Origin of the sequence: Lacihabitans sp. CCS-44 (genome assembly GCF_024343735.1) — a bacterium.
Taxonomy (GTDB): domain Bacteria; phylum Bacteroidota; class Bacteroidia; order Cytophagales; family Spirosomataceae; genus Leadbetterella.
This window is the reverse complement of sequence record NZ_RJUE01000059.1, coordinates 115,343-228,671: the sequence shown is the minus strand read 5'-3', so window position 1 is coordinate 228,671 and position 113,329 is coordinate 115,343. Positions and strand designations below refer to the sequence as shown.

Genomic DNA, 113,329 nt, shown 5'->3' with positions numbered 1-113,329 from the left:
TTTTACTGGAGATGAAGAAGAGTCCGGAAAACCGACTTCGATATCCAGGGCTGACTTTATAGAAAGAGCCAAAGCTTGCGATGTAGCCTTGGGTTATGAAACCACCGCTGGCTTTGGTATAGCCACCACGGCTAGGAGAGGAGCAAGCGGCTGGACGCTCATCGTAACTGGCAAACAAGCCCATTCCTCAGGGATTTTCAGTGAAGGTGCAGGTTATGGCTCTATTTATGAAGCTTCGCGTATTTTGAATGAATTCAGGGAAACTTTGAGTAAGGAAAAATATTTGACCTTCAATCCTGGTCAGATAGTGGGAGGTTCGTTTGTGAACTATGACGAAACCGAAGCTAAAGGCATTTCTTTGGGCAAAACCAATATCATAGCCAAACGCACTATAGTGACAGGAGATTTAAGATTTCTAACTGAAAATCAGAAGATTGTCGCTAGACAAAAAATGCAGGAGATCGTAAAAAGAAACCTGAATCAAACTTCTGCTCAAATCAGATTTAAAGACGGCATACCCTCTATGCCTCCAACCGAAGGCAACAGAAATATCATGAAAGTGCTCAGCCAAGTAAGTATCGACCTCGGCATGGGAGCCGTAAAAGAAGGCGACCCAGGCTCAAGAGGTGCAGGAGATATTAGTTATGTGGCAGATTATGTGGATTGTCTCGATGGCCTCGGTGCTTCAGGCTCAGGTGCACACACACCCACCGAAACGATGAACATCAAAGAATATCCGAAATTAATTAAAAGAAGTACTTTGTTGATTTATAGGCTTTTGAAATGATGGTTCTAAAGCTGTGCATTGCAAAGCTGTGCGAAGGATATTTCCTTCGTACGTGTGAATCGCGGCTTGTAGCCGCAGAAAAAAATATCTGAATAAGAGAATATGGAGAAAGGAGGATATCAAATACGTAATCAAAGTAAACCACATTTTATGACATTTACTGTTGTAGATTGGGTAGATATTTTTACGAGGAAGATTTATCGTGATATAGTAACTGAAAGTTTGAAATATTGTCAAAAACAAAAAGGATTAATTCTGCACGGATATGTAATTATGAGTAACCATATTCATGTAATTTTTCAAGCAGAAACTGGGAATTTGTCAGATTTAGTTAGGGATTTTAAGGTATTTACAGCAAAAAAAATACTTGAGACAATTTCAATTGGTCCGGAGAGTAGGTCAGATTGGATGTTGAAACGATTTGAATTTGCTGCAAAAAGTCAAAGCAGAAATAGCAAGTATCAATTTTGGGAATATGGTAACCATCCTGAAGAAATATTTTCTGAGAAGTTCTTCTGGACAAAGCTTAATTATATTCATATGAACCCGGTTAGGTCTGGAATTGTAACTAAAGCTTCTGATTACGTTTATTCAAGTGCATCAAATTATGTTAGAAAGGAAGGAATTATTGATGTTTGCATTGCTTCTGTTCCAATAATTGATTTTACAAAACAAAATAGTATTATTGAAATTAATGAGTGGTAAAATGCATAATGTTTCACTTCGGTCAAAGACCGAAATACACCAGTACGAAGGCAATAGCTTTCGCACTGCGAGGGTGGTATTATTTTAGCTACAAGACCAACGATAAAGTCTGATTTTTTGACAGCTGTAGGGCAGCTTAAAGGTATGTATGCTATGTATGCAGAAGAATTGAAATTTTTAGTACAATAAGATTATAAGCCAATAAATTTGAGTAATGCAGAGTGGAATACTATAAAAACCTGATTTCTATGACATTAAGAGAGGTGTGCTATTTATCTGAAACTGTGGAATTGAAACATTTAGTCAATAAAAATAATTTAACGCTAAAAGTTGTTGATAATCAAAAAATATATTTGACATCTAAATGCTTGGTTTTTGAAATTTATGGATTAGTAGTAGAAGATTTTTTTTATTTCGATTTCTACTCTATCGATTTGAATTTGTATTCAAGTCTCGATCGTATTTTATCTGATTTTGATTCTGGGAAGTTACATTCGGTGTATCAAAAACAAATTGATACAAGAAAAGAAGTTTTGATTTCGTACTTGCAAGGTAACAAAGAATCTACGTTAAGAGCGGAACAATATTTCTTTACAATGCTTCAATTAATGGATGAAATTTTAACAGAGATTATGTCTTGTAAAAAGCAAATAGGGGAACAACATTGGACTAAGATTTTTGATCATAAAAGGAAAGAACTCGAAAGTGTTCTAAATGCAGTCTGAAATTTCAATATATTCGCTCTGCGAAGGCTATTGCCTTCGTAGGTGTGTAAGGTGGGTTTCACCCGCAGAAAGAGAAATAGAGTTTAAACAGTAGATTAATAAGCTTAAATATGCTCATGCCAATACCCGCTTAAACGAAATACCCTTTTACAAAGCCTTTGGATAGCATAGATGTAAAAATAAAATAAATAGAAACATCTTAAAATGACTATAAAAGAACTTACCGATTATTTAGAAAAGATAGCTCCACTGAGTTACCAGGAAGATTATGACAATTGCGGGCTCATTGTGGGTGATTCTAATGCTGAAATTACTAATGTATTGGTGAGCTTGGATGTGACTTTGGAAGTTATAGAGGAGGCCATTGCTAAAAAATGCAACCTGATTATTGCCCATCACCCATTGATTTTTAAAGGTTTGAAAAAACTGAATGGCAAAAACTATATTGAAAAGTCTGTAATTAAGGCTATTAAAAATGATATTGCTATTTATGCCATTCATACCAATTTGGATAATATAACGAATGGCGTTAATTTCAAAATAGCCGAGAAACTGAATCTTCAAAATGTAAGTATTCTGAAACCGAAGTCAGATACTTTGATGAAACTTACGGTTTTTTGTCCAAAAGAAAATACTCCTAGACTCCAAGATGCTTTTTATGCAGCGGGGGCGGGTGAGATTGGAAACTATTCCAACTGTAGCTTTAAATCTACAGGAATAGGGAGTTTTAAGCCAAATTCGGTGGCAGCACCAGTGATTGGCCAGAATAATAAATACGAAGAAGTAGAAGAAAACAGAATTGAGGTCGTTTTTCCTGCCTATTTAGAAGGTAAAATATTAGAGGCCATGCGTAAAAACCATAGTTATGAAGAGGTGGCGTATTATTTACACAAAATAGAAAACGATAACCAAGGGGTAGGTTCAGGTGCCATAGGATATTTACCGGAGGCCATGTCCAAATCTGAGTTTTTGGCATACCTAAAAAATAGTATGAACTTGAATGTTATTCGTTTTACCGAAACAAAAGCTGAAAAAATCAAGAAAGTGGCGGTATGTGGTGGAGTTGGAAGTTTCCTTTTGGCGGATGCTAAAAAACAAGGTGCTGATGCTTTTGTAACGGCAGATTACAAGTATCATGAGTTTTTTGATGCCGAAAATCAGATAATGATTGCAGATATTGGACATTTTGAGAGCGAAGTATACACAAAAGATTTAATTGTAGAAATAATTTCAAAAAAATTCACTAATTTTGCGTCCTATTTATCGGAAATAGATACGAATCCAATTAAATATTATCATTAAAAGAGGTGTTCTTTTTACATTCTTAAGTATATGGAGATTACAATAGCAGACAAGCTGGTTACACTTTTGGAATTACAGGAAATTGATTCAAGATTAGATCAATTGAGAAAGCTTCGTGGCGATTTGCCAGAAGAAGTGAAAGACCTTGAAGACGAGGTGATTGGAATCGAAACCAGAATTGGTAAATTCCAAGTAGAGATAAACGCACTCAAAGAAGAAATCGAGCGTCATGTTCATAATAAAAAGGATGCTGAAAAACTTATAATCAAATATAAGGATCAGCAGATGAATGTGCGTAACAATCGTGAGTTTGACGCCATTACAAAGGAACTTGAATTACAGGAATTGGAGATTCAATTGTCTGAGAAAAGAGTCAGAGAGGCTGAATACAAAATTAGTGTTAAAGACAAAGAAATAGAAGATACCAATGCTGCCAAAGACAAAAGATCTGAGGTATTGGAGCAGAAGCGTCAGGAACTTGACAAATTGGTGTCTGATAGCCAAGACGAAGAGGAGAAATTGATAAAGCAGTCGGAGAAACAATCTAAAAAGGTTGAAGATAGGCTACTTAAAGCTTACGTAAGAATAAGAGGCGGTGCAAAGAACGGATTGGCCGTTGTAGCAGTCGACAGAGGTGCTTGTGGAGGTTGTTTTAACGTGGTACCACCACAACGTCAGGCTGATATTATGGATAAGCAAAAAATCATCATCTGTGAGCATTGCGGAAGAATATTGGCTGATGCCGATATGATTAAAGTACACAGAAAGAAGAAATAAGGATAACAGAAAAAGGAGCTAACAGCTCCTTTTTTTATGCCCTTTTGGAAAAGAATGAATTTAAAACAGGAAGTAGATTTTCGATTAACCAGTAACCAGTCAACCAATAACCAATCCACCATTCAACCAACACTAGTCCTCATAATAATATCCAAAAATAATTCCCATTTCATCTTCGGAAGTAAATCCAAATCTGATTGTTTGGTCGGTGTAATTGTTGTAGGTTATTCTTGAAGTTAAGCTTTCTCCTGCTTTAAGTGCAATAGGATTTGCAAAATCTATTTTGGCTGGATGCTCCCAGTTTGTAGAAGTATATATCACTTCGCCGTTTCTGGCTCCTCCTTTTATGAGTACCTCGAACTTCTCGCCCAATTTATGTGTATGTGAAAACAAAGTCACCACTTTAACGTTTTTGTCGAATTTGAAATCTTTGCTAACGGTTGTTGTTTTATTAGGCGGCAAAACAAAAGTTGTATTGCCTAAGTCTAGCACTTTCAGTGTCTTTTTTACTTTTTCTTTTGGCACGGTGTATAAATTTATATAGACCTCACCATTGTAAGACTTTGCACCTTTGTTGAAATAATGCGAGTTTACATCAAAGGTCATGTTGGCAGGTAGCTCTACTGCAGTTCCTTCGGGGAAATTAAAAGTAAAATTGCTTTCGCTTCCGCCAAAATAAAACACATGGTTGCCAATTTGCTGAAGTGTAGTAAGATTAAACGATTGGTCTTTGTTTCGTAAATCTCTTATTTCGTTCAGCTGTGGTAGATTCAGATTATTTCTAAAACCATATAAAATAAAATGGTGGCTTCCCGGGTGCATTTTTAGTTGAAACTTATTCACAAACACATTTTGGGAATTATTCAATGGCTTTCTTATAAATACCTCCCTTTCAAAATATGGATAAATCTCAAAAGGCTCGAGTTTCATCTGAAAACCTTGCTCAGCAGTAGGTGCTGCTAGCGGCTCAAATTTCTTTAAAACTGAAGTTTTATCGGCTAATAAACTGATATCTACAATATTGCCTTCTTTAGGTGCTCCTGCTTCAATCCATCTTCTGATGTATTCAATCTGACCCGTAAAAAGCATGTCTTTGCCCAAAGGCATAATGCTTCCAAAGTTTTTGTTGCTCTTGTGAGTGGTTTCAAAAAGCATTTTTTGGTAAAGAAGGCTGTTTTCGGCATCAAAAGGCAAAACCCTCTTTAAGTTTTCTTCTTTTGCGGTTTGATTTTTAGAGATGGCATTTACCAGATTTTCATAGGCTTTTCCTTGCGATAATATCAGTCCGTGCTGAGCAAATGTGCCATCGGATTCATTTAAATGACAACCCGAAACTGCACATGAAGTATTGAGTATTTCGGTTTGTATATTTTCAAAAGTACTGGCATTTTCTAAATCTACAGTATTTTTATTACATCCAAGGGTAAAAACAAATACCAAAGAAAAAAGTAAAGCTATCCACGCAGTATTTTTCATTATAAGATATTATTTATCAAAAATAAGTTTCAAAATTTCTAAATACACAAATAGTATAGCAGATTGTTTGTGAATAAACGCTGTTTATACATAAATCATTTCTTAGTGATTTGTTTTTATTATATTTAGGTTGACATTTTAACCATTATGTTAAACGTAATAATATTAGACGACGAATCAAAGGCGATTCAAAGTTTGGAATGGGAACTCAAGAGTTTCTGTCCCAATGTTTGTGTTTTGGCAACTTTTACAAACCCATTTGATGCTAAAGATTTTCTCTTAAACAATTCTATTGATTGTATTTTTTTGGACATAGACATGCCTCAAATGGATGGATTTCGCTTTCTCGAATTTTTTCCTCAGCGAGAGTTTTCTGTAATAATAACTACAGCGTATGACCAATATGGAATTCAAGCTTTGAAAATGCAAGCCTTAGATTATCTTTTGAAACCGATTGATTCTGATGATTTGATTAAGTCGATTGAGAAAATTAGAGCCTACAAAAACTCAACAAATATTAAGGATATCCTTGAGGATATGTTACTTAATATAAATACATTACAGACCATTAATTCGAGAAAAATAAATATTAGCTGTGATGGGAAGATATATTTCTTAGAGCCCAATGAAATTCTTTTTTGTGAAAGTGATGGTAATTATTGTAATGTTTTTTTAGAAAATGGTCAAAAACTTTTTTTGACACAGATTCTCAAAAATATCGAAGAAAAGTTGCCCAAGAATATTTTCTATAGAGTGCATAATTCTTTCGTGGTCAACCTCAATAAAGTAAGGGAGTATCAAAAAAACGAGGGCTACTTAGTTTTAACAAATGGAAAACATATTCCAGTCTCTAGGACCAAAAAAGGACTTTTTCTCGAAAAATAAATGAAGAAACTCGTAATACTTTTTCTTATATCTTTTTTGTTGAATTCACTTACTTCTTTTGCAGGTCCAAAAGTCTTGGAGGTGATAGCTAAACTTAAGTCTCAACCTAACTTAGATCTCATTCAGATAGATGAGGCACTGAATGATTTCAAGAGAGATTCTGTTTCTATGAAAACCCTTTCAGAAATAACAGATTTTCCTATTGTAAGAGTTTTTGGATTGAATGCTTTGGGAGTTATAGCAAGAAACACTTCGAAATACAAAGAGTCAATTCGACTTCACTTACAGGCACTTAAGCTTTCTGAAGAGATAAAAAATCAAGAATCCATTATCAATAGTCTTAATATGCTTGGAGTTTCGTATCGGAGGCTTGACGAAGTACGTTTGGCTCTTGATTTTCATAAGCAGGCATTGAGCATAGCGGATAAGATAAGCCTGAAATCTGAGAGTATTTTGCGAAGCACAGCTGTTTCTTTAAACAGTATAGGTAATATTTATCTGGTTCTGAAGCAATATGAACTGGCAGAGCAGCAGTTTACTAAATCCATGGAAATTGAGAAAAAACTGGAGAATAAATTGGGGTTGGCTATCAATTATCAAAACATTGGTATTATCAAAGAAGCCCAAAATAAGCTCGATGAAGCATTGGTAAATTATAAAGCCTCGCTTGATTATAACATTCAAATAAATTCAGAATTAGGGAAAATAATTTGTGAAAATTCTATAGGTCAAATACTTATAAAACAAAATAAACCAGGGGAAGGGCTTAGGAGAATACTTCCGACTATTGCTTTGGCCGAAAAATTGGGCGATAAATACTATATCACCATGGCTAAAATTAACTCTGGTTGGGCATTGAGCATACTCAAGGACTACCCAAGTGCGGAGAAATATTTGCTAGGGGGCTTAGATTTGGCGATTGCCAATAACTTTAATTCATCCACATCTGAGGCCTACACGCATTTGGCTTATTTGTATGAGTCAAAAGGGGAGTATCCCAAAGCCCTCGAAAACCTCAAAAAGAAACAATTGTTTAGTGAAAAAATACTCAATGAAGAGAATCTCAGGTACACAGCGGAGTTGATTGTGAAATATGACAATGAGAAAAAAGAGAGTCAAATAGCCCTTCTTGAAAAAGAAAATGAACTGGTAAAATACCGCCTTTTTGAGAATCAACGGATTATGATCTTCGCCGGAATTCTGCTCACTTTATTGGCGGGCTTGTTGTTTATTTGGTACAGACAGTATCAGCTCAAGAACGAAAAACAGGTTTTAATGTTAGAGCAACAAATGATGCGTTCACAGATGAATCCACATTTTTTGTTTAACTCGCTCAATTCTATTAAGTTATATATCATAAATAATGAAAAAGAAAATGCCGTTTACTATCTTAATAAGTTTTCGAAACTCATACGGACCATACTTTCAAACTCAAGGGAGAAAGAAATCAGCTTAAAGGAAGAGCTTGAAACAATGGAACTCTATGTCAATATTGAAAGCATTCGTTTTACAGAAAAAATTCATTACGAAGTAATTATCGATGAAAAAATCAATACGGATCTTATAAAAATTCCTTCGATGATACTTCAGCCGTTTATTGAAAACGCCATTTGGCATGGTTTGTCTAATAAAGTAGGCGATAAAATACTGAAGATATTCATTACCAATAAAGTGAAGGGGCAGATTTCGTTCGAAATTGTGGACAATGGTATTGGCCGTCAAAAAGCTCAAGAAATCAAAGAGAATAAGGTTTCGAAGCAAAAGTCAATTGGCCTCAAGCTTACCAAAGAACGATTAGAGAATTTTGCCAAAAACATTAATAAAGAAATTGTGATGGATTTTGAAGATATGCTTGACAATAACCAGCAACCGTTAGGTACCAAGGCCATCATTATTATTCCTATAAAATAAAAAAGAGGAAGCTTTTGCTTTCCTCTTTTGTTATTCTGAAAATTCCTAAATAATTAATTCAGGGACTTAATCAATTTCTCGTTTAAGGTTACGTAGTCAGGGTTATTGCCTTTTGTGGCTAATTCCAAAGATTTTTTAGCAGTTGCAATAGCACCAGCTTTGTCTCCTGCCTTAGCTTGTATTTTAGCCTTCAAATGAGCAATCCAGTACGCATCTGGTTGAGCATCCACAGCTCTGTTTGCCCAAGCTAATGCTTTTGTCAAGTCTTTGCCATTGTCAAAATAATAAGAAGCCGCCGCAAAATAAGGCTTGCTGTCTACATTCATAGCTTTGTCTATATCAGCCATGATTTTTGAATCAATATCTGCCACGATTGGAAACTCAACCTCAGTGTTTTCCCAAATTATGCTCATATTTACACTGTTAGAAGTCTGGGCACCAAACAAAATCATGAAGTTTTCAACATTCATCGGTAAAGTTGTCGGTTTTGCTGTAAAACGTGTTACTTCGTTTTCAGCTTTGAAGTTAAATACACTTGTTTCTGGTTTAGCAAGTATAATTTCCCACTCAGTTTTACCTGGAACAGACAAAATAGAGTATTTACCTGCTTTCACTGCTTTTCCGCCAACAGTTACATCTTCACCAAAAGTGATCAAAGTTTGCGAATTTGCTCCTGTTCTCCACATTTTGCCGAAAGGAACTAAGTCGCCAAATATTTTTCTGCCTTTTGCAGCTGGTCTTGAGTAGGTTACCTCAACACTTGAAAGTGCAAAATCTTGTTTGATGGTTTGTCCTGGACTAGGAGCTGGAGTTTTGATTGCCTGTGCAAAAGCACCTAATGATATTACCGAAAGAGCAAGTACAATAAGTTTTCTCATAAAAATATTAAAGGTTTGTTTATTTAACTTCAACGCAAATTCATACTAATTAGTTTTCTGAGGTGTCAAAAACACTGTTTTTTCAGAGACTCATCGAAAGGCCGCCATCTACAGGAAGGTTTACACCATTTATGGAAGCGGCTATAGGTGAGCACAAAAATGCCACTGCCGCTCCTACTTCTTCTGCTGTTGCAAACTTGCCAGTAGGAATATTTGTCAAAATTTGATTTTCTATTTCAGATCTTGCAATATTTGATGCGGCTGACTTCTGCGTAAGTACTTCGTCCAATCGCCCTGTTAAGGTATATCCCGGTAATACGTTGTTTACTGTTATTCCAAATTGAGCGATTTCTTTTGAAAGCGTTTTTGCCCAAGCAGCCACAGCCCACCTGATGGTATTAGAAACGCCCAAACCAACCAAGGGTTGTTTTACCGAAACAGAAATCACATTTACAATTCTACCAAACCCTGCCTTTTTCATGGCAGGTACAAATGCTTGAGTAAGTATTTGATTAGCTATTAAATGTTGTTGAAAAATCGATTCGAATTTTTCCTGACTTTCATTTATGATATCTCCACCTGCTGGTCCACCAGTGTTATTGACCAATATTTGATAGTCTCTCTTTGATACCAATTGATTGACAACTGTTTTTAAATTCTCAATATCCGTATAATCTAATACGACATAATCGTGAATTTGGGTTTCGGATAACACTGGTAGTTCAGAAAGTTTTTGTTTAAGTAATTCTTCATTTCTACCTACCAACGTAACATTAGCTTCACTGTTAGCAAGTTCTACTGCGGCCGCAAAACCTATTCCTTTGGAACTGCCACCAATAAAGGCATTTCTGTTTTTAAGATTTAAATTCATATTTTATTATTTTAAATATTTGTCTTTATAATTTCCGATACGCTTTTCACTATTCTTTTTCGATGAATAAAAAAGTTTGCTGTTTCTGAAATAAAAAGCAAAATTGAAACAGAATTAGCATAATTTCTAAATATGGAGAGTTTTTGATTTTTAATAAATTGTGAAGACTTAATGCCGCAATTGTAAAATATAGTGAAGTTCTTAGAAAGGACAAAAGTGTTGACTGGTTGGCCAAAACGGTTCTTTGAAGAGCAAGGTTTTCTCTCAATATTAAGTCTTTATTTCTGCTTTGTTCCATAGTCAGCATATGTATTGAGGACAAATTTAAACAAAAAAAATCCCGCACCTAAGGAGCGGGATTCTTTTGTAGATTTTCCTAATTAGTTGAAGATATATCTCAATCCTAACTGTAATTGGAATACGTTATCAATATTGATTGCTTTCACGAACGAATCTTGAATCAATGTTGGAACTCCAGCTATGGTTTGTGTTGCCAATCTGTAAGTTGGCACGCCGTTTACAGTGCTTCCCAATGTCATAACGTTACCGGTGGTTAGGTTACCCACACCCCATTTGTTGTTCAACATGTTACCCACGTTCAATATATCAGCACGGAAACGTAGCGTATTTTTCTTGCCACCTACGTTGATATAAACATCTTGCTCAGCAGTGAAGTCGAATCTTGTCAACCATGGAGAGTATCCTCCGTTTCTTTCTGCATATTTGCCTCTTCTTGTTTTCAAGTAAGGGTTGTTCTCTATGAATTTCTCCCAAGCCTCTTGTTGTTGAGCTGGTGTCCAAGTAAGTGTTTGTCTTGCTCCAGCGGCATCAGTGTAAGTGCTTGTAAACTGAGCAAAAGCAGTTTGATTACCGTTGTTAGGTACAAATAGAAGGTCGTTTAATGTTACACCGTCTCCATTGATGTCATTGCCAGATACATAAGATACTTTGAATCCACTTTGTGAAGTCATACCTAGTGTCAGCATAGTTGCTCCACCAAACTCGCCCCCATAAACAAATCTCTTGTTTACATATCCAACAAATCTGTGACGCAAGTCATTGTTAGAATAAGCTAGGTCAAGATAGTTAAGACCTTGTACCGAAGGCGTGTTCAAGTCAACAGTAGATGAAACGTTCGCTATGTCCATTGCTTTTGCATTGGTATATCCAACCATTCCACCAATTCCGTTAGCACCCATTGGTTTTTCCAATTTAGTTGTCACACTATAAGAGTAACCTTCGTCAGAGTTTGTAAGCATCAAAGCTCCGTTTATTTGCGAATTGATATATCTGTTAGTTCCAGCAACCGCAGATGCAGGGTATCTGTCTCTATTGTCAAGTCCTGAGAAAATAGCCGCAGCTGGCTTCAAGTTAGCATCGATATATTTCAAAGAATTGATGTATTTGTTGAAAATACCTTCAATTGTTCCTATTATTCCAAAAGGAAGCTTTTGGTCAACGGCCAAGTTTGTTTTCCAAATTTGAGGGAATTTCAAATCAGGATCTGAAGCATTGATATTGTAACCTGTAATCTTAGTAATGTCAGTAGTGGTAGGTCTGTAAACCGAAGGGTCTAAAGTGAAAGGATAGTTTATCGACCCCGTTGCTGGAGTTTTACTTAAGCCAGAGATGTTTACACCGTTGTTACCTAATTGGTTCGAAATCAAAACGTAAGGAATCCTAGATAGGAACAATCCTGATCCACCTCTAATTTGAGTTGTCTTATCTCCTTTTACATCCCAGTTGAATCCGATTCTTGGAGACCAATATAAACGACCTTTTGGCAAGTTCGCCATATTTACCTTATAATCTGAGTTGTCAGGTAATTTAAAGGTCAAGCCATCTACAACAGGGTTATAGTAGTTTCCGGCTGTTGGAGCTACATTGATATAGTCTCCACGTAGACCATATGCCAATTTAAATTTCTCAGTTACTTGGAAATCATCTTGAGCATAGAAACTTGTCGTGTAAACTTTTAATCTCTGCCAAGGAGCCTCTCCGCCTTCTACTAATGAATATCTGTAGTCAAACTTCGCTACTGGTACTGGCGATGTAGTAAGGTTTTTGTTATCCAAGTAAGCATTAGCTGCAGTTTTGAAATCTTCTATTGAGTTAAATGCCCAAACACCATTGCTTGCATAGAAAAACAAGTTGTTTGATTTGAAATATTCAAATGCACCACCAAAAGTCAAAGTATGCTTTCCAGCAAAGTAAGTCAAGTTATCTGTCAAATTGAAAGTTGAGTAATCCAATTTGTTATCAGGCGTAAAAGGGTCAAAACCAATTGTAGTATAAGTGGTGTTGTCTTTTCTGATTTCAACAGTTGGGAACTGCTGTGTACGATATTCTCTGTCTTCAATTTGCTTATTGAATGTTCCAATCAAATTGTTAGCTAATTTTCCACTAAATGTAGAGTTCCACTCACCTACAATCGAACGAGTGTTGTCTTGTATGATATATCCTGTGTTTTGAGGAGAAAGAGCCAAGGCTGAGTTACTTCTGTTACCAAATCCTGCAGTGTTACCACTGTTTGAGTTTGATATCAAGGCATCTGATTTTGAATCGTGGTGAGAGTAACGCAAAGTAAACTTGTTTTTCTCATTCAAGTTGAAGTCCAAACGGCCCAAAAATTTATTTGATTTAACTTCGTTGTTGAACTGATCAACAGCACCGATGTTGTAATCAAATTTCTCTTGCATAAATTTACCTAAGTCTTCAATATCAGCTGCAGTGGTACGAGACACACTACCTGTAGCACCAGGACGGCCAGCAATCCAGTCCAATGCTGGTTTAGCACGATTCAAGAATTCTCCGTTTACAAAGAAAAACAATTTGTTTTTTAAAATTGGACCACCCACTCTAAAACCAAATGAGTTTTCTTTAAAGTCAGCAGCAGGAATTGCAATTCCGTTTGCTTTTTTGCCAACCAAACCGTCGCTTTGTAAAAATGTGTAAACCGAACCAGAGTAGTCATTAGTGCCTGATCTTGTAACGGCGTTTATACCCGCACCAGCAAATCCCGACTGACGAATGTCAAAAGGAGCAATGTTGATTTGGATTTGCTCAATGGCGTCCAAAGATATGGCAGAAGTACCTGTACGACCACCAGCAGCTGCGTCAGAACCCAATCCAAATCCGTTGTTGAAAACCGAACCATCAATAGTGATATTATTGAAACGGCTATCCTGTCCAGCAAAAGAGTTACCATTACTGTAAGCGTTGTACTTTGTGATGCTGTTCATAGTACGGCTCAATGTAGGTAAATTATTCACCGCCTCACGACCGAAAGTCGTAGCAGCACCTGTTCTGCCTGAAGAGAAAATGTCTGATCTTGATGAAACTACACTGATTTCTTCAAGCATTTTACCTTCTTCTGCCATTTTGAAGTCAACGTTTGACGATGTACCCAAGTTGGTAATAACTCCTGACTTCGACTCATCTTTGTAACCCACAAAAGTAACAGTAACCGTAAAAGGCCCACCAACCCTAACAGCAGGTAAAGTGTAACGACCAGAGTTGTTTGTTACGGCAGCATATTTAGAACCAGACGGCACATGCAAGGCTACAACGGTGGCTCCTGGAAGACCTTCTCCTGATTTGTCAATTACAACGCCAGAAATGGCAGCAGTAGTTACTTGGGCATTAGATTGAAGTGTAAAAAACATCAAAACGAATGCAGAAATAACTAATTTTAAAAAAGTAGTTTTTTGATTCATAAAATAAAATTTGAGGTTAATTTGTTAAAAAAGTTCTTGATTCAAAAGTACAAATAAATTCATCGCTACAAAAGTAATAGTTTTTTCAAATGAAAAAAAATGACCTATTTCATAAGAACTTTAAACTTAGAATATTACATAAAAATATTGGTATTGGTAAATTATCAAATTGTTAAGGGTTGATTTGTTTACATCTTGTTTGAATAATACAAAATCTGGTGGTTTTTGAATCCTAATTAGTGATATTTTGAAATTGAATCTGGGAGTTTACCAGAATATCCCAATAAGCTAAACCTGGCGAACAACTCCTCGGAATACCATTTGTTTTGTCTGGTTTTTTTTATGACCTCTGCATGTTGCTTTTTGTGATAAGCAAACGCTTTCATGCTGTTTTCGTTTTTCCAAATAGATAATGTGGCTTGTTTTAAGAATGGAACTTCTCCGGTGCCAATGGAGTAAATGAATCCTTCATTTTTCGAGAAATTTTGAGCTATTTCAGGTACGTTTTTCCAAAAACTATTGGCTTTATTTAGTTTTATCGTGGCTCTTGTAAGTACAACTATAGGTTCATTCTCTTCAAAAGCCGTATTTAAATTACTTTCAAAAGGTTGTTTTCCATCCCAAAATCCATGCGATTGTTTCGGAGACAAGTAAATGGTGAAAACATCATCAGCAAACTTGTTGAGATATTTTGATATCCATGAAATTTCTAAGAATTTCTGATAATCACTCTCAGATTTCCAAACCCACAAATAAGCCCACTGATTCAGATCAGGTCTTATATCGAAGGTGCCATTTTTTCCTGTTCCCATCAACTTATAAAAAGACATACCGTGCTTATTTAAGAATAATAAAATTCTAAATACGGCCATTGACAAAAAACCAAAAATCATTTTGCTACCTTTATACTGAGCCACTGTAAGCGTTACAAACATATTAATTGGTTTTTAAACTAAATCTCTTTTTTTTTCGTAATTCAATCAAACTTATAACTCTAGAAAATGAAAATCGTTCTAAATTTATTCTTTGCTCTACTATTTGTACAAAGTTGTTTTGCTGTAGAAACACCTACATCCAATGCTGCTCCTATTTCACACGATATATTTAGTGCTTTGCTAAAGAAATATGTTTCAGACAAAGGTGTGGTCAATTATGGTGGTTTCAAGAAAGAACAAAAGGAGTTTAAGAAGTATTTAGATTTGTTATCTGCGAATGCTCCCGGAAGTGCATGGTCAGAAAATGAAAAGTTGGCTTATTGGATAAATGCCTACAATGCTTTCACGATTCAACTGATTCTTGATAACTCCGACAACGATCTCAAAAGCATAAAAGATATTGGAGATAAAATTAAAATTCCTTTCGTAAACACACCTTGGGATGTGAAGTTTATAAACATTGGTGGTAAAAAAATGGATTTGAATAACATAGAGCATGGCATCATAAGGAAACAGTTCAAAGAACCTCGCATTCACTTTGCCTTGGTTTGTGCTGCCAAGTCATGTCCTCCACTAAGAAACGAAGCGTTTACGTCTGAAAGGTTAAACGAACAATTGAATAATCAAGCTGAAAAATTCATTAACGACACATCAAAAAATAAAATCTCAAAATCCAGTGCAAGTATTTCTAAAATATTTGATTGGTATGGTATGGATTTTAAACCTACGCCCATCATAGAAACCTTAAACAAGTATTCAAAGACGAAATTGGATTCTAAAGCCAAGGTTTCTTATGCTACTTATGACTGGTCTCTGAATGGGTCCTTTTAAATAAATCTCTATTTTGTTTCTTTTACCAAACCTATTGAAGAAATTTGCTTCTTTTTAAATAGATAGATGAGTAACGTTCTTTTTTGGTTCAGAAATGATTTGAGGCTACACGACAATGAGGCTTTTTTTAAAGCTTCTCAAATGGGTGCAGTAGTTCCTGTCTACGTTATCGATACGCGATTATTCAAAAATACATTTTTAGGTTTTAAGCGAACGGGTAAGTTTCGTTTGAAATTCTTGCTAGAATCTTTAGCAGATTTAAAAAGCCAACTTCAAGCCTTGGGTTCAGACCTCATTATAAAGGTAGGGATTCCCGAAAATGAGCTTTTTGAATTGGCTGTAAAATATAATGTTGAGTTCGTAGTGACTTCCAAAGAAGTTACCCAAGAAGAAACCAGTGTTGAGGCTGCGTTTTCTCAAAAGCTCAAAACAAAAAACATCGATATTGAGATGTATTGGGGCAATACACTCGTACATGTCAGAGATCTCCCTTTTCAGATACATTTTGTTCCAGATATTTTTACTGATTTCAGGAAAAAGGTAGAAAACTTTTGGAAAGTTAGACCAACTTTCGAAACCGTAACACAACTTGATTCTCCAGATGATTTGGAGGAAAGTATTATTCCATCGCTCATGGATTTGGGCTATGAAAATTTTGAAAAACACCCCAAAGACATTATGGGTTTGGAAGGTGGAGAAACTGCTGCACTAAAGCGTCTGCAAGAATATATTTGGGACAAAGAACTCATTCATACTTACAAACAGACAAGAAATGGTCTTTTAGGAAAGGATTATTCCTCCAAGTTTTCGGTTTATTTGAGTTTGGGATGTCTTTCTCCCAGAATGATTTATGAGGAAATAAAAAAAGCAGAAGCCATCAGAGGTGCCAATGATTCTACTTATTGGTTGATTTTCGAGCTGCTTTGGAGAGATTACTATTATTTTATTGCTCTCAAATTTGGTATCAGGCTTTTCAAAAGAGCAGGCATCAAACATGATTTTGCAAAAAGATGGAAGAGAAATCGGGAGCATTTTAAAAAGTGGATGGATGGCGAGACGGGTGTACCATTTATAGATGCCAACATGAGAGAGCTAAAACTGACAGGTTATTTGTCTAACAGAGGTAGACAAAACGTGGCCAGTTTTTTTACAAAAGACCTTGGATTGGAATGGTGGTGGGGTGCTATGTATTTTGAGAGTCAATTGATTGATTATGAGGTTTGTAGTAATTGGGGAAATTGGAATTATCTGGCAGGAATAGGTACAGACCCACGAGAAGACAGGTATTTCAGCCCAGTGAGCCAAGCGAAAAAGTATGATGCAAAAGCCGAATTTATAAAATATTGGATTCCTGAGTTGCAAAACATTGATAGTGAGGTTATTCTGGAGATAAATGAGCTTAAAACGGTTTTGAATGATTCTATAAACTATACCAGTCAAATAATACCGAAAAATAAAAAATGGTAAAAGCGACCGTTTAACACACCTTTTGAAGAATTCATAAATAATATTTTTTTTGATATTGGATTCTTTATTTAAATTTGATAAATTTTAATACAAAATAAACTGAAAATGAAAAAAGGAACTCTCGCAATTGTGGCAATTCTTTTGTTGTTTGGAATGTACGGATGTAGCTCATACAATGGATTAGTTGGTAAAGACAACAACGTTCAAAAGCTTTGGGCCGACGTACAAACACAATACCAAAGAAGAGCAGATTTGATCAGTACATTGGTAAAAACTGTTCAAGGTGCCGCTGATTTCGAAAAAAGTACGCTTACAGAAGTGATTCAAGCAAGAGCCTCTGCCACACAAGTTAAGTTTGAGGCGAAGGACCTTACTCCAGAAAACATGGCAAAATTCCAAGCTGCCCAGGACCAATTGAGTGGTTCATTGAGTAGATTGATGGTGTCGGTAGAACAATATCCGAACCTGAAAGCCAACCAAAACTTCTTAGATCTACAAGCGGAACTTGCTGGTACTGAAAACCGTATAGCAGTTGCTCGTAGAGACTTTAATGGAGGAGTAGGTGAGTACAATCTTTCAGTTAGGTCATTCCCGATGAATATCTTGGCTGGTATTTTTGGATTTGCTCCTAAAGGATTCTTTGAAGCTTCTTCAAAAGCACAAGATGCTCCTGACGTAAATTTCGATTTTAAGAAATAATTAAATAGCCCGTCGTGAGGCGGGCTTTTTTTATGTTTATCCTTTCTGAAGTTCAGCAAAAAAACATTACGGAAGCCATTAAATTGGCAGAAACCAATACTTCTGGTGAAATAAAAGTGCACATTGAAGAAAACTGCATCGGAGGCGACGCTATGGCCAGAGCCAAAGAGGTTTTCAAATATTTGTCTTTACAAAAAACAGCCCAACGAAACGGAGTTTTGTTTTATTTGGCTTACGAAGACCACAAGTTTGCTGTTTTTGGCGACAAAGGAATCAACGAAAAAGTCGGTCAGACTTTTTGGGATTCTACTAAAGAAATTCTCAAAGAGAATTTCAAAAAAAGTGATTTTGAAACTGGCCTGTGTTTGGGCATAAAGGAGGCTGGGGAACAGCTGAAGCACTATTTTCCATACAATACAGACGATAAGAATGAAATTTCAGATGAAATAAGCCGTGGATAATAAAAAAACAATAGTACGATATCTCGCAGTAATATTTTTACTTTTCTCCTTACATATTGGCTTTGGACAAGACATTCCAGAGAAACCAAACCCACCTAAATTGGTCAATGACTTTGTAGGTGGTTTATTGAGTGCGGCTCAAATTCAGGCCTTGGAGCAGAAGCTTGTGGCATACAATGACTCTACTTCTTCGCAGCTCACTATCGTGATTGTGAAGACAGTTCAACCTTACGAGTCTGGAGATGTGGCTTTAAAAATCTTAAGGGAATGGGGTGTTGGTCAAAAAGACAAAAATAATGGTATAGTATTGCTTTGGGCTCCTGGCGATAGAAAAATAGCCATCCAGACAGGTTACGGGATGGAGGGTGTTTTGCCTGACATGTACGCCAAAAGAATCATCAGTAATGTTATTGGGCCAAAATTTAAGGAATTAAAATACTACGAAGGGCTTGATGAGGGCACAACCGAAATATTCAAATACGCAGCAGGAGAATATAAAGCCGAGCCAGAGGAAGAAGGCGATGCCTTTTTGGGATTTATAATTATTTTGTTGGTAATCATATTCATTATTTGGATACTTTACAAAATTGGCAAAAATAACAAAGGTGGAGGCGGATTACTAAGCGACAGCAGTTCTCCTTACACTACTTTCACTGGCTGGGGCAGACAAACAGGTAGCTGGGGCAGCGGCTGGTCAAGTGGCGGCGGTGGAGGTGGCTGGTCATCAGGCGGTGGAGGCTTTGGTGGTTTTGGCGGCGGAAGTGGCGGCGGCGGCGGTGCCAGCGGAGATTATTAACAAAAAGAGCGATTTGTAAAAATCGCTCTTTTTTTGTTGCATTCAATTTTGGAAAATTATACTACCTACAAATTCCCTTTCTTCAACTCACTCAGTGCAAAATCAGCTGCACGAGCAGTCAGAGCCATATAGGTAAGAGATGGATTTGCACAGCTGTTTGAAACCATTGCAGCTCCATCTGTTACGAAAACATTTTCGGCTCCCCAAACTTGGTTGTGTTTGTTGAGAACCGATTCTTTAGGTGTGTGTCCCATGCGTGCAGTGCCCATTTCGTGTATACAACGACCAAAGCCTTCGAAGTCATCATAAGTGCCAATGTCTTTACAGCCAGCTGCTTCCAACATTTCGGCAGCATCGTTTACCATGTCTTTTCGCATGCGTTTTTCGTTGTCACCAATTTCTGCCGAAAAATTGGCCAAAGGCATTCCCCATTGGTCTTTCTGAGATTCATCTATCCACATTTTGTTTTCAAAATAGGGCAGCGTTTCTGCAAAAGCACTCAAACTTATATTCCATGGGCCAGGTTTTGATGCACTATTTTTAAAATCTACCCCAAAATCCTCTTTCGGCATATTCCAGCCTCGACCGCTGCCACCTTCATAGCCAAATCCTCTCAAATAATCTCTTTTGTCATTGCCAATGTTTCTGTAGCGAGGCACGTAGAATCCATTTGGCCTTCTGCCATAATAATATTGGCCTTCGAAGCCTTCGACATTGGCATAAGCTCCAGCTGAGAAATGGTGATCCATCAAGTAATGCCCCAAAACACCACTGTCATTACCCATTCCGTTCGGAAATCTTGCCGATTTGGAGTTGAGTAAAATATAAGTAGAGGCCATGGCAGAGGCATTTACGAAGATAATTTTGGCATTAAATTCTAAAACTTCTTTCGTGTTTTGGTCGATAACTCTTACACCTGATGCTTTTGCTTTTTTCTCATCATAAAGTATTTCACTTACTATGCTATGAGGTCTTACGGTCAGATTTCCTGTACGGTTGGCCGCAGGTAAGGTGGCGGATTGCGTACTAAAATATGCTCCAAACGGACAACCACGCCAGCACATATCTCTGGCTTGGCATTTTGCCCTTCCCAAAGAGAGTTGCTCTTCGGTGGGTTCGGTTATGTGGGCTTGTCTTGGAGGAATCACATGGCGGCCATCAAATTTCTGATTTACCACGGCTTTCAAATGATTTTCAACACAAGTTAGGTCAAATGGTTTTTGAAAAACACCATCAGGCAAATGCGGGATATTCTCCAAACTCCCTGAAATTCCGGCAAACCTTTCTACATAATCATACCAGGGAGCAATGTCCTTGTATCTGATGGGCCAGTCTGCACCAACTCCTTCTTTAATATTTGCTTCAAAATCTAAATCACTGAATCGCAATGCTACTCTTCCCCAAGTTAGGCTTTTGCCACCCACTTGCCAGCTTCTTATCCAGTCAAAACGTTTTTCTTCGAGATATGGATAGTCAACATCTTTTACAAACATGTCTTTGGAGGCTTCAGTGATAGTAAATCCAGTTCGCTCATGTATGGGGTAGTTTTTCATTTCTTCTAAAGGAACTTTCACGTTTCTATGTTCGAAATCCCAAGGGTTTTTAAGGGCTGTTTTGTAGTCTTTTATATGTTCAATATTTCGTCCTCTGTCTAGCATGAGTACTTTCAATCCTTTCTCACAGAGTTCTTTAGCTGCCCAGCCACCAGATATTCCTGAGCCTATCACAATGGCATCGTAAGTGAGCTTTTCTTCGTTTTTTGATTGAAGTTTCATTATTTTTTTAAGGTTTGATTCTTAAAAATAAATATAATTATTCGAAAGTCAGGATGATTTGCCTTCAAAGATTTAGTTTTTCATTTTATTTCAAATAAAAGACATTGCTTTTAATATCTTTTTTTCTACCTTTGCAGTCCGATTTAAAAAAGAAGGGGGTGTAAATTATGCTACATATTCAAATTAAGGATAACGAGTCAATCGATAAGGCTCTGAAACGTTTCAAGAAGAAGTTTGAAAAAACTAAAGTTTTGAAAGAACTAAGACGCCGTCAAGCGTTTGAGAAAACCTCAGTATCGCGAAGATTCGAAGTGATCAGAGCGTCATACAAGCAAAAAACATACGGACACATCGACGATTAATCGTTTTTGTAGAACCATATATTTCGACTAATTTTGTAATGAATAATAATCTTACAGAATTGGTCGATTTTTTTTTATCCTACCTCCAAAACGAGAAACGACTAAGCCCGCACACTGTGTTGGCCTACAAAATAGATTTGCTTCAATTTCAGGCCTTTCTTAATGCTCCAAATACAGAATTTGACATAATTAAAGCGGAATACCAAGACATTCGAAGATGGATTGTTCAATTATCTGAAAATGAGATTGATAACAGAAGTATTAATCGGAAAATAGCGAGCTTAAGAGCTTTTTTTAAATTTTTGCAAATCAAAAAGAAGGTCGAAGTTAATCCAGTAGCTTTGGTAAAGTCTCTCAAAATAGCCAAAAGATTACCTGTTTATGTGGAAGAAAAACCAATGGAGAATCTTTTTGCAGATATAGAATTTGCGGAAGATTTTGAAGGATTGCGAGATAAGTTATTGTTAGAAATGCTCTATGGTACAGGTATAAGGCTGTCAGAACTGATAAATATAAAAGTTTCGGATGTGGATGTTTTCGGAAGAAAAATAACGGTTTTGGGCAAAAGAAACAAATACAGAGTAATTCCCTTACATCAAACATTGTTAGATTTGATTCAGACATACCTAAAAGTCAAGAGAGAATACTTTGATTCTGAGTATGATTATTTGATTCTTACAGATAAATATGAGCAGCTTTACAGGGTATTCGTTCAAAGAAAAGTCAAACATTATTTAGAGTTGGTGACTACCATTTCCAAAAAGTCACCCCACGTTTTAAGGCATTCATTTGCTACCCATTTATTAAACAGAGGAGCCGATTTGAATGCCATAAAGGAATTATTGGGTCATTCTAACTTAGCGGCTACGCAAATTTATACGCACAATTCTATCAGTCAATTAAAGGAAGTGTACAAAAAGGCACATCCAAAAGCTTAAATTATGAAAATCAAATTTTTTGTTCTCGTATTATCTATTGCTATTCAGAGTTTTGGACAGGAATCCACAGAGAAGTCTAAGTATGACCCAGTGGCGGTTTTTAATCCCCTGATTAACTATCAACCTTCTACTGTGTTCAGAAGTGCGTCTGGAAATCCTGGGCCAGCCTATTGGCAAAATCAGGCCAATTACAAAATAACTGCAACATTAGACGATCAAAAAAATAGCATCTCTGGCTCTGTCAAAATAGAATATATCAACAATTCTCCTGACGAAATTACCTTCATTTGGTTACAATTGGATCAGAATAAATTTAATTCAGATTCAAGAGGGAGTAAAACCACACCGCCGAATTTGGGTAGGTATGGTTTAAAAGACTTTGAGGGAGGTTATAAAATATCTAACCTTAAATTGGAATCGCTAAAAATGAGTTCTAGAAATCAGTCTGTTAAATCTTTGATTGATGACACGAGGATGCAAATTTTCTTGCCTGAGCCATTAAGAACCAAACAAAAAATTGAGATTTCTTTGGATTTTGATTTTTTGATACCCAGCAATGGGTCAGATAGAATGGGAATGTATGAAGCCAAAGATGGGATAATTTATACCATTGCTCAGTGGTTTCCGAGAGTTTGTGTTTATGATGACATTGAGGGCTGGAACACCACGCCTTATTTGGGTGCAGGAGAGTTTTATCTGGAATATGGGGATTATGATTTTGAAATTACGGTTCCCTACAATCACACAGTGGTGGCATCTGGAGAGTTAATGAATACCAGAGAAGTCTTAACAGGAAAACAAGTGGATAGACTCAAAAAGGCTCAAAATTCTGACGAAACTGTGGTGATTTTTGATAAATCAGAGATTGGTAAAAGTGGCTCTCGACCAAAGAATTCTGGAACTCAAACCTGGAAATTTTCATGTAAAAATACCAGAGACGTAGCCTGGGCCAGTTCTTCAGTTTTTGTTTGGGATGCAGCACGTGCGGTTTTGCCATCTGGAAAAAACATTTTAGTGCAGTCGGTTTACCCAGCAGAAGTTGATGCCAAAGCTGAGTGGGGCAGGTCCACCGAATACACGAAACACAGTATGGAATATTATTCTGAATTGTTGTATGAATATCCATATCCAGTAGCTACGAATGTTGCCGGAATTGTAAGTGGAATGGAATATCCCGGCATTGTATTTTGTAGTGCTAGAAGCAAGAGAGCAGGGCTATTTGGAGTTACTGACCATGAGTTTGGTCACACTTGGTTTCCTATGATTGTGGGTACAAATGAGCGGAAATTTGCATGGATGGACGAAGGCTTTAATACGTACATCAATATGTTGTCATTGAAAGCTTTTAACAAGGGTGAGTATTATAAAGAACAAAAAACGCAAGATATGGCCTTTTTTGCCAGAGGAAGTAAGGCTATTTTAACACAACCCGATGCCATGCCTGAAGCAGAAATTGGCTCTTTGGCTTATTATAAACCAGCAATGGGGCTCAAAATGTTGGCTGAAGCAGTGGTAGGTGAAGAAAGAATGAATCTTGCACTCAGGGAATACATTCGCAGGTGGGCTTTTAAGCATCCAACCCCTTTTGACTTTTTCCATACGGTGGAGGATGTAGTTGGCGAAGACTTGGGTTGGTTTTGGAAATCGTGGTATTTTGAAAATTACAAAATTGACCAATCCATAAAAAACGCAAAGTATATAAACAACAATGCTTCCAATGGGATAAGTATAACGCTGGAGAATCTAGAGCAAATGCCTATGCCCGTGGAAATGGAGATTAAAGAAAAAGGTAAAGAAACCAAATACATTAACCTTCCAGTAGATATTTGGGCAAAAACCAAAGAATGGACATTCAATTATCCATCTACTTCAGAAATAGAGTCAATAAAACTTAACCCGAAGGGTATTTTGGTAGATTCCAACACCAAAAACAACGTTTGGAAACCCAATTGATTTTTAGTCGAAAATCTTTAAAAACTGGTTGACTTCATTTTGTTTATCTTCTTCGCCTATTTTTTGGTAAGCAAAAGATAGATTAGTGAGAATGCGTTTGATGATCTCAATATTTGAGCAAGACTTATAATATTTTTCATTTGGCTCTATGTTCATTTGTTTAAGGTAATCGTCAATGTCTTTTTCTAAAAAAACTTGCCCTCGATTAAATGGGTTTAAATAGAATCTGTAGCCTGGATAATCGAAAATTAAAACAAAAAGATTGGGTAGATTAACGCCATAGATGGGTAAGTCTAAGCGTTGAGCCAACAATATAAATAAACAGCTCAGAGCTACTGGATTTCCTTTTTTTTGGCTGAGTACCAAATTGAACATTGAGTTTGAAGGAGAATGAAAGTTCTTGATATTTGGCTCAAACTTCAATTGCTCAAAAATCACCTCATTGAGGATTTTTACCATGTCGTTTGGGTGCATTTTTTCATGCGTATTTACCCAAACTTTCATTTGTATATTTTTTATTTCCTGATTTAAAGTTTCTACTTTAAGGTCAGGATATTGGTATTTTGCAATTAACCACAGGCCCGTCATCAAGTCTGTATGGTTATTGTTTTTCCAAGACTCCAAATCTGCAGAAAGATTAGAGAGATGTAAATCATGAACAAGATCTTCTATTTTTTTTTGTAGAACAGGGTTAAGTCCATTTCTCTCCCATTCTTTTTCTAAAATTGGAATAACCTCATGACCTAAATTTTTGATATTATTCTCAACAATATTAACCACCTCAACATCAGAATCATCAAGAAGTGAAATCATCGCCTTTAAATCCTCCCTATTCATGATTTTAGCTATTTTTTTGGTCAATATCTTAAGTATTAAATTTAAAACCAAACATTATTTTTAAAACATTTTTTATCTCACTATTTTTGTTAAAATATCTAATTATGAACGTACTCGTTACAGGCGGTGCTGGTTTTATTGGCTCCCACACAGTTGTAGAATTGGTAAGTGCTGGTTTTTCTCCAGTAATTATAGACAACTTAATTAATTCGTCAGAATCAGTTTTGGCCGGTCTAAAGAAAATAATAGGTTTCGATGTGCCTTTTTATAATGCTGATTGTAATGATTTTGAGGTAGTTAGAGATATTGTAATCAAACACAAAATAGAGGGCATTATCCATTTTGCAGCTTACAAAGCAGTGGGAGAGTCGGTGGAGAAACCACTCAAATATTATAAAAATAATATTGGGTCACTGCTAAATATTTTGGAAGTGATGCAGGCTACTAAAGTAAAAAACCTTGTATTTAGTTCGTCTTGCACGGTTTATGGACAGCCTGATCATATTCCCGTAACTGAGGATACCCCAAAGAAAAAAGCAGAGTCGCCGTATGGAAACACCAAAGCCATTGCGGAAGATATCTTAGAGGATGTAATAAAATCTGGCGAACAAATGAGTATCATATCGTTGAGGTATTTCAATCCAATTGGTGCTCATCCGAGTGCTGAAATTGGTGAATTGCCCAATGGCGTACCAAGCAATTTGATTCCTTTTGTTACCCAAACTGCGATAGGTAAAAGAAGCAAATTGGTAGTTTTTGGAAGTGACTATAATACCGTCGATGGCTCTAATGTTAGAGATTTTATCCACGTGGTTGATTTGGCCAAAGCCCATGTTTCGGCATTGAATTTGCTAAAAGATAAGGAGACAGCATTTTATGATGTTTTCAATTTAGGTACTGGCACAGGCAATTCAGTTTTAGAAGTAATAAAAACCTTTGAAGAGGTAAATAATCTAAAGCTTAATTACGAGGTAGGTCCACGTAGGTCTGGCGATGTTGAAAAAATCTATGGAGACGTTGAAAAAGCCTCTAAGATTCTAAACTGGAAAACTGAAAAGTCCTTAGAAGAAAGCCTCAAAGATGCGTGGACATGGGAATTAAAACTAAAAAACAACAATAACTAATGAAGTTTGAAAAGTGCATTCTAATAACAGGTGGAGCAGGGTTTATTGGCTCACATGTGGTAAGACTATTTGTTACTAAATATCCACAATATCAAATAGTTAACCTGGATAAGTTGACTTATGCAGGCAATTTGGAGAATCTAAAAGACATAGATAAACTCCCAAATTATACATTTGAACATGGCGACATCGTTGACGAAAATTATATAGATAGCCTTTTTGCAAAATATCAGTTTGATGGTGTAATTCATTTAGCAGCAGAGTCTCATGTGGACAGGTCAATAACTGACCCTATGGCATTTGTAAAAACCAATGTAATAGGAACTTGTAATTTGCTAAATTCTGCTAAAAACCTCTGGAAAGGCCAAATGGAAGGCAAAAGATTCTACCATGTATCTACAGATGAAGTATATGGAGAGCTACACGACCCAAGTGAGTTTTTTGTAGAAACTACCAGTTATGACCCTCGATCGCCATATTCAGCGTCCAAAGCGAGTTCTGATCACTTTGTGAGGGCATATCACAATACTTATGGACTTCCGATAGTAGTATCTAACTGTTCTAACAATTATGGGCCAAACCATTTTCCTGAAAAACTCATTCCATTGATGATAAATAATATCAAAAATTGGAAACCTCTTCCAGTTTATGGAAAAGGAGAGAATGTAAGAGACTGGTTATTTGTAATAGATCACGCAAGAGCCATAGATAATATTTTTCACAATGGTAAAAATGGAGATACTTACAACATAGGTGGAAACAATGAGTGGAAAAATTTAGACTTGGTTCACCTATTGTGCGATTTGATGGATGAAAAGCAAGGAAATCCAGTCGGAAAAAGTAGGGAATTAATCACTTATGTAACAGACAGAGCTGGGCACGATTTGAGGTATGCCATTGATGCCAGTAAACTAATGTCGGAGTTGGGTTGGGAGCCTTCAGTAACTTTCGAAGAAGGATTATCAAAAACAGTTGATTGGTATTTAAACAACTGGGATTGGATAGAAAACATAACTTCTGGTGATTACCAGAAATATTATACCTCGATGTACGAAACAAGTGCTAATTAATAAAATATGAAAGGAATCATTTTAGCAGGTGGCAGCGGAACCCGTTTGCACCCTCTCACACTGGCGGTAAGCAAACAGTTGATGCCCGTTTATGACAAACCTATGATTTATTATCCTTTGTCCATATTGATGTTGGCTGGAATAAACGAGGTTTTGATTATTTCTACACCCCACGATTTACCTCATTTTAAAAAATTGTTGGGGGATGGCTCTCAAGTCGGCTGTAAATTTGAATATGCTGAACAAGCATTGCCGAATGGATTGGCTCAAGCTTTTGTGATCGGGGAGGAATTTATTGGCGATGATAAAGTGGCCTTGGTGCTAGGAGATAATATTTTTTATGGAAGCGGATTGAGTAAATTACTTCAGTCGTGTGCTGATCCGGATGGTGGAATGGTGTTCGCATATCCAGTGCATGATCCTGAAAGATACGGAGTTGTGGAATTTGATGCTGATTTTAATGCTTTAAGCATTGAAGAAAAGCCAGAAAAACCAAAGAGCAACTATGCAGTGCCGGGTTTGTATTTTTATGATAATGAAGTGGTAGAAATTGCCAAAAATATTGAGCCTTCTCCAAGAGGTGAGTATGAAATAACTGACGTAAATAGAGTTTATTTGGAAAGGGGTAGGTTGAAGGTAGGTGTAATGAACCGAGGAACTGCCTGGTTAGATACGGGTACTTTTAATTCCTTGATGCAAGCTGGCCAATTTGTACAGGTTATTGAAGAAAGACAAGGACTAAAAGTGGGTTGTATTGAAGAGGTGGCCTACAGAATGGGCTTTATTACGAAAGACCAACTCATAAAAATAGCCCAACCTTTGGTTAAGTCGGGCTATGGTCAGTATCTATTGAATATTTTGAAATAAATTTTTAATATCACCAGCCGTCATCTGCAACAGGTTTCTTTTTAACTGGAGTGGTGGCGGCTGTTGTTTTTCCTTTTGCCTTAGGATCTGCTTTGGCCGCTGTGAGTGGTGCTGAAGATACCACGCTTTCACCTTTCTCTATTCTAGAGTAAACTCTACTCACTATCTTCCACTCGTTATTTACCTTTAGTAGATTCAGTAAATCTATGATTTTTGAGGTAGGATACTCGGTTTCAGTAATTGCGGTGGCCGCTGTACCTGCATAAGACCAAGACACAACCTTGGTTGTTCTTTCCATTTTTTGATTAGGTTTAATTTTAGAAGCCAAAGACTCCACTGTCATGCCCGTTACGCCAGTTTTTCCAACTGATTTTTGAATGGCATCACTTAAAAAAGCCTTCTTAAACCTATCAACTTCTCCGTTTGTGCCGCCTTCTAGATAGTCATTAAGGGTTTGATTTATCAATTCTTCGTCTGACTGAGCACTTGCTGAGTAAAGCGATAAAATCAATGTTAGGGATAAAAGTATGTTTCGCATATTTAATATTATTTTTCTGCAATTTAAACGTATTTTTTTAATCAATATTTTTTGTGACATTTTTTTTTCTTTTCTGTCTAAATGCCAGACAAAAAATTTAAATTTGTCTTAAATAAGTTTTTAAAATTAAAATTTCAACAACAATGGGATTAATGTCGTTTTTTAAAGGAGTAGGCGAGAAGCTTTTTGGGAAGTCTGAGGCTGAAGTAGCTGAGAAGACTCCAGAACTGAAGGCATCTGCTCTTTTGGCACATGTACAAGGTTTGGGTTTAGCATTTAATGCACTTACTGTAAAAATCAATGGAGATACTGTTACAATTTCAGGAGAAGTTGATACACAAGAAGATTCAGAGAAGATTGCACTGGCTGTTGGTAATGTAGAAGGTGTTTCAGCTGTAGACAACCAAATGGAAGTCTCTACGCCGGCTCCAGAAGCTAGATACCATACTGTTGAAAAGGGAGATTCTCTTTCGAAAATAGCAAAGGTAATGTATGGAGATGCGATGAAGTATCCTGCTATTTTTGAGGCTAATAAGCCGATGTTAAAAGATCCAGATTTAATTTATCCGGGGCAAGTTTTAAGAATTCCAGAATTATGATAAAAAAAGAGCCTTTCGAGGCTCTTTTTTTATCATCTTACTATTGTAAAACTATAAGTCTTTTTGGAACTGGTAAACTTCAGATTGTACTTTCCGAAACTGAGTGTTGGTAGAATAATTTCACCTTTTGATATATTATTATTTAGCTCGTAAGTTTTTAATAATTTCCCATCGGAAGAATAAATAATCAGTTCTGAAATTTCATCATCTTTAACTTCATAATTTAATGTCTGGTTAATGATTGGGTTAGGGAATACTTTCAAAGCATAAGCGTCTGTTTCGGAGGTGCCTAAGATTGAGAGAACAATTATTTTTACTTCTCCTTTTGGAGTGCCGGGTCCACAAGAGTTGGATACTTTGGTTAGCTTATATTCTGTGGAGATTGGAGGTCTCACAGTTAACTTAGCTTCTGATGAGTCTACCTTAAATTCGCCGATTGGATCCAAAGTTAAAAGCCAGGGAGCTGATCCTTTCAGTGAAATATTTATAAATGCCGAATCTTTAAGATATATACTTGAATTTCCGCTAATTTCAGCAGAAGCTGGCTCCTCAACAATCACTTCTATCTTACTTTTTTTGCTTTCGCACTGGTTGGAATCACTTTGAGAAACATAATAAGCTTTTTTGTTTGGAGACTTGGTGTTCGGTAATTTACTAAAAGTGAACTCATTAGAATTCTCTTCTTCATACCATTTTAAATTTTCTCCTTCCGCTTTTAAAAAAAAATCTTGGGCACCAAGACATATATTTATGGGAGTGTTCACTTGAGGTGGTAAAGGAAGATCTTTCACAATAAATGAAAAGACATTACTAAAGTCTGTTGCATTTTTTCCAACAACTTTCATATTAAAAATTTTGTTCTTTTGAATATCTTTAGGAAGGGAAAATTCGAGAGAGTTAGAATTTGTTTTTGGCAAAATATTGAAAATTTGGCTGCTATTTTTTACCTGTATTTGATAATAATCAGATTCTGCATTGGCTTTATGACCTGAAATGGGTAGATATGTCAAAACTTCGCTGCAAAAACTATCCGTACCTTGAATTTTTAAATTGGGTTGGAGTACTTCAACATATACACTAGGTGATTGAATAATAGTACCACATTCGTTTGTTATTTCAGAGATATAGAATAGTTTACTAGAATCTGTCAAAAAACTAAAATTGATGGTCTCTGAATTAATTTTATCATAAACAAAGCCATCCCAATCTTTAAAACTCCACGGCCCAGACCCCCCAAACTTTAGATTAAGCTGGAGTTCTTCTCCTTTTTGAATGCTTTTTTGTGAGCTTGTAATCTCCGCGGAAGGTAAAGATTTTATTTCAAAGTCTTCACTAACAGGACTTTCGGAGTATGGGAGCGTAGAAGTAATTATTAGCCTATAATTATTGCCGTTTTCCCAAGATTGATCAAGTGTTATTTTTAGTTGTTTGTCATCCACAATTTTAAACTCAGTAATTTCTCTAAAATTATTGCCATTTTTATCTGAAATTTCGACTCTAAACTCATTTTTGGTTTCAAATAATCCGGTTTTCTGAAAATTCACCAAAATATTTTCTCCTTTACAATAAATCTTCTTATTTAAATTCGTAATGCTCAAAAAGTTTGACACGTTTTTAGTAATTCTATATTCAGCAAACGAAGACAGCCGAATGTTGAGTCCTGATTCCATTCTCTGAAACTGCATAGGCGTGAATCTCAATCCGCATTTATGATGGTATGACATATAATTGTCTCGCGGTGGTGTATAATTTTCGCCATTAAAATCTACTAGGTCGGCTGGAGTATTTTCGGAACAATCTAATGAAATAAGTGAAGGGATTCTCTCAAATGGGTCGGCGGGAGTATCACATAGTTCGTCTCCAGTAAGGTTACAGTTTGCTCCTATTCCTCGAGTAACAAGTTCTCTTTTGGTTATGTCTTCGTTGTTGCTGTCTTGATAGGTATGCAATAAACCAAAATAATGTCCGAATTCATGAGGGGTGATTTTGTCTTTTAGAATAGAAAAACTACTGGTGTCATTCTCAAGGTATGCTAATATTATTGCATTAGACCTTTTGCTGAAATTTGGCAAACTGGTGTAGCCATTAAGCAAACTCAAGTCAGGGCGAGTGATGGTATGGGTGAAATATAAATTAATTGCGTCGTCGCTGTCGTATTTTGACCTAAAGTTTGCGTCATTTTCTGTTTTTAAATCATAAAATTCATTGTCTGTAATATGCTCAATATGATTGTTTTCTACAATAAACTTAATGTTTGTCTCAGAAAACACAAGATCTAGTTTATTAATTATTTCTATGACTTGATCTGAAGATATAGTGGTGAGGTTTTGGCTACTATGTATTATTTTTGGTTTTACATATATATCGTATGTAGTCCCTTTTCTTGCTTTTTTAGCGAATTCTTTTTTTTTGAATAATTCAATTTGGTTTTTTCTGTCATTTTCTGATGCATATGTAACATCACACCATTCCTGGCAGTTGACTGGAAGCCAAATGAATATAGTACCAAAAAATAAAATTATTCTCCGGAGAATCATGCCTCTTTTTCCTAACAAATTTTGAAAGGCAAATGTAGTTTTTTTTGATTAAACTTTAGCGTATTTAAGCTTAAATTGCTCAAACTCATGCTTTAATATTGCTGCTCTTTCTTCAAAACCTTCTAGATTTGCTACCTTTGCAGGTACTTCAATATCTTTGGTTATTTCATGAATTCGCATCAAACCTATGGTACCTGAGTTACCTTTTAAAGTGTGTAGCTCTTTCTGTATTGTTACTACATCATTATTTTTAAAAGCCGCTATAGAATTGGCTATTTGTTCTTCTGCCTCTTTCTCAAAATCCTCAAAAACCGATAAGAGCATTTCTTGACCAACCATCTCGCGAAGGCTTGATATTACTTCGGGATCAAATTCTGGGATTTCGCTTGAGATTTGATAAACGTTCGAGGGTTTTTTTTCTTCGATTTTTGTCTTTTCTGTGTAGGGCTCCGTTTTTTTGTGACCCGAAATATATTCCTCTACTTTTTTGATTAGTAAATTGGCCCGAATTGGCTTTGAAATATAATCATCCATACCTCTTGAAATAAAATTCTCGCGGTCGTGTTGCATTGAATAGGCAGTCATTGCTACCACTTTTGGAAGCCGGTCTCCAAACTTTTCCTTTAATTTTTGAGTGGTTTCTATGCCGTCCATTTCGGGCATTTGAATATCCATTAATATTACATCGAAGTCCTGATTGCTACTGAAAATATCTATTGCTTTTTGTCCTGAGTCTGCACTTTCAACAGTGCAATTTGCTTTCTTAAGTATCTCTGAAGCTACTTTTCGGTTTACGGCATTATCATCAACCAATAGTATTTTTGGCGAGTATCCTTTGAAATAATTATTGAAAGATATTTCTGTTTCTGAAATCGCATTAGCCTTTACATCAGCCTGTACGGCTTGTTTAGCTTTTATTGTAAACCAAAAATTGCTTCCTTCATTTGGATTTGATATAAGGCCAATTTCTCCGCCCATCTGTTTACAAAGTTCCTTAGATATTACTAATCCAAGCCCAGTTCCACCAAATGATTTTTTTGTGGAAATATCTAGCTGTTGGAAAGAGTTAAATAATTTTTTCTGATTTTCCTCAGATATTCCTATTCCAGAATCTATGATTTCAAATTTAACTAAATACTCATTTGATTCTGTTAGCATACTACTCACTTTTACTTGGACAATTCCATTTTGAGTAAATTTTAAGGCATTTGAGGTGAGATTTGAGAGGATTTGCAATAAACGAATTTGATCTCCTTCTATACAAGGTGGGGATTTTGAGTCAATATCAAATATCAGTTGGTTGTTTTTCTCTTTGGCTTTCTGGTTAAAAAGTGCGACAAGGTTACTAAGTGTTTCTCTTATCTCGAAAGGTCTGTAAACGAGCTCCATTTTTCCAGCTTCGATTTTCGACAAATCCAAAATGTCATTTAAGATAGTTAGTAAAGTTTCAGAAGATTTTTTAATGGTTTGCACATAATCTTTTTGATTTTTCTCTAGTGGAGTTTCGTTCAAAACATCAATCATACCTATGATGCCATTCATTGGGGTTCTGATTTCATGGCTCATATTGGCTAAAAACTGTTCTTTTATTTTCAGCGAGTGTTCTGCTTCGTTTTTAGCTTTTTTAAGATCTTCGGCACTTTTCATGAGTTCTGTAATGTCTCTCGCTACACCTTCCACCTCTATCGGAATACCTTTAGAGTCTTTTATCATTCTGATATTGAGCATAAACTGTCTCAAAGTCTGGTCTTTACGTTTCACAATTACCTCAAAATTTGTAATGCTACCAGTTTTTAAAAGGGCCTTGATGTCCTGGGAGGAATTCTTAGCATTCTCGAAAAATTTATCTACTTTTTGATGAATTACTTCATCTACAGTATATCCAGTATGAGCTAATACAGAAGGGGATATCATGATTACGTTTCCAGCCAAATCTGTTCTGTAGTAGATATCAATAAAAGACTCTATGGTGTTTCTAAACTTATTTTCACTTTTCTGCAGATTTATGAGGGCGTTCTTTTTCTCAGTGATATTTCTGGCTATACCTGATACTTCATCTATTAGTCCATCATCTTCTGACAAAATGGGATTCAAATAAAATTCAAACCAATTGTTTCCCCCATCTTTTTCACCCCAATGCATTTCAAAATACTGAGGCAGCCCTTGAAATGCTAGGCTGTATTTTTCTCTCAAGGTGGGTTTGTCATCAGAAGAAATAAGTTTCCAGCCTAGTTTTTCAATGCTGCTATTGATGGTTGGTGAAATTCCGAGTTGTTCAAAAATCAAGTTGTGGTAATTTTTATTAAAAGAACTCAACTGCCGCTTTTGATTTACAGTCCATATATAATGTGTGCTGCTATCAAAAATGGCGTTTAAACGGGAAGTTTGAATCATCAATTCTTCTTCCGATTTTTTTCGTTCCATGGCAATGGCTATTTGCCCCGATACAAATTCAAGAAGCTCCAGGTCTCGACTTGAAAACTTGTTTTCATCAGAATAGGATTTAATGCCAATTACGCCAATGGTTTTTTCATTGATTTTGAGAGGGACCAAGATTTGAACAGCCGGAAGGTTTGATTCATAGATAAAGAGTTTTTCTTTTTCTATTATCAAACTTAGCTCCTCTTTGTTGAATATGAGTGGTTTATTCTGCAAAATGGAATATTCGATCAGTCCATTTCCAAGTTTACGTTTTAGATAATTCTGACCAGTTTCGTAGTATTCATCTACATGATATGGGAAATATATACTGTTGTTTTCGGGTTCATAAACCGCAACGAAGAAATTGTTAGCGTAAATATTTTTCTGAAGATTTTGGTGTACTTGTGAAAGAAAACCCTCTAAGCTTTTGGTGTTTAAGTTACTCTGAGCTATTGCATAATAAAGATTTTGAGCTGCTTCTGCTCTTCTTCGCTGTGTAATGTCCTTTAGTATGCACCTAAAAGATACTGGCTCACCTTTGATATACCTACAGTTTATATCTCCAGAAAGGTAAATTCTTTTCTTTTGTTTGTTGCGAATCACCAATAAAAAATCTGTAATAGGCTCACCATTTTTTATTTTTTCAAAATTCGATTGGATGGTTTCTTTGAATTCAGGATGTAGAATGTCATCTACAGACATTTCCTTAATTTCAGATCTTGAATAGCCCAGAAGCTCAAGAAAAGCATTATTTACAAACATAAATTCACCCACAAGCGACAGCATCAAAATGATGTCGGATGTATTATCTACAAAATCTTGAAGCAAATCAAAATTATCTTTGGTTTGGGTTTCTGTTTTGTTTGAAATTATTTCTACCATTTAGCTTTAGGGTTTTTCTGCCTAAATCTAAATAATTAATGCTTAATTTTGGGTATTATTTCAATAAAAAAGAATTTCATTTGGAAAACGTTAGGGCAAAAAAACACTTAGGGCAACATTTTTTGAAAGACCTCGGAGCCGCTAAAAGAATTGTAGATTTATACCAAGACAAAAATAGTAATAATTTGGTGCTAGAAATCGGCCCAGGTATGGGTGTTCTTACCCAATATTTATTAAAAAGAGAGGAGTTGGATTTGGTTTTGGTGGAAATAGACACTGAGTCCGTAGCTTATTTAAAAAAGAATTTTGCCATAGCCGAGAATAAAATTGTAGAAGGTGATTTTTTGAAAATGAATTTTCAGGAAAAGTTACAACTGGTTGATAATCAAAAGTTTGGAATAATTGGAAATTTCCCATACAACATTTCTTCTCAAATATTTTTCACTGTTTTAGATCATAAAGATCAGATTGAAGAAATAGTTGGGATGGTGCAAAAAGAAGTAGGACAACGAATAGCATCTAAACCCGGAAACAAAGATTACGGCATTTTAAGTGTTCTCCTTCAGGCGTTTTACGATATAGAATACTGTTTTACTGTACTTCCGGGTGCGTTTAATCCTCCTCCGAAGGTAGACTCTGGCGTGATTAGGTTGGTTAGAAATTATGATAAAGTCCTAGATTGTGACTTTAAAAAATTCAAACTTGTGGTTAAAACTGCTTTTAATCAAAGAAGAAAGATGCTTTCAAATGCTCTAAAGCCAATTACTACTAAAGAGCTTCCTTATGCTAATAAAAGAGCGGAAAACCTTGATTATTTGCAGTTTGTAGAGCTTACTAAGTTAATTTTTGAGACGGCGTAGTTTTTCTAAATCTAAGATTTTGATTTTTCCAGAAGATATTTCTATTAATTTTTCGTCTTTGAAATCAGAAAGCGTCCGAATGGCCGTTTCAATTGAAGTGCCTGCCATATTTGACAAATCTTCCCTACTTATTTTTAGGCCATTATTAGGTTTTTTGTCTTCATTTTGATCAAAAAATTTGATAAGACACTCAGAAACCCTTTTCCTTACAGAGTTATAGGCCAGTTTCAATAGCTGATCTTCGTTTTCTTTAATATTGTCAGAGAGCATTTTTATGAATTTCTGAGAAACCTGCCTGTTTTGGTGAATAAGTTTGAAAAATTCCGACTTTGGAATCAAGGTAATCTCGCAGTCTTCCAAAGCAGCCGCAGATTCCATATAGCTGTTTTCACGCATCAGATTCACATATCCAAAGAAGTCTCCTTCGTTGTGGAGGTTGATTATTAGTTCTTTACCTTCCTCGTTGGTTTTGTAGGTTTTGATTTTCCCCTTTTCTATGTAGAACAAATATAGAGGAAAATCCCCTTCTCTAAATATTTCAGATTTTTTCTTATATTTTCTTTTTTCTCTGTTGTTGGTCAGGTTACGAAGTTCTTGTTCTCCACCCACGTCACGGACAAGGTTGTTTAGTCCATCAATATTTCTCGAATATTTTTTTTCTAGAAGTTCAATTTTTTTGAATCTACTTTCTATGGCATTTAACAAATCTACGTCATCAAAAGGTTTGGTAATATAGTCATCAGCACCCATTTCCATACCTTTTCTGAAGTCTTGACGGTCTGCTTTGGCAGTCAAAAATATGAATGGAATGTTTTCTGTTTCAGGATTTTTTGAAAGCAAATGAAGTACGCTATACCCATCTAAGACAGGCATCATTATATCGCAAATGATTAAATCAGGCTTGGAATTTGAAGCTAATTCGACACCAATTTTTCCATTTTCAGCAGTTATTACCTCATATCCATCCAATTCTAAGATTTCGGCTGTATTTTCTCTGATTTCATTGTTGTCTTCTATGAGCAATATTCTTTTCATGGGAGAGAGAGGAGATGATTAATTTTTAGAGGTTTTTAGATTCCTAGGTAAATTTACATTAAAAATGCTTCCTTTGCCTACTTCACTTGAAAATTTAATGGTTCCTTTTAGATAGTTTACATACTGCAGGACGATACTCAAACCGAGACCAGTACCTTGAATATTTTCTACATTGCTTGACCTGAAAAATCTGGTAAATAGCTTTTTATGATCAATTTTTGGAATACCCAATCCATAATCCTTTACAGAGAAATGCACTTCCGTATCATTCGTATTTATCGAGATGTCTATCGGCTTGTCTTCATCTGAAAACTTTATGGCATTGGTTAAAAGATTAATCAGTATGTGTCTAAGTAGTTTGGGGTCTTGATAAACGGTTATTTCATCAATATCTGAGGCTATGAGATTGAGTTTTTGCCCAGGTTTTAATAGCCCATGTAAATCCAAAATTAAATCATTTACAAAATTATTCAGATTGAAATTTTCAGGGTTAATAATGACCTTACCTTCTTCTATTTTGTTTACAGATAGAATGTCATTCAAGATTTCTGTAAGATTTTTTATGGACTTCTTTATCCGATCATTGTGTTTATTTCGCTTTTCTACCTCGTTTAATTCATTGTATTTTTCCATTAAAGAGAGCGATGATAAAATGGTCGATAAAGGAGTTCTGAATTCATGTGAAGCAATAGAAATAAACTTTGTTTTCATGGAGTTGAGTTCCTGTTCTCTTTTCAGTGAGCTATCAAGTTCATTCTTAGTTTTTTCAAGTTTCTGTATAGCTTCTTTTAAAATGAGCGTTCTTTCTTCTACTTCTTTCTCAAGTTCTTTCCTGTAATTTTTTTCATTTTCTTCTGATTTTTTTCTATTTGTAATGTCGATTATAAAGCAAATTACAAAACTTCCCAAAGAGTTTTTGAAAGGGCTAAGACTCACCTCTACTGGAAACTCTATACCGTCTTTTTTTACAGCAAACAAGTCAAACTGAAGCCCCATGCTTCTTGCATGTGGATTTTCCATGTATTTCTCTCGATGCCCAATATGATTATGCTGAAATCTTTGTGGTATCAAAATCTCTATTTTTTGACCAATTATTTCACTTTCAATATCATAGCCAAAAGTCTTTAGCCCTGATGGATTAATTTTTAATATTCGACTTTGACTGTCAGAGATTACAATACCCTCATTGGCGTATTTAAAAATAGCTTCAAATTGATTTAATATATCGATTTCCACAAAGTACTGATTGTAAAACTGATCATTTTTTGGTTCCATTCGCAAACTATCTTTATTGTTTGATCAAAATTATGACATTTGTCATAATTAGTTTTACGAACTAAGAATAATTCTTTTTCTATTTTTTTTGTGGCTGATTAGAGTCATAATTAGTTATGAAACTTTTCACCAATTTTGAATTAGTATTTTGAAATGGTAAGAAATGAAGAGCAAGGAGGAAATATTTATTAATTCCGAAACCAGAATCTCGCAGATTTTGAATGGATTTAATGCAGCTTTTCCTTTTTTAAGAATAGAAATTTATAAAAAAGGAGAGGTAATTACGCTAGATCACAGAGATTTTAGGCTTTTTGAGATAGCAAGTATTAAAGCCCCGCAAGACTTTTTGGTTCATGGAGAACTGAAAGTGAGTGAAGTTGAACAACTTTTTTTGTCGAAACTAGGCTTGAAAGTAGCTATTTTTAGAAAAATGGGTACCTCAATTGTAGAAACCACATTTACAAGCCAATGGACTTTGAATCACCAAAATAGCAAAGGGGAGGAAATTTACTTTGCAATTTGACTATATTTTAGATTTCGACAACAACTCTTCCGATTTGATTTCCTTTTAACATTTTTTCAATCTCAACTCCTACATCTTCGAGTCTAATTACATGGCAAATACTTTCAAGATTTTCTGGTTTCCATTCATTCGATAGTTTTTCCCAAAGGTACTCTCTCCAAGTAATTTCTGCTTCAGCAGAATCAATACCAAAAAGTGCCAAACCCCTTAAAATAAACGGAAATACGGTTGTATGAAGATTGGGCGATAAGGCCATTCCGCAAATTGAAACTCCTCCGTTTGATTTTACAAGTTTTAATATGTTTTCTAAAACCGTACCACCAACAGCATCTATTCCACCTGAAAAAATTGGCTTAAGTAATGGCCTGTCGGTGTCTTCGAAACTATGAATGATGTCTTTAGCTCCAATTTGATACAAAAACTCCTTAGCAGATTCTTTTCTTGAAAAAGCGACCGTCTCTATACTAAGTTTGGCCAGAATCATAATAGCCAATGACCCAACACCACCTGTAGCACCGCTGACAATCACAGGACCGCTAAGTAATCCATTTTTCAGGAGTTTATCGATGCACATGGCCGCAGTGAGGCCGGCTGTGCCATACATCATGCTTTCTTTTAATGAAAGTCCAGCTGGTTTGTTTATTGCCCATTTGGCTGGAATGGATATGTATTCAGAAAACCCGCCCGAGGTGTTCATGCCAAGGTCAAATCCCGTAACAATTACCTCATCACCAACCTTAAATTTTTCCGAATTGCTTTTAGCTACTATTCCTGCGGCATCTATACCGGGTGTATGTGGGTATTTTTTTGTGACGCCTTTGTTGCCCGTTGCAGAAAGTGCGTCCTTGAAATTTATGGAAGTATATTTTACCTTAACCAAAAGGTCATTTGGAATTAAAGAATCAAGGCCCGCTTTCTCAATGGTTTGAGAAAACGAGCCATCTTCAAGTTCTTTAACTATTATTTTTTTGAAACTTTCCATTTGGAGTAGTCTAATGCAGCTTTTACAAAGCTTATAAACAATGGATGCGGCTGCAAAACGGTACTTTTCAACTCTGGGTGATATTGCACGCCAATGAAGAATTTCTTTGTTGGAATTTCAATTATTTCCACCAAATCATTTTCAGGGTTAGTACCACCTATAAATAAACCATTGGCTTCAAAATCCTTACGGTATTTGTTGTTAAACTCCCAACGGTGGCGGTGCCTCTCTGAAATTTTAGATTTGCCATATATTTTTTTGGCAAGAGATTTATCTGTCAATTTACAATTGTAAGAGCCCAGTCTCATGGTGCCTCCTTTGTTCTCCACATTCTGCTGATCTTCCATTAGATCAATAACAGGGTATTCGGTATTTTTTTCCATTTCTGTAGAATGGGCTCCCGACCAACCTAAAACGTTTCTGGCATATTCTATAACGGCCATTTGCATACCTAAGCAAATACCCAAAAACGGTATATCGTTCTCTCTTACGTATTTTACTGCTTCTATTTTTCCTTCAATTCCCCTTTCTCCAAAACCAGGAGCCACTAAAACTGCATCAAGGTTTTTAAGTTTTTCTTCAGTGCTTCCCACAACCAAAGATTCAGAGTGTATCCATGATATTTTTACTTTACAGTTATTTACAGCACCTGCATGTATAAATGATTCAATGATAGATTTGTAGGCATCTTTCAGCTCAACATATTTACCGATTAGGCCTATAGTTACTTCATGTTCTGGTTTTTTAAGTCTTTGCAAAAACTCTTCCCACTTTTTCATGTCGGCGTCGTGGTCGTTGTACACGTCAAGCATGTAAAGTACCCGCTGGTCAAGTTTTTCTTTCTTCATCAACATCGGCACTTCATAGATGGTTTTAGCATCCATGGCCTCAATTACCGAATTTATTTCTACGTTGCAGAATAGTGCTATTTTTTTTCTTATCTCAGCAGGAAGATGGTGTTCTGTTCTGCAAACAATTATATCTGGCTGAATACCAGATTCTTGAAGTTGTTTTACCGAGTGCTGTGTTGGTTTGGTTTTGAGTTCTTCGGCTGATTTTAGGTACGGTACTAAAGTAAGGTGAATAGTAAGCATGTTTTTTTCACCCAATTCCCATTTCAATTGTCTTACGGCTTCAATAAAAGGCAATGATTCTATGTCTCCTACACAACCACCGATTTCAGTAATTATGATATCATATTTACCGTTGTCTCCAAGAAGTCTGATGTTCCTTTTGATTTCGTCCGTAATATGAGGAATTACCTGAACCGTTTTACCAAGAAAATCTCCTTTACGCTCTTTACTCAGTACATTGTAGTATATTCTACCAGTAGTTACATTGTTGGCTTGAGAAGTTTGAACGTTTAAAAAACGCTCATAATGACCTAAGTCTAAGTCAGTTTCTGCACCATCATCAGTAACATAGCATTCACCATGCTCGTAAGGATTGAGGGTTCCTGGATCTACGTTTAAGTAAGGGTCAAGTTTCTGGATTGTTACCGATAATCCTCTGGCTTGTAGAAGTTTGGCTAATGACGAAGCGATAATGCCCTTTCCTAATGAGGAGGCTACGCCACCTGTTACAAAAATATACTTAGTTTTCTTTTGTTTCCCGCTCAATGGCATCGTATTAAATGATTGATTACGGGATACAAAGTTAGGAATATTTGGCTATGCCGAGCATACTTTTAAGAATAAAAATAAACAAAAAACTTAATGGCTTAGAAACTACAACATTATAATTCACAATCATATGAAAAATTTTCTGATTGTGGTGAAGGTCTATTATTTATTGTTCGTGTGTAATCTACTTTATTCGGAAATCCTAGGTTGTTGTATTGGTACTCGTAACTATAATTTATTTTTTCTAGGCCTTTAGTTACAATAGCACTTTTCACATTGTTTGTGTTGATATAATGCGTAAAGTTCAGACCACCGCTTAGTAAAGAATATACCATGTAATAACTTAAAAGATTGCCTAATTGCTGATTTTTATAGGGCGAGGGCTTGTCATCAAACTCAGTGTTTTCTAATATTGTTTCCCATTCCCCACCTAAAAATGCACTTATATATTTTACATTTCCGTTGGCATCATACGTAAATCTTGTGTCTACTTTGTCAGGAAATGTAGGCCAATTCAAAACCAGTTGGTCAATTTTTCCCATGCTGTTGTAACTAATAGTGGTTGGATAACTAAATATTTTTCCTTGGCTATCCGTTCCTTCAAATGTAATTTTGTTAAGGAGTCCTTTTGCATCTATGTCAAAAAGGGCGTATGCACCTTTATTTTTTGAATGTATGGCTTTTGAAAGTTTTCCAGAAGTGTATATAAATGTGTCGAAGTCGTTAAATCCTAAGATATTCTGTAATTTATCGTCCTTAAATATATATTGATATTGTTGACCATCAGACCTAGAGTTGGAAAGGATTTTACAGTTTTTGTTAATCTCTATTGGTTTTTCGATTCCTAGGTCTTTGGTTCCGTCTTTTTCACAAGCGAAAAGTGAAAAAAGTAAAATTGTTAAGTGAAAATATTTTTTTGGCATTATGGTATAGTTATTACCAAGATACTATGCAAAAATTGTGCTAAAAAAAACCTGCAAAGAGTTTTTGCAGGTTTTTTTATAAAAAATTTCAGAACGAATTACATCATTCCGCCCATTCCGCCGCCACCGTGCATGTGACCAGCTTCTGGTTTGTCTTCTTGAATGTCACAAACTACAGCCTCAGTAGTCAACAATAGACCTGCGATAGACGCAGCGTTTTCTAGTGCCAAACGCGTTACTTTAGTAGGGTCAATGATACCCGCTGCAATCATGTCTTCGTATCTGTCGTCACGAGCATTGTAGCCATAAGCTCCTTTGCCAGTTTTTACTTCTTGTACTACTACTGAACCTTCGCCACCAGCGTTAGCAACGATAGTTCTCAATGGAGCTTCGATAGCATTTCTGATGATGTTGATACCAGTTTTTTCGTCTGGGCTAACGATTTCGATAGCATCCAAAGCTGCTTGAGCTCTGATAAATGCTACACCACCACCAGCTACGATACCTTCCTCAACAGCCGCACGTGTTGCGTGTAACGCATCGTCCACTCTGTCTTTTTTCTCTTTCATTTCTACTTCTGTAGCTGCACCGATGTAGATAATCGCAACTCCACCTGACAATTTAGCCAAACGCTCTTGCAATTTCTCTTTGTCGTAGTCAGAAGTAGTGCTTTCTATTTGAGCCTTGATTTGTCCAACTCTTCCTTTGATTTCAGCTTCTTCGCCACCACCGTTGATGATCGTTGTGTTGTCTTTGTCAACCAAAGCTTTCTCACACTGACCCAACATCGTGATTTCTACGTTCTCCAATTTGAATCCTCTTTCTTCAGAGATTACTGTACCACCTGTCAAGATAGCGATGTCTTCCAACATAGCCTTACGACGGTCACCGAATCCTGGAGCTTTCACAGCACATACTTTCAATGCACCTCTGATTTTGTTAACAACTAAAGTAGCCAAAGCTTCTCCGTCAACATCTTCAGCGATGATCATCAAAGGACGACCAGTTTGTGCAACTGCCTCCAATACTGGAAGTAATTCTTTCATTGAAGAAACTTTCTTCTCAGAAATCAAGATAAACGGACGATCCATTTCGGCTTCCATTTTCTCAGTGTTTGTTACGAAGTAAGGAGAAAGATATCCTCTGTCAAACTGCATACCTTCTACTGTTTTTACTTCAGTTTCAGTACCACGAGCTTCTTCTACAGTGATAACACCTTCTTTACCTACTTTGTCCATAGCGTCAGCTATCATTTGACCAATTTCGTGGTCGTTGTTAGCAGAGATGGTAGCTACTTGAGTGATTTCTTTAGAAGTAGTGATTGATTTTGACTGAGCGTGCAATTCTTTAACGATTGCAGTTACAGCTTTCTCAATACCTCTTTTCAATTCCATTGGGTTTGCACCAGCAGCTACGTTTTTAGCACCAATAGTGTATATGGCTTGAGCCAACACTGTGGCAGTAGTAGTACCGTCACCCGCTTGGTCAGCAGTTTTAGAAGCAACTTCTTTAACCAACTGAGCTCCCATGTTTTCTATAGAATCAGCCAATTCTATTTCTTTGGCTACAGTAACACCATCTTTAGTAATAGCTGGTGAACCGAATTTTTTGTCAATGATTACATTACGACCTTTTGGTCCTAAAGTAACTTTAACGGCGTTGGCCAATGTGTCAACACCTCTTTTTAGTTTATCTCTTGCGTCTGTATCGAAAAGAATTTGTTTTGCCATTTTCGTATTTTTTTGGTTGTAATCTGTCTATTAAAAATGAAATTAAACGATTGCGTAGATGTCTGATTCTCTCATGATCAAATACTCTTTACCGTCTACTGTAAGTTCAGTTCCAGAATATTTGCCATACAATACTGCATCACCTACTTTTACCGACATTGGCTCGTCTTTTTTGCCTGGTCCTACAGCTACTACTGTTCCTTTTTGAGGTTTTTCTTTTGCTGTATCAGGAATAATAATTCCGAAGGCTGTTTTCTCCTCCGCTGGAGCTGCCTCTATCAAAACTCTGTCTGCTAAAGGTTTCACGTTTACTGACATAATACTATTTAAAGTTTAAAGATTATTTAATTTTATCTGCAATGCCTAAGAACAATTACTAAGCCAAAGGCCAAGTAGGTATATTTTTACTGACATTTTTTCAGGTTTGTCTGCCAAAAGTAAATTTTGAAGAAAAAATAAGGACAAATTTGACAGTGCCAAAAATGGTAATGTGCGTTCAGAAGGGCTTAGTTTTTCAACACGTTGTCATCAAATGCCAAAGGTAAAATTGCTTTGGAAGTTTCGAAAACGTAGGTTTCTCCACCTATTTTGTGTAAAATGATGCGTAATGGAGACTTTTGCTTCATTTCCATTTCTACGATTACTTGCCTGCAAAAACCGCATGGCGTAACCGGTTCTGCGGTGGTGGTATTGGTGGCGGTAATGGCTATTGTTTTTATTTTTTTGTCAGGGAAATTGGCATGAACGTAGTTTAAGACGGTTCTTTCGGCACAAGTTCCAGACGGAAAAGCTATGTTTTCTTGGTTATTTCCTGCGAAAATCTCTCCGTTTTCAAGCTGAACAGCCGCCCCAACTGGGAATTTTGAATAAGGTGAATAACTCAGTTTTGCAATTTCTATCGCTCTGTTTATAAGAATTCTGTCTGTTTCAGGCATTTCCTTCGTATTTGCAAAAGCACTGTAATCTATATTTATTGTTTTTTTTACCATGTGAGTTTTTTTTACCGCTAGGTCGCAAAGTCGCAATTATTTGTCTCTTTGTTTTCTTAGATAATTTAATTGGTTTAAATAAAATTGTTAAGGACTTTTTCTATCATTATTTGTACAGACTTTTTATAATCTTGAGAATATTGACCCGAAAATCTATTGGCTATAATACAATTTATCGAAATGGCTTTGTGTCCCAAAAGTTTTGAAAGACCAAAAATCGCCGAAGTTTCCATCTCGAAATTGGTGATTTTTAAGCCATTGTATTCAAATTTTGAGAGTTTTTCGTTGAGCAAACTATCTTGCACATTCAATCTCAAAACTCTACCTTGGGGTCCATAAAATCCACAGGCTGTGGCTGTAACTCCCGTGTAAAAACCTAAATCTTTGGCTTTTTGGATTAAATCAGCATCGCCTTCTACCAAATATGGCCTCGATAATTTTGTACTCCATTCTGCTTCTTCGATAAACTTTTCTACGAATGGATTATAAGTAAAAGCCTCTGAGTTTTTATAGAAATGGAGCAAACCGTCCATGCCTAAACCATGCGTACTTGCCAAAAAGCTATCTACTGGTATGTCTTTTTGTAAAGAACCTGATGTGCCTAAACGTATGAAAGTAAGTTGCTTATGGGTATCTTTTATTTGTCTTTTTTGCAAATCTATATTCACTACAGCGTCCAATTCTGTCAGAACAATGTCTATATTGTCAGTACCCATGCCCGTCGAGATGACCGTAACTTTTTTGCCATTTTTGGTGCCGGTATGCGTAACGATTTCTCTTTTTTGAGTCTTAAAATCTACGGTATCAAAAAAAGCAGAAACTGTAGGCACTCTGTCGGGGTCGCCCACCAAAAAAACAGTGTCTCCCAAGTTCTCAGGCAGAAGATTGCAATGGTACAAACTGCCGTCGGGATTGAGTATGAGTTCGGAAGCTGCTAAGGTTTTGGTCATCGCTGAAAGAATATTTTTACGTTTGCTGAAGTTTTGATGTAATCCAAAAAGTAAATTAAAGCACAATCTGTGAGCAATGCAAGCAGGGTTTGGAATATTGTTGGGCGGGAAGGTTTCTCCTTTAGTTTCGATTTAGTTATATAATAATTATCTGGATTTGAAAAGAAGAAATATATTCACATTAGTGATGGCGATTATTAGGGTATTGGAAAAGGTGAGATTGAATTGGTTAAACTATAATATCAGATTGGAAAACCTCACTTTCTAGCTTTGACATCGGGAAGATGTAGAAGGTCTAAATAAAATTAAAAAAAACTTTGAAGTTTGATAATTTTTCACATCTTTGCGTCCAACCAAAATTAATTAAAAATGACAAGTTTAAATGATGTTAACACTAAAACGAACCATATTAAGAAAGAAGATTTAGATGTTCTAGATATTATAGCAAATGCATTTAATGCTCTTTCTGATATTGAAGGAATACCTTATAAAGTAGGTTATCAATTAATAGAAATCGCAAGGTTGTTTATTGAGGATAATGAGCAACTTTATAATAAGGTAATACTTTACTTAGGGAAATATTCCTCTGTGGAATATGGTTACCATGACGAGTTTTTTGGAAGGGAATTTAAAAAAGATTTACCAAGATTTTTATCAGAAATTAGGTCAGGTCATTTATAATTAAAAATTGAGTTATTCAAATCAAACTAACAATCTAATGAAAGTAAAAAAGGAGTCATTTCAACTTTATCGCTCTGATCATGCTTTCTTTTTCGAGGTAAGTAATTGTAAGTTTGGCCTTCTTTATGAAGTTTCGAATCATGAATACTATAGTGCAGAAATAGTACCAGAGGATTTAAATGATTTTAATAAAATAAAAAGCAGGTTTAAAGAAGTAGGGTTCAGAGGTTCAGATTGGCTGTTAAATAGTTTATTCTTTTCTTATTTACAAAAAATGTCTGTTTATGATGTGTTTGGGGATGTTTGTCCGACAGATTTTCCTTTATATGATGTAAAGAAGAGATTAGTCATGACATTTAAAGAGGAGTACTTGAAAAATAATAAGAACAAATATTGGGGTGATAAGATTGATGTTTCTGGCTGTAGCAAAGATAGATTTATATTCCCTAAAGATTATGAATTTTTATGGCCAAGGTGTCAGCCAGGACAAGAAAAGACTAGTCAGTTTATCAAACTTTCGCAATTTGAGATTGAAAAACCAGAAATCTATGATGAATATCCAAGTTCGTCTTATGCCTTTGATGGTGATGAAAGCTTAAGAGATGAACATTTTGAATTTTGAAATTTTAAATGCTCTTCAATATGTTCCGATAGGTCATGTGGAAACTGGATAAATTAGGATTTCCAATCCAATTCTCAAAACATTCCTCACCTCGCAATATCCATCCTCCAATACACCAGAGTTTCATCGCTGGAGTAGGTCACGAAATTGTTTTTAAGAAGTACATTGGCGGAGGCAGGGTTGTCTTTTTCGGTGGAGGCCAAAACGGCGTTTAAATACGGTTTAAACCAATTGATAATGCCTGAAACGGCCTCTGACATAAAGCCCATGTTTCTAAAGTTCTCATAAGTGCCATAGCCAATTTCTACTTCACCTAGCTCGTTGGGCTCGCCTATGAAACACAAATCGCCCACCAAACAGTTTTTGTCTTTCCAAACCATCGTCCAGAGCGTAAAGAAAAGGTGATTCTTGAGTGGATTGGCCACGTTGGGCATGATAAAATACTCTAGGGCTTCCATCAAATCGGGCGAAATTTCTCGTTTGGCAGGCTTCACTTTGAGTTCTTCTTCTAAGGAATTGTCAAGTTTTATGTATTTTTCGAGTTGTCTGTGGTTTAGGGGTCTTAATATGAGTCTTTCGGTTTCAATCATTCTCTTTGGTGTTCAATCAACGGCCTGGTAAAATTAGAGGAAAGATTTTAAATCTGCTTCACAAAAACATCAGTTCCGTTATTTTTAAAGCCCATTTCTTTGAGATATTGTTGATGGGCGGGTGTCATCCCTGTTGCAGTTAAAGTTTTTATGCCAGATTTTTGAAAGGTGTCTGTAAGGAATTCATACAGAAAACTGCCATTTTTAAAATCTCGGTATTGAGGAGTCACAAAATCCAAGTCGATGCTTAAAACACCATCAGATTCTTTATGTGCCAAAAACAAACCCACCAATGCCATGTTTCTGGTAATGAAGTAATTGTATTCTTTGTTACTCAGGTTAAAGTCAAAGTCTGGACTTATTTTCTCTATTTCTTTTTTGTAAAAGTTTACAAATTCATTCAGAAGCGATTCCTTTTCAGAGGTTTTGATAATCTTGAATTCGTCTTTTTTAGAATATATTTTATACAAAAAGTAGAGGTTTATAAAAACGATGGCACTGTTGAAAAAACATACAGGCCAAGCTTGTATCAAGAACCCATAAGCAGCAAAAAGTGCTGAGCCCATGAGGTTTGTCCACCTGAATTTGACAATTGAGGACATCACTAAGGAAATAGCCACAATCAAGGAAGCTGCGTAGCCAATCCACTCAAAAAAGTTTATTTGCATCCGTTTTTGGTTAATTTCAGGAAGGAAAAAGACAATTGGTTTGACGGCAATGTTCTTCGGTCTTTGGCCTTACTCTACCACTATTTTATTGTCACGGTCAATATTAGTTCTGGTATCAAAAACGAAGTCCACGAATTTAGCATCGCCAGCTTCGCCTTTTACAAGCACTTTTGTTCTGCCAAGTTCTAGGCCGTCGGCATCCATTACTTTCATGGTCACGTTTTTATTGATTTTTTTATCAAAAATCAAGTAAACATTCAACACATTGTGTCTGCCTCCTTTGCTTCCCAAAGTTATTTTTCCTGTCGATAAACCTCTGGTTTTAAGGTTTTCGGATAAGTCAATTTTGATTTTTGTGGCCTGCTCTATACCCGATTTTACACTTTTTGCAATAGTTGCGGCAGACTTGCCTACAGTTTGTCCTGCGTCAGCAAGTTTTTCGTTTCCTTCTTCTGTTTGACAAGAAAACAAAGTTGTCAGAGCAAACAGTAAGGTTATAAGTAGTTTTTTCATCTTTTATTATTTTTTTTACTGATAATCATTCATTTATGACCAAAACCAAATATTGATCTTTTATAGCTAAACGGCTAATTTTATTTTTTGGTAAATTTGGAGGCAAAGTTAGCATTTTCCAAGATTTAGTTTTTTCTTCAAAAAAGAAAAGTTCCTCATTTTTTGTGCCAAATAAAACGCCATTTTTATCCCAAGCATTGTATTGTTCAGATTCTACCAAAGCATCAGCATAATCTGAAATCGTCTGATTTTCTGGATTCAATAGTTTTATTTTCCAAGTTTCTCTATCTTTTTCAACAAAACTAAATGCCTTTTTGACAGACACATAATGCAAAGACCTTCCTATATCTTTTCCAAATATCTTTCCAGATTTTGACTGATTTTCAAATAATTGTAAGGTATTAGGTTCGCCCAAAACAAATGTAATCAACTCATTATCGGGGCTCCAGGCGTGATATCCAATCTTACCTGCTTTTTGCGATTCTAATATAATCTCTGACTTTTTAGGGTTTTTTATCGAAAATTTCACCAAGTCTTGGTCTCCATTAGATTTTCTTTGAACTATGCAAGTAAGGTTTTTTTTGTCAGGAGTTACGGTAGGAGAGTATTCAGAGTCCTCCGTATTAGTGATTTGGCTTAGTTTTTTTGAATCATAATTGTATGACCAAATGTCAGTTTGACCATCTTTTTGTGAGCTAAAATAAATCAGGGATTTGGTGGGGTGAAAACTGGGTTGGTTGTCGTAACCATCTCTATTTGAGATATTTATTGGCTCTTTTATAGAAAAACCATCAGGCATTTTTTTGATTTCAAGCAAGTATATTTCAGTACCCTTTTGGGCGAATGAGATGACTTGAAAATAAAGGACAAGAAATAGTATTTTCATAAATTTTGATTTCACCACAATTAATGATTGAAGCATTTTTCAAAAATACTATTTTAGATTGATTAGTAGTGAATTTTCTCTCAAGAAAAAGCTGCATTAGCCTTTACTTTCACCAAGCCATTTTATTGGTTTGTATTTTAATCCAAAACCCGTTTCTGTCTTACTTTTTATATAAGAAATAGCCTCATCTACATTGTTTGTAATCAAGAAAAGACGTTGGTCGTCAGCCGAAATCGTTTTCTTCTCTATCATAGTTTTTATGTGCTCAATGATTTTTGAATGAAAACCATCATCAAAAATTACCACAGGAAATTTTTCTATTTTACCTGTTTGAATCAATGTTAAAGCCTCGAAAAATTCGTCTAATGTGCCAAAACCACCCGGGCAAATTACAAAGGCATAAGAGTATTTTATGAGAAGTGTTTTTCTGACAAAGAAATAATCGAAATCCATCCATTTGTCGAGATACGGATTGGGTTGTTGCTCAAATGGTAAAACAATGTTGCAGCCCACTGATTTTCCTCCGACATCTTTGGCTCCACGGTTGGCGGCTTCCATTATTCCCGGACCACCCCCTGTCAGAATTGTAAAGCCAAGACTCGCTAAGCCAGCCCCGATTTTACGGGCATCTTGGTAGTATTTGTTGTCTTCAGTAAATCTGGCCGAGCCAAAAACAGTGACACATGGCCCAACAAAATGAAGTGTTCGGAAGCCGTTGATAAATTCTCTGAAGACTTTAAAAGTAAACTTAAGTTCTGTCCATCTTGATTTCGGACCATCTAAAAATTCTATTTCTGTGTGAGGACCGGCTCTCATTTTATCGTAAATTTTGTTGTAAATACTTAGCCAACCTTAAAGCCTTCTTTGAGACCAACTGTTTTATTAAACACCAATTTTTCTGAAGAAAAGTCAGTATCGGGTACAAAATATCCATTTCGCATAAATTGGTACCTGTCACCAGGTTTTGCATCTTTCAAGGAGGGCTCCACGTAAGCTGTCAAAACCTCCAGAGAGTTTTCATTAATGTATTCCTTAAAATCGCCTTCTTCTGAGCTGGGGTCTTCCACTTTAAAAAGCCTGTCATAAATTCTGATTTCAGATTCTACACCTTCTGTTGCACTCACCCACTGTATCACACCTTTCACCTTTATACCGCTCTCGTCAGCACCACTTTTTGAGGAAGGTATGTAACTACAATGAAGCTCTTTTATGCTCCCGTCTTCATTTTCAAAGACTTCGTCGCATTGAATGATAAATGCTCCTTTGAGTCTTACCATTTTACCTGGCGAAAGTCTGAAATATTTAGCAGGAGGTTCTAGCATAAAATCTCCCTGTTCTATATAAATTTCCTTAGTAAAATTTACCTTCCTATGTCCCGATTCTGGATCTTCAGGATTGTTTTCAAGACTACAAGGTTCTACAATTCCATCTGGTAAGTTTGTTATGACCACTTTTAAAGGATCAAAAACCGCCATGACACGTGTAGAGGTTTTGTTCAAGTCTTCCCTTACAAAAAACTCTAAAAGACTGACATCTATAAGGTTGTCTCGTTTTTGAATACCTATCCTATCACAAAAGTCCACGATAGATTTAGCAGTATAACCTCTCCGACGCATACCCGATATCGTTGGCATTCTAGGGTCGTCCCAAGCAGTCACATGCCCCTCGTTTACTAATTGAAGCAACTTACGCTTACTCATCACAGTATATGTAAGATTCAAACGAGCAAATTCATATTGTTTTGAAGGGAAGATTTCTAATTGCTCCAAAAACCAGTCATACAATTCTCTGTGCGATACAAATTCAAGGGTACATATAGAGTGCGTGATTCCTTCGATAGAATCAGATTGTCCATGAGCAAAGTCATACATTGGATATATACACCATTTGTTGCCCGTACGGTGGTGTTCAGCAAACTTAATTCTGTAAATAATAGGATCACGCATGAGCATATTGCTCGATGTCATGTCTATTTTGGCACGCAGTACTCTGCTTCCTTCTACAAAATCGCCGTTGGCCATACCATCAAACAGGCTCAAATTTTCTTCTACAGTTCTATTTCTGTATGGACTTTCCTCACCAGGTGCGTTCGGTGTTCCTTTTTGAGTGGCCATTTCCTCAGCAGAGCTGTCATCTATATAGGCTAAGCCTTTGGTTATGAGTTTTTTTGCATATTTAAAGAGTTGGTCAAAGTAGTCAGATGCATACATTTCATTGGTCCAGTTAAAGCCCAACCAACGCAAATCGTTTTTGATAGATTCTACATATTCTGTGTCTTCTGTTACTGGATTGGTGTCATCAAAGCGGAGATTAGTACCACCGCCATATTTCAGAGCAAGACCAAAATTTAGACAAATAGACTTTGCATGGCCAATGTGTAAATAACCATTGGGCTCAGGTGGAAAACGAGTTAGCAATCTGCCACTGTGTTTTCCCGACTTCAAATCTGCTTCTACGATTTCCTCTACGAAATTCAAACTTCGTTCTTTAATTGTTTCTGACATACTCAGTGTTTGTTGTACCAAAAAGCTAATTTATAAAAAGCCCACCTTAAATTTTATTTTGCCTGTAAGGTTTTATGGATTGAACTTGATTTAATCCTAAAAAATGTTTTGATTTTATAATTAAAGTCTTTGTTTTTGTTCAAAATATTAATTTCTTAAATTATACAACCGTATTATTTGCCTTGAAAGTTCGGTTCTTTTTTTTGTAAAAAGGCCATTACTCCTTCTGCAAAATCATGACTATAACCGCATTGCGTTTGGCCTTCGGCTTCAAGATTTAGGACAGTTTCAAGATCATTTTCAAATGATTTATTGAGAATATTCTTCATCAGTCCTATACTTTTAGTTGCTGATTTTGCATAAAAATCAGCCATTTTTTCAACTTCGTAGGACAATAGCTCCGTTTCAATTATTTTGTTTACTAAACCCATTTGTAAAGCTTCTTCCATAAACACTTTTCGGCCAGTACTACAGAGTTCAAATGCCTTCAGAGTGCCAATCATCCTTGGAAGGAAATACATAGATCCAGCGTCAGGGAGAAGTCCAATGCCAACAAAGAGCTCGCTCATGTAAGTGTTTTTGTCAGCAATAATCATGTCGCAAGCCAAAACAAGAGACATCCCAGCTCCAGCTGCCATGCCATTGAGTTTACAAATTATAGGTTTCTCTAAAGTTTTCATGCCCATAATTAGCGGGTTATAGGTAGCTTTTAGTACATTTCCTAAGTTAGAATCTGTAATGCCAGACTTTAGGTCGGCACCAGAGCAAAAAGCTTTTCCATCTCCACCCGAAATTACCAACACTCGAACAGCATCATCGTTTTTACAAATGCTGATGGCTTCGTGTAGTTCTGTTAATAACTTGTTATTGAGGGCGTTGTAAACTTCAGGGCGATTGAGGGTAATATAGCATTTACCATCTTTTACTTCATAGAGGAGCGTCTCAAACATTTGATTTTTTATTTAATGATGAAAACCAAATTTCGGTATTTTATTCTGAAATCAAAAATTAAGGCAGGGTATTGATGAAATTGTATAAAATTGTGTCGGTTTTTGGAATTATAAGGTAATAGGGTTCTACCTGCTAAATCTTAATTTAGCAAAAAACTTTACAACATGGTTGAATTTTCTTATCTTCAATCATTTGTATATGAAAGGTCTTGGATAGTCTGATGGCTTTTCTTTTTTACCTAAAGACAAAACCACCACTCCAACTGCCAAAGCCGCCAATCCGAATAACACGCCCTTTTTCATGATATTGTTTGTTTAATAAACCAAATAACGTAAATGATTCAAAAATTGTTTTAACAAGTACTTAAAATTTCCTTAAATCTTATTTTAAGGTAAATAATTTTCCAAAAGCCTCTGTATTAGTTTGTTATTTCAAAAATTAAACCAAACTTTCATTTTGCTCTATTTTTTTTATTAAAAGGCTTTGTTTTTATTTAAGATAAAAATCATTTAGCTTTGTTTGCATTTAAATACGGTCATTTGGAAAATAAAATTGGTACTGTTTTCAGGTCTACGGGGAGTTGGTATGAAGTTAGAGATGAGAACGACAGGCTGTTTTCATGCAGGTTAAAGGGCAAATTTAAAATAAAAGATTTGAAAGTTACCAACCCGCTTTCGGTTGGCGATAAGGTGGTTTTTGACCTCGAAGACGAAAGCATTGGCATCATAAAAGAGATACTTCCACGCAAAAACTACATCATCCGGAAGTCTGTTCACAAAACCGCTCATGGTCATCTGTTGGCCTCAAATATTGATCAACTTGTGCTGATTGTGACTTTGGCAAGCCCGAAAACTTCACTGGGTTTTATAGATAGATTTTTGGTAACTGCGGAGACATTTAGAATTCCAGTTTTGATTGTTTTTAATAAATTTGACCTTTTGAATAAAAAGGGCGTCATTTTTCAGGATGCTTTGATGAACTTATATACCCACTTGGGTTATGACTGTGTTTCTACTTCAACGCTGACTAAAAAGGGAATAGATGAATTTCTGGCAAAGTTGGCCAACAAAATTTCTTTGATATCTGGGCATTCTGGTGTGGGAAAATCTACCCTCATCAATATTCTAGATCCGGACTTGGATTTAGCTACTTCCGAAATTTCTGATTTTTCAAGCAAAGGTGTGCATACCACTACTTTTGCAGAAATGTTTGAGTTGCCCAATAAAACATTTATTATTGACTCACCAGGTATTAAAGAGCTCGGTTTGGTGGACATAGATAACGAAGAATTGGCTCATTATTTTCCTGAATTCAGAGATTTATTGGGTCAATGCAAATTTCATAACTGCCTGCATATCAACGAACCCAAGTGTGCCGTAAAAGATGCTGTAGAGGCTGGAGAAATCTCTGAAAGCCGATATATGAGCTATTTGAGCATGTTTGAAAACGACGATAACAGGCGTTAATATTGCTCACACGGTGAATTGATAGAGAATCTTAACAATTTATTGACAAAAAAATAAGATTAATAATTATTGTAAGATTAGAATTCATTCTATATTTGTACCGACTAATACAAAGAATGGTAAAGATTAACCTTCCGATATCACCCTTCCGACGAATGCGGTCCGCAAGGACCCAAGCATGAGGCATTTTGCTCATTTGCGAATCGCCTTTGTTCTTTATCTCTTTTTTTCATCTTTAACAATCGCGGATACACCGTCTCCTATTAAGGGTTTGCCCCTGTCAAATGACGATGAGTACAATAGAAAAAAGTATTATTGGCAATTATATAGTTCAGGTAGCCGACGAAAATCACTTGAATTACGCAGAACAGATATGTTCTGAAATGGAACTCAGTGCCAAAGCCCGTGGTACGGGTATAGCCAAGCGTTCGCCGGAGTATCTACGTCAGAAAATGATGGAAGACAAGGCAGTAATAGCTACAACACTTGATGGCGAATGGGTGGGTTTTTGTTATATCGAGACGTGGGAGCATGGCAAATTTGTGGCCAACTCGGGTCTTATAGTACACCCCAACCACAGAAAGAGCGGAATCGCGACTTCGATAAAAGCAAAAGCATTTAATCTTTCGAGAACAAAATATCCTGAGGCTAAAATCATTGGACTTACCACCAGTTTGGCTGTAATGAAGATTAACTCGGAGCTGGGTTACTTGCCTGTTCCTTTTTCTGAGTTGCCAAAAGACGATGAATTCTGGAAGGGCTGCTCAAGCTGCGTGAATTTTGATATTTTGAACCGTACCAACAGAGCACATTGCTTGTGTACGGGAATGAAATATGATGCCGATGAAGTAAGAACAGTCATAACCGAAGGTAAAAAACCTGAGTTTTGGGATTTTATAACAGAATCAAGCCTTTATGAAAAATGGATGAGTTTGAAACAGAGAATTTTGCTTAGAAGAGAGGAAAAAAGTAAAAAAAAAGCTCATCCCAGTCGAGTGAGTCAGCAGGAACTAATAGAACAGTAAAAAATATCAAAGGTAGAATAGAATAAAACCCGCCAACTGGTGGGTTTTTCTTTTTTAAGCAATATGAGGGATTATTTAAAATTACATGTTTTGGTTTTGCTATTGAGTTTTACAGGGATTCTGGGTAAACTTATAGAAGCCACTACATTAGCTGTGGTCTTTTATAGAACTTTGGTGGCAGCAGTAGCTTTATTTCTGATTTTATATATCAGAAAAGTTAATCTAAAGATTAGTCTTTCAGATTTGGGAAAGTTGCTTTTTGTTGGATTTATTTTGGGCTTGCATTGGTTGTGCTTTTTTGGTTCGGCTAAGCTTTCTACAGTAGCCATAAGTTTAGTTACGTTTTCTACTACCTCATTTTTTACAAGTTTATTGGAGCCGATTTTGGGCAAAAAGAAGATTGATTTCAGAGAAATAATGCTAGGTTTATTAGCTGTGGCGGGTGTAGCTGTAATGTTTAGTTTTGAGGTTCAATATCTTTCAGGAATTCTACTAGGACTTTTAGGGGCATTTTTGTGTGCAGCTTTTACGATTTTTAATTCAAAACTTACCCACAGATTTGACAGTCAACTAATAAGTTTTTATGAGCTTAGTGCGGCATTTTTAGTTTGTTTGGTGGTTTATTTGGCCTTTTATGAAAAGCAAGATTTGATAATGAGCCAACAAGATTGGGTTTGGTTGTTGGTCTTGGCTTTGGTTTGTACGGTTATTCCGCATGCACAAATGATAAAAATCATGAAGAAGATTTCTGTTTTTACAGTAAATCTAAGTCTAAATCTTGAACCTGTTTATGGCGTAGTGTTGGCTTATTTTATTTTTGGAGATAGCGAACGAATGTCAAAGCAGTTTTATTTGGGTGGTGCTTTGGTTTTGTTATCTGTTTTTCTTCAACCGCTTTTTTTGAATAGAAAATCAGTGGCAACTATTTGATTTTGAGCTTTTCAAACTCTTCTTTTGAGCCATTAAACACATTGAAGTCCACCTTTCCTTTTATGCCATTCACTGTAGCTTCTTCACTTAGTTGCCAAAACATCCATTCTTTTTCAATATTTGGCTCTCGGAGTTTGGTGTAATGTGCAATCCAGACTGGATAGCTATCAAAATAACCCTCTAAGTGATTTTTGTAAAAATCGACGTTTGTGTAAATAATGGGTTTCGCATCGTATCTTCTTTCCACCAATCTGAGCCAAGTTTTAAGGTTTTTTCTGATTTTGTCACTCGACTGATGGTATTCTTTCTCTATATCCACCACTGGTGGTAAATCTCCTTTTCTGATTTGGACTATTTTGCAGAAAAGATTAGCTTGCTGAACGGGGTCTTTGCTGGCTACAAAAAAGTGATAGGCACCAACAGCCACATCTGCTTTTCTTGCCCGTAGTCTGTTTTGAAAATATTGTAAATCAATGGTTTGTGTACCTTGAGTGGCTTTCAGAAAAGCAAAGTCGATGTTGACACCTTCTATGTTCATGGCTTTTACCGACTTCCAATTGATAATCTGCTGATAGTGTGATACATCTATGCCGTGTACTTTGTATTGATTCGGAATGTAAATCCCAAATGCTTTGTATTTTATTAGACCGGCTTTGAATTCTTTGTAGGCGTAATAACAAACATATAGTAGGATTGGGCTCATCAGAATGAGCGACAATTTAAGCCATCGCTTTATTTGTGGCTTTAGGGTATATTTGGCCTTTTTGCTTCTTTTTGCCAAGGTTTCAAGCTTTTCTCAATAAAAAAGCCCTTCCGAAGATTCGAAAAGGCTTTTCAGAATGATTTTGTACGAATTATTTCTTACCGTAGCGTCTGTTGAATTTATCAACACGTCCTGTAGTATCTAATAATACGTTTTTGCCTGTATAGAAAGGGTGCGACTTTGAGCTAACCTCGACTTTACAAACTGGATACTCTTTGCCATCTTCGAAAACTATTGTTTCCTTAGTGTCTACACATGAACGGCTCAAGAATTTTTCGTCTGAAGTCAAGTCCCAGAATACTACTTCTCTATAATTTGGATGAATATCTTTTTTCATTTCTCTATTGATTAAATCTAATTATTCCTCGATTGGGCTGCAAAATTAGGAGTTTTTATTTTGAAAACCAATATTTTCTAAAACTTTTCAACTTCTTTTAATAAATTATCTATTTGTTCGGCACTATTGGCAATGAAATTTGAGATTCTAATTTGAGAATCTTTACCTGGGCCATAGCCTGAGCCAACAATCATGTTTTTGGTTTTTAAATAATTAATGATTTCCGAAGATGGTTTCTCGGTATTTATAACTGCTACCGTTCTCGATCTTAGCTCACTTTCGCTTACTGATAAGCTGTATCCTGCTTTGTTTTCAAAATATTTATACAGCTTTTTGGCTTTGTCGTCAGTCTCTTTTCTGATTTTCTCTATGCCTACTCGATTCATATCCTCGGCTATTTTTCCGAGAATAAAAATCCCCATTACATTTGGTGTTGCTGGGTTCTGGTATTCTTTGGCTCCTTTCCAAAGTGTTGGCAAATCATGGTGAGCTCCAATGTTTATTCCTTTGGCTTTGAGTTGTTTGGCTTTTTCAAGACATCTTTCGTTGGCTATCCAAACGCCTAAGCCAGCCGGCATACCAAAGCTTTTCTGAACAGAAAAAAAGGCCGTATCTACTACTGTGAAATCTAGATTCGGAATTGGGGCAGACGAAACCATATCAACCGCAATTAATTTATCATTGTTGCTGCGTTTGAGTTTATGAATATCAGCTTCACGCATTTGTACACCAGTTGAAGTCTCGTTTTGGGTTGTACAAATCAATTCCGCAAACTCTGGAACAGCTATCTCTCCGTAAGAAAATCCCTGACCTAGCGGTTTTTCAAAACTCGTGGCGTGTTTTTGTAACATTTGTGCATATTGGTAGAATTTAGCTGAGAATGAACCATTTACCAAATGAAAAGACTCGTGTTCTACCGTGCTCAATATTAATTTTTCCCATATTTCAGAAGCCGAACCCGTAAACATAATAGTATTTTCGGCTGGAATATTCATCAATATTCGCAGTTGCTCGTCGGTATGTTGATAGATTTTTTTGAATTGACCACTTCTGTGCGAAATTGACCCGATCTGCAAATCCACAAATTCTTGCAAATATTCTTCAAACTTGGGGTATAGTTCTGCTGGACCAGCCGTAAAATAAACTTGAGCTCTAGACATACGTATTTTTATTGAGCCGCAAATTTAATGAGAAATCTGGTTTTTAGACTTATTGTTATTTCATTATTATGGTTGTATTTTTGCATAAAAAAATAGGTTGGATGTTAGTTAACATATTCAAGTCAAAAATACACAGAGTAAAAGTTACTCAAGCAGAGCTTAATTACGTAGGAAGCATAACCATAGACGAAGCACTTTTAGAAGCGGCTGGCATTATGGAAAACGAGAAAGTACAAATTGTAAATAACAATAACGGCGAGAGGATAGAAACTTACGCCATAAAAGGTAAGAGAAATACGGGTATTATTTGTTTGAACGGAGCCGCCGCCAGAAAAGCACAACCTGGAGATATCATCATCATCATTTCTTATGCTTGGATGACCCAAGAAGAAGCTGCGGCTCACAAACCTACCGTGGTTTTTCCTGACGAAAACAATCGCGTAGTTTCTTAATAATCAGTAGTTTGAAAAAAGCACTAAAATACATTCTACCAATAGCTCTTGGCCTTGCATTGCTAAATTGGGTATTTAAAGATATTGACTTACTCAAAACGCTACAAAGTTTTAGAGATGCCAATTACGTTTTGGTGTTTTTTGCGGCCATTTTGGCTTTATTGGCTCACATAAGCCGTGCCGCTCGGTGGAATATCATGCTAGAGCCCTTGGGTTATAAACCCTCTTTGAGGAACACTTCCATTGCGGTTTTGATAGGTTACCTAACCAATTTGGTATTTCCAAGAGCCGGAGAATTGGCTCGGTCGGCTAGTTTGCAAAAAAGCGAAAATGTGCCATTTGACAAATCTTTTGGAGCAGTAATAGCAGAAAGGATTATTGACGTTTTGATTTTGGGATTGTTAGTTTTAGTGAATCTTCTACTAGAATTTGGAAGAATCAAGTCGCTATTTATCGATTTGTTTGGTAATCAAAATCCTGCTGAACTCCTTTTCGTTCTTGGAGGCTTATTGCTTTTAGGTGTTCTAGGTTTAGTTGTTTTTCAAAAAAACAAAGAGAAGTTTCTAAGAATTGGACTTATAAAAAAGATATTTGACTTCACAGAAGGGCTAAGAAGTGGATTTTTGAGTGTGTTGAAAATTGAAAAATCAGCACAATTTTTCCTACATACTTTTTTTATTTGGGCCATGTATTATGTATCCACTTATTTGCTATGTAAGGCAGTTTCATTGGGCGATTCTTTAAGTTTTCTTTCTGTATTGACTATTTTAGTAATGGGATCTATCGGCATGGCTGTTCCTACCATTGGCGGCATTGGGAGTTACCATCTTTTGGTCGGAAAAATAGTGGCTCTTTACGGACTTTCAAATCAGGATGGCATTAGCCTCGCTACGTTTTTGCATACCATGACAGGCATACTTTTTATTCTACTTTTCGGACTCATAGCCTTTATAATGAGCTTTTTGTCTACTAAAAAAGCCAATGTTTCTTAAATTAAAACCTTAATTGACTTTTTTGGTTAATATTTTGTAATTTAGATGTACAAAATCAACCATTAAATGTCAGAATATTCACTTAGCATTAACGGAAAAAAACTAAAGGTAGACGTATCTGAGGATACACCTCTGCTTTGGGTTCTTCGAGATACACTCGATCTTACGGGTACCAAATATGGTTGTGGAATGGCCCAATGCGGAGCCTGCACCATTCATATTGATGGTATGCCTACTCGCTCTTGCGTTACTCCAGTCACTTTGGCCATAGGCAAAGAAATAACAACCATCGAAGGCTTGTCTGAAAATGGAGATCATCCTGTTCAACAAGCTTGGGATACTTTAGATGTGCCTCAATGTGGCTTTTGCCAATCGGGTCAGATGATGACCGCTGCCGCTCTTTTGAAAGAGAATCCTAATCCTGATGAGGAAGAAATCTCAATGGCAATGTCTGCACATATTTGCAGATGTGGCACCTATCACCGTATCAATGAGGCCGTTAAACTTGCAGCTAAACTTCAAAAAAGATGAAAAATAATAGAAGAGACTTTTTGAAAAATATGCTTCTGACTTCAGGAGGTTTGGTGATTGGATTTAATAGTTTGGCCAATTCCGATGCAGAGATTATCAGCATGGAGAATATCAAAGACGAATTGTTAAGCAATGCTTTCTTAACTATTGACAGTAACAACATTATCACAATTTTTTCTCCAAATCCAGAAATTGGTCAGGGAATAAAAACAGCTTTTGCAGTGATAGTGGCAGAAGAATTGGATGTGGATTGGGAAAAAGTCGTGGTAAAACAAGCCGACTTAGATATCAAGCGTTTTGAAAGACAGCTCACCGGTGGAAGTGGTGCCATAAAGCATTCTTGGGAAAGGCTAAGAAAAGCAGGAGCAACAGGTAGATATGCACTGGTAGCAGCGGCTGCAAAAAAATGGAATGTGTCGGCAACTACACTGAAAACAGATAAAGGTTTTGTTATCAACGATAAAGGCGAAAAACTAAGCTATGGTGAGTTGGTAAATGATGCCGTTTCGGTAGAAATACCAAAAGAGATTCCATTGAAGTCAAACAAGGAATTTAAGCTTATTGGACAAACCATAAAAAGTGTAGACAACAAAACCGTACTTACTGGAAAGGCAAAGTATGGCATGGACTACAAACAAGCCGGTATGCTTTATGCTCAAATCGTGAGGCCACAAGGTTTTGGTCAAACGCTGAAGGATTTTGATGCCACAGAGGCTAAGAAAATCGATGGAGTTATAGATGTTATCTCGTTTAAAGACAAAGTAGCCATCATAGGAAAATCGAATTGGCCTATTATGAAAGCCCGTAAAGTGCTGACCATCAATTGGACAAATACTAAAGAGTTAGAGAGTGATCAAAAGCACAATCAGATTTTTACTGATTTGATGAAAAACGGTCCTTTTGAGCTTAGGAGGAAAGATGGTGACGTTGAAAAGGCTTTTGCCGAGGCTCATAAAATCATTGAAGCAGAGTACCAATGTCCGTTTTTATCGCACAGCCCGATGGAGCCTATGAACTTTTTTGCAGATGTGAAAAAGGATTCAGTAAAATTGGTTGGGCCAACACAAACGCCACAATCTGCTCAGAATCAGGTGTCTAAATTGCTAAATATCCCTGTTGAAAATATCACAGTAGAGCTCACCAAAATGGGTGGCGGATTTGGTAGAAGATTGAACAACGACTACGCTCTTGAAGCAGCGGAGGTTTCATCATTGATCAAAGCTCCAGTAAAACTCATGTGGACGCGTGAGGACGATATGAGCGGTGGAATTTACCGTCCAGCAGTTAGATATAAATTCAAAGCTTCCATAGACAAAGCTGGAAATGTGACGGGATTTGCCTTGAAAGGTGTCGGGCTGAATGCTGGAAATTCTACCAGACAAGATAATTTCCCAGTCGGTGCGATAGACAATGTTTTGGTGGAATCGGCTGATTATAAGTCAGATATCACTACGGGTCCATGGAGAGCACCAATAACTAATTTCTTGGCATATGCCGAGCAGGCGTTTATTGATGAGATTGCTTTTGCGGCTGGAAAAGACCCTGTGAAATTGCGTTTAGAATTGCTCAAAAAAGCTATAGAAAAGCCAGTCGGCAAAATAACTTATGAGCCAGCAAGGTTTGAAAAAGTAATAACTACAGTAGCCGAAAGAGCGAAGTGGGGGAGTGCCAAGAAAGGTTTGCACCAAGGTTTTAGTGTATATTTTTCTCATAATTCTTATGTGGCCCAGATAGCAGAGGTAGAAATGAAAAAAGGAAAACCTACACTCAAGAAAGTTTTTGCGGTAACTGACTGCGGAATCGTAATCAACCAAAGCGGAGCTAGAAACCAGATCTATGGTGCAATTGTAGATGGACTTGGACATGCCATGTACGGAAATCTAAACTTCGAAAATGGTGCTCCAAAACAAACGAATTTTGACCAGTACAGACTGATAAGATTCAACGAAGTGCCAGAAATTGATGCATATTTCGTAGATAACGGCATAGACCCAACAGGTCTTGGCGAGCCAGCCTTGCCACCTACAGGAGGAGCATTGGCGAATGCCATCTTTAAAGCGACGGGCAAGCGTTTATACAAACAGCCATTTGCACAGGAAGACGAGAAAGTGGCAGAGATTTTATAAAAGAAGATAGATTGTTAACAAAAAAGGAGGCGAAGTCCTCCTTTTTTGTTAACAAGTATTATCACTAACTACTCCTTACTCACCTTACTACCACCAGATAAATCCTCGGTGATTTTTGGTTCGCCTTTGTAGAAAACTTTGCTAGCACCACTGGCTTTTACATTGAGGGTTTTGGAGGCACTTACTTCGGCTTTGCTGGCTCCCGATAATTCTAGGAAAACTTCTGAGCTATTGGCTTCGAATCCATCAAGATTGGATGTCCCTGAAAGTTCGGCGTCCAAATTTTCTACAGACATTGGAAGGATAATTCTAGAAGCACCACTAACGTCGGCTGTTAAAGATTTTACGGCATTTTTTAATCTCAATACTGAAGCACCTGATACATTCGCAGTAAATGCAGAGATTGTCCCAAAGCCCGATATTTCAGTATCTGAAGCCGATTTTGCATCTATTTCCGTAATGTTGGGCGTGTAAACCACTAACTCCATTTTGTATCTTTTGAGTTGTTTTATTCTGATTCTTTTATCATATCTGATATCCAATTTGCCGTTGGTAACTGTAACCTCCAAGTCGTCAATGTCATCTCCTGAACCTTTAGCAGAAACTTTCGATTCGCTTGATTTTATGATCGTTACAAAAAAAGCATTGTTGAGCTCCACTCTGTCGAAAGAACTCAAAGCAAAATCTTTGGTGTCATAGCCACGAGGAGGCACGCCGTTTTCGTAGAGAATTTTATCACAACTTGTAAATACCAAAAGGGTAAGGGAAAAGAGTAGATATTTCATTTTTATTTGATTTTAAGTCTATTAAACTTTGTTGCTGAGAGAATTATTTTGTCTGTTATCAAGTTTATTTATTAACAACATGTTAAAGATGATTTTTATGGACATGAAGTTGCTTGAAAGATTAAATATAATTTCTGGGAAAACAGCCCAGAATTAAATATTTTACGTGCCTTGCCAGGCGGGCATACTTTTTTTTCGAAAAAAAAGTATCAAAAAAAACACTTTCTGAACAATGATCCTCTGTAAAATTTTGGATTTAGCATTTGGGTTTTGGATTAAGTTTATCTTTCCAAAATTTTCCAACGGACTGTTCAGAAAAATTAGGAACAATAAGTATTTACTTTGATTAACTCATAATGTTGATTATGAGTTTTTTTGGAAAATAATCAATTTCCATAATACTATTTAAATTTACTCGAAACTATATTGATATTTATGTCAAAAACTGACCCTTACGCTGCCCTCAAATATTCCGATTTTAGATATTTTGTTTCTGCTCAGTTGTTCTTTACTCTAGCTATTTTGATGCAAGAAATAGTCCTTTCTTACTATTTATATGAACTTACCCACGATCCATTTTCTTTGGGATTGGTTGGTTTGGCAGAGGCTGTTCCGTTTATTTCATTGGCTTTGTTTGGTGGATACGTGGCAGACAAATTCGATAGAAAAAAAATCTATTTATGGAGTTTTTTTGTGGTTTGTTTGGTCACCGTCCTTTTGATTTTTGGACTTTCAGGAAACTCTTTGTTGAGTCTTGATAAGGAACATCAGCCTTGGGTTATTTATGTTTCAGTCTTCATTTTTGGCGTCGCTAGAGGGTTTTATAGTCCATCTTGGTCTTCACTCAAGCCTTTTTTGGTGAAAGAAGAGCATTATTCAAACTCCGCTTCTTGGAGTGCACAGTTTTGGCAAATTGGCCGTATTGCTGGCCCTGTTTTGGGAGGTTTTTTGTATGCTTTTGTAGGTTTTATAAGTTCTCTTTGGGTTGTATTGGCATTTTTGGTCTTAACGGTTTTATTGGCTGCCCAGATTTCCAAAAAAGAAATAAAGAACCAGACCAAAGCCAATTTGATGGATAGCTTGAAGGAGGGTTATGGTTTTGTAAGGGAAAATAAAATTATGTGGTACAGTATAATTTTAGATATGTTTTCGGTGCTTTTTGGTGGCGTAATAGCCATGTTACCTGTTTTTGCTAAAGATATTTTACATGTTGGAGCGGAAGGGTTAGGCTTTTTAAGAGCAGCTCCTGCTGTCGGTGCTGTCTTGGTAATGTTGGGAACAGCTTACTTTCCACCAACCAACAAAGCTTGGAGAAATATGCTTTTGGCTGTGGCAGGTTTTGGTGTTGCGACCTTGGTTTTTGCCGTTTCTACCAATTTTTATTTGTCTTGTTTAGCCTTGTTTTTTACTGGGGCTTTCGATAGTATAAGCGTCGTGATACGCTCAACAATTTTGCAAATTCTTCCGCCGGACCACATGCGTGGGCGTGTGAGTGCCGTCAACGGCGTGTTTGTAAGTACATCCAACGAACTTGGAGCTTTTGAGTCAGGATTAGCCGCAAAACTTTTGGGAACTGTTCCATCTGTTATTTTTGGCGGAGCTATGACTTTGGTTATTGTAACATACATTTACACCCAATCCAAGGAATTGTTTGGGGTGAAATTGATTAAAGAGGGGAAATAATTACTTTGTAATCTGCTCAGCTACAAAAGCAATTCCTTCTTGAAAAGTCTTTGGGTTATACCCTAAAACTGCAATAGGCTTATCCAAAATAAAACCTGTTTTCGCTGGGCGTTTTGCTGGTTGGGTAAATTTAGTTCCGTCAACCTCTGTTATCAGCGATTTGTCCAAATTAAAGTAATCAGCGGTCATTATCGCCATTTGGAAAGGGTTTAAGAGGTTTTTTCCAGATATGTTAAATATACCTTCTGCTTCTTTTTGAGCAATCAGAATACAACCGTCTGCTAGGTCTTCAGCCAGTGTAGGTGTTCTCCATTGGTCATTTACTAAGTTGATATTTTTGCCTTGTTCAAGTGAGTTTTTTACCCAAAGGATGATATTAGTGCGACTCATATCGTGAGCGATTCCGTAAACCAACACCGTACGTGCAATTGCCCATTTTACGTCGGAGTTTATGACTAATTTTTCTGCTGCGTATTTGCTCCAGCCATAGAAACTCAGTGGGTTTGCTTCTGCTTTTTCATCATATGGACCTTCTTTACCATCAAAAATAAAGTCGGTAGAAAGGTGTACGAAGAACGAGTTGTGCTTTTTGGAGGCCTCTAATAGATATTCAACGGCTTTTACGTTCAAATCCCAGCAAGCATCTTTTTCTGTTTCGCACTGATCCACATTGGTCATGGCGGCTGTGTGAATGACAACATCTGGTTTTTCAGTGTCAAAAACGATTTCAACTTCTTCTTTTTTTGTAATATCCAGACTTACGAACTTATAGTTTTCGGCAAATGGCAATCGGTTTTCACCTCTTGCGGTGGCTATTACCTCAATATTTTCAGTTTTTGATAATTTTTCAATTAATTTTTGACCTAAAAGTCCATTCGAGCCAGTAACCAGAATTTTTTTCATTTTTTTTATTAGCTTGACAAAAAGAAAGCCCCATTTTTTGATGCAAAATAGGGCTTTAAATTTTATTTTTTACCTAAAAAATCACTTCTTTTTTTCGTATTTGTAGCCGTAAACTCTGGTGATTTTCTTCTTACGTGTTTTTTTAGCTGTGATTACCATCTTCACGTCTTCTACAGGTCGGTTAAATTCATCTTTTTGAACCGCTGCTATTTCGTCTATGAGCTTGAAGTTATCAACAACTTCACCAAAAACCGTGTATTTATTATCTAAAGAAGGGTAGCCTCCTACACTTAGATAATCAGCACGTTGCTTATTGGTATATTTTATGTCGTTCGTTTTTTCTACTTTAGATACTTCTTCATCAGATAATTTTCTTCCTTGAACAATATAAAATTGAACTGGATTTGACATTTTTTCTGGATTTCCGTTACTTGCTGCAGCCAAAGCTCCTTTCTTATGAACTCTTAGTGGAGTAAATTCAAAGGGAATTTTCTCTAAATTACCACCGCCGGAACCCAGTCTCGCACCAGTTTTGGCATTTTTTGAGTTGGGGTCGCCACCTTGAATCATGAACTTTTCTATAACTCTATGGAAAAGAAGACTATCATAATAATGCTCTTTTACCAGTTTTAAAAAATTGGCTTTGTGTAATGGCGTTTCATCATAAAGTACCATGTGGGCTACTCCTTTTGAGGTTGTTAGGGTCAAAAGATAGTCCTTTCTTTGGGCATTGGCTTGTAGGAAAGCCATAAAAACAACGAGAATTAAAAAACATTTCTTCATTATACTTACAATTGGGCTTTAATTGATTCTAAAATTTCTTTTCCACCTTCGGATAGTATTCTAATTGCCAATTTTGTGCCAAGCTCTTCTGGAGTCTCGTTTTTTTGTATTTCTTTAACTTTTATTATATTTTGGCCATCCAAAGAGATAATTCCTGCCGTAAAATGTACTTTATTTTCGACTAAAATGCCGTTTCCAAATACTGGAATGGAGCAGCCGCCTTTGAGTTCTCTTAAATACGCCCTCTCGGCCAAAAGACATTGTTCAGTTTCTGGGTCATTACAAATTTCTCTTATCCTCGAAGCTTTTTTCTCATCCAGTTTGTTTGAGATTTCTATCGCTACTGTTCCTTGGCCAACTGGTGGTACAAATTGCTCATTATCAAACTCATGGCGAATCCTGTCATTGTATTTCATGCGATTTACCCCCGCAAAAGCCAATAAAATAGCATCACAAGCTCCGTCTTCCATTTTTTTGATACGAGTTTGGAGATTTCCTCGCATATCCACGATTCTAAAATGTGGAAAATAGGCCCTAAGCATGGCTACTCGACGAGTAGAAGAGGTGCCAACGACCAACTCTTTGCTAATGTCAATCTCTTTGTGGCTTAGCAAAACGTCATTTATTTTTTCTCTTTCTGTAAAAGCAATGATCGAAAGAGATTCATCCAACTCAGACTGCAAATCTTTGGCACTGTGAACAGCTATGTCGATGGTACCGCTATGAAGTTGCTCCTCCAATTCTTCTGTGAACACGCCCTTACTACCTATTTTTGATAAAGCTCTGTCTAGTATTTTGTCGCCTTTGGTTTCTATAATTACAATTTCTGTTGATATTCCAGCTGATTCTAACTTTGATTGTATGTAATCGGCCTGCCAAAGTGCCAAAAGACTTCCTCTTGTTCCTATTTTGATTTTCATAAATTTATAAAAGATAAATCGTCCCTAAAACGCCTGTGAAAAGGCCCCAGACTATACCTAAAGCTATTTGTTTAAGCGTATGAGCTCCCAAAACTAATCGAGATGAGGAAAGAATTCCCAATATCAAAATTAATCCTATGATAGGTAAATAAAGGTTTTGTTCGACGAATTTGATATATACGGTAATTGTTACTGCCAAGATGCACGCCAAGGCTGAGGCATGGGCACTGACTTTTTCTTTTATCGAAAAAAGAGCCAAACCCAAAATGTTGACCACCATAATGGCAATCAGGAATGATGTGGGTTCTAGCAGTCCTCCTTTTGAATAAAAGAAGTAGGCCAGCGAAATGAAAAAGCCCGATGTTATGAGATAAGCTTTTGGTCTTTCTTTGGTGTTCGACATTTCTAAGTCAGACACAGATTTGGTCTTATTTAACCAAAAAACCAATAAAATGGGAAAAATGGCTGTATAAAGAAAAATGATTGAAATAAATACGGCGAAGCTTTTTAAGGTAAAAAAGCTATAAAAAAGAGACAGAGGTGCAAATGCTTTGAGTATCAAAACCAAATAAGTAGGCATAAATACTGGGTGCAATACGTAGGAAAGAAATTTTGAGACTTTTAACTGCACTTTGTTTTCAGCGATTGGTTTTATATATAGAAACGCATCACAAATATAAGGCTTTAAATGCTTTGCTACCGCAAAAAGTTGTTGGCTAATGACAAAAAAATCCTACTCGTTTTGAATAGGATTCTTTGATAGTATTTAAAATATTAATGAATGTCTTACATTTCTTTTCTTAATCTAGCCACTGGGATAGCCAATTGCTCTCTGTATTTGGCCACAGTTCTACGAGCAATATTATAACCACGTTTTTTAAGAAGTTTTTCCAGTTTGTCGTCCGAAAGTGGCGAATGTTTTGGTTCGCTTTCTATCAATTCTTTCAAGATGTTTTTCACTTCTCTGCTAGATGCTTCCTCTCCGTTGTCAGTGGCAATACCTTCTGAGAAGAAATATTTTAGTGGGTAAATACCAAAGTCAGTTTGAACGGATTTGCTGTTTGCAACTCTAGATACTGTTGAAATATCCATATCGATTCTTTCAGCTATGTCCTTCAGAATCATTGGTTTAAGTTTGTTTTCGTCACCTTCGTTGAAAAACTCTTGTTGGTACACCACAATGGCTTCCATGGTTTTCAAAAGCGTTTGTTGTCTTTGTTTGATGGCATCTATAAACCATTTTGCGGCGTCAAGTTTTTGTTTTACGAAGCTCACTGTTTCTTTGATGTGGCGATTTTGTTTGTTGCTTTTGTCGTAGGTATCGAGCATTTCTGAAAACGACCTGCTCACTCTCAACTGAGGAGCATTTTTTGAATTCAAAACAATTTCTAGTTTTCCATTTACTGAAGAAACTATAAAATCGGCCATCAGATAAGCCACGTTGTTTTCCGAAGATCCCATATTGCCTGGTTTCGGGTTCAAACGTGTAATAAGACCTAGCGATTTCTTTAAAGTTTCGTCTTCAATGCTTAATTTTCTCTGAATTTTGTCAAAATGCTTTTTTGTAAATTCTTCAAAATGATCTTCAAGAATAGTAAGAGCTATATTGTTTTCGAGGGAGTTTCTGTTTTTTTCTAATTGAAGAATCAAACATTCTTGCAAATCTCTGGCTCCGATTCCAGCTGGTTCGAATTTTTGTATTTTTTTCAGAATTGTGATTACTTCATCTTCCGAACAATAAATATTCTGACCAAAAGCTAAATCATTGCATATCGATCTAATGGGTCTTCTCAAATACCCGTCGTCTTCAATAGACCCAATAAGTTGTTGCCCAATCTGTGTCTCTCGTTCATTTAGTCTTAAAAATCCTAACTGTTGCAAAAGTGATTCAGATAGTGAATCCATAGCCACTACTGGCATGGTGTCCTTTTCTTCTTCACCCCAGCCATCACTAGCCATTTTATAACCAGAGTACTCATCTTGGTTAATATACTCTTTTACGTTGAGTTCGTTTAGGTTGTACGTGTCAAGACTATCGTATTCGTTATAGTCGTTGTTGTACTCATCATCTGAAGAACCAGAATTGTCACCATAAATATCGTCATCTTGGTTTCGTTCTTGTATCTCCATGCCTTCTTCTAAAGCAGGATTTATCTCAAGTTCCTCTTCGATTCTCTGGCTGAGTTCAGCTGTAGGAATCTGAAGCAATTTGATGAATTGTATTTGTTGAGGGGAAAGCCTCTGTTGGAGTGATTGACTTAGAGCTAGTTTTTGCATTTTATTAGAGTTTTCTCAATGATTTATTAGGAATATTTTTTAGGGTATTACATTAATCGTGCCAAAAAAAACTTTTCTCTTTCCTAAAGCTATTGTGTTTATTTCTATAAATCAAATTTATTCTCAGAAATTATTCTTTGCGTTAATTCAATGTGCTGATTGTTAGTATTTTATGAAAATTATTTTTTTGTCAATATTTAGACATTTTATTTTATGGAAAGTAATAAAAAAAACTAGATTGCGAATTAATGATACTTTTCAAGAGAAAGACTTGAGGATAGTTTGTAGTTTTATTTCGGTTTCGTTCCACTCTTTTTCAGGGTCAGAGTCTTCGGTTATCCCACCTCCTGCAAAAGCATAAACTTGCCCATTTTCTATTTTCATTGTACGGATATTTACAAACAATTGGCTACGATTTTGAATATTTACAGGACCTAAATAGCCACTGTAAAACTCTCTGTCGTAGTCTTCTACACGCTCAATGATGCCCTCAGCTAATTCTTTAGGCATTCCGCACACGGCAGGAGTGGGGTGGAGCAGGTCGAGCATTACTGAGCTGAGATTGCTAAAGTTTATCTCATTGGTGTCAATGGTATAGCTGGTGTTGAGGTGTAGGAGATTACCGGCTTTTATGGTCTTTGGGCCTTCTTCGAGAAATTCTCTCACTCTGATTTTCTTAAGGCAGTTAATGATATACCTACCTACAAACGCCTGCTCTTCAATTTCTTTATGCGACCAGAGGGCGTCTATAGGCCTTATTTCTTGTCCATCTTTGTCAAAGGCGGACTGGGTTCCTGCCAAGGAGACTGTTTTAAAAAAACCGTTTTCGTCTTGCGAGACCAATATTTCGGGTGAGGCTCCTAGCCACACTTGGTTTTTCCATGGTACATTTACCAAAGATACAAAACCGCTTGGATTGGATTTTGAAAGGTTTTGAAAACCTTTTATTAGGTTATTTTCTGCAATTTCTCCCAGGTGTTTTTTTCTGGAAAGGACTACTTTTTTGGCTTCTCCGTTCTGTATGCAGGTAATTACAGATTCAACTTTCTTTTTGTGTGATAGGCTATCGCAAGGATCATTTTTGGCTTTTAATGAAAAGTTTTCTGAAAGAATATTATTTGATAACTCAAATTTATCCTTCAAATATTCTGGTACTTCAATGTCTGCAAAGTCTTGAACATCAAGTTCGAAGTCGTTTTTGTAAAAGTAGGGGAGTTCGTTTTCTTTGTCGTATGGAGCCATCACAAACCCTGAGCCGCATTCGTCAAAGTCAATCTTTTTTCTGGTTTCAGATTTATCAAAACTGACTATTAACTTAATTTGGGTAGTATTGGGCATTTTGTATAGAGCAAAAGGGAACTTTTGCTCTATGCAGTTCTCCAAAAAAAGATCAATATTTATGCTCGATTTCGTGGCAATCATTCACTTTCGACTTTTAATTCGCCGTTATTGTATTTCGAAGGACACTTCAATAGAATTTGTTCTGCCTCAAATTGTTTGGTATTCAAGTCCATGTGACCTACCACCACTACTTTTTCAGACTTATCCATGTCTTGCGGTTTTGGTTGTTTAAACACCACCAACTCTTCATTGTTTAGAGAGTCACGCATCATAAATTCGAAATGATTGGGGTCTACCGATGGCTCATATTTCATTCCCAATGGTTTTCCGTCAGCTCCTTTTATCAGTTCTCCCACCACGTGAATAGAACCTTTTTCGCCATTTTCGGCCATCTCTTTGGCTTCTTTGAAAGAGGCATAAGTGCTGGCATCACCTATGGTTGAGATAATCATCGTGATTGCAATAGCTATAACCACCAATGCAATGATATGTGTTTTTTTCATTTTTGTTTTTTTTAGTTCATGAAGTTTAAACTCTTCAAAACTATTTCTTTATTTCTTTTTCCAGCTTACTTACTTTCCTGTCGATACTGAATAGGTAGGCTATTAAACCTATAACTACTATCGATACAACAGCCACTACCACGTATATTTTACCGTCTGCTCTGAAAGCATCCGCCATTTCTACATCTTGCAAATTCAATAAACTCATAGATTATCTTGTAAATGGTTATTCAATAATTTTATTCTAATTCTAAGCGACGATATCCAAACACCTACCAAAATCCAAGCGAGAATAGCTGGGTAAAATACCATACGCATATTACTGTCCATATCGTATTTGCCAAAGGCGGGATTGCCGCCATTGCCAGGGTGCAAAGAGTCCGTAAGGCGAGGTAATATCCACACCAATGGCATAAATGATGCAAAGGCAAATATGTTGTAAACGGCCGAAAGTCTAGCTTTCTTTTGTTCGTCTTCAAATGAGCCTCGGAGTACGAAGTAAGCCGAGTAAATAAGTAAGCCAACTTCTACGGCTATGATTTTAGGGTCTTTAGGAAGTGGGTCTCCCCATGTGTAATTTCCCCAAATAGAGCCAGTTATAAAACCTAAAACTCCAAAAATGATGGCTACGTTGGCAAATTCTACAGCATATACATCGTCTTGGACTTGTCCGTTTCTCAGATATTTGATGGAATAAACCAAAGAGGAAATCATCAAGGCCATCATACCAAACCACATCGGTACATGAAAATAGACATTTCTTATAGTTTCATTCAAGATGGGTTGCCTTGGCACTTCGCCAATTAGTCCAAAGATAACTGTATAAAGTAAGAGGCCCGCAGCCAAAAATTTCCACCAGATTTTTCTCATATTTTTAACTTTTCCAAAGAAATGGAAACAACATATAACTTAACGCAATAACTATTAAATCAATTCCTGAAATGACCAATATTTCATCATAACTTGCTCTAAAAGCCAACCCATCCATGGCATTTTTGGAGAGTTTTATAAGCATGCTCAGTATAGGGAGTAAAATCGGGAAACTTAGCACAGCCATTAGTCCTGCTGTATTGTCTGATTTTGAGGCAATACCTGCAATGAGGGTCAAACTAGCACTAAAGCCCAAGGCCCCCAAAGTCAATGACAAAAGGTACAAGCCGAGATTTTCGGCTTTATTTCCCATAAAAATGGAGTAAATCAAAAAACCTAGGAAGCCCAAGAATACCATTAATAGAAAATTATAAATGATTTTGGCTAAAATGATAGAGCTAGGTTTGGCTATCTGGTAATAATATAATTGTCGCCCTGTTTTTTCTTGAATAAAACTTTTGGTGATGGAATTTACTGCTGAAAACAGAATAATTATCCAAAAAAGCGTATTCCAAGTGATAGGCTCAATGCTATTGGTTTTTAGTTTAAAACTAATATAACACATAAAAACTGTTGAAACCACATACAAAACCATACCATTGAAAGCGTACTTCTGCCGCCATTCGAGTATGATGTCTTTCATGATGAGGTTTTTGATTTCCTGCATTTTATAGTTTTGAATTATGCTTGCATTGAGCAGGGTTTCTCTTCATTGTTTTCATCGAAACCTAAAGCATGACAAAATTAATGAAATGATAGGTTGAAGTACATGAGATTGCTCATTTATTTTTAATCAAATCTAAAGCAAAGTTCAATTGAGCGTCTTTTCGCTTGATAAAATCATCAAAAGATTGCTCCACATAATAATCGGGTTCCACAAAAAAAGTCTTAGTAGTTTTGTTTGGCTGGGCATGAATTATCTTCATTAAGGGTATGTGTACTTTCAGTTTAGAGTTTGGAAGTTTTATGTCTTTCCACTGTCCCGCAAAACTACCCCAGTTTGCTCCGCCTGGCTGCATGCCTATGAAGGTTGCCCTGTTCATGTCTTTCCATAAACCAATGGTAAAGGTGGTAGCAGAATATGAGCCTCCATCCATCAAAACATAAATTTTCTTATTGTAATGGTATTTTTTAGCAAGTTTGGTCTTTTTGCTTTTTGATCCAACCCGTATAAAGGTATCTTCATCGAACTTTTTGAAAACAAATCTTCCAACAATATAAGGTAATAAGAAGTAAGGCGGGAAGATTTTCAGGAATGAAGCCTTTTTGATGTAGGTAGTATCGATAATCTCAAAAGGCTCTGGAGCAATATATTTCGTAATCCTGGAAACGTTATTTATTAAGCCACCACCATTAAATCTGAAGTCTACAATTAAATGTTCGATTTCGTTTTTTTGGATGGCTTTGAAATGTTTTTTTAATAATTTCTTGAATCTGTGCTGAGGGAAATCGAATTTATTGCCTTTTTCTTTAAAACTCAATACATCCAAATAAGCAATGTGATTTAGGCTATCTAGAATTTTGAAGCTGAGATTCTTCCTACTTACGTTTTTATACCTTTTGTTAAGTATTTTTGTAGCCTCTTTCGGCGTTTCAAAAGCTACTTTTTTAACAAAAACAGAATCGTTCTGCGGTTTTTTGAAGGCTACATTTACACTGTCTTTAATGCCATATGTATAGTTGTAGTTTCTTGCAAAAAGCCGCTCGCTGTAATACTTTTTACTGGTCTCGTTTCCATTGTCTGTTCCCCAGAGATTTTGAAAACTTTCAAAGTCTTTGTTTATCGCCACGCCGTCTATCGATATCATCTCAGAACCTCTAATCAGTGAGCTGTCTGAAGACATATTAAAATGTATGTAAAACTTTTCTCCAACTTTTCGAATGGTAAGCGGAAGCGATTTTCTGTCTTTTTTTTCATTGAAGTTTTTGGGCAATAGGGTAGAGGTGTGTAAATCTTTCATGCCACCTGTAAACTCGTTGGTGAGTCTGTAAGCTTCTAAAATACTTAGTTTTTCTGGTAGATTTTCAACAATTGCCTTGTATCTGTTCTCAAATTCTTCTTTGGATTCATAATAATATAGACCCAAATGGTATTTTTCAATATTCTTTTTTGCTGAGGCCAGGTCCTTTTTGAATTCTTCTCTAGTTATAGTTTTTTGACCAAAAGCTAATTGAGAAGAAAATATTAATAGTACACAAAAGACCATTAATTTTGGAAGTGCCAATTTAGAATTTTTATTTTTTTTTGGGGTCATAGAGTTGTAATTCTCTTGTATATAGTAGTTTATGAAATAGTCTTGAATAATATTTTTGAGATTTTAAGCTTCAAAACTCATTAAGACTTAAAAATAGCTATCTTTTTTTTATCTTTGTACCCGAAATGAAAAGTTCTTTGAAACAATATGCTTAATCGTCGACTAATTCGAATCAGGGTAATGCAAACTTTGTATGCTTTTGAAAAATCAAAAGGTGCAAACTTCCAGCTGGCTCAAGATGTTATTGCCGAGTCCTTTGCTCCTGACTTGAACTCCATGGAAAAACAAGACAGAAACAGACTGACTGGCCTGCTCAAACTCACACAGTCATTATTCTCTGACGAAGTAAATAATGGAATTTATCCTTCTGACGAAACCCTGCCAGCCGAGGTTAAGAGTGTATTGGGAAAAGCCCGCGAATATCTCAAACTCAAAAACAAAAAAGATTACGATTTTTATGCCCTTCAGAGTGTTCTTGACGCCGAGAAAGTCTATGATATTTATCTTTATTTGTTAAATCTTCTTTCTGAAATCGGTCAAAAATTTGACGGTATCGGGAAACTTTCTACCAATAAGGTTATTTTGGCTATCAGGAATTCAAAAGATTTAGAACACTTGTCTCTAAAAAGGTCTATAAATTGGGAAAATGAGCGTATTTTTATAAACAGAGTCTATAATGAGGCTCTGAAGGGAAACGCCCATCTTGAAGAATACCAAACCATAGTTAACCGGACCACCGAAGACGACCTTGCAATAGTTAAATACATCATCAAAAATATTTTCTTGAAGCATGAGGTTTGCGGTGAGTTTTTTGAGAAAATGAATATTTTTTGGGTAGAAGATAAGGAAATTCTCCGCACAATGTTGTTTCATTCCATCAACGATTTTGTAGAAACAGAAAGTGTAGTGGTTGAAAAACTAGATGAAGTTTGGGAAGAGAGCAAGGAGTTTTTGAAGTCGTTTTTCAAACAGACCGTTAGCGAGGAAAAAGAGATATTGGCTATTTTGGTGCCTTTTCTCAAAAACTGGGAAATAGAAAGGATTATAGAAACTGACCGTGTTTTGCTCAAAATGGCTGTTTGTGAGCTTATGAACTACCCAAGTATACCAGTAAAAGTAACGATCAACGAAATTATAGAAATATCGAAAAACTATAGTTCTGCCAAAAGTGGGCAGTTCATAAATGGTATTTTGGATTCGGTAAATAAAGACCTATCTTCACGTGGATTAATCAAGAAAACTGGCCGAGGAATGCTTGACAATAAATAAAATTGAAAGTGTTTGTCTAGTTTTTAATTTTAGAATAATTTTAAGAAAATTTTCAATCATGAGCAGTTCATCTAAATCATTCATAGCGTTTTTGGCGGGATTGGCCGCCGGCACAGCCATAGGTATTTTGTATGCACCAGACAAAGGCGAGGTTACCCGTGACAAACTGGCATCAAAGCTTTCACAATACCGTGGTCAGTTAGAAGTTTTCATTGCCGATTTGATAGAAAGAGGCGACGAAGTAGCCACAGAAATGTCAGGCGGAAGCAGTGAAGCGAAGGCCGAAGGACAAAAAGTGGTAAACGAGGCTCGTCAGAAAGCCGAAAGGCTATTGGAAGATGTGGAAAATTTAATGAACCAAATAAAATCTAAGGCATAATGAAAAAAGGATTCTTATCTGTTCTCGTTTTATTAATGGCATTGAGTTTTTGGCAATGTAATTCAACTTCTAATTCTGATACAGCTGATGGAGAATCTCAAAGTGATTCTGCAAAGATTGAATTTGAAAATCCGAACCACGACTTTGGCGAAATAAAAGAAGGCGAGGTGGTGAGTACAGTTTTTAAGTTTAAAAACGTGGGTTCCATGCCGCTAAATATTGTTAGTGTGGATGTTACCTGCGGTTGTACTGTGGCCGAAAAACCCGAAAAGCCTATAGGTGCAGGTAAAACTGGCGAAATCAAAGTAGAATTCAACAGTGCTGGCAAAGCAGGAATCAATAAAAAATATGTAACGGTTACTTCAAACGCTGTAAATGCCTCAGAAGTAGTTAGTTTTGATGTAATAGTAAATAAAAACGAACAATAATGACGATTTTACAAGCAGGAGGAAATATGGGATTTTTACTCATGATGGTGGGTATGTTTGTGGTAATGTATTTTTTTATGATCAGACCACAGCAAAAAAAACAAAAGGACCAACAAAAAATGGTGGATGCTCTTAAAGCTGGTGACGATGTAGTGACAGCCGGAGGTTTGCACGGAAAAGTAATGTCTACAGACGAAACTACGGTAACGATTTCGGCTGGCGGTGGTGCCAAATTGACTTTTGAGAAATCTGCGATAGCCAAGAAGAAATAATGTCATATTCTGCCCGAAATACGAAATCTATACCTATGAAAGACGCTTTTGAGTCTTTCTTGAAAGTATATAACCTCAAATCGAAGTTTAACGAGACGTATTTGGTGGCGTATTGGGAGAAAATAATGGGTGCGAGCATAGCGAATCGTACCGAAAAAATGTACATCAAAAGCGGAGTTTTGTTTATAAGACTAAACTCCGCTCCATTAAGCCAAGAGCTTCTTTTGGCTAAAACAAAGCTTATTCAGTTGCTCAATACCGAAATAGGCGAGCAAGTCATCAACGACGTAGTGTTTATCTGATCATGCTTGCCGCACCTCCATATCTCAAAAAAGGTGATAAAATAGCGATTACTGCTCCAGCAAGTAAACTAGACGGAAAATCAATAGAAGTAGGTATTGAAATTCTCCAAAGTTGGGGACTCGAAGTCACTGTTGGTAAAACAGTTGGACGAAACTTTCATGATTTTTCGGACACATTAGAAAACCGAACTTCGGAATTTCAAACCTTTCTTGACGATTCATCCATTAAACTTATTTTATCTGCTCGTGGAGGTTATGGTTGCTCCAAAATCATAGATTATTTGGATTTTGATAAGTTTAAGGCCTCACCCAAATGGATCTGTGGCTTTTCTGATTTGACGGCTATGTTGTTGCATGTCAATGGTTTGGGTTTTCAGGCTTTGCATGGTGTAATGGCCAAAACCATGACTTATCACCAAGTGTCCAATGAGTCGCTAAGAGCTGCTTTATTTGGAGAAAAATATTTGTATGCCTTTGAGCCATCGTCTTCAAACATACTTGGAGAAGGCCAAGGAGAAGCGATTGGAGGGAATTTAGCACTTTTGGTACATTCCATTGGCTCAAAGTCAGATATAAATTATGAAGGCAAGATCCTTTTTTTGGAGGATATTTCGGAATATTATTATAACCTAGATAGGATGCTTGTTCAGTTAAAAAGAGCTGGTAAACTTCAATATTTGGCCGGTTTAGTGGTGGGGGATTTCTCAGATTGTAAGGAGAACGATGAGCCTTTTGGTAAGAAAATAGAGGAAATTATTCTGGAACACACCTCAGATTCCTACTATCCAGTTGCTTTTGGTTTTGGATTTGGCCATGAAAGCAAGAATTTGGCAATAAGAATGGGAGAGGACCTTTATTTAGACGTTAAATCGTCGGGAAGTATTATAAAATCGATTTGAATGATGGGGAAGTTTGATTTTAAAAAATATCATGTGAGGGCCATGAACGCCAGTTCGGAGGCTGAAAAGTTAGCAATAAACAAGGAGCTGAAAGATTATTACAATGATTTGGAAGAGGCTGATAAGGCTATATTCAATGAAGAATTGCAGTCTTTTTTGATTAAAGAAATGGCTAGTATCAAGTCAGTTTATGATGGTGCTACTGGTCAGACGGAGAATTAGTGGGCGTCGGTTATTGGTTACTGGTTAATTGGTTGCTGGTTATATGTAAAACGGACACTGAGCACAATGAAATTCAGATGATAGTCTGAATTTCATTGCGAGCGATAGGTCTCGAAGTGTGTTAATTGGTTAATTGGTTGCTGGTTATATGTAAAACGGACACTGAGCACAATGAAATTCAGATGATAGTCTGAATGAAATTGCGACCGAAAGGTCTCGAACTATGTTAATTCTAGATTCGGTATTGGTGAATTGGTATGTTTCGCTTCCCTAAATTTTTCAATTCCATGTTACTTACCTCTCAATAATTTTTCTTTCATATTACTGATTTTTCTTAATCTAGCCATTTTGATTGCAGTTTTTATGCAAGCATTAGAGCATTATTTTTTAGATTTGCACTTTATTTATAATTATTAAAAGTTTTTATGAGCCAAGCGTCTGCCCCAGCTACTACTTTACAAGATATTATCAGTCACGCCAAAGAGTACGGATTTGTGTTTCCGTCTTCCGAAATATATGATGGACTTCAGGCAGTTTACGACTACGGTCAGAATGGCGTTGAATTAAAAAATAACCTAAAGCAAGTTTGGTGGAAAGCCATGACGCAGCTTCATGACAATATTGTGGGTATCGATGCGGCCATTTTTATGCACCCTTTAACTTGGAAAGCATCAGGTCATGTGGATGGTTTTAACGACCCAATGATTGACAACAAAGACTCTAAAAAAAGATATAGAGCCGATCAATTATTAGAAGGTAAAGCAGAAGAATACGAAGCTGCTGGAGAACCTGAAAAAGCCGCAGCACTTTTGGCCAAAATGGGAGCTTTGCTCGGTGCTGAGAAATTAGACGAAGTAAGAGAGCTTATCATAGAAGAAAAAATAGCTTGTCCGATTTCCAAAACTTTAAATTGGACTGAAGTTCGCCAGTTTAACTTGATGTTTTCTACACAAGTGGGTTCGGTGGCCGAAGATTCAAGCAATATTTATTTAAGGCCAGAAACGGCCCAAGGTATTTTTGTGAACTTCTTGAATGTGCAGAAGTCAGGCCGCATGAAAGTGCCTTTTGGTATTGCTCAAATTGGTAAAGCCTTTAGAAATGAGATAGTTGCTCGTCAGTTTATATTCCGTATGCGTGAATTTGAACAAATGGAAATGCAATTTTTTATAAAACCAGGTACAGAAATGGAATGGTACAATACCTGGAAAGAAACACGTCTGAAATTCCATAAAGCCATAGGTTTGCCTGCTGATAAATTGAAATATCATGACCATGACAAGTTGGCTCATTATGCCAACGCCGCTGTAGATATTGAGTATCAGTTTCCGTTTGGATTTAGAGAAATAGAAGGAATTCACTCAAGGACAGATTTTGACTTGAAGAATCACCAAGAACTTTCTAAGAAAAAACAGCAATATTTCGACCCAGAATTGGGCGAAGACGGAAAAGCTATCGGAAATTACATCCCTTACGTAGTAGAAACTTCAGTAGGTGCTGATAGATTATTTTTGGCAACTTTCTGTAATGCTTTCACCCAAGAAACTGGTGAAAAAGAGAGGACATACCTGAAGCTACACCCAGCCTTGGCCCCAATCAAAGCTGCGGTATTGCCATTGGTCAAAAAAGACGGTTTGGCCGAAAAAGCACAAGAAATAGCTAACTCACTTAAGTCAAGTTTCAGAACTATTTATGACGACGGTGGTGCTATAGGTAAGCGTTACACCCGTCAGGATTTAATAGGAACCCCTTATTGTATTGCGGTAGACTACCAAACTATGGAAGATAATACGGTAACCATCCGTCACCGTGACAGCATGGAACAAGAAAGAATTGCCATTTCAGACCTAAAAGAAAAAATTGGCTACCAAGTAGCTATGGAAAGAATTTTGGAGGCGATATAAAAATAAATCAATTGAATTGATTTATTTGAGATTGATTTCAGTTTTTTTGTTATTTGTATCAAGACGTTATAACTATGAGTACGGTAAGAATTCCAATTTCAGATACTGCAAGTAATACCTTGAAAAGACTTTCAAGACAAAAGCAATCCATTATTCGAAGTCGTATTAGTTCAATTCTTGAAGAGGAAATAAAGAATGAAACTTCATTTGATTTGAATGACTATCAGGACGTTATGAATATGACAGATAGAGAAATGCTTCTAACTTTTGGAGAGGAGTATTTGAAAAACAAAGGGTGGGTAGCAAGTGAGAAATAATCGATACGTTTTGGATACAAATGTATTGATTAGTGCTATAGTTTGGTCCGATTCTATTCCTCATAAAGCCTTATTAAAAGCTTTGACATCTCAGGTGCTGATTTCTAATGACCTAAAGAATGAACTGATAGAGGTTTTTTCTCGACCAAAATTTGATAAGTACAAATCAAATGCTGAGAGAAATAGGGAATTGGAAAACTTTCTTGAGGAATGTACCTTTATTCAAGTTTACAGCAAAATGGATGTTTGTCGAGATAAAAAAGATAACATGGTTTTGGAGTTGGCTAAAGATGGAAATGCTATTTTAATAGTTTCAGGAGATGATGATTTACTTTCTTTAAATCCTTTTCAAGGAATCCAGATTATAACTGCTAGAGATTTTCTTGAAATAGTTTAAGCATTGTTTTCGTAAAAAAAGCTGACTTCGGTCGGCTTTTTTTGTTAAAGGGGAACAAAACCTGATTCCCAGCATAAAACTAAACTCAAACTTTTTCTATTTTTACTACTCTTTTTTTTCGAATGGTAAAAAGTTTACTTCTAATCTGTCTGGTTTTTCTATTTTCTATTGGATGCAAAAAATCTGATAAGGAGGAAAAACTTGTAGAAGAAAATGAAGACATTATAGCCGCTCTGCCTTTGGAAATTCCTTTTCCATTAGATAATCCCATCACAAAAGAGAAAGCTGAACTTGGAAAATTGCTGTTTTTTGATCCCATACTTTCTGGCAATAAAGATGTCGCATGTGCTACGTGTCATCATCCAGAGTTTGGTTTTGCTGAGAATCTTGAACTGAGCATTGGTGTAAATGGCCATGGTTTTGGTAGTAAAAGAGCTTTCAAATCTCCAAATACTATTCCATTTGTTAAAAGAAACTCTCAGTCAATTGTCAACGTAGTTTTTAATGGGATAAAACAAGATGGGAACCTAGATCCCTCAAAAGCTCCTATGTTTTGGGATTTAAGAGTCGAAAGCTTAGAGAAACAGGCTTTGGAACCCATTAAGACCATGGAAGAAATGCGTGGAAAGGACATTTCTGAAGAAATTATTTTGGATAGAATAATGGAACGATTAAGAGAGAATAAGGTTTACTTCGGGCTATTCGAAAGAGCTTTTGGCTCTAAAAATAGCGTGAGTATAGAGAATCTGGGGAAAGCTCTAGCTACCTATCAAAGAACGATAGTTGCAAACAATTCTAGATTTGATAAATATCTAAGAGGTGACGAATCTGCATTGTCATTTAACGAAATAGAAGGAATGAAAGCCTTTGGCAAGTCGGGCTGTATTGCTTGTCACAACGGCCCCATGTTTTCTGATTTCGAGTTGCATGTTTTGGGTGTGATAGATAACGAAAAATTGGGTTTTTCGGACATGGGAAAAGACAATAAATATGGTTTCAGAACTCCAAGTTTAAGGAATTTGCGACTAACGGCTCCATACATGCATTCTGGCAAACTTAAAACTTTGAAACATGTCCTTGAGTTTTATGAAGATTTGGCAGGAGATGTAATCACTAATCCTAAAGTAAAAGCTTCACAGATTGATCCAAAAATTTCGAAACTCAAAGTCAACTTCAAAGACATATCAGCTATTGTGGAGTTTTTGGGAACACTGAATGACGAATCTTATGACAAAACCATTCCCAAGAAAGTGCCAAGTGGATTAAAAGTCGGAGGGAGTATTTGAGGGATTGTGGATTGGTAAATGGTAGATTGGTTATTGGTAGATTGGCTTTCTGGTTAAAACCAAGCTGAATCAAGTTTCTTTGGTAGAATAATAACCAAAATCAAATCAATTGTAAATCGAGCCAAACGACAATCGACAAAATCGTAAATTGACAATCGAACAAATCCCAAATCGAATCAATCGTAAATCGGACTCTCCTAAAAAAAACTTAAGCCCGGTCTCAAAGAAACCGGGCTAAGTATCTATTCAACCCTAACCTATTAAACTATGAAAAAAATCTAATATTATAAACTTGTAATCGCTACCATTTGAGAAGGTAATTCTACCATTTCAGTTTCTGTAGAGATTGATTTTTTGCTTGACCAGATGAACTCGAACACTGATTTGTTCAATTCTACTTTCTGAGCCCAAGCTTTCGCTTCTTTTCGGCTTAATCCATTAAGTTTTTGACTTATGGTAGCTGAAGCTTCCATAAAATCAGCCTTTTGGGCTTCATTTAAGTTGTAGAACGCTACGGACGAATTGTGGTATAGATTAACTACTTCCAAATATTTTTTCAAATCCTCATCGTTCTTTCTAGATACTTTTCTCGCCTTTGCATTTACAAATGTTGAGAACTCTGTCGCACTGTTTACTGATAATTTGTCTCCTGAAATGTTGTTGGCATAACCAACTTGTGCATTACCTGAAACCGTTCCAAATACTAGTGCTAAAATAACTGCTTTAAATTGCTTCTTCATGTTTTTGTCTATTTTTCTTTCGTGAATTACTCTGCAAAATTGAAGGGTTTTAATTTAACCGCCAAATTTTGTATGGTATTCGAAACAAAATAATATACTGAAAATAACAGATATAGTAGTTTTTTTAATCTAAAATGGGTATTTGTATGAATTTTGAAGAAATAATATTTTGTTTAAATTAAATTAACATAGGAAAAGTTTGTATTTCAAGTAAAGTTAAAAATTCTTGAAAAAGTACAATCATTCGTTTAGAAAGTTCATGGTAGGGGCTATTCCGACGGTACAAAAGCTCAAAATCATGTCTATCGCTTTGTCCAATTTAGGCATTAAATCTATCATATCGTTGTCAGAAAACTTCCCTAAAACGTAATCTATCTGTCTTCCTCTGGAAAAATCAGAGCCAATTCCGATTTTTAAACGGGGATAAATATCATTTCCTAAAACTAACTCAATGTTTTTCAGTCCATTGTGGCCGGCACTAGAGCCTTTGGGTTTTATTCTGAGTTTGCCGAGTGGGAGAGCGAGGTCATCAACCAATATCATTACGTTGTCAATCGGTATTTTTAAAACAGACATCCAATGTTGCAGAGCTTTGCCGCTGAGGTTCATATAAGTGGTAGGTTTAATAAGTGTGATGGATCTGCTTTTGTATTTAAATTCCGCCACGCTGGCCAATCTATCTACTTTGAAACTGAGATTTTCTTTGGCAGCCAATCTATCCAAAACCATGAAGCCGGCGTTGTGTCTTGTAAATGCATACTCCGGCCCTATGTTGCCCAATCCCACTATCAAATACTTCATTATATTATTTTTGAAAAATGTGTTTTTTACAAAATAACTAATATTTTTGTTGATAATTAATTTTTGGAATGCAAAAAAAGCGGCTCATACTTAATCAGCCTTTGTTAGATATTACTTTAAAGCGTCTTTGTCAGGAAATTATAGAGAATCATGAGCTTCTCCATAATACAGTGCTGATGGGTCTTCAACCTCGGGGTATATTCTTGGCAGAAAGAATCGCTCATTTTCTAAAAGAAGACTTTGGTGTAGAAATTCCGCTCGGCTATTTGGATGCCACTTTTTACAGAGACGATTTTAAACGCAATGGGAATATTTTGAAACCCAACTCTACGCAAATCAATTTTATCATTGAAGACAAGAATGTTATTTTGATAGATGACGTACTAGCCACTGGACGTATGGTAAGAGCTGCTATAGATGCCATGCAAGCTTTTGGTAGGCCAGAAAAAGTGGAGTTGCTGTGTCTTATTGATAGAAAATACAACAGAGATCTTCCAATTCAGGCCAATTTTGCAGGTAAGAAAGTAAATACCCTCGATTCTCAGCGAGTGCTGGTGGAGTGGAAAGAGCAAGGACACGCAGAGGATAGCATTTGGCTTATTGACTAAATAGCTAGTATGACGAAAATTTCCACAGACGACCTCCTTTACGGGTATTGCAATGGCATTTTTCCGATGGCAGATAGCAGCGAAGGCGAAATTTACTGGTATTCGCCAGACCCAAGAGCCATAATTCCTATTGATACCTACAAGCCCTCCAAGTCTTTGAAACCCACACTAAACCAAAACGTTTTTGAGATTGCTTTTAATACGAATTTCAAAGAAGTTATGAAAAATTGTGCTTTACCAAGATTTGAAGACGACGAAACTTGGATTTCTCAAGATATCATTGATTCTTACCATAATTTGCATAAATTGGGTTTTGCTCACTCTGTAGAGGTTTATAAACAAGAGATATTGGTGGGTGGTCTTTATGGAGTATCTGTCGGTTCAGCTTTTTTTGGCGAATCCATGTTCCACAAAGTACCCAATGCCTCCAAAGTTGCTTTTCATTATTTAATGGAAAACTTAAAGCAAAGAAACTTTAAACTTTTAGACACACAATTTATAAACGATAATGTAAAGCGTTTTGGGGCTATAGAAATTCCAAAACGTCAGTTTATGAAGATATTAAAGGATAGTATATCAACAAAAAATAAATTTATTGATTGAGAATTTATGAATTCAACTCTTAAAACCTTGTGTTTGATTTTTTTTGTTCTACTTCCAATTTTGAGTTTTTCTCAGAAAAAAGTAAAAATAAAAGGAAATATTAAACAGAACGAAACCAAGCAACCACTTTTTGGAGTAAATCTTATAGTTACAGAAAATGGTATAGGAACATCAACAGACTCCAGTGGATATTATGAAATGACCATTCCAGCTGGAAGCTACCTTCTAGAGATATCACATCAGTCTTATTTTAAGAAATACCAAAAAATAGACATCAGAAGAGATGTGGTAATGGACTTTGTATTAGACGAAAAAGTAAATGAACTCGAAGAAGTGAGAATAAGTGCCAACAGCTCAGAGCAAAATGTAAAAAGACTGGGAACCGGGATGACGACTTTGAGTAGTAGAACATTGAAAAAATTACCATCACTTCTGGGTGAAATAGATATCATCAAAAGCCTTTACACACTCCCAGGTGTTACTAGCGTAGGTGAGGGGGCTTCTGGATTCAACGTAAGAGGAGGAAATATTGATCAAAATTTGATACTTTTAGACGAAGCCCCGATTTTCAATTCGAGTCACTTGATGGGTTTCTTTTCAGTTTTTAATCCAGATGCATTTAGAGATTTCAACTTTTATCGAGGAGGTATTCCAGCACAGTTTGGCGGAAGAATTTCTTCTGTTTTGAATGTAAACCTCAAAGATGCCAACGCTACTAAGTTTTCTATAAATGGAGGCGTGGGAACAATAAGCAGTAGATTACTGGTAGAAACGCCCATTATCAAAGACAAGATGAGTATGTATGTGGCGGGTAGGATTTCTTATATCGATCAGCTCATGCAGGTTATTAAGATTAAAAGGTTGGCTGGCTCTAAGGCTAATTTCTATGACCTTACAGCGAAACTAGAATACCGACCTACTACCAAAGACAGAATTTCGCTTTCGGCGTTTCAAGGAAAGGATCAGTTTAAACTAGCTAAAGATTCCATATCGGCCATTGATGACAACGGCGATGCACTTTACGACTGGCAAACCACCAATGCAACTGCCTCATGGTCACATTATTATGGCCCCAAGTTTTCTACCCGTTTGGTGGGAGTTTATTCTAATTATGACGCTGACATAATCAATTCTGACTCTTTAACGGCCTTTAACCTTAACTACAACATTGTTTATAAAAGTGTAAAGGGCATTGCCACTTACAATCTTAACCCAAAAAACGAAATAGACTTTGGTTTTCAGTTTAACCGATATGACATTCAGCCGGGCCTTATGGAGCCCACTTTGCCTTCTTCAAACAAAAATTTGATCAAACTGAATCAAGAAAGTGGTATAGAAACAGCCATTTTTGTTAATGACAAAATAGAGATTTCTAAAAAAGTAAATATTGGTGTTGGTATTAGATATGTTTCTTACCAAGCATTGGGTGCATCTACAGTATATAATTACGAGGCAGGAAAACCGATTTCGTTGCTTAATTTGGTAGATTCGGTGGCGTATGACAAGGGAAAGGTGGTGAAAAGCTATGGAAGTTTTGAACCTAGGCTTTCTTTAAATTTCAACATTTCTGCTTCTTCGAGTCTAAAGTTTAGTGCCAACCGCATGAAACAGTTTATACAATTATTGTCTGGAACAACTGCCGCTTTGCCAACTGACAGATGGAAATTGAGTGATACCTACATAAAACCGCAAATGGCCGATCAGTTTTCGATGGGGTATTTCAAAAATTTCAAAGAGAAGTCTTCAGAAGCTTCGGTGGAGGTTTTTTATAAAAAACTATACGATGTTGTTGAATATAAAGACGGGGAAACGCTTCTGTTGAATAAATTCCCCGAAACTGCTATTTTGCAAGGTGACGGCTATGCTTATGGTGCTGAGTTTTTTGTAAAAAAGAATTTGGGAACATTTACAGGTTGGCTAAGCTATACCTATTCGCAAACAAGAATAAAAGTGGCTGGGCCAACAGAAGAAGAGACCATTAACAATGGAAAGTATTTTCCGCCTATATTTAACCGGCCTCACAGTTTTAATGCCATCGGCTCGTATCAGGTGAGTAGAAAGGTTTCGTTTTCGAGCAATTTAAACTTTAGTTCTGGCAGAGCTATTACCTATCCAGCTTCAAAATTTTACACTAGTGGAGCAGTTTTGCCGTATTACAACAGTCGCAACCAATCGCAAATACCAAACTATTTGAGGCTTGATTTAGCAATGAATATTGAATCTCATCCTTATCGTACATCGGGTTATCGTGGTTCGTGGAATGTATCTATTTATAATGTGATGGCCCGTAAAAATGCATATTCGGTATTTTTCAGGTCTAAAAATCCTTATAATCAGTTTTATTCAAAAGTAGATATTTACAAGCTTTCGGTTTTGGGTACTATGATTCCATCAGTGACTTATAACTTCAAATTTTAATGAAAATATTCAATAAAAATATCGGTTTCTTGTTTTTGGCTACATGGATGATTGCCTGTGTTGACCTTTACGATCCCAAACTCACCAGTGATAAACTCAGGTTGGTAGTTGAGTCGCAATTAACTACAAAACTTGATTATCAATATGTTTACCTTACTTATGATGCTCCTTACAATTCTGAAGGAAATAATTTTAAGAATTTGGTGAACAGAGCGAAAGTGAAAATCACAGACGATCAAGGCAAAGTTTTTGAGTTTTATGATGAAATAGAACCCAACAATCAGATCAAAACCAGAGAAGGGTATAACTATAGGTCGGTAAATAAAATTAAAGCGGAGTTAGGAAGGAAATATAAACTGACCGTGGAGGTTTTAGACGGCAGAAAGTATGAATCCAGCCTTGAGGCTCCTGTACCCGTTACAAAAATTGACAAGGTAAATATTGAATTTAGAGAATTGGGACGTCCTTCAAAGGTGGTAGGGCAGTTTTTGGTTTCTATAGACACAAAAGATTCGCCAGCTTCAAAGGAATTTTACAAATGGGATACCTATCATGTAAAACAAATCAATTATTGTCGGGAATGGTACATCTATGGACAAGGTGGGGCTATTACTCAGTCTTTTGTAGATAAATGTTGCGAGCCATGCTATGAAAAAGTGAAATTTGATGATGCCTTTCAATTGGCTAATGATAGACTCATTAATGGCAACAGTATCATTCGTCAACACGTAGCCACGGTGCCGTTTGATAATACTACGCCTTATTACATGATTATTAATCAATACTCAATGACCGAAGGTGCATATAAATATTGGAACGCAGTAAAAGAGCAATCAAAAAATAGTGGAGGGCTTTTTGATGCCACTCCGAAGTCCATTAGAGGCAATATGAAGAATATCAACGATGCTTCAGAAGAAGTTTTAGGGATATTTTATGTGTCTGATGTGTATGAGCAACAGGTAAATATTGATAGAAATAGATTAACTCCCAAGCCAATAATTGTAGAACCATATAGCCTTGGATGGATTAAAACTGAACAGTGTTTTCCTTGCCAAGAAAGTTATAACAGAACAAAGGCTAAGCCTGCCGGATTCTTGTTTTGAGCAATTTCTTGGGGTTCTATTTTGGCAAGTTTTAAACACACAGTCATATAGAAATCATAGTTTTTGAATATAGAAAACCGCAAATCCACCAAGAAGTGAGCGAAGCGAAAAACTCTGTGAAACTCAAAAACGCAAAGTGATTAAAAGAAATCTTAGCTATCTCTGTGTTGGAAAAGTAAAATCCAATTTTCAGACAAAATAGCACTTCTTATTACCCTTATTTCTTGGAAATCAGTCATTCTGGCATTCAGGCTCTTTCAAAATTTACTTTTCAAGCCATTATTTCCGAAAAATCAATCTCGCACTAAATTTGACGAAAGACAGATGTAACATTTTATGAAAAAGCTAATTGTCAGACGCTATTAGCTAAAAACTAAAAAAAAATGAATTTCAATCAATACACTATCAAGTCGCAAGAGCTTATCCAGCAGGCTGCTCAGATAGCTCAGGGTTTTTCTCAGCAAGCTGTGGAAACGGGACATTTGCTAAAAGCCATTTTGGAAGAAGAACCGAATACGTCATCATTTTTGTTGAAGAAATATGGAAGAAGTCCTGAGGATTTCCTAAAAAAACTAGACCCTTTGGTGGAGGCATATCCAAAGGTTTCAGGTGGAAATCAACCATTTCTTGGAAACGACCTCAATAAAGCCATGACCAAAGCTCTGTCTTATTTGAAAGAGTTTGGAGATGAGTTTGTGAGTGTAGAACTTTTGTTTTTGGGTATTTTGGGTGGAAGCGATGCCGTGGCCAACTTGCTCAAAGCAGAGGGAATAAAAGAAACAGATATTAAGAAAGCTATTGTAGAACTTAGAGGAAAAAATAATCCAGTGAAAGATCAAAACGCAGAAAACAAGTACCAAGCCCTTTCTCGGTACAGCAAAAATCTGAACGATTTAGCAGAGCAAGGCAAAATTGACCCAGTGATAGGGCGAGATGAGGAGATAAGGAGGGTTTTACAGATTTTGTCGAGGCGTACCAAAAACAACCCGATGTTGATTGGTGAGCCTGGAGTGGGTAAAACTGCTATCGTGGAAGGTCTCGCTCAACGTATTGTTCAAGGTGATGTGCCCGAAAATTTGAAGTCAAAAATCGTAATTTCACTCGATATGGGTTTGCTCGTTGCGGGTGCCAAATATAAAGGCGAGTTTGAAGAACGTCTCAAAGCTGTCATCAAAGAAGTGACTGATTCTGAAGGAGAGATTATACTTTTTATAGATGAGATTCACACGCTGATAGGTGCAGGTAGTGGGGGAGAAGGTGCCATGGATGCCGCCAACTTGCTCAAGCCTGCATTGGCCCGTGGAGAATTGCACGCCATTGGAGCCACTACTTTGAAAGAATACCAAAAATATATAGAGAAAGACAAGGCATTAGAAAGGCGTTTTCAAGCCGTGGTGGTAGATGAGCCAGATATTGCAGATGCCATTTCTATTTTGAGAGGTATCAAAGAAAAATATGAGGTTCACCATGGAGTAAGAATTCAAGACGATGCAGTTATCGCTGCCGTGGAGCTTTCGAGTAGGTATATTTCAGATAGATTTTTGCCAGATAAAGCCATAGACTTGATGGACGAATCTGCGGCTAAGTTGCGTTTGGAAATGGACTCGATGCCTGAAAATATGGACGAACTTCGCAGACGTATTATGCAGTTGGAGATTGAGCGTGAGGCCATTAGGCGTGAAAATGACAAAGAAAAAGAAAATAATTTAAGTAAGGAAATTGCTGAACTCAATGAAACATTTAACAGTCTAAAAGCTAAATGGGATGCTGAAAAAGGCAAAGTAAACGAAGTAAGAACGCTCAAAGAGAAAATAGAACAACTGAAATTTGACGCTGACCAGGCGGAACGCTCAGGCGATTATGGCAAAGTGGCTCAGATTCGTTATGGACAATTGCCCGAAGCCGAAAGTCGTTTGGTTGAACTTTCTGCAAAAAATATTGACAAAGACAACCTCATAAACGAGGAAGTTACGGCAGAAGACATAGCCATGGTAGTAGCTAAATGGACCGGAATTCCGGTTTCGAAAATGCTGCAAAGCGACCGTGAAAAGCTACTGCACCTCGAAGACGAGCTAGAAAAACGTGTGGCTGGGCAAAAAGAAGCTATCGAGTTGGTTTCAGATGCGGTTAGGCGTTCTCGTGCAGGTATGCAAGACCCTAAAAAGCCAATCGGAAGCTTCTTGTTTTTGGGAAGTACCGGTGTGGGTAAAACCGAGTTGGCGAAAACACTGGCCAATTACCTATTCAATGACGACAACGCCATGGTACGGATAGATATGAGTGAGTATCAGGAAAAACACACGGTAAGCCGTTTGGTTGGAGCTCCTCCGGGATATGTGGGATATGACGAAGGCGGCCAACTGACCGAAGCCGTAAGACGCAAGCCTTACAGCGTGATTTTGCTCGATGAGATAGAAAAGGCTCATCCTGATGTTTGGAACGTGCTTTTGCAGGTATTGGACGACGGAAGATTGACTGATAACAAAGGTCGTGTTGCCAACTTCAAGAACACCATCATCATCATGACTTCTAATATTGGCTCACATTTTATCCAAGAAAAATACATGGAAGCACTCAAAGGTGCACCAGGTGCTTGGGAGAAATACTTCAAAGACGAAGCCAAAGACCAGGTGATGGAATTGCTAAAAGCTAGCGTAAGGCCAGAGTTTTTGAATCGTATTGATGAGATTGTACTTTTTGACCCATTAGGAAGAAACGAAATCAGGAAGATTGTGGCCATACAGTTTGATACCATCAAAGCTCGTTTGCAGGAGCAAGGTATCTTGATAGAAGCCACAGAAGCAGCTCTAGATAAGCTTGGAGAGGAAGGTTACGACCCAGTTTTCGGTGCCAGACCTCTCAAAAGAGTGATACAAAGAAACATCATGAATGAACTTTCAAAAATGATTCTTGGAGGTACTATCAATAAAGAAGCCATCATTGTGCTCGATGTCGATGATGAAAATCATTACAAATTCGAGAATTTACCAGAGATTAGTATTGCTTAATCGTTCTAGTTCAGAGTGGTGAGTATTGAGTGGTGAGTGATTTAGTTTAGATTTTAGCATTTTTTTATAGGGTTTAGTGGATTATGGTTGGACACCCTTGGCTCATTGGGCTGGGGGTGTTTTTTTGCCAAGTTTTATTAATAATTCCCGCTCAAAACTTTATCTTCAGAAATTTATCATCTCTATTTTCCTTGAAAAGTCTCTCTAAACTTCAATATTATTATAGTTGCTAAGCAAATTCTTCTGTAACATACATTTTTCGATTCTTTTTTTGAAAATCTCCAGATTATAGACTATCCACATTATTGAAAAAAATACAACCTTTTCCTCGATAGATTCGTATCTCTGCTATTACCTAAACTTTTAAATTTTAATGATGAAAAAATACTGTGTTCTTTTGGCTTTTGTTTTGTTTGCCATCATTTCATGTGAAAAAGAAGAGCTTCCGGCTGACCTTATGGTTATGGGTTCTTTGGCAGCAAATCCCAATCTACTGTTTACTTCTACTACGCTTAGTGGTGCAAATGAAGTGCCCTCAAATACCTCTACAGCTAGTGGTACTGCTGCAGGTACATATAACAAGACCACAAAAATTATTGACCTTACAGTTACATATAAAGACGTTACGCCTTCAAACTGGCATATTCACAAGGCAGCTGTTGGAGCATCTGGTGGTGTTATTTTTGGTTTTCCTACTACAGAGTTTAAAACCCCTTTTGTCTATAAGTCGCCGGCTGCACTTACAGACGCACAAGAGGCAGATCTTTTGGCAGGTCTATACTATGTGAATATACACAGTGCCAAAGTACCTGCTGGTGAGATACGTGGACAGATTCCTGTTGCTGCTTCTAAAGGAGCAGGAACTATTGAAGGGTCATTTAATCCCAATACTAAAATATTGACCGTAAAAATAAATTATTCAGATATAACTCCAACTGCCTGGCATATTCACAAAGGAGGGGTAAATGATAACGGACCGGTGGTATTTGATATAGGGACAGCTTTCAACTCAGGTTTTACGTATACTTCTGCAGCGTTGTCTGCCGAACAAGAAACGGACTTAAAGGCTGGAAATATGTATGTAAATATTCACACTACAAGAGCTCCTGGTGGCGAAATTCGCGGACAAATATTGGCACATTAATTTTAGATTACGATTTTACTAAAATAGAAAAACCTTCGAGCTAATACTTGAGGGTTTTTTTGCAAAATTTAACTATGCTCGTAAATTGTAAATATTACTAAGAAAGTGCTATGGCTTTCTATTTTTCTTTTGGGGTTAAGAATGGTAAGAAAATATTTTCTTCTTTACCCATTTTTAAGTATCCATTTAAAAAAAAGAATTTGGATGAATAAAACATGATCATAATTATAGCGTAATCAAAATTGTAGTCAAACAAAACTAAGTCTACTAGTAAAGAGACATTAGATAAAATGATTAACCAAAGACTCAAAGAGATTTGAACGTTTAATTTCTTGTTGCCAAACACCAAGGAAATAAAACAGGCATATTGGAAAACCCTGACAAAAAATAGTAGTTGTAGAGGGAATGAAAAGAGTGGAAAAAATAGGATGATTATAAATAAACTAAGCGAAAAAATCAAAAAAGTCTTAGTAAATGCTTTGCTTTCTTTAGTGTTGATTCTCTTTAATCTTTCTAAAATTAAATATAATTGTATCTGAATTTCGAAAAAGTAGGTAATGGTAATAATAGGTAAATAGAAGGCTTTGGTATGAAAAAAATAACTAAAGTTTAAGCCAATTGAGAGCAATATCAACGAAGCTAGTAAAATCTTGTCATTCCTATTCAGGGTATAGTTTTTACTATAAACAAAAGAAAATACCAATAGCACAGGGATACAGTTCTTAGCAATAAGAAAGTGAGGATTTAAGTCAAAAGAATAAAATAATAACTCTGCTACTACCAATAGGAAGTACGCAATCACTAGTTCTTTTTTCAATGGCTAAGAATCTATAATGGTTTGTTTAGGGTTTATAAAATTATGTAAAAAGAAATACAATTTTTACTATTTGTCAAAATAAGTACAGACATTAAAAGTATATATCTATTTTGAAGCTGTCATTTAAGATATAATCTTATAAAAATAAAGTGTAATGGGGGCCGTAAATTAAACTGTATTAGTAAAATTTAAACGATTAATGTTACTTAAACGTTTTTTGGAGAATTTTAATGAGTTTGACTTTGAGGAGTTTAAAAGTGAGGCAATAAGAAGTGGTTTCAAGCAATTAGATTTCTTAACCAGTCTTGGCTTTTGGTCCATTGTGTTTTTGCAAAATCATGAATTATAAGCCAGATTTCGGGTTTTTAGTTTTGCGTTTTTTGCAACTAATTGTGACTGTAACTAACAAGGTAAAGACAGCCAAAACGTAGAAAAGATTTAAAATCGAAGATTAGGTATGGACATGTTTTGTGAAATAGTTTTTCATCTTTTTTTTGATTAATACTGCTCAAAAATAAATGTATGTAGAATAAAAAAAGTAAGTGGAATGTAAAAAAAAATAATTGACGAGTTTTATGCGTAGTTCAGCAATTAAAAAAAAGCAGAGTCCTTTGAAAGGGTCTGCTTTTTTGATTTATATAAATTGAGTTTTTATTTGAACCCAAATTTTATCAATCCTTCACGACTTAGTCTAATGGCCTCCATAGGCTCCATGCCATCAAAAACTTGGTCTTGCTCAACAATGTAGTATTTCATGCCAGATAGTTTGGCATTTTTTAATATTCTTCCGAAATCTATTGTGCCTTTTCCAACTGGAGCAAATCTTCCTTCTTTGTCCATGTCTTTTACATGCCAGATTTTAAAACGGCCTGGGTATTTCTTAAACAATTCCACAGGGTCAACTCCAGCTTTAGTTACCCAGTATAAGTCCATTTGGAAATTGGCATATTTCGGGTCTAGATGATCTAACATGTATTCCATTGGCACTATGCCTTTGCTATTTTTCTCAAACTCAAAAGCGTGATTATGGTACAGAAATTTCAAACCCGCTGCGTCTGCTTTGCGAGCTATAGTGTCTAGCACACTCGTAAGTCTTTCTACGTCATCTGTCATTGAAAGAGACCTAGTTTTTGGGTCAAATTTAAACATACCCATTGGAGGTACTGGAGCTATAAAATACTTAAAACCAGCGGCTTTTACATCAGAAATAAGCTTGTCTGCATTGCTTGTAGTCATAGCTCCCATATGGATGCTGATAGGTTTTAGGCCTAAGCTCTTGGCATAAGACTTGAATTCCGCAGGCGTCATTCCGTAAAATTTGCCGTCTTTGTAATCTACGGCCTCAATGTATTTGTAGCCCAAATCTGCCACCGCTTTTAGTGTAGCTTTAGGATCTTTGCCCATTTCATTTCTTACGGTGTAAAGGGTCATGCCGCCCCATTTTTTTTGAGCAAATAAACTCGAATTGGCAGATAGCAACAAAATGACTATCAAAACCTTAGATAAAAAACTGTTTTTCATGATAGATAATTAATGATTAACTCCGGTTAAGGTTTACTATATTTTGGAGTGCAAATTACAGAATAATATCAATAATCGTAGTTTTTTTTGACGTATTGGTGGTTTTGTTCGATGAATGGGGGCTGTGTGAAGCTATGGGGAAAATGTGATACTAAACGAAAAAAGCCACTTGAAGTGTCTTCAAGTGGCTTTTGATTTTAAACTAGTTTTATAATCTTATTTCCCAATTCTATAAAGTCGGCCTTGGTCTGTAACGGCATATATTGCTCCATCAGTCCCTTGGTGTACATCTCTAAAACGTTGATATTCTTCGGTTAAAAGTCTCTCTTCGCCAATTACTTTGTTGTCTTTAATGACCAACCTGTTAATGTGCATTCCACTTAGACAGCCCACAAAAAGGTTGTTTTGCCATTCAGGCATCTGTGATCCAGTGTAAAAAGTCATGCCAGATGGTGAAACAGATGGATCCCAATAATAAACGGGTTGTTCCATTCCATCTTTTTGCTGAATGGCATCACCAATTTTACTTCCGCCATATTCTATTCCATAAGTAATGATTGGCCATCCATAATTCTTCCCAGCTACCACACGGTTTATTTCATCGCCACCCCTTGGGCCAAACTCATTAGACCACAAGTTACCGTCTACTGGATTGATAGTCAGGCCTTGGACGTTGCGGTGTCCGTAGGAATATAGCTCTGGTCTTGCTCCAGATACATTGGCCAATGCATTTCCTGGAGCTGGTTTGCCGTCTGTAGTAATTCTGATTATTTTGCCAAGGCTAGAATTCGTTTGTTGAGCTTGTGGACGGGTGCTTCTGTCTGAGCGTTCGCCAGTACTTACAAACAGATATCCATTTTTGTCAAAAAGTACCCTGCCACCATAGTGTAAGTTTCCTTTGTGTGCTGGTGTAGCTCTGTATATAACCACTGCATTTTCTATTTGACGATCATCATTGCTTAGTCGTCCTTTAGCCACTGAAGTATGATTGCCTCCTGCTACTGATTCAGAAAACGCCCAGTAGACCATTCGATTTTGTGCAAAGGCTGGATCAAGGGTAATACCCAATAAGCCGCCTTGTCCATCTGAATCAACAGCGGGTAGTCCAGTGATTTTTTCACTCATTTCACCCGTAGTTTTCACAATTCTCAAATTGCCGTTTTTTTCGGTGATAAGCAATCGCCCGTCAGGAAGCGAAGTCAAGCCCCAAGGTGAGCTTAGTTTTTCTGTGAGTACTTTAAATTGGTATTTGGAGGTGGTTTTTGTACCAGCTACTCGGGTTTGGCCAAAAAATGCCGATTTATAATTAGAGTTAGGCTCTCTGGTTTCTACTGGAGCGATGGTAGTATCAGGCTTTGCCAAAACACTTACATCTGATTTGGTTGCTCCTGTGCAGTTAAATGCTACAATATTCAAACAAACAAAGGGATAAAATAATATACGGTTCATGGTTGATTGTTTTGATTCTTATTTGAAACGCCTAATTTATTTTAAAAGTTTAAAAGCACCTTATTTCTTGCTATTTTATAATATAAATTTGTTTGAAAAAATATAATCTATGGCAACAATCCAGGAGTTTTTGATGCACATTAAGTACAAATTACAAAACCACACATAGAAAAGATGCCTGAATAATCACCTCATTTTTTATGAAATTTTCAAACTACCTTTTTATACAAAGCTATGCTTATTACTTGCTTCTCTTTTGACATTATTTAACTCTTTAAAATTTTGTCGATGAAAGAAAAAGTAACAAATTTCAATTTTAAGACATTTATCATAAATTTTAAAAATAAAATATTCTTATTTTTGCGAAAAAAAAGTAATTTCTATGCCCACTACGAATTTTGAGATAAACGGTAAAACTTATGCAGTTTCTATTGATGGCTGCCCTGAATTTAGATATGGTAAAAATGCAGTTTTAGCAGGTGTCAATACCGATATAGTGTATAGCCAACCTTGGTATGCTGAAGGCTACACCGCAGCAGATTTTTTAAGTGTTGATGAGTTTGCTTTTTTGAAATCTGGACTTACAGCAAGCGTAAAAAAAATAATTACTGAAGAGCTAGGTTTTGATACACATGGCTTTACCCTTGAAAAATATCACCATTTTGTAAGAACCAATGAAGAACATTACAAGGTAGTATCTCGGACACGTGACCTTTTTTCTGCCGATTTTAATTTTCCTATTGAGGAAATGATTCCAAAATTCGAAAAGATTTTAGGATTCTCATTGACAGATATTGATCCAATGTTAAAGGAAAAATTACACATCATAGTGCGAATAAACCGCCCGAAATCAAACGATTACAATCCGCCTCATAAAGACATTTATGAAGAGGTGGATAAAAATGATTATATTCCTCCTTTTGTCAATTTTTGGATTCCTATAGCTGGAGTTACCGAAAACTCTTCTTTACCTATAGTGCCAGGAAGTCATCAAATAAGCGAAGCAGAAATTCTCCGTACTTTTGACGGCGGGGTAGTAGAAGGTAATACTTACAGAGTAAGAATGATCAGAGAGTGGAGTGGAAGCCATACATTAGAAAGGGCCGCAGTAAAAGATGGGCAGGTACTATTATTCTCTTCTCACTTGATACATGGGCTAGCCATAAATGAAGAAGAAGACCTCAGCAGGGTAGCTTTAGAATTTAGATTATTTAAGTCATAACCTATTTTCAGAATTATTGAGGCCTGCATTTTATAAAAAAGTGCAGGTTTTTTTTGTGAATTGAATAATCCAGATTTTTAAATAGTAAGGCTGTGCATAAAAACGCACAACATCTCACAAAATTATTTTGTAATTTCACCTATCAAAATCTATCATATTTATGTCAGATCGGGCTACTATTGAAGGTGCTTTTAAAATTTTTTCTTCGATGAGTTCAGAGGCCTTTAAGCTGTCTGAATTTTTTTGGCAAAGTAGAATTTATAAAAAAGGAGAGTCTTACAATAATATCAATCAAGTATGTAAACAGCTTGGCTTTGTGTTGAATGGTGTATTCCGAACTTATCATCTCGATGACGAGGATGTAGAAGAAAAAAACCTATTCTTTTATTCTGCCAATCAAATAGTAGTGTCATTTGCTAGTTTTATAAATCAAATGCCCTGTCACTATTATACACAAGCCATGGTTGATTCAAAGGTGATTTACATTAACTATGAACACTTAAGTCACCTTTACAAAACTTCGCATGAATGGGAGCATTTTGGTAGGATATTGGCAGAACAAGCCTCCAATATCGCATTTGACCGAACCGAAAGTTTACTTTTTCAGTCAGCTGAGCAGCGTTATCTCAACTTCCAATCCCAGCACCCACATTTGATAAATGAGATTCCACTTTACCATATTTCATCGTATTTGGGTATTCAAGGGCCATCGTTGAGTAGAATCAGAAAAAAAATAGCAGGTAAATAAGTCGATTTTAACCTAGGTTAAAGTTTAAGAAATATTTTAGGTCGAATTTTGCATCAAATAAAAAATAAAACAAATGAAATTTACAAGGAAGGCTTCAGCAAATTGGAAAGGAACGGGAATGGAAGGCATAGGGACGGTTTCTACCCAGAGCACTGCTTTAGACAACGCCCAGTTGTCATTTAAAACACGTTTTGCCGATGGCGTGGGTACCAATCCAGAGGAATTAATCGGGGCAGCACATGCGGGTTGTTTTTCTATGCAATTGAGTTTTTTATTAAACGAAGCAGGTTTCACGGCTGACAATATTGATACGGCAGCAAGTGTGAATTTTTTAGACGGTACCATCGTAAGTATTGATCTGAACTTGACCGCCACGATACCAAATATAAGCGACGAAAAGTTTCAGGAAATAGCTTTGGCAGCAAAAGCCAAATGCCCAATTTCGAGATTACTTAATGCTGAAATTACCTTGACGGCCGCTTTGGTATAATTATAAAGTTTTTTGGTTTTTCTGAAAAGTGCCCACCCAAGGCACTTTTTTTTGTTTTTGAACTCAAGCAAAAAAAGCATGTACTATTTTAAACTCGAATTTTGAAGAGCTTTTCAGTTACATAGAAAAACAAGTTTTGGCCATATTTTTTTCTTTTCTAAAATAGATATACTATTTTTAAAAAATTTTAAAAACCCTAATTGTATGAAAGAGAATAAATCTTATATCGGTCCATTGATCATCATTGGTCTCTTGTTTTTTGTGTTTGGATTTGTGACTTGGGTCAATGGTACCCTCATCGCTTTTTTCAAAAACGCATTTGGACTTGATAATTCCAGCTCATATCTTGTTACATTCGCTTTCTTCATCAGCTATACGGTTATGGCCATTCCGTCTTCTTCGGTTTTAAAAATCGTTGGTTTTAAAAAAGGAATGTCGCTTGGTCTTTTTATCATGGCTATTGGCACCATATTGTTCGTTCCAGCGGCCAAAATGGAATCTTACCCTCTATTTTTAGGTGGTTTGTTTACAATTGGTATCGGTCTGACTTTGCTTCAAACAGCCTCAAATCCTTATCTTACCATTTTAGGTCCTCGTGAAAGTGCTGCCCAGCGTATCAGTTTAATGGGAATTGCCAACAAAACAGCTGGTATCATTAGTCAGAAGGTTTTTGGAGGTTTGCTACTTGCAGGCAGTTCAGTGGCGGCTAGTACTGTTTCTACGGCCGAACAATTAGACAAAGTTGTAGTTCCTTATATGATTCTCACAGGGGTGTTGGTGGTTTTGGCTGTCGTTATTTTGTTTTCAAAAGGTCTTCCAGAAGTATCTGAGGAGCAAGAAGGTGTAAGTGAAGGAGCTTCGAGCAAATCGAGCATTTTTGCATTTCCAAATTTGGTTTTAGGACTTTTGGCCCTGTTTGCTTATGTTGGTTTAGAAGTTATTTCTGGCGATACCATCATTTCTTATGGTATATCTTTAGGTTTTCCTGAATCCGAGGCTAAAGACTTCGGTACTTACACACTGTGGTTTATGATGTTAGGCTATGTGGCTGGTATATTTTTGATACCAAAATATGTTTCACAGCAAAATTGGTTAAAATATTCTTCAATTTTCGGTTTGATAATTACTGCAGTAGCTTTATTCACAGGTGGTTTTACATCTGTATTTTGTATTGCCTTGCTGGGACTGGCCAATGCCATTATGTGGCCAGCGATTTGGCCTTTGGCATTGGATGGTTTGGGTAAATACACCAAATTGGGCTCGGCGTTGCTAATAATGATGATTGCTGGTGGAGCTCTGTTGCCATTGGTTTATGGTAAATTGTCAGATTTGTACAGTACACAATTGGCCTATTGGTTATTGATACCGCTTTATTTATATCTATTGTATTATGCTATGATGGGTCACAAAAAGAAAAATTGGTAAACTTTGCAACAGCAAATCCATGTTTTTTATCTATTTTTATAAAAAGCAATTGATTTTTAATAAAAGATTTATGTCGAAAAAGTATTGGTTTGTTTTGTTGTTTGTTGGTTTTCAGGGTTTTGCACAAAAAGGGATTACCTTCGAGGATTCACTAAGAGGAAGTATAACCGCAGAGCGAAAGTGGTGGGATTTGAAACATTATGATTTGACTTTTGACGTAAATCCGGATGAGAGATCAATCAAAGGGCTCAATATAATTCGTTACCAGGTTCTTGCAGAAAATCAGAGTCTACAGATTGACCTTCAGTTTCCGATGAAGATTACTTATATCGAACAAGATGGAAATAGACTTAGCTACACCAAGAAAGGCGACAATGCTTATTTTGTAAAACTTATTGATAAACAGAAAGTCGGCGATATAAACTCTTTGAGTATTTCATTCGAGGGCAAGCCTTTGGCTGCGAAACGTGCTCCTTGGGATGGTGGTTTTTCTTGGGATAAAGACGAACAAGGCAATCATTTCGTGGCCACTTCGTGTCAAGGTTTAGGTGCGAGTGTATTTTGGCCATGCAAAGACCACATGTATGATGAGCCAGATAGTTTGAGAATGACTGTGACCGTTCCGGACAGCTTGCAGGATGTCTCTAATGGGCGTATGTCAAAAATGTGTATTGATGCCAGAGGAAACAGAACTACTACTTGGGAAGTTAAAAATCCAATAAACAACTATGGGGTAAATCTCAACATCGGAAATTATGTGCATTTTGGTGAAACTTATAAAGGCGAGAAAGGCGATTTGACTTGTGATTATTATGTTTTGCCTTACCATCTTGAGAAAGCAAAAATGCAATTTAAGGATGCCATCAGGATGCTTCAAGCCTTTGAGCATTGGTTTGGGCCGTATCCCTTTTATGAAGATGGTTACAAACTCGTGGAGGTTCCATACTTGGGTATGGAACACCAAAGTAGCATAACTTATGGGAATAAATATAAAAATGGGTATCTGGGTCGTGATTTGTCAGGCACTGGCTGGGGCAGTAAGTGGGATTTTATCATTGTTCACGAAAGCGGTCATGAGTGGTTTGCGAATAATATAACTTACAAAGATATAGCGGACATGTGGATTCATGAGAGTTTTACAAACTATTCAGAAACGCTATTTACCGAATATCATTATGGAAAAACGGCCGGGCAAGATTATGTGATAGGCACTAGAGCAAACATAACCAATGATAGCCCAATAATAGGTAAATACAATATTAATCAGCGTGGATCAGGTGATATGTACTATAAAGGCGGCAATATGCTGCACACCGTTCGCCATGTCATCAACGACGATGAGAAATTTCGCCAGATTCTGAGAGGTTTAAATAAAGATTTTTACCATCAAACTGTTACTACTGAGCAAATAGAGAACTATATTTCTTCGAAATCTGGATTAAATTTCTCGAAAGTATTTGATCAATATTTGAGAGATACTAAAATACCAAAATTAGTCCAAAAACCTTCAAAAGGGTCGATTTCTTACAGATGGGAAAATGTGGTGCTAGGCTTTGATATGCCCATAAAAGTTTCGGTTGATGGAACAGAACAATTTGTTTACCCTACCACGGACTGGAAAAAACTTAAAGGCAAAAGCATGAAAGCAGATAGGAATTTTTATGTGGAATAGGGTTTCAGTTTCGTTCAATAGGGTTTTAGAGTTATTTAAAATGACACTGTTGTCTGATCGAAGTCGAAGACAAGAAAGGGTAATGTCACTTCGGCTTCGCTCAGTGAGCGGTTTCAACTCTGAGAAGTTCCGTGAAGTTGTCTGAGCATAGTAGAGTATACGTGCTCGAATGATTCTTAGAACCTTTTTTAACCTACATATTTCCCGTATTTTTGCAAAAAATAAAACAATTCTCTTTTGGAAAAGAATTTAATTCAATTTTTATCTATATTTTCAGAAAGTTTTGAAAATAATATAATTTCAAAAATAACAATAAGTTTTAAAAATAAAGTTATTTCTGAAAATATTATTGATAATGAAATTAAAGCGATTTATATAAAGCCTTTTGTTTCTAAAAATGAACGAAAATTGTCTTTCGTTTTCAGATATCCAACGAAAGATGTAACGAAAAATTTCGAGTTTTCTGAAGCCAATATCTTGATTACCAAATTAATGGGTAATCAGTTTTTACAAGCCGACTTATTTTTAAAAAACGCCTCATATCATCTGATTTTTGATAAAAAAGGGAAGTTCAAATTGGTCAAAAAGGAGCTGGATTCAGAAAGACCTATTGCAGAAACTCACAATAAAATCAAGAACAGAATTGTTGAAGATGCTCCATTTTTAAGACTTCTCGGAGTTTTTTCGAACGAAGGAAAATTGAAGACCGACAAGCAAGATAAGTTCGTTCAGATTAATAAATATCTTGAGTTTTTTTCTCAAAGTATAGCTTCCTCAGATCTTACTAATGACTTTTCGGTAATAGATATGGGTTCTGGCAAAGGTTACTTGACTTTCGCTATGTATGATTACTTAACTCGAATTTTAGCGAAAAATGCTACTGTGAAAGGTATAGAGTACCGCCAAGATATGGTGGATTTGTGTAACAATCTTGCTCAAAAGGCTGATTTTGACGGCTTAAGTTTTGTTCAGGGTACCATAGAAAACGCTGATACGAGTGGAAATAATGTTTTGATAGCCTTGCACGCATGTGATACCGCCACAGACGAGGCCATTTTTAAAGGAATAAAGGCCAACGCAAAGATAATAATGGTAGCTCCGTGCTGTCATAAACAGATAAGAAAACAAATTAATCCTGCCGGCGAATTGAAGTTACTTACAAAGTTCGGTATATTGGAAGAGCGACTTTCTGAAAGTTTAACGGATCTTATAAGAGCTTTGATTTTAGAGGCCTATGGATATCAAACTAAGGTTTTTGAGTTTATAAATTCAGAACATACGCCAAAAAATCTGATGATTTCAGCGGTCTTTAAAGGATTGGACGAAAAAAAGAAAACAGAAAAGCTTACAGAAGTAAAGGCCCTAAAAGCAAGATTTGGGATTGATTTTCATTATTTGGAAAAGCTTTTGGGGCTACAAACCTCAAAAAGTAGTGATGAAATACTTACAAATTCTTAATTATCTCTACAGTTCTGGTTCTTTCGGCTTCTTTTTCTTTTTCGAAATTTATGCCATAAGTAGTGGGTTGTTTAATATTAGAGTATTGGTTTTTCTCTAATACGTTTTCGCATTGCTTTATCAACGAAAACACCATCTCGTCTTTCAAACCCTCATCCAAAGCAAGGTTATATAGCTTCACGGCTTTAGATAAAATATCAGCGACGGCCTGTGGATTTCGCTGCGACATGGCCAGTCTTTGCATTTCCGTAGCTTGTTCAAGTGTCAGACGCGGATAAAGTCCTCTGTTGGGGTCATAAGGATTGATAACCAACAAATCTCCAAGGTGTTGCTTGGCAATGTCATATTTCCTAAAAGCACGATAATCTTCGGTTTTTTTCCAAAGATACATAGCTTTTGAGCTATTTTTTATTTGGTTCTCTACGCTCAAATCTCCCTGAAATTCAGGTACTTTGGCTAGGTCTTTATACAGGAAGAAGGCATCCCAGTAGCGTCCAACCTTGAAATAATCGTCGGCTTCTTCTTTCAGGTATTGCTTGGATTGGGCGGAGGTTACGCCCAAGGAGGCTATGTATATAATGATTATCGACAGGAATGATTTCATTCTGAGTTTTTTGATTTTCGTGATTCTAATTCGTAAAATTTTCTCTCAATAGTTTATAAAATCAATTTTGCTGCCAATAATGAACTTATAACGCCAAAACTGAAAATTAAATTATATTTTTATGAAAAAATGTAAAGGGATTCAGACAGAGAGAATGATTAGTGGAGATTTTGTATCGTATTTTTCAGCGTTTCTTACTCATAACAAAATTGAATTTCAATTGCGAGATTCTTGTGTTTTTGAGAGTGGAAAAATTGAAGTGAAGTATTTAGAAACGATACCTGAAGATTATAAATTTATTGAAAAACCGATAAATGTCTGGAAAGACCAATGGTTTAAATATCCCGAAATTGTACTTTCAAGATTGAGCTCAGTGCTGGGATTAAACCAAAAACTGCCTGCTAGAGTCTGTAATGTTCGTAGGGTTAATCAACACATCGCTGAAGATTTCTTAAACCAAAATCATTTGCAGCAGTCTATTGGGGCAAAGCTTAAATACGGCTTGTATTTACCAAAAGCATATTTCAGACTTTTGCCAGAGGAATTTAAGCCTGATTCTGATGAATTGTTATTGGCGGTAATGACTTTTTCGGGTGCAAAAAAATATTATTTAGAGGAAAAAATCGTGCTGTCTTTCGAGCTCATAAGGTTCGCAAATCTCAACGGATTTAATGTTGTCGGCGGATTTTCAAAAATGTTAGGATATTTTGTAAAAGAAAAAACACCTGGAAATATTATGACTTACATAGACGCAGATTGGTCAGATGGTGAAAATTTTTCTAAATTAGGCTTCGAATTGGTAGAGAAAACTTCTCCACTGTATTTTGTTTTGGACGAAAATAAGAATCGTATAAAGGTAAGAGATAGGGTGGAGGCTGAGATAATTAATTCTGGAAGTTATAAATACATTTTGAGTGAATTCTGAGGAGGTAAAGACTGAGTTAATAGTTATTTTGGGGCCAACAGCTTCTGGAAAAACGGAATTGGCGGTTAATCTTGCCTATCAGCTTAACGGTGAAATAATTAGTGCTGACAGCAGGCAGGTTTATAAAAAAATGGATGTTGGTACTGGTAAAGATCTAGCGGAATATATAAAAAACGATAAAAATATTCCTTACCACTTAATAGACATTTGCGAAGCCGGAGAAAAGTACAATGTAGCAAGGTTTCAAAATGACTTTCATGCTGTTTTTGAGCAAGTAAAATCTAGAAACGGGTTTTCGATTCTTTGTGGAGGAACAGGTCTTTACATTCAAGCTGCTATTTCTGATTTATGGAAAACGCAGATTCCTGTTAATGAAGATTTTAGAGAGGAATCAGAATCGCTCGAAACAGAAGTTATTTTAGAGAAATATGCACACTTTTTAGAGAATTATCATTTTTCTAGCAGGAAAAGACTTGTCAGAATGGTAGAGATTTGTGAATATTTGGAGAAAAACCCCGAATTTTCTAAAGGAGAACATAAAGCTATAGATTACACCATCTTTGGTCTAAATCCGGCCTTAGAATTACGTCGTGAACGCATTTCTAAAAGGTTAAAGGATAGATTCGAGGGGCAAGGAATGGTGGCCGAGGTACAGAATTTATTAAACGATGGTGTAAGTGCTGAAACCTTGGAATATTATGGCTTAGAATACAAATACATCAGTTATTTTCTAAAAAACGATATGACTTTTGATCAAATGTTTTCAAAACTGGAGACAGAAATTCATCGTTTCGCAAAACGCCAGATGACTTTTTTTAGAAGTATGGAAAGCAAGGGATTTAAAATAAACTGGATTCCCGACAGTTTAAGTAAGGAAGAAAAGTTACAATATATTTTGAATAAAATTTAAGGGAACACGTATGGTTTTACGTTTTATCATAGGCTTATTTTTATTGTCCAATTTGGTTTTTGGACAAAAAAAAGTATGCTTGTTTTCTAATAAGTCAGGAAGTCAAGAAGTCAAGAAACTATTGATAGAGAAGTCTAAAGTATTTAATATCAATTTGATAGAAGTTGACCGACTTGAAAATTTAAGTGAATTTGGAGCTATTTTTTTTCTAGATTTTGATGAAACCAAACTTTCCGTAAAAGAGAATTCAATTTTGGTGTCTTTTTTCAAAAATGGAGGTGGGGTAATTGGCACATATGATATCCAAGGAAGCACCTCCAAAAGGATTTGGTTTGAACAAATGTTTGGAAAAGTTGAAAACAAAATGCCAGAAAAGATGGAGTTGGATCTCATTCCGGTTCAGGACTTGGGAGAAATGGGTCTTTCTCCACTATGGAAAATGCCTTTGGTTGAGTTTGTGTATCCAACAGTCCCGAAATATCTCAAGCCTATTCTGATGAATTTAGAGGGCAAAGCTATTTCTTGGTATGGAGTCTCAGAATTTGCTAATAAAGTATATTATACTTCTTTGAAAATAGACACACAAAGTATTCATAATCAGGACTTTTTAAAATCTTTATTTGGTGGTGTTAAGTCTGTTGTTTCTACTAAAAATGAAATCACAATTTTGCAAAATATTTTGCCTGAAGCCACAGATTTTAGGGTTTTAAATATTGCCAAGGGCTTTCATCAGTCTAGTGTTTTAGAGTATTTTTCGTCAAAATATTGCCTTATCCTTACGAGAAAAGGTGAGTTGTTTAACTATATCACCCTCTCGAAAGAACTTATCTCTTTGGGCTTATTCGACTCACTCAAAGACGCTGTTGATATTACTGCTGACCCAGAGTTTGAAAGCAATGGCTATTTTTACTTCTACTTCGGGGAAGACAAAGCGGTAGTTAAAAGAGTGAAAATGTTTAATCCTCAAAAAGCCGAATTGGACGATTTTAGTTTGGAGTCATCTTTTCCAATTAAAAATGTTTTTCTGAGTAAAAAGGATTCTACCAATGTTGGTATGCCCAAGTATTATCAAGGAAAGCAATTTAGCCTTTCGAAAGTTGGTGAAATTGAAGTGGCTTCATTAAATAATGACCAAGAAGTGATTGATATAGAGCCATTTGTGCTTTTCGAAAAAGATGATTCTCTGCAAGGAGCTGCTCAAAAAGAAAATGGTGAAATGTTGATATTGATGAATGATAGCCTAAACCTCGTGCAATATAGGGGAGAGAAGGGCTTTCCACCTTTTGTTTCTTTTGCTTTTAAAAATCTTAGCATCAAACCTCCTTTTAAGGTAGAGTTTGAGGCAATTATAGAAGAAGGCTTTGATTTAGAATGGGAGATTTTAGGTAAAAAACAGATAGGAAAAAAAGTCGCTCAAGTTTTTAAAACTGTCGGTGAATATCCCATAAATCTAAAAGCATTTAACAAAAATGGGCAATCAGATTATATGAGCAAAACCATAAAAATAGAAAAAGCCTCCATCGTTAAATGAAGGCCTTCCAAAGTCTTTCAATCGTCTTTCTTATTCGTGTTCTCCCAGATATCTTTCCGCATCCAAAGCCGCCATACAGCCTGTTCCAGCTGCTGTAACAGCCTGACGGTAGATTTTGTCTTGGGCATCACCACAAGCAAAAACTCCTTCTATGTTGGTTTTAGTTGAGCCTTTTTCTATGATAATATATCCAGCTTCATCTAATTGTAAGAAATCCTTAAAAATACCTGTATTGGGTTGGTGACCGATGGCCACAAAGAATCCATCTAAAGCTATTTCGCTTGTTTCGCCAGTTTTATTATTTTTAACTCTAACACCAGTTACACCGTCTGTTCCCAAAACTTCCTCTGTGTCGGTATTGAACAATATTTCTATGTTTGGCGTGTTTTTTACTCGCGTTTGCATGATTTGTGAGGCTCTGAATTCGTCTCTGCGGACTAACATAGTCACTTTTTTGCAAAGTTTCGACAGGTAATGAGCCTCCTCGCAAGCAGTATCTCCTGCACCTACAATGGCCACGTCTTTTCCTCTGTAAAAGAAGCCGTCACACACCGCACAGGCTGATACGCCCATACCATTAAGCCTTTGCTCAGACTCTAAGCCCAACCATTTTGCTGATGCACCTGTGGCTATGATTACAGTTTCTGACGTTATTTCTATGCTTTCGTCGATAATTACTTTATGAGCCAATGGTGTTGAAAAATCTACACTCGTGGCCATGCCGTATCGGTTATCTAGGCCGAATCTTTCTGCTTGTATCCTCAAATCTTCCATCATTTGTGGACCTTCGATGCCTTGTGGATATCCTGGGAAGTTTTCAACGTCGTTGGTGATGGTTAACTGTCCTCCTGGCTGCATGCCTTGGTACATAACTGGTTTCAAACCCGCTCTTCCTGCATATATAGCCGCTGTATAACCCGCTGGCCCCGAACCCAATATCAAAACCTGAACTTTTTCTTGTGTCATCAATTATAATCTTTATTTAATAATGCATTTTGCAGCTGCAAAGTTCGAGAATTGGAGTCTTATTTCCATGACAAATGTCACATAGCTTATCTTTTTATTAGAAGATATGGATCTCTATCGTGAGTGATTTGATATTTTTGTGACTTACCTGTCAATCCAGTTTTCTAATTTAATATTTTCTATATTAGTGAAGTCTTTGATATTCTCTGTAACCATAATAAGGTTGTTTTGAATTGCGGTCAATGCAATTAAGAAATCAAATTCATCATGTACAGGTTTTCCTGCTTTTCTGAGTCTTACTTTTTCAAAGGCATATAAATCTAATGTGCTGTATATTGGGAGAATAGAAATACTCGAAAGGAATTTTTTTACTTGATTTTGCGACTTTTCTTTATTATGGCTAAGTTCGGCTCCATAGGAAAGCTCAAATGCCGTAATTTCGGAGATATATAAATTTGATAAACCGGTTTTCTTAAATATCGAATCTAAGTTAAATTTCCCCCTCAGAAAGTAAACACAAATATTGATATCAATCAAATATTTCATCTAAAGGGCTATTTCTTTGAATCTAAATTTTCTTGATGATTTAATTTCTCTTATCAATTCCTCATCAGTTTTTTCTTCAGCAAACCCGCCAAATGTTTTATAAAATTCGTCTTCGGTATTATTATTAATTTTTATGGATTCAGATAAATGTTTTATAATGTTTTTTTTAGTCTCAGAACTATATGTATTGAGCAAACTTGAAAATGCTAGAAGGATATTTTTTTCTGTCGCTGTCATTGAGAATGATTTTTCGAAATTTACTAAAATTTATACTATTTACAAAAACTTAATCTCAATCCTTCGATTTAGTTGGCGATTGGCATCTGAGTCATTTTTTACTTTCGGTTGAGTTTCACCATAGCCAATTGGCACAATTCTGTCTGCCACAATGCCTTCTGTTTTTAGAAATTCCACTACAGCCATTGCTCGTTTTTTAGAAAGCTCTTTGTTGGCAACATCGTTTCCGATGTCGTCGGTATGGCCCGATATTTCTACTTTCAGTGAGGCATTTTTTTGAAGTAATTCTTTGAGTTTCTTTAGTTCTATATCTGACTCTTTTCGTAAAACAGCCGAACCGCTGTCGAAAAATATATTTTCCAACACTTCTTTAGTCTCTTTTTCTATTTTAGTCAACAAAATATCCAATCTCTTTCCTTCGTCGTCTTTTGTAAAATCAAACTTGAGGCTTTTGAAAAAATAGTTCGGGGTTTCTACATACAAAACATATTCTCCATCGCCTGGCAAAATGGCCATATAGTCGCCTGTGATGGGGTCAGACAGGAATTTGGATATTTTTTCTCCTGTTTTGATGTCTACCAATTCTATGGTTGTATAAAGGGGTTTATTGGTTTTTTGATCTAAAACAAAACCTTTTAAGTAATGCGTTCTGTCTATTTTATCTGATAGTTCTATAGGGATAGAAAACTGATAAAGAGATACCTTGTCGTTTTTGTCAACAGAATAAAATGCTTTTTTGCCATCTGCTGATATGAAAAGAGAAAGTTCATCGTCGCCGGTATTTATTGGATAGCCCATATTCAATATTTCACCTCCGAATCCCCTTTTTATGCTTGTCAAATAGATGTCAAACTTTCCCATTCCCTCTTTTCCGTTAGAAGAGAAAAACAAAGAATAGCCGTTTGCGTGTATAAATGGCGAGACCTCATCATAACTTGTATTGATATTTTTGCCCAAATTCACGGCCTTTTTCCAGTTTCCTTTTTCGTCCAACTCACTCATCCAAATGTCTTTTTTGCCTTGTCCAAGGGGTCTTTCGGAGGAGAAAAATAGCTTCGAGCCATCTGAAGACAAACTGGGTTGCGAATCCCAAAAGTTCGAGTTGATATTCGGGCCTAAATTTTTGGGTACCGACCAAGTATTACCTTCTTTTTTGCTTATAAATAAGTCGCAGCTGCCAAAAGAATCTCTGCCTTCGCAGGAGGTAAATACCATGATTTTGCCATCCGCAGAAATACTGCATGTGCCTTCATTGTATGGTGTATTTATTTCCTTCGAAATACTCGTAGGTTTGCTCCAAATATTGTTTTTGCTTTCAGAAATATAGATGTTTTCGTCTTCTAGGTCGTTTCTGGCCGTAAAAATAATGGTGCTATTGTCAGCCGTGAGTACCGGAAAATACTGTTTGTTTTTAAAGTTCAAAACATCGATTAATGGTTCAGGCTTGATGTTCAGAGGTTTAGCTATGGCTTGAATCCCAAATTCTGCTGTCTTTATTTGTTTCTGTATTTGCTGATAAATAATGGAGTTTTTGTTGGTGTTGTTGAGCGAAACGGTCAAGTATTTTTTTGCATCCTCAAAACGATGATTTTCTAAAGCTCTGGAACCTAAGTAGGTGTATGCCTGCACAAATCCAACGCCAGAGGTGTCTTTTTGTATCACTTTTTGGTAAAATTCAGACGCTTTTTTCTGGTTTCTGAACGACTCATGTATTTGGGCAATTCTGAAATAAGCCTCTGTTTTGATAGAGTCTTTTTCTAGATATTTTTCAAAGTTTTCTAGTGCTGACTCATACCTCCTTTCCATGAAATCCTTCTTGCCTTTCTCAAATAACATAAGTGTTTTTTTGTCTTGAGCGAAAACCGAAATCGATAGAAAAAATAAAATGAAGATACTTTTAATGGTCATTGTTGAGATATATGAATACCGATAAAGTGCAAAAATTAGTCCAAATGATAATATACCGTAGTTTTTAAAAAACGTTGGCTTTTTGTTATTATTTTTGAATTTTGAACAGAATCTATGTTAAATTATTATTCCTTTTTTAAGGCTTTTCATATTGTTGGTTTCGTTACTTGGTTTGCAGGTTTATTTTATCTGGTCAGGATGTTTGTTTATCATGCTGAAGTAGAGCAAAAACCCAAAGAACTTCAAGCCGACTGGAGGGCACAATTTACGCTGATGCAGTGGCGAGTGTATAAGATTATTTCCACTCCAGCCATGGTCGTAACCTGGATTTTTGGACTGTTGATGTTGGCAACCAACCCAGCCGTTTTGGATCAAACTTGGATCAAAATCAAATTGGTTTTGCTTGTTTTGTTGGTTATTTATCATTTTTACTGCAAATCTATCATTATCAAACAAGAAAAAGGTGAAGACAAAGCGGGCTCGTTTAATTACAGGCTTCTGAACGAGCTACCAACCTTGTTTTTGGTAGCCATTGTTTTACTGGCTGTCGTTAGGGATTTCTTGGATTTTCTGAAACTCTTCGGAGGCGTGATTGCCTTCGGAATGGTGCTATTTATTTTTGCTAAACAATATAAAAAAAGAAGAGAGGGCAAATGAGAATGACGAAATTATTGATGGTTTTCTTGGTTTCTTTCCAACTAGCTTATGCTCAGCTAAGTATGAGCAAATTACCCATTTTTGTAATAAATACCAAAGGCCAAACTATTAAAGACGATCCTAAGATATTAGGAGAGTTGAAGGTGATTTACAATGGAGAAGGGAAAGAAAATAAACTGTCAGACACACAGTTTCATTACAATAGTTTTGTGGGTGTTGAATATCGTGGGTCGAGTTCTCAGGGATTTCCTAAAAAAGGCCTTGGAATAGAACTTCGAACCGAAAAAGGAGAAAATAATCCTTTGGCACTTTGTGGGTTGCCAGAAGATTCTGACTGGATTCTTTATGCATCCTATAACGAAAAAAGCCTGATGCATAATGTGTTAAGTATGAGTCTAGCTCGTCAAATGGGTATGAATGCCAGTCGTACAAAATATGTGGAGGTGGTCATTGATAATAATTATCAAGGTGTTTATGTGCTGATGGAAAAAATAAAAGTGGATAAAAATCGGGTAGACATAGCCACTTTAAAGCCCGAGGATATATCTGGAGACGAACTGACAGGTGGATATGTTGTGAAAATTGACAAAAGTACAGGCACAAACTACGGTTCAT

At 36.4% G+C, this 113,329-nt stretch carries 111 protein-coding genes (1 of these 111 only partly in view); 59 read left to right on the top strand and 52 right to left on the bottom strand.

The features are described from left to right. From EGI26_RS14375 to EGI26_RS14355, 5 genes are all read left to right on the top strand, one after another. A partial coding sequence (locus tag EGI26_RS14375; protein ID WP_255079367.1) for a M20/M25/M40 family metallo-hydrolase occupies window positions 1-787 on the top strand: 787 nt, incomplete at its 5' end. 102 nt (window positions 788-889) lie between these two features. Further along, window positions 890-1,492 (top strand): REP-associated tyrosine transposase, encoded by a 603-nt coding sequence (locus EGI26_RS14370; RefSeq protein WP_255076740.1) that lies wholly within the window; start codon window positions 890-892, stop codon window positions 1,490-1,492. Window positions 1,493-1,740: 248 nt separating this feature from the next. Next, window positions 1,741-2,217, top strand: a complete 477-nt coding sequence (locus EGI26_RS14365) for a hypothetical protein (RefSeq protein ID WP_255077338.1) — start codon at window positions 1,741-1,743, stop codon at window positions 2,215-2,217. 204 nt (window positions 2,218-2,421) lie between these two features. Next, window positions 2,422-3,519 (top strand): Nif3-like dinuclear metal center hexameric protein, encoded by a 1,098-nt coding sequence (locus tag EGI26_RS14360; protein ID WP_255079365.1) that lies wholly within the window; start codon window positions 2,422-2,424, stop codon window positions 3,517-3,519. Between the two features lie 30 nt (window positions 3,520-3,549). Continuing rightward, entirely contained in the window at window positions 3,550-4,296 is a 747-nt protein-coding gene (locus EGI26_RS14355; RefSeq protein WP_255079359.1) for a zinc ribbon domain-containing protein, read from the top strand. A gap of 132 nt (window positions 4,297-4,428) precedes the next feature. Here the strand turns inward: EGI26_RS14355 and EGI26_RS14350 are convergent, their stop codons facing one another. Further along, window positions 4,429-5,772, bottom strand: a complete 1,344-nt coding sequence (locus EGI26_RS14350; protein WP_255079358.1) for a hypothetical protein — start codon at window positions 5,770-5,772, stop codon at window positions 4,429-4,431. Window positions 5,773-5,919: 147 nt separating this feature from the next. On the opposite strand from EGI26_RS14350, the gene EGI26_RS14345 reads away from it, so the two are divergent. Both EGI26_RS14345 and EGI26_RS14340 read left to right on the top strand, forming a co-directional pair. Next, window positions 5,920-6,657 carry a LytTR family DNA-binding domain-containing protein gene (locus tag EGI26_RS14345; RefSeq protein WP_255079357.1) on the top strand — a complete coding sequence of 246 codons (738 nt, stop codon included), beginning with the start codon at window positions 5,920-5,922 and terminating at the stop codon, window positions 6,655-6,657. Further along, window positions 6,658-8,568 (top strand): tetratricopeptide repeat protein, encoded by a 1,911-nt coding sequence (locus EGI26_RS14340; protein WP_255079355.1) that lies wholly within the window; start codon window positions 6,658-6,660, stop codon window positions 8,566-8,568. It abuts the gene before it with no gap. Window positions 8,569-8,621: 53 nt separating this feature from the next. Here the strand turns inward: EGI26_RS14340 and EGI26_RS14335 are convergent, their stop codons facing one another. The 5 genes from EGI26_RS14335 to EGI26_RS14320 all read right to left on the bottom strand — a co-directional run bounded on the left by EGI26_RS14335 (window position 8,622) and on the right by EGI26_RS14320 (window position 14,968). Continuing rightward, window positions 8,622-9,446 (bottom strand): DUF2911 domain-containing protein, encoded by an 825-nt coding sequence (locus EGI26_RS14335; RefSeq protein WP_255079354.1) that lies wholly within the window; start codon window positions 9,444-9,446, stop codon window positions 8,622-8,624. An 82-nt stretch (window positions 9,447-9,528) separates the two neighbouring features. Further along, window positions 9,529-10,317 carry an SDR family oxidoreductase gene (locus tag EGI26_RS14330; protein WP_255079353.1) on the bottom strand — a complete coding sequence of 263 codons (789 nt, stop codon included), beginning with the start codon at window positions 10,315-10,317 and terminating at the stop codon, window positions 9,529-9,531. Between the two features lie 49 nt (window positions 10,318-10,366). After that, window positions 10,367-10,615: a DUF202 domain-containing protein gene (locus EGI26_RS21315; RefSeq protein WP_409035373.1), complete on the bottom strand. Its 249-nt coding sequence runs from the start codon at window positions 10,613-10,615 to the stop codon at window positions 10,367-10,369. Window positions 10,616-10,697: 82 nt separating this feature from the next. Next, the gene (locus EGI26_RS14325) at window positions 10,698-14,033 is read right to left on the bottom strand and encodes a carboxypeptidase regulatory-like domain-containing protein (protein ID WP_255079351.1); all 3,336 of its coding nucleotides are present in this window, start codon (window positions 14,031-14,033) and stop codon (window positions 10,698-10,700) included. Between the two features lie 236 nt (window positions 14,034-14,269). Further along, complete coding sequence (locus tag EGI26_RS14320) at window positions 14,270-14,968, bottom strand: DUF3291 domain-containing protein (protein ID WP_255079350.1); 699 nt, start codon at window positions 14,966-14,968, stop codon at window positions 14,270-14,272. A gap of 66 nt (window positions 14,969-15,034) precedes the next feature. Between EGI26_RS14320 and EGI26_RS14315 the strand changes: the two genes are divergently transcribed. The 5 genes from EGI26_RS14315 (at window position 15,035) to EGI26_RS14295 (ending at window position 19,222) form a co-directional block, all read left to right on the top strand. Beyond that, window positions 15,035-15,799 carry a DUF547 domain-containing protein gene (locus tag EGI26_RS14315; protein ID WP_255079348.1) on the top strand — a complete coding sequence of 255 codons (765 nt, stop codon included), beginning with the start codon at window positions 15,035-15,037 and terminating at the stop codon, window positions 15,797-15,799. A 66-nt stretch (window positions 15,800-15,865) separates the two neighbouring features. Then, complete coding sequence (locus EGI26_RS14310; protein WP_255079347.1) at window positions 15,866-17,266, top strand: DASH family cryptochrome; 1,401 nt, start codon at window positions 15,866-15,868, stop codon at window positions 17,264-17,266. 105 nt (window positions 17,267-17,371) lie between these two features. Further along, complete coding sequence (locus EGI26_RS14305; RefSeq protein ID WP_255048946.1) at window positions 17,372-17,965, top strand: LemA family protein; 594 nt, start codon at window positions 17,372-17,374, stop codon at window positions 17,963-17,965. 32 nt (window positions 17,966-17,997) lie between these two features. Continuing rightward, a complete protein-coding gene (locus EGI26_RS14300) occupies window positions 17,998-18,426 on the top strand; it encodes a TPM domain-containing protein (RefSeq protein WP_255079338.1) in 429 nt (142 codons plus the stop codon). Then, window positions 18,419-19,222: a TPM domain-containing protein gene (locus EGI26_RS14295; RefSeq protein WP_409035372.1), complete on the top strand. Its 804-nt coding sequence runs from the start codon at window positions 18,419-18,421 to the stop codon at window positions 19,220-19,222. Before EGI26_RS14300 ends, EGI26_RS14295 begins: the two co-directional genes overlap by 8 nt. A 65-nt stretch (window positions 19,223-19,287) precedes the next feature. Here the strand turns inward: EGI26_RS14295 and EGI26_RS14290 are convergent, their stop codons facing one another. Then, entirely contained in the window at window positions 19,288-20,997 is a 1,710-nt protein-coding gene (locus EGI26_RS14290; protein ID WP_255079331.1) for a GMC oxidoreductase, read from the bottom strand. A 167-nt stretch (window positions 20,998-21,164) separates the two neighbouring features. Here EGI26_RS14290 and rpsU point away from each other — a divergent pair, with 167 nt between their 5' ends. From rpsU to EGI26_RS14275, 3 genes are read left to right on the top strand one after another with little or no spacing between them, the layout of a single operon-like run. Continuing rightward, a complete protein-coding gene (gene rpsU / locus EGI26_RS14285; protein WP_255038492.1) occupies window positions 21,165-21,359 on the top strand; it encodes a 30S ribosomal protein S21 in 195 nt (64 codons plus the stop codon). Between the two features lie 38 nt (window positions 21,360-21,397). Further along, window positions 21,398-22,297 carry a tyrosine-type recombinase/integrase gene (locus EGI26_RS14280; protein WP_255079329.1) on the top strand — a complete coding sequence of 300 codons (900 nt, stop codon included), beginning with the start codon at window positions 21,398-21,400 and terminating at the stop codon, window positions 22,295-22,297. Between the two features lie 3 nt (window positions 22,298-22,300). Continuing rightward, complete coding sequence (locus EGI26_RS14275) at window positions 22,301-24,250, top strand: M1 family metallopeptidase (RefSeq protein WP_255079322.1); 1,950 nt, start codon at window positions 22,301-22,303, stop codon at window positions 24,248-24,250. Window positions 24,251-24,253: 3 nt separating this feature from the next. Here the strand turns inward: EGI26_RS14275 and EGI26_RS14270 are convergent, their stop codons facing one another. Then, the gene (locus EGI26_RS14270) at window positions 24,254-25,111 is read right to left on the bottom strand and encodes a transglutaminase-like domain-containing protein (RefSeq protein ID WP_255079320.1); all 858 of its coding nucleotides are present in this window, start codon (window positions 25,109-25,111) and stop codon (window positions 24,254-24,256) included. 80 nt (window positions 25,112-25,191) lie between these two features. On the opposite strand from EGI26_RS14270, the gene galE reads away from it, so the two are divergent. Genes galE through rfbA form a run of 3 tightly spaced genes read left to right on the top strand, consistent with a single transcriptional unit; the run spans window position 25,192 to window position 28,148 of the window. After that, window positions 25,192-26,211, top strand: a complete 1,020-nt coding sequence (gene galE / locus EGI26_RS14265; protein WP_255079318.1) for a UDP-glucose 4-epimerase GalE — start codon at window positions 25,192-25,194, stop codon at window positions 26,209-26,211. Next, complete coding sequence (gene rfbB, locus EGI26_RS14260; RefSeq protein WP_255079317.1) at window positions 26,211-27,281, top strand: dTDP-glucose 4,6-dehydratase; 1,071 nt, start codon at window positions 26,211-26,213, stop codon at window positions 27,279-27,281. The genes galE and rfbB overlap by 1 nt, the downstream gene beginning before the upstream one ends. A gap of 6 nt (window positions 27,282-27,287) precedes the next feature. After that, a complete protein-coding gene (gene rfbA / locus EGI26_RS14255) occupies window positions 27,288-28,148 on the top strand; it encodes a glucose-1-phosphate thymidylyltransferase RfbA (RefSeq protein WP_255079314.1) in 861 nt (286 codons plus the stop codon). A gap of 10 nt (window positions 28,149-28,158) precedes the next feature. Here rfbA and EGI26_RS14250 read toward each other — a convergent pair whose 3' ends face one another. Beyond that, entirely contained in the window at window positions 28,159-28,686 is a 528-nt protein-coding gene (locus tag EGI26_RS14250) for a nuclear transport factor 2 family protein (protein ID WP_255079309.1), read from the bottom strand. Window positions 28,687-28,829: 143 nt separating this feature from the next. Between EGI26_RS14250 and lysM the strand changes: the two genes are divergently transcribed. After that, complete coding sequence (gene lysM, locus EGI26_RS14245; protein WP_255079303.1) at window positions 28,830-29,285, top strand: peptidoglycan-binding protein LysM; 456 nt, start codon at window positions 28,830-28,832, stop codon at window positions 29,283-29,285. 32 nt (window positions 29,286-29,317) lie between these two features. Here lysM and EGI26_RS14240 read toward each other — a convergent pair whose 3' ends face one another. Both EGI26_RS14240 and EGI26_RS14235 read right to left on the bottom strand, forming a co-directional pair. Beyond that, window positions 29,318-31,555 (bottom strand): zinc-dependent metalloprotease, encoded by a 2,238-nt coding sequence (locus tag EGI26_RS14240; RefSeq protein ID WP_255079302.1) that lies wholly within the window; start codon window positions 31,553-31,555, stop codon window positions 29,318-29,320. 315 nt (window positions 31,556-31,870) lie between these two features. Beyond that, window positions 31,871-35,125, bottom strand: a complete 3,255-nt coding sequence (locus tag EGI26_RS14235) for a PAS domain S-box protein (protein WP_255079300.1) — start codon at window positions 35,123-35,125, stop codon at window positions 31,871-31,873. A 38-nt stretch (window positions 35,126-35,163) separates the two neighbouring features. On the opposite strand from EGI26_RS14235, the gene rsmA reads away from it, so the two are divergent. Further along, window positions 35,164-35,985: a 16S rRNA (adenine(1518)-N(6)/adenine(1519)-N(6))-dimethyltransferase RsmA gene (gene rsmA / locus EGI26_RS14230; protein ID WP_255079297.1), complete on the top strand. Its 822-nt coding sequence runs from the start codon at window positions 35,164-35,166 to the stop codon at window positions 35,983-35,985. On the opposite strand, the gene EGI26_RS14225 is transcribed toward rsmA, so the two are convergent. Both EGI26_RS14225 and EGI26_RS14220 read right to left on the bottom strand, forming a co-directional pair. Further along, on the bottom strand, window positions 35,965-37,020 hold the full coding sequence (locus EGI26_RS14225; RefSeq protein ID WP_255079295.1) for a response regulator: 1,056 nt from the start codon (window positions 37,018-37,020) through the stop codon (window positions 35,965-35,967). The genes rsmA and EGI26_RS14225 overlap by 21 nt on opposite strands. Window positions 37,021-37,038: 18 nt before the next feature. Next, a complete protein-coding gene (locus EGI26_RS14220) occupies window positions 37,039-38,295 on the bottom strand; it encodes a PAS domain-containing sensor histidine kinase (RefSeq protein WP_255079288.1) in 1,257 nt (418 codons plus the stop codon). Window positions 38,296-38,458: 163 nt separating this feature from the next. On the opposite strand from EGI26_RS14220, the gene EGI26_RS14215 reads away from it, so the two are divergent. After that, a complete protein-coding gene (locus EGI26_RS14215) occupies window positions 38,459-38,818 on the top strand; it encodes a hypothetical protein (protein WP_255079287.1) in 360 nt (119 codons plus the stop codon). Between the two features lie 7 nt (window positions 38,819-38,825). On the opposite strand, the gene EGI26_RS14210 is transcribed toward EGI26_RS14215, so the two are convergent. From EGI26_RS14210 to EGI26_RS14180, 7 genes are all read right to left on the bottom strand, one after another. Continuing rightward, on the bottom strand, window positions 38,826-39,800 hold the full coding sequence (locus EGI26_RS14210; RefSeq protein ID WP_255079286.1) for a YhdH/YhfP family quinone oxidoreductase: 975 nt from the start codon (window positions 39,798-39,800) through the stop codon (window positions 38,826-38,828). After that, window positions 39,779-41,425 (bottom strand): CTP synthase, encoded by a 1,647-nt coding sequence (locus EGI26_RS14205; RefSeq protein WP_255079285.1) that lies wholly within the window; start codon window positions 41,423-41,425, stop codon window positions 39,779-39,781. Before EGI26_RS14205 ends, EGI26_RS14210 begins: the two co-directional genes overlap by 22 nt. 110 nt (window positions 41,426-41,535) lie before the next feature. Beyond that, a complete protein-coding gene (locus tag EGI26_RS14200; RefSeq protein WP_255079284.1) occupies window positions 41,536-42,345 on the bottom strand; it encodes a hypothetical protein in 810 nt (269 codons plus the stop codon). A gap of 98 nt (window positions 42,346-42,443) precedes the next feature. Then, a complete protein-coding gene (gene groL / locus EGI26_RS14195; RefSeq protein WP_255079283.1) occupies window positions 42,444-44,075 on the bottom strand; it encodes a chaperonin GroEL in 1,632 nt (543 codons plus the stop codon). Between the two features lie 42 nt (window positions 44,076-44,117). Further along, window positions 44,118-44,393, bottom strand: a complete 276-nt coding sequence (gene groES / locus EGI26_RS14190; RefSeq protein ID WP_255038473.1) for a co-chaperone GroES — start codon at window positions 44,391-44,393, stop codon at window positions 44,118-44,120. A gap of 188 nt (window positions 44,394-44,581) precedes the next feature. Then, entirely contained in the window at window positions 44,582-45,100 is a 519-nt protein-coding gene (locus EGI26_RS14185) for a cytidine deaminase (protein ID WP_409035371.1), read from the bottom strand. Window positions 45,101-45,138: 38 nt separating this feature from the next. Further along, on the bottom strand, window positions 45,139-46,014 hold the full coding sequence (locus tag EGI26_RS14180; RefSeq protein ID WP_255079281.1) for a nucleoside phosphorylase: 876 nt from the start codon (window positions 46,012-46,014) through the stop codon (window positions 45,139-45,141). A gap of 369 nt (window positions 46,015-46,383) precedes the next feature. Between EGI26_RS14180 and EGI26_RS14175 the strand changes: the two genes are divergently transcribed. Beyond that, window positions 46,384-46,695 (top strand): hypothetical protein, encoded by a 312-nt coding sequence (locus EGI26_RS14175; protein WP_255079279.1) that lies wholly within the window; start codon window positions 46,384-46,386, stop codon window positions 46,693-46,695. Between the two features lie 37 nt (window positions 46,696-46,732). After that, the gene (locus tag EGI26_RS14170; RefSeq protein WP_255079278.1) at window positions 46,733-47,317 is read left to right on the top strand and encodes a hypothetical protein; all 585 of its coding nucleotides are present in this window, start codon (window positions 46,733-46,735) and stop codon (window positions 47,315-47,317) included. An 86-nt stretch (window positions 47,318-47,403) separates the two neighbouring features. On the opposite strand, the gene EGI26_RS14165 is transcribed toward EGI26_RS14170, so the two are convergent. From EGI26_RS14165 to EGI26_RS14135, 7 genes are all read right to left on the bottom strand, one after another. Then, window positions 47,404-47,907 (bottom strand): GNAT family N-acetyltransferase, encoded by a 504-nt coding sequence (locus EGI26_RS14165; protein ID WP_255079276.1) that lies wholly within the window; start codon window positions 47,905-47,907, stop codon window positions 47,404-47,406. Between the two features lie 47 nt (window positions 47,908-47,954). Further along, window positions 47,955-48,575, bottom strand: a complete 621-nt coding sequence (locus tag EGI26_RS14160; RefSeq protein ID WP_255079275.1) for a hypothetical protein — start codon at window positions 48,573-48,575, stop codon at window positions 47,955-47,957. A gap of 69 nt (window positions 48,576-48,644) precedes the next feature. Beyond that, a complete protein-coding gene (locus tag EGI26_RS14155) occupies window positions 48,645-49,088 on the bottom strand; it encodes a hypothetical protein (protein WP_255079274.1) in 444 nt (147 codons plus the stop codon). Window positions 49,089-49,113: 25 nt separating this feature from the next. Beyond that, window positions 49,114-49,974: a hypothetical protein gene (locus EGI26_RS14150; RefSeq protein WP_255079273.1), complete on the bottom strand. Its 861-nt coding sequence runs from the start codon at window positions 49,972-49,974 to the stop codon at window positions 49,114-49,116. Between the two features lie 96 nt (window positions 49,975-50,070). Continuing rightward, the gene (locus EGI26_RS14145) at window positions 50,071-50,790 is read right to left on the bottom strand and encodes a TIGR00730 family Rossman fold protein (RefSeq protein WP_255079272.1); all 720 of its coding nucleotides are present in this window, start codon (window positions 50,788-50,790) and stop codon (window positions 50,071-50,073) included. 26 nt (window positions 50,791-50,816) lie between these two features. Further along, complete coding sequence (locus EGI26_RS14140) at window positions 50,817-52,478, bottom strand: glutamine--tRNA ligase/YqeY domain fusion protein (RefSeq protein WP_255079270.1); 1,662 nt, start codon at window positions 52,476-52,478, stop codon at window positions 50,817-50,819. Between the two features lie 173 nt (window positions 52,479-52,651). Beyond that, a complete protein-coding gene (locus EGI26_RS14135; RefSeq protein ID WP_255079269.1) occupies window positions 52,652-53,428 on the bottom strand; it encodes an enoyl-CoA hydratase/isomerase family protein in 777 nt (258 codons plus the stop codon). Between the two features lie 540 nt (window positions 53,429-53,968). Between EGI26_RS14135 and rsgA the strand changes: the two genes are divergently transcribed. From rsgA to EGI26_RS14120, 3 genes are all read left to right on the top strand, one after another. After that, window positions 53,969-54,895: a ribosome small subunit-dependent GTPase A gene (gene rsgA, locus EGI26_RS14130; protein ID WP_255079267.1), complete on the top strand. Its 927-nt coding sequence runs from the start codon at window positions 53,969-53,971 to the stop codon at window positions 54,893-54,895. 284 nt (window positions 54,896-55,179) lie between these two features. Then, window positions 55,180-55,920 carry a GNAT family N-acetyltransferase gene (locus tag EGI26_RS14125; RefSeq protein WP_409035370.1) on the top strand — a complete coding sequence of 247 codons (741 nt, stop codon included), beginning with the start codon at window positions 55,180-55,182 and terminating at the stop codon, window positions 55,918-55,920. Between the two features lie 63 nt (window positions 55,921-55,983). Further along, window positions 55,984-56,850 carry a DMT family transporter gene (locus tag EGI26_RS14120; protein WP_255079261.1) on the top strand — a complete coding sequence of 289 codons (867 nt, stop codon included), beginning with the start codon at window positions 55,984-55,986 and terminating at the stop codon, window positions 56,848-56,850. On the opposite strand, the gene EGI26_RS14115 is transcribed toward EGI26_RS14120, so the two are convergent. From EGI26_RS14115 to EGI26_RS14105, 3 genes are all read right to left on the bottom strand, one after another. Next, complete coding sequence (locus EGI26_RS14115) at window positions 56,843-57,631, bottom strand: glycoside hydrolase family 25 protein (protein WP_255079260.1); 789 nt, start codon at window positions 57,629-57,631, stop codon at window positions 56,843-56,845. The genes EGI26_RS14120 and EGI26_RS14115 overlap by 8 nt on opposite strands. 73 nt (window positions 57,632-57,704) lie before the next feature. Further along, complete coding sequence (locus EGI26_RS14110) at window positions 57,705-57,950, bottom strand: type B 50S ribosomal protein L31 (RefSeq protein WP_255079259.1); 246 nt, start codon at window positions 57,948-57,950, stop codon at window positions 57,705-57,707. 77 nt (window positions 57,951-58,027) lie between these two features. Next, window positions 58,028-59,110 carry an aminotransferase class V-fold PLP-dependent enzyme gene (locus tag EGI26_RS14105; protein WP_255079254.1) on the bottom strand — a complete coding sequence of 361 codons (1,083 nt, stop codon included), beginning with the start codon at window positions 59,108-59,110 and terminating at the stop codon, window positions 58,028-58,030. Between the two features lie 101 nt (window positions 59,111-59,211). On the opposite strand from EGI26_RS14105, the gene panD reads away from it, so the two are divergent. The 4 genes from panD (at window position 59,212) to EGI26_RS14085 (ending at window position 63,211) form a co-directional block, all read left to right on the top strand. After that, window positions 59,212-59,562, top strand: a complete 351-nt coding sequence (gene panD, locus EGI26_RS14100; protein ID WP_255038454.1) for an aspartate 1-decarboxylase — start codon at window positions 59,212-59,214, stop codon at window positions 59,560-59,562. An 11-nt stretch (window positions 59,563-59,573) separates the two neighbouring features. After that, window positions 59,574-60,554: a lysylphosphatidylglycerol synthase transmembrane domain-containing protein gene (locus EGI26_RS14095; RefSeq protein WP_255079253.1), complete on the top strand. Its 981-nt coding sequence runs from the start codon at window positions 59,574-59,576 to the stop codon at window positions 60,552-60,554. Between the two features lie 66 nt (window positions 60,555-60,620). After that, complete coding sequence (locus EGI26_RS14090; protein ID WP_255079252.1) at window positions 60,621-61,085, top strand: (2Fe-2S)-binding protein; 465 nt, start codon at window positions 60,621-60,623, stop codon at window positions 61,083-61,085. Beyond that, window positions 61,082-63,211, top strand: a complete 2,130-nt coding sequence (locus tag EGI26_RS14085) for a xanthine dehydrogenase family protein molybdopterin-binding subunit (protein ID WP_255079250.1) — start codon at window positions 61,082-61,084, stop codon at window positions 63,209-63,211. Before EGI26_RS14090 ends, EGI26_RS14085 begins: the two co-directional genes overlap by 4 nt. A 68-nt stretch (window positions 63,212-63,279) precedes the next feature. Here EGI26_RS14085 and EGI26_RS14080 read toward each other — a convergent pair whose 3' ends face one another. Further along, a complete protein-coding gene (locus EGI26_RS14080; protein ID WP_255079248.1) occupies window positions 63,280-63,996 on the bottom strand; it encodes a head GIN domain-containing protein in 717 nt (238 codons plus the stop codon). A gap of 435 nt (window positions 63,997-64,431) precedes the next feature. Here EGI26_RS14080 and EGI26_RS14075 point away from each other — a divergent pair, with 435 nt between their 5' ends. Further along, window positions 64,432-65,679 carry an MFS transporter gene (locus EGI26_RS14075; RefSeq protein WP_255079247.1) on the top strand — a complete coding sequence of 416 codons (1,248 nt, stop codon included), beginning with the start codon at window positions 64,432-64,434 and terminating at the stop codon, window positions 65,677-65,679. Here EGI26_RS14075 and EGI26_RS14070 read toward each other — a convergent pair whose 3' ends face one another. From EGI26_RS14070 to EGI26_RS14020, 11 genes are all read right to left on the bottom strand, one after another. Continuing rightward, window positions 65,680-66,582 carry an SDR family oxidoreductase gene (locus tag EGI26_RS14070; protein WP_255079246.1) on the bottom strand — a complete coding sequence of 301 codons (903 nt, stop codon included), beginning with the start codon at window positions 66,580-66,582 and terminating at the stop codon, window positions 65,680-65,682. Between the two features lie 81 nt (window positions 66,583-66,663). Beyond that, on the bottom strand, window positions 66,664-67,332 hold the full coding sequence (locus EGI26_RS14065; RefSeq protein WP_255079245.1) for a peptidylprolyl isomerase: 669 nt from the start codon (window positions 67,330-67,332) through the stop codon (window positions 66,664-66,666). 38 nt (window positions 67,333-67,370) lie between these two features. Then, window positions 67,371-68,285, bottom strand: coding sequence for a hydroxymethylbilane synthase (gene hemC, locus EGI26_RS14060; RefSeq protein ID WP_255079243.1), 915 nt, complete (start codon window positions 68,283-68,285; stop codon window positions 67,371-67,373). A gap of 4 nt (window positions 68,286-68,289) precedes the next feature. Continuing rightward, window positions 68,290-68,703, bottom strand: coding sequence for a hypothetical protein (locus EGI26_RS14055; protein WP_255079237.1), 414 nt, complete (start codon window positions 68,701-68,703; stop codon window positions 68,290-68,292). A 368-nt stretch (window positions 68,704-69,071) separates the two neighbouring features. Then, window positions 69,072-70,562 carry an RNA polymerase factor sigma-54 gene (rpoN, locus tag EGI26_RS14050; protein WP_255079236.1) on the bottom strand — a complete coding sequence of 497 codons (1,491 nt, stop codon included), beginning with the start codon at window positions 70,560-70,562 and terminating at the stop codon, window positions 69,072-69,074. Window positions 70,563-70,820: 258 nt separating this feature from the next. Then, complete coding sequence (locus EGI26_RS14045) at window positions 70,821-71,984, bottom strand: chorismate-binding protein (protein ID WP_255079235.1); 1,164 nt, start codon at window positions 71,982-71,984, stop codon at window positions 70,821-70,823. After that, entirely contained in the window at window positions 71,981-72,406 is a 426-nt protein-coding gene (locus tag EGI26_RS14040; protein WP_255079234.1) for a cytochrome c maturation protein CcmE, read from the bottom strand. Before EGI26_RS14040 ends, EGI26_RS14045 begins: the two co-directional genes overlap by 4 nt. 40 nt (window positions 72,407-72,446) lie before the next feature. Further along, window positions 72,447-72,614, bottom strand: coding sequence for a CcmD family protein (locus EGI26_RS14035; protein WP_255079233.1), 168 nt, complete (start codon window positions 72,612-72,614; stop codon window positions 72,447-72,449). Continuing rightward, window positions 72,611-73,276, bottom strand: a complete 666-nt coding sequence (ccsA, locus tag EGI26_RS14030) for a cytochrome c biogenesis protein CcsA (protein ID WP_255079232.1) — start codon at window positions 73,274-73,276, stop codon at window positions 72,611-72,613. The genes EGI26_RS14035 and ccsA overlap by 4 nt, the downstream gene beginning before the upstream one ends. Window positions 73,277-73,280: 4 nt before the next feature. Beyond that, entirely contained in the window at window positions 73,281-73,943 is a 663-nt protein-coding gene (locus EGI26_RS14025; RefSeq protein WP_255079229.1) for a heme exporter protein CcmB, read from the bottom strand. 112 nt (window positions 73,944-74,055) lie between these two features. Continuing rightward, window positions 74,056-75,531 carry a S41 family peptidase gene (locus tag EGI26_RS14020; protein WP_255079222.1) on the bottom strand — a complete coding sequence of 492 codons (1,476 nt, stop codon included), beginning with the start codon at window positions 75,529-75,531 and terminating at the stop codon, window positions 74,056-74,058. A gap of 180 nt (window positions 75,532-75,711) precedes the next feature. Here EGI26_RS14020 and nusB point away from each other — a divergent pair, with 180 nt between their 5' ends. The 11 genes from nusB (at window position 75,712) to EGI26_RS13965 (ending at window position 83,203) form a co-directional block, all read left to right on the top strand. Further along, window positions 75,712-76,800 (top strand): transcription antitermination factor NusB, encoded by a 1,089-nt coding sequence (gene nusB / locus EGI26_RS14015; RefSeq protein WP_255079221.1) that lies wholly within the window; start codon window positions 75,712-75,714, stop codon window positions 76,798-76,800. Window positions 76,801-76,858: 58 nt separating this feature from the next. Next, a complete protein-coding gene (locus tag EGI26_RS14010) occupies window positions 76,859-77,179 on the top strand; it encodes a YtxH domain-containing protein (protein ID WP_255079220.1) in 321 nt (106 codons plus the stop codon). Continuing rightward, window positions 77,179-77,607 carry a DUF1573 domain-containing protein gene (locus EGI26_RS14005; RefSeq protein ID WP_255079219.1) on the top strand — a complete coding sequence of 143 codons (429 nt, stop codon included), beginning with the start codon at window positions 77,179-77,181 and terminating at the stop codon, window positions 77,605-77,607. The genes EGI26_RS14010 and EGI26_RS14005 overlap by 1 nt, the downstream gene beginning before the upstream one ends. Continuing rightward, window positions 77,607-77,879, top strand: coding sequence for a preprotein translocase subunit YajC (gene yajC, locus EGI26_RS14000; RefSeq protein WP_255079217.1), 273 nt, complete (start codon window positions 77,607-77,609; stop codon window positions 77,877-77,879). The genes EGI26_RS14005 and yajC overlap by 1 nt, the downstream gene beginning before the upstream one ends. A gap of 35 nt (window positions 77,880-77,914) precedes the next feature. Further along, window positions 77,915-78,181, top strand: coding sequence for a DUF721 domain-containing protein (locus EGI26_RS13995; protein WP_255079210.1), 267 nt, complete (start codon window positions 77,915-77,917; stop codon window positions 78,179-78,181). Between the two features lie 2 nt (window positions 78,182-78,183). Further along, window positions 78,184-79,080 carry an LD-carboxypeptidase gene (locus tag EGI26_RS13990; protein ID WP_255079209.1) on the top strand — a complete coding sequence of 299 codons (897 nt, stop codon included), beginning with the start codon at window positions 78,184-78,186 and terminating at the stop codon, window positions 79,078-79,080. Then, a complete protein-coding gene (locus tag EGI26_RS13985) occupies window positions 79,081-79,302 on the top strand; it encodes a hypothetical protein (RefSeq protein WP_310587961.1) in 222 nt (73 codons plus the stop codon). Window positions 79,303-79,727: 425 nt separating this feature from the next. Further along, entirely contained in the window at window positions 79,728-81,203 is a 1,476-nt protein-coding gene (locus EGI26_RS13980; protein ID WP_255079207.1) for a glycine--tRNA ligase, read from the top strand. Window positions 81,204-81,277: 74 nt separating this feature from the next. Next, the gene (locus EGI26_RS13975) at window positions 81,278-81,520 is read left to right on the top strand and encodes a hypothetical protein (protein ID WP_255079205.1); all 243 of its coding nucleotides are present in this window, start codon (window positions 81,278-81,280) and stop codon (window positions 81,518-81,520) included. Beyond that, window positions 81,510-81,917: a putative toxin-antitoxin system toxin component, PIN family gene (locus tag EGI26_RS13970; RefSeq protein WP_255079204.1), complete on the top strand. Its 408-nt coding sequence runs from the start codon at window positions 81,510-81,512 to the stop codon at window positions 81,915-81,917. Before EGI26_RS13975 ends, EGI26_RS13970 begins: the two co-directional genes overlap by 11 nt. A 122-nt stretch (window positions 81,918-82,039) precedes the next feature. Continuing rightward, window positions 82,040-83,203, top strand: a complete 1,164-nt coding sequence (locus tag EGI26_RS13965) for a cytochrome-c peroxidase (protein WP_255079200.1) — start codon at window positions 82,040-82,042, stop codon at window positions 83,201-83,203. A gap of 284 nt (window positions 83,204-83,487) precedes the next feature. Here the strand turns inward: EGI26_RS13965 and EGI26_RS13960 are convergent, their stop codons facing one another. Next, window positions 83,488-83,943 carry a hypothetical protein gene (locus EGI26_RS13960; protein ID WP_255079198.1) on the bottom strand — a complete coding sequence of 152 codons (456 nt, stop codon included), beginning with the start codon at window positions 83,941-83,943 and terminating at the stop codon, window positions 83,488-83,490. 240 nt (window positions 83,944-84,183) lie between these two features. After that, a complete protein-coding gene (pth, locus tag EGI26_RS13955) occupies window positions 84,184-84,744 on the bottom strand; it encodes an aminoacyl-tRNA hydrolase (protein WP_255079197.1) in 561 nt (186 codons plus the stop codon). A 68-nt stretch (window positions 84,745-84,812) separates the two neighbouring features. Between pth and pyrR the strand changes: the two genes are divergently transcribed. The 6 genes from pyrR to EGI26_RS13925 all read left to right on the top strand — a co-directional run bounded on the left by pyrR (window position 84,813) and on the right by EGI26_RS13925 (window position 93,628). Next, window positions 84,813-85,352 carry a bifunctional pyr operon transcriptional regulator/uracil phosphoribosyltransferase PyrR gene (gene pyrR, locus EGI26_RS13950; RefSeq protein WP_255079192.1) on the top strand — a complete coding sequence of 180 codons (540 nt, stop codon included), beginning with the start codon at window positions 84,813-84,815 and terminating at the stop codon, window positions 85,350-85,352. A gap of 9 nt (window positions 85,353-85,361) precedes the next feature. Further along, window positions 85,362-85,955, top strand: a complete 594-nt coding sequence (gene aat, locus EGI26_RS13945; protein ID WP_255079189.1) for a leucyl/phenylalanyl-tRNA--protein transferase — start codon at window positions 85,362-85,364, stop codon at window positions 85,953-85,955. 6 nt (window positions 85,956-85,961) lie between these two features. Beyond that, on the top strand, window positions 85,962-88,373 hold the full coding sequence (locus EGI26_RS13940) for a TonB-dependent receptor (RefSeq protein WP_255079184.1): 2,412 nt from the start codon (window positions 85,962-85,964) through the stop codon (window positions 88,371-88,373). Then, on the top strand, window positions 88,373-89,476 hold the full coding sequence (locus tag EGI26_RS13935; protein WP_255079183.1) for a DUF4249 domain-containing protein: 1,104 nt from the start codon (window positions 88,373-88,375) through the stop codon (window positions 89,474-89,476). Before EGI26_RS13940 ends, EGI26_RS13935 begins: the two co-directional genes overlap by 1 nt. Before the next feature lie 383 nt (window positions 89,477-89,859). Next, window positions 89,860-92,484, top strand: coding sequence for an ATP-dependent chaperone ClpB (clpB, locus tag EGI26_RS13930; protein ID WP_255079178.1), 2,625 nt, complete (start codon window positions 89,860-89,862; stop codon window positions 92,482-92,484). Window positions 92,485-92,857: 373 nt separating this feature from the next. After that, window positions 92,858-93,628 (top strand): CHRD domain-containing protein, encoded by a 771-nt coding sequence (locus EGI26_RS13925; protein WP_255079177.1) that lies wholly within the window; start codon window positions 92,858-92,860, stop codon window positions 93,626-93,628. 118 nt (window positions 93,629-93,746) lie between these two features. Here EGI26_RS13925 and EGI26_RS13920 read toward each other — a convergent pair whose 3' ends face one another. From EGI26_RS13920 to EGI26_RS13910, 3 genes are all read right to left on the bottom strand, one after another. Next, entirely contained in the window at window positions 93,747-94,445 is a 699-nt protein-coding gene (locus EGI26_RS13920; protein WP_255079174.1) for a hypothetical protein, read from the bottom strand. Window positions 94,446-95,096: 651 nt separating this feature from the next. Then, window positions 95,097-95,966: a sugar phosphate isomerase/epimerase gene (locus EGI26_RS13915; protein ID WP_255079173.1), complete on the bottom strand. Its 870-nt coding sequence runs from the start codon at window positions 95,964-95,966 to the stop codon at window positions 95,097-95,099. A 216-nt stretch (window positions 95,967-96,182) separates the two neighbouring features. Continuing rightward, a complete protein-coding gene (locus EGI26_RS13910) occupies window positions 96,183-97,415 on the bottom strand; it encodes a PQQ-dependent sugar dehydrogenase (protein WP_255079171.1) in 1,233 nt (410 codons plus the stop codon). A 382-nt stretch (window positions 97,416-97,797) separates the two neighbouring features. Here EGI26_RS13910 and EGI26_RS13905 point away from each other — a divergent pair, with 382 nt between their 5' ends. The 6 genes from EGI26_RS13905 (at window position 97,798) to EGI26_RS13880 (ending at window position 104,430) form a co-directional block, all read left to right on the top strand. Further along, window positions 97,798-98,637: a phytanoyl-CoA dioxygenase family protein gene (locus EGI26_RS13905; RefSeq protein ID WP_255079170.1), complete on the top strand. Its 840-nt coding sequence runs from the start codon at window positions 97,798-97,800 to the stop codon at window positions 98,635-98,637. 160 nt (window positions 98,638-98,797) lie between these two features. After that, window positions 98,798-99,385, top strand: a complete 588-nt coding sequence (locus EGI26_RS13900) for a Crp/Fnr family transcriptional regulator (RefSeq protein WP_255079167.1) — start codon at window positions 98,798-98,800, stop codon at window positions 99,383-99,385. 73 nt (window positions 99,386-99,458) lie between these two features. After that, window positions 99,459-99,875, top strand: a complete 417-nt coding sequence (locus EGI26_RS13895) for an OsmC family protein (RefSeq protein ID WP_255079166.1) — start codon at window positions 99,459-99,461, stop codon at window positions 99,873-99,875. Window positions 99,876-100,079: 204 nt separating this feature from the next. Continuing rightward, window positions 100,080-101,300: a sugar MFS transporter gene (locus EGI26_RS13890; RefSeq protein ID WP_255079165.1), complete on the top strand. Its 1,221-nt coding sequence runs from the start codon at window positions 100,080-100,082 to the stop codon at window positions 101,298-101,300. Window positions 101,301-101,370: 70 nt separating this feature from the next. Beyond that, window positions 101,371-102,972, top strand: a complete 1,602-nt coding sequence (locus EGI26_RS13885; RefSeq protein ID WP_255079162.1) for a M1 family metallopeptidase — start codon at window positions 101,371-101,373, stop codon at window positions 102,970-102,972. 408 nt (window positions 102,973-103,380) lie between these two features. Next, window positions 103,381-104,430 carry an SAM-dependent methyltransferase gene (locus EGI26_RS13880; protein ID WP_255079160.1) on the top strand — a complete coding sequence of 350 codons (1,050 nt, stop codon included), beginning with the start codon at window positions 103,381-103,383 and terminating at the stop codon, window positions 104,428-104,430. Here the strand turns inward: EGI26_RS13880 and EGI26_RS13875 are convergent. Further along, entirely contained in the window at window positions 104,417-105,034 is a 618-nt protein-coding gene (locus EGI26_RS13875) for a hypothetical protein (protein WP_255079159.1), read from the bottom strand. The two genes, EGI26_RS13880 and EGI26_RS13875, sit on opposite strands and share 14 nt — an antisense overlap. 121 nt (window positions 105,035-105,155) lie before the next feature. Here EGI26_RS13875 and EGI26_RS13870 point away from each other — a divergent pair, with 121 nt between their 5' ends. Genes EGI26_RS13870 through EGI26_RS13860 form a run of 3 tightly spaced genes read left to right on the top strand, consistent with a single transcriptional unit; the run spans window position 105,156 to window position 108,400 of the window. After that, a complete protein-coding gene (locus EGI26_RS13870; RefSeq protein WP_255079158.1) occupies window positions 105,156-105,959 on the top strand; it encodes a hypothetical protein in 804 nt (267 codons plus the stop codon). Further along, on the top strand, window positions 105,949-106,869 hold the full coding sequence (miaA, locus tag EGI26_RS13865) for a tRNA (adenosine(37)-N6)-dimethylallyltransferase MiaA (protein ID WP_255079157.1): 921 nt from the start codon (window positions 105,949-105,951) through the stop codon (window positions 106,867-106,869). Before EGI26_RS13870 ends, miaA begins: the two co-directional genes overlap by 11 nt. A gap of 10 nt (window positions 106,870-106,879) precedes the next feature. Further along, a complete protein-coding gene (locus EGI26_RS13860; RefSeq protein ID WP_255079156.1) occupies window positions 106,880-108,400 on the top strand; it encodes a hypothetical protein in 1,521 nt (506 codons plus the stop codon). Between the two features lie 30 nt (window positions 108,401-108,430). Here EGI26_RS13860 and trxB read toward each other — a convergent pair whose 3' ends face one another. The 4 genes from trxB to EGI26_RS13840 all read right to left on the bottom strand — a co-directional run bounded on the left by trxB (window position 108,431) and on the right by EGI26_RS13840 (window position 112,057). Further along, window positions 108,431-109,366, bottom strand: a complete 936-nt coding sequence (trxB, locus tag EGI26_RS13855; protein WP_255079154.1) for a thioredoxin-disulfide reductase — start codon at window positions 109,364-109,366, stop codon at window positions 108,431-108,433. Between the two features lie 144 nt (window positions 109,367-109,510). Beyond that, window positions 109,511-109,912 carry a PIN domain-containing protein gene (locus EGI26_RS13850; RefSeq protein ID WP_255079153.1) on the bottom strand — a complete coding sequence of 134 codons (402 nt, stop codon included), beginning with the start codon at window positions 109,910-109,912 and terminating at the stop codon, window positions 109,511-109,513. Further along, on the bottom strand, window positions 109,913-110,149 hold the full coding sequence (locus EGI26_RS13845) for a hypothetical protein (protein WP_255079152.1): 237 nt from the start codon (window positions 110,147-110,149) through the stop codon (window positions 109,913-109,915). A 39-nt stretch (window positions 110,150-110,188) separates the two neighbouring features. Next, window positions 110,189-112,057, bottom strand: coding sequence for an OmpA family protein (locus EGI26_RS13840; protein WP_255079151.1), 1,869 nt, complete (start codon window positions 112,055-112,057; stop codon window positions 110,189-110,191). Window positions 112,058-112,171: 114 nt separating this feature from the next. Between EGI26_RS13840 and hemJ the strand changes: the two genes are divergently transcribed. After that, the gene (gene hemJ / locus EGI26_RS13835) at window positions 112,172-112,714 is read left to right on the top strand and encodes a protoporphyrinogen oxidase HemJ (RefSeq protein ID WP_255079149.1); all 543 of its coding nucleotides are present in this window, start codon (window positions 112,172-112,174) and stop codon (window positions 112,712-112,714) included. Between the two features lie 2 nt (window positions 112,715-112,716). After that, on the top strand, window positions 112,717-113,329 hold the beginning of the coding sequence (locus EGI26_RS13830) for a CotH kinase family protein (protein WP_255079148.1). It continues 1,004 nt past the right edge of the window; 613 of the gene's 1,617 nt are visible here — the first part of the coding sequence; its start codon is at window positions 112,717-112,719; its stop codon lies off the right edge, out of view.

Coding starts and splice junctions, on each gene's coding strand:
- EGI26_RS14075 (WP_255079247.1), top strand. CDS start 64,432: ATGTCAAAAACTGACCCTTACGCTGCCCTCAAATATTCCGATTTTAGA.
- EGI26_RS14345 (WP_255079357.1), top strand. CDS start 5,920: ATGTTAAACGTAATAATATTAGACGACGAATCAAAGGCGATTCAAAGT.
- EGI26_RS14355 (WP_255079359.1), top strand. CDS start 3,550: ATGGAGATTACAATAGCAGACAAGCTGGTTACACTTTTGGAATTACAG.
- EGI26_RS14065 (WP_255079245.1), bottom strand. CDS start 67,332: ATGGCTTTCCTACAAGCCAATGCCCAAAGAAAGGACTATCTTTTGACC.
- EGI26_RS13915 (WP_255079173.1), bottom strand. CDS start 95,966: ATGAAAAACAGTTTTTTATCTAAGGTTTTGATAGTCATTTTGTTGCTA.
- EGI26_RS13965 (WP_255079200.1), top strand. CDS start 82,040: ATGGTAAAAAGTTTACTTCTAATCTGTCTGGTTTTTCTATTTTCTATT.
- EGI26_RS14225 (WP_255079295.1), bottom strand. CDS start 37,020: ATGAAAAGAATATTGCTCATAGAAGACAACAATGAAATCAGAGAAAAT.
- EGI26_RS14005 (WP_255079219.1), top strand. CDS start 77,179: ATGAAAAAAGGATTCTTATCTGTTCTCGTTTTATTAATGGCATTGAGT.
- clpB (WP_255079178.1), top strand. CDS start 89,860: ATGAATTTCAATCAATACACTATCAAGTCGCAAGAGCTTATCCAGCAG.
- EGI26_RS14110 (WP_255079259.1), bottom strand. CDS start 57,950: ATGAAAAAAGATATTCATCCAAATTATAGAGAAGTAGTATTCTGGGAC.
- EGI26_RS13935 (WP_255079183.1), top strand. CDS start 88,373: ATGAAAATATTCAATAAAAATATCGGTTTCTTGTTTTTGGCTACATGG.
- EGI26_RS14160 (WP_255079275.1), bottom strand. CDS start 48,575: ATGCAAATAAACTTTTTTGAGTGGATTGGCTACGCAGCTTCCTTGATT.
- EGI26_RS13905 (WP_255079170.1), top strand. CDS start 97,798: ATGCCCACTACGAATTTTGAGATAAACGGTAAAACTTATGCAGTTTCT.
- EGI26_RS13890 (WP_255079165.1), top strand. CDS start 100,080: ATGAAAGAGAATAAATCTTATATCGGTCCATTGATCATCATTGGTCTC.
- EGI26_RS14205 (WP_255079285.1), bottom strand. CDS start 41,425: ATGCCATTGAGCGGGAAACAAAAGAAAACTAAGTATATTTTTGTAACA.
- EGI26_RS14070 (WP_255079246.1), bottom strand. CDS start 66,582: ATGAAAAAAATTCTGGTTACTGGCTCGAATGGACTTTTAGGTCAAAAA.
- EGI26_RS14320 (WP_255079350.1), bottom strand. CDS start 14,968: ATGTTTGTAACGCTTACAGTGGCTCAGTATAAAGGTAGCAAAATGATT.
- EGI26_RS13995 (WP_255079210.1), top strand. CDS start 77,915: ATGAAAGACGCTTTTGAGTCTTTCTTGAAAGTATATAACCTCAAATCG.
- rpoN (WP_255079236.1), bottom strand. CDS start 70,562: ATGCAAAAACTAGCTCTAAGTCAATCACTCCAACAGAGGCTTTCCCCT.
- ccsA (WP_255079232.1), bottom strand. CDS start 73,276: ATGAGAAAAATCTGGTGGAAATTTTTGGCTGCGGGCCTCTTACTTTAT.
- pyrR (WP_255079192.1), top strand. CDS start 84,813: ATGCAAAAAAAGCGGCTCATACTTAATCAGCCTTTGTTAGATATTACT.
- EGI26_RS14135 (WP_255079269.1), bottom strand. CDS start 53,428: ATGTTTGAGACGCTCCTCTATGAAGTAAAAGATGGTAAATGCTATATT.
- EGI26_RS14300 (WP_255079338.1), top strand. CDS start 17,998: ATGTTTATCCTTTCTGAAGTTCAGCAAAAAAACATTACGGAAGCCATT.
- groL (WP_255079283.1), bottom strand. CDS start 44,075: ATGGCAAAACAAATTCTTTTCGATACAGACGCAAGAGATAAACTAAAA.
- rfbA (WP_255079314.1), top strand. CDS start 27,288: ATGAAAGGAATCATTTTAGCAGGTGGCAGCGGAACCCGTTTGCACCCT.
- EGI26_RS14180 (WP_255079281.1), bottom strand. CDS start 46,014: ATGACCAAAACCTTAGCAGCTTCCGAACTCATACTCAATCCCGACGGC.
- panD (WP_255038454.1), top strand. CDS start 59,212: ATGTTAGTTAACATATTCAAGTCAAAAATACACAGAGTAAAAGTTACT.
- EGI26_RS14325 (WP_255079351.1), bottom strand. CDS start 14,033: ATGAATCAAAAAACTACTTTTTTAAAATTAGTTATTTCTGCATTCGTT.
- EGI26_RS14145 (WP_255079272.1), bottom strand. CDS start 50,790: ATGAGAGCCGGTCCTCACACAGAAATAGAATTTTTAGATGGTCCGAAA.
- EGI26_RS13940 (WP_255079184.1), top strand. CDS start 85,962: ATGAATTCAACTCTTAAAACCTTGTGTTTGATTTTTTTTGTTCTACTT.
- EGI26_RS14025 (WP_255079229.1), bottom strand. CDS start 73,943: ATGCAGGAAATCAAAAACCTCATCATGAAAGACATCATACTCGAATGG.
- EGI26_RS14210 (WP_255079286.1), bottom strand. CDS start 39,800: ATGGAAAGTTTCAAAAAAATAATAGTTAAAGAACTTGAAGATGGCTCG.
- EGI26_RS13985 (WP_310587961.1), top strand. CDS start 79,081: ATGATGGGGAAGTTTGATTTTAAAAAATATCATGTGAGGGCCATGAAC.
- EGI26_RS14165 (WP_255079276.1), bottom strand. CDS start 47,907: ATGATTGAAACCGAAAGACTCATATTAAGACCCCTAAACCACAGACAA.
- EGI26_RS14310 (WP_255079347.1), top strand. CDS start 15,866: ATGAGTAACGTTCTTTTTTGGTTCAGAAATGATTTGAGGCTACACGAC.
- trxB (WP_255079154.1), bottom strand. CDS start 109,366: ATGACACAAGAAAAAGTTCAGGTTTTGATATTGGGTTCGGGGCCAGCG.
- EGI26_RS14035 (WP_255079233.1), bottom strand. CDS start 72,614: ATGAGTTTATTGAATTTGCAAGATGTAGAAATGGCGGATGCTTTCAGA.
- EGI26_RS13980 (WP_255079207.1), top strand. CDS start 79,728: ATGAGCCAAGCGTCTGCCCCAGCTACTACTTTACAAGATATTATCAGT.
- EGI26_RS14085 (WP_255079250.1), top strand. CDS start 61,082: ATGAAAAATAATAGAAGAGACTTTTTGAAAAATATGCTTCTGACTTCA.
- EGI26_RS14200 (WP_255079284.1), bottom strand. CDS start 42,345: ATGCCAAAAAAATATTTTCACTTAACAATTTTACTTTTTTCACTTTTC.
- EGI26_RS14290 (WP_255079331.1), bottom strand. CDS start 20,997: ATGAAACTTCAATCAAAAAACGAAGAAAAGCTCACTTACGATGCCATT.
- EGI26_RS13925 (WP_255079177.1), top strand. CDS start 92,858: ATGATGAAAAAATACTGTGTTCTTTTGGCTTTTGTTTTGTTTGCCATC.
- rpsU (WP_255038492.1), top strand. CDS start 21,165: ATGCTACATATTCAAATTAAGGATAACGAGTCAATCGATAAGGCTCTG.
- EGI26_RS13910 (WP_255079171.1), bottom strand. CDS start 97,415: ATGAACCGTATATTATTTTATCCCTTTGTTTGTTTGAATATTGTAGCA.
- EGI26_RS14140 (WP_255079270.1), bottom strand. CDS start 52,478: ATGTCAGAAACAATTAAAGAACGAAGTTTGAATTTCGTAGAGGAAATC.
- EGI26_RS14090 (WP_255079252.1), top strand. CDS start 60,621: ATGTCAGAATATTCACTTAGCATTAACGGAAAAAAACTAAAGGTAGAC.
- EGI26_RS14335 (WP_255079354.1), bottom strand. CDS start 9,446: ATGAGAAAACTTATTGTACTTGCTCTTTCGGTAATATCATTAGGTGCT.
- EGI26_RS13960 (WP_255079198.1), bottom strand. CDS start 83,943: ATGAAGAAGCAATTTAAAGCAGTTATTTTAGCACTAGTATTTGGAACG.
- EGI26_RS14175 (WP_255079279.1), top strand. CDS start 46,384: ATGACAAGTTTAAATGATGTTAACACTAAAACGAACCATATTAAGAAA.
- EGI26_RS14330 (WP_255079353.1), bottom strand. CDS start 10,317: ATGAATTTAAATCTTAAAAACAGAAATGCCTTTATTGGTGGCAGTTCC.
- EGI26_RS14220 (WP_255079288.1), bottom strand. CDS start 38,295: ATGGAACCAAAAAATGATCAGTTTTACAATCAGTACTTTGTGGAAATC.
- EGI26_RS13870 (WP_255079158.1), top strand. CDS start 105,156: ATGAAAAAATGTAAAGGGATTCAGACAGAGAGAATGATTAGTGGAGAT.
- EGI26_RS14350 (WP_255079358.1), bottom strand. CDS start 5,772: ATGAAAAATACTGCGTGGATAGCTTTACTTTTTTCTTTGGTATTTGTT.
- yajC (WP_255079217.1), top strand. CDS start 77,607: ATGACGATTTTACAAGCAGGAGGAAATATGGGATTTTTACTCATGATG.
- aat (WP_255079189.1), top strand. CDS start 85,362: ATGACGAAAATTTCCACAGACGACCTCCTTTACGGGTATTGCAATGGC.
- EGI26_RS13840 (WP_255079151.1), bottom strand. CDS start 112,057: ATGACCATTAAAAGTATCTTCATTTTATTTTTTCTATCGATTTCGGTT.
- EGI26_RS21315 (WP_409035373.1), bottom strand. CDS start 10,615: ATGGAACAAAGCAGAAATAAAGACTTAATATTGAGAGAAAACCTTGCT.
- EGI26_RS13895 (WP_255079166.1), top strand. CDS start 99,459: ATGAAATTTACAAGGAAGGCTTCAGCAAATTGGAAAGGAACGGGAATG.
- EGI26_RS14080 (WP_255079248.1), bottom strand. CDS start 63,996: ATGAAATATCTACTCTTTTCCCTTACCCTTTTGGTATTTACAAGTTGT.
- EGI26_RS14365 (WP_255077338.1), top strand. CDS start 1,741: ATGACATTAAGAGAGGTGTGCTATTTATCTGAAACTGTGGAATTGAAA.
- EGI26_RS14150 (WP_255079273.1), bottom strand. CDS start 49,974: ATGAAAATACTATTTCTTGTCCTTTATTTTCAAGTCATCTCATTCGCC.
- hemC (WP_255079243.1), bottom strand. CDS start 68,285: ATGAAAATCAAAATAGGAACAAGAGGAAGTCTTTTGGCACTTTGGCAG.
- EGI26_RS14250 (WP_255079309.1), bottom strand. CDS start 28,686: ATGCGAAACATACTTTTATCCCTAACATTGATTTTATCGCTTTACTCA.
- EGI26_RS13885 (WP_255079162.1), top strand. CDS start 101,371: ATGTCGAAAAAGTATTGGTTTGTTTTGTTGTTTGTTGGTTTTCAGGGT.
- EGI26_RS14340 (WP_255079355.1), top strand. CDS start 6,658: ATGAAGAAACTCGTAATACTTTTTCTTATATCTTTTTTGTTGAATTCA.
- EGI26_RS14045 (WP_255079235.1), bottom strand. CDS start 71,984: ATGATTGCCACGAAATCGAGCATAAATATTGATCTTTTTTTGGAGAAC.
- EGI26_RS13900 (WP_255079167.1), top strand. CDS start 98,798: ATGTCAGATCGGGCTACTATTGAAGGTGCTTTTAAAATTTTTTCTTCG.
- hemJ (WP_255079149.1), top strand. CDS start 112,172: ATGTTAAATTATTATTCCTTTTTTAAGGCTTTTCATATTGTTGGTTTC.
- EGI26_RS14360 (WP_255079365.1), top strand. CDS start 2,422: ATGACTATAAAAGAACTTACCGATTATTTAGAAAAGATAGCTCCACTG.
- EGI26_RS14120 (WP_255079261.1), top strand. CDS start 55,984: ATGAGGGATTATTTAAAATTACATGTTTTGGTTTTGCTATTGAGTTTT.
- EGI26_RS14155 (WP_255079274.1), bottom strand. CDS start 49,088: ATGAAAAAACTACTTATAACCTTACTGTTTGCTCTGACAACTTTGTTT.
- galE (WP_255079318.1), top strand. CDS start 25,192: ATGAACGTACTCGTTACAGGCGGTGCTGGTTTTATTGGCTCCCACACA.
- EGI26_RS13875 (WP_255079159.1), bottom strand. CDS start 105,034: ATGAAATCATTCCTGTCGATAATCATTATATACATAGCCTCCTTGGGC.
- EGI26_RS13850 (WP_255079153.1), bottom strand. CDS start 109,912: ATGAAATATTTGATTGATATCAATATTTGTGTTTACTTTCTGAGGGGG.
- EGI26_RS13990 (WP_255079209.1), top strand. CDS start 78,184: ATGCTTGCCGCACCTCCATATCTCAAAAAAGGTGATAAAATAGCGATT.
- rfbB (WP_255079317.1), top strand. CDS start 26,211: ATGAAGTTTGAAAAGTGCATTCTAATAACAGGTGGAGCAGGGTTTATT.
- EGI26_RS14215 (WP_255079287.1), top strand. CDS start 38,459: ATGAAGAGCAAGGAGGAAATATTTATTAATTCCGAAACCAGAATCTCG.
- nusB (WP_255079221.1), top strand. CDS start 75,712: ATGCAAACTTTGTATGCTTTTGAAAAATCAAAAGGTGCAAACTTCCAG.
- EGI26_RS14125 (WP_409035370.1), top strand. CDS start 55,180: ATGACGATGAGTACAATAGAAAAAAGTATTATTGGCAATTATATAGTT.
- EGI26_RS14020 (WP_255079222.1), bottom strand. CDS start 75,531: ATGACCCCAAAAAAAAATAAAAATTCTAAATTGGCACTTCCAAAATTA.
- lysM (WP_255079303.1), top strand. CDS start 28,830: ATGGGATTAATGTCGTTTTTTAAAGGAGTAGGCGAGAAGCTTTTTGGG.
- EGI26_RS14040 (WP_255079234.1), bottom strand. CDS start 72,406: ATGAAAAAAACACATATCATTGCATTGGTGGTTATAGCTATTGCAATC.
- EGI26_RS14235 (WP_255079300.1), bottom strand. CDS start 35,125: ATGGTAGAAATAATTTCAAACAAAACAGAAACCCAAACCAAAGATAAT.
- EGI26_RS14105 (WP_255079254.1), bottom strand. CDS start 59,110: ATGTCTAGAGCTCAAGTTTATTTTACGGCTGGTCCAGCAGAACTATAC.
- EGI26_RS14315 (WP_255079348.1), top strand. CDS start 15,035: ATGAAAATCGTTCTAAATTTATTCTTTGCTCTACTATTTGTACAAAGT.
- EGI26_RS14170 (WP_255079278.1), top strand. CDS start 46,733: ATGAAAGTAAAAAAGGAGTCATTTCAACTTTATCGCTCTGATCATGCT.
- pth (WP_255079197.1), bottom strand. CDS start 84,744: ATGAAGTATTTGATAGTGGGATTGGGCAACATAGGGCCGGAGTATGCA.
- EGI26_RS13845 (WP_255079152.1), bottom strand. CDS start 110,149: ATGACAGCGACAGAAAAAAATATCCTTCTAGCATTTTCAAGTTTGCTC.
- rsmA (WP_255079297.1), top strand. CDS start 35,164: ATGCTTAATTTTGGGTATTATTTCAATAAAAAAGAATTTCATTTGGAA.
- EGI26_RS13860 (WP_255079156.1), top strand. CDS start 106,880: ATGGTTTTACGTTTTATCATAGGCTTATTTTTATTGTCCAATTTGGTT.
- groES (WP_255038473.1), bottom strand. CDS start 44,393: ATGTCAGTAAACGTGAAACCTTTAGCAGACAGAGTTTTGATAGAGGCA.
- EGI26_RS14370 (WP_255076740.1), top strand. CDS start 890: ATGGAGAAAGGAGGATATCAAATACGTAATCAAAGTAAACCACATTTT.
- EGI26_RS14275 (WP_255079322.1), top strand. CDS start 22,301: ATGAAAATCAAATTTTTTGTTCTCGTATTATCTATTGCTATTCAGAGT.
- EGI26_RS14305 (WP_255048946.1), top strand. CDS start 17,372: ATGAAAAAAGGAACTCTCGCAATTGTGGCAATTCTTTTGTTGTTTGGA.
- EGI26_RS14280 (WP_255079329.1), top strand. CDS start 21,398: ATGAATAATAATCTTACAGAATTGGTCGATTTTTTTTTATCCTACCTC.
- EGI26_RS13975 (WP_255079205.1), top strand. CDS start 81,278: ATGAGTACGGTAAGAATTCCAATTTCAGATACTGCAAGTAATACCTTG.
- EGI26_RS14010 (WP_255079220.1), top strand. CDS start 76,859: ATGAGCAGTTCATCTAAATCATTCATAGCGTTTTTGGCGGGATTGGCC.